Here is a 114,903-nt window from a genome sequence, read left to right as displayed (position 1 = left end):
ACGTCCGCGAACATGACCTGGCCGACGGCGTTCTGGATCTCCTGGGCGGTGTCGGCATTGCGGTACTCGGTGAGCCCGGCCCGGCCGGCGGCCAGCCCGATGATCCACAGCGTCCACCAGGCGTTGACGAGCCCGTGCCGGTCGCGACCGCCCCCAGGGCCGCTCGCGTCCCAGATGTCCAGCATGATCCGGCGCGGGAACCACAGGTTCACCACCGGTACGAACCAGCCCCAGCCCGTCCAGCCGCGGGACTTGCTGTGCCCGAACGGGTTGAAGACCTCGGCGTTGACCCGTACCCGCATGAACCAGATCAGATAGACGACGATGGTCGCCACGAGGGTGGCCGACTGCACGTACCCGGCCGCCGAGTAGAGCGAGTCCGCGTGATCGGCCCGCCGCTGCACGGCGGCCCCGACCTCGCCGCTCGCGAGGGCGCCCGTCACGTCGTACATCGTGATGTCGGCCCAGATCCCGAAGAGGTCGGCGACGATGACGAAGCCGAGCAGCAGGGCGGTGGCCTGCCCGAGGCCGACCGGCGAACGCAGCAAGGCGGGGCCGTGCGGTGACGCGGACTGAGACGGCCCGGACTGCGGTGGCACGGGTCGCGGCGACACCGGTTGCGGTGGCATGGTCATGGGAACCCCCCGGATTTCCCGGCACGAAGGACCGTGCCGACACAAGAAGCCGGACGCGCCCCTCCCCAGGGGTCACGCCCGGCACACGAATACGCATCCGGAAGATACGGTTCGAGCCTCCCGTACGTCCAGCCGTTCTCAGCCCAGCCGGTCCGCGAGCTTCCGGAAGTCCGTCCAGGACAGCGCCGGTCTGCCGGGATCCCACAGTTTCTGGACCGTCGCGCGCAGCGGCATACGGATGCCGGCCGCGATCTGGTCCTGGGTCTGCGCGCCCGCGCGATCGCACCAGACGGCGAAGGAGCCGCCGAGGATCTGGGCGTCGTACCTGGCGGCGACCGGCGCCGTGCCGCGCAGCACGAGCGGGGTCCACTGTTCGTAGATGCGCTGCCCGGTCGGGTAGACGAAGGTCTGCGGCTGCCCGAGGACGTAATAGAGGTACTCGTCGTTGTAGTTGAGGACCTTGCGGCCCGCGCTCAGATACTCGGACGGCTGCCTGGCGCCTATCTCCTTGCCGGTCCAGTACGCCACCTGGATATCGCCGTCGGCCTGGACCGTGCCGCCGCGGAAGAACCCGTCGTTCCAGGCCCGTGGCGTCCGGTGGTGCCCGCTCACCACCCTGGCGCGGTTGTTGAGCCATCCGGTCGCCAGGTCCGCGACGCTCGCACCGGAGCCGTAGGCGTCCCTGGCCGCGGCGGCCAGCTGAGGGAAGGACACCGCCGGGTTCGCCACCGTCAGCGCCTGGTACTCGTCGCCGCCGAGGTGCCAGTAGGGGCCGGGGAAGAGATCCGCGTACTCGTTGAGCAGATCGTCGACGATGTTCGCCGCGGCGGGCTTGGAGATGTCGACGGCCCCGCGCGTGGCGACCCCTTGTGCGTTACGCAACTGAAGGTCGGGATGCGCGGCGATCACGGCACCCAGATGCCCCGGGGAGTCGATCTCGGGCACGACGGTGATGTGCCGGCTCGCCGCGAGGTCGAGGATCCGGCGGACCTCCGCCTTGGTGAGGTGCTCCTTCGACACGATCTCGGGGTGCGTGTCGGACTCGATGCGAAAACCCTGGTCGTCGGAGAAGTGCAGGCCCAGCTGGTTGAACTTCAGGTCGCCCAGCTCACGGACACGGTCCTCGATCCAGGCCGCGGTGAAGTGCTTGCGGGCGATGTCGAGCATGAACCCGCGCTGCGGCTTCGCGGGCCGGTCGCGCACGACGCCCTCGGGCGCCGTGCCGCCGCCGTGCACCTCCTGCTTGAGGGTGCGCGTGCCGTAGAAGACGCCGGCGTCGGCGGGGGCGGTGATAGTGACCCGGCCGTTCTTGACGGTCATGGTGTACGACTCCGAGCCCGCCGTCCCGTGGTCGAGGCCCAGCTCGACATCGCCGGCCCGGGGCGCCGCCTGACCGGCGTACGTCAGCTTCAGCTCTCCGGCCAGCAGCCGCCCCTCATCGGCGAGGCCGCCGTGGTCCACGACGACGCGGGCCCCGGTGGCGGGGCGCCAGCCGGGCCCTCGGGCGGGGGTGTGCTGGCGTACGGCGGGAATGGTGCGCGGAGTCTGGGACAGGGGGTAGGTCCGACTGGGTGACGGAGAGGGCTTTGCGGTCGGCGAGCTCGCGGACGAGGCCTTCGTCGTGGCGGCCGACGGCACACTCGCACCGGCTGACTCGCCGCCGCCTCCGGCACCACCGGGCCAGACCGCGACGGCCACCGCGGCGACGGCTCCCGCCGCGACGACGCCGCCCGTGACGACCACGGCCCGGCGCTTCACGGGCGCCGCCCGCCGCGCGCCGCCGCTCATCGCCGCACCCCCCGCCCGGCGCTGCGGTCACCCGCGTTCTTCGCCCCCGCCGCCCCTACCCTTCCCGTCCCTGGGGGCTGCCGCCCCCAGCCCCCCGCTTCGGCCTGAACGGCCTCGTCCTCAAACGCCGGACGGGCTGAAAGCTGCCGGCCGGGGCTGAAAGATCGCCCCCGAGCCACACCACCGGCACCACCGGCACCACCGGCACCAGCCACACCACTCACACCACTCACACCACTCACACCACTCACACCACCCACGCCTATGGACTCGCGCCCCCGCAGTCGCCCACGCCGGGAAGGGCCGCATCGGCACCTCGCCCGCCCCCACCGGGCGGCAGCCGCCCCCGTACGGAAGGGGCCGTGTCGGTACATCGAATGCCCGTATCCGGACGGGTCAAGAAGAGACAGCACCGTTCTCACCCACAGCCGATCCGTTCGGATGCGGGCGGATGTACCGGCGCGGCCCCGACCCACCACACCCCGGCTGACGATCACCATGCGCATCACAGTCCTCACTTTCCACCGAGGTCCACTCCAGCGAACCGAGCCCGCCCCCGCCACCCCAAACCGTCCACCACACATTCCGAAACTCTCCCGTGCGGGTGAAATTCGGGCATCCGTCGGACACCTCCCGACGCCCCTCGATAGCGTGAGCGGCACAACTCTCACAACGTTCACTCCTCCCCCTTCCACCGCCGAGGACCCACGCTGACGTCGCACCGTCTCCCACGCCTCCCCGAGCAGAAGAGCGCGGCGCCGTCCCCGGCCCGCCTGGAGGGGTTCAACTCCGCACCCGCCGACGAGATCACCCGTGCCCTGCTCACCTGCTGCCGCAGCCTGCGCTGGGCCCACCGCCTGGCCGACCACCGGCCCTACCCGGACCTGGACGCGCTGCTCGCCGCGGGCGACGAGGCGGCGTACGACCTGACCGCCGCCGACATCGCGGAGGCACTGGCCGGCGAGTCGCTCGCGCCGCTCCCGGACAGCGCCTACTCCGCCGCCCACACCGCGCTGAGCGCCGCGCACGCCGCGTACGAGAGCCGGTTCGGTCATGTGTTCGTGATCTGCCTGGACGACTTCGCCCCGGAGGAGGCCCTCGACCAGGTGCTCGCCGGCATCCGGGGCCGCCTGACCAGCGACCCCGAGGAGGAACGCGTCCTCACGGCCGAGGAACTCAGACGGCTCGCCCGCGGCCGCCTCGCCCGCCTTGTACGTACGTTCGAGGAGTACTCGGGGTCGGCGGAATCGGCACAATCTACGGAATCTACAGATTCTTCGGATTCGGACCGCCCCGATAGCCCGTACGTGCCTGTTTGATTGCCTGTTTGATCACACAGACGGGCCCGCTGTAAGCGTTCCGACAAGTCGTCGCTACGATGGCCGGGGCCGGTGGACCGTACCCGGCCGGGCCCGACCGACACAGAAGCCGGCGCGGCCCCAATCCCCGCTTTCGGAGGGTTCTTCCGTGCCGGCTGGAACGCTGTACCGCGGCCGGGAAGGAATGTGGTCCTGGGTGGCTCACCGAGTCACCGGCGTCCTCATCTTCTTCTTCCTGTTCGTACACGTGCTGGACACCGCTCTTGTCCGTGTCTCCCCCGAGGACTACGACAAGGTCGTGTCCACGTACAAGACGCCGATCGTCGCGCTGATGGAGTACGGCCTCGTCGCCGCCATCCTCTTCCACGCGCTCAACGGCCTGCGTGTCATCGCCGTCGACTTCTGGTCCAAGGGCCCGCGCTACCAGAAGCAGATGCTCTGGTCCGTCGTCGGTATCTGGGTCGTGCTGATGGCCGGGGCCCTGTACCCCGTCCTCGGGCACGCATTCCGCGAAGTCTTCGGGAGCTGACGCAGATGTCCACTACTGACACCGCCGCTTCCGGCATCGGCCCCGTCGAGGGCGCGGGCTCGTTCTCGGCGTACGGCGTCGACAACCCGGCCCCGCTCATCGAGGCCCCTCGCCAGCGCACCAAGAAGACCCCGAAGTCGACCCGCGGCAACTTCGAGATGTACGGCTGGCTCTTCATGCGCCTGTCCGGCATCGTCCTGGTCGTCCTGGTCCTCGGCCACCTGCTCATCCAGCTCGTCCTCGACGGCGGCGTCTCCAAGATCGGCTTCGCCTTCGTGGCCGGCCGCTGGGCGTCCCCCTGGTGGCAGGCCTGGGACCTCGCGATGCTGTGGCTCGCGATGCTGCACGGCGCCAACGGCCTGCGTACCGTCATCAACGACTACGCGGAGCGCGCTAACACGCGCCTGTGGCTGAAGGGCCTGCTCTACACCGCCACGGTGTTCACGATCCTGCTGGGCACGCTGGTGATCTTCACCTTCGACCCGAACATCCGCTAGGCACGGGGCTGAGGCAACCACTCATGAAGATCCACAAGTACGACACCGTCATCGTCGGCGCCGGCGGCGCCGGCATGCGCGCCGCCATCGAGGCGACGAAGCGCAGCCGCACCGCCGTGCTGACGAAGCTCTACCCGACCCGGTCCCACACGGGCGCCGCGCAGGGCGGCATGGCCGCCGCGCTCGCCAACGTGGAGGAGGACAACTGGGAGTGGCACACCTTCGACACGGTCAAGGGCGGTGACTACCTGGTCGACCAGGACGCCGCCGAGATCCTGGCGAAGGAGGCCATCGACTCGGTCCTCGACCTGGAGAAGATGGGCCTGCCGTTCAACCGGACGCCGAACGGGACGATCGACCAGCGCCGCTTCGGCGGTCACTCCCGCAACCACGGCGAGGCCCCGGTCCGCCGGTCCTGCTACGCCGCGGACCGCACCGGCCACATGATCCTCCAGACGCTGTACCAGAACTGCGTCAAGGAGGGCGTGGAGTTCTTCAACGAGTTCTACGTCCTCGACCAGCTGATCGTCGAGGTCGACGGCGTCAAGCACTCCGCGGGCGTCGTCGCGTATGAGCTCGCAACCGGCGAGATCCACGTCTTCCAGGCGAAGGCCGTGATCTACGCGTCCGGCGGCACCGGCAAGTTCTTCAAGGTGACCTCCAACGCGCACACGCTGACCGGTGACGGCCAGGCGGCGGTCTACCGTCGCGGGCTGCCGCTGGAGGACATGGAGTTCTTCCAGTTCCACCCGACCGGCATCTGGCGCATGGGCATCCTGCTGACGGAGGGCGCCCGCGGTGAGGGCGGCATCCTCCGCAACAAGGACGGCGAGCGCTTCATGGAGAAGTACGCGCCGGTCATGAAGGACCTCGCGTCCCGTGACGTCGTATCGCGGTCGATCTACACCGAGATCCGCGAAGGCCGCGGCTGCGGACCCGAGGGCGACCACGTCTACCTCGACCTGACGCACCTTCCGCCGGAGCAGCTGGACGCGAAGCTCCCGGACATCACCGAGTTCGCGCGCACCTACCTCGGCATCGAGCCCTACACGGACCCGATCCCGATCCAGCCCACGGCGCACTACGCGATGGGCGGCATCCCGACGAACGTCGAGGGTGAGGTGCTGAGCGACAACACGACGGTCGTCCCGGGCCTGTACGCGGCCGGCGAGGTCGCCTGCGTCTCGGTGCACGGCGCCAACCGTCTGGGCACCAACTCGCTCCTGGACATCAACGTGTTCGGAAAGCGCGCGGGCATCGCCGCCGCCGAGTACTCGGCGAAGGCCGGCTACATCGAGCTGCCCGAGGACCCGGCGTCGCTCGTCGTCTCGCAGGTCGAGCGGCTGCGCGGCTCCACCGGCACCGAGCGGGTCGCCGACATCCGCCGGGAGCTGCAGGAGTGCATGGACGCCAACGTGATGGTGTTCCGCACCGAGCAGACGATCAAGACGGCGGTCGAGAAGATCGCGGAGCTGCGCGAGCGCTACACGAACGTCTCGATCCAGGACAAGGGCAAGCGGTTCAACACCGACCTGCTCGAGGCCATCGAGCTGGGCAACCTGCTCGACCTGGCCGAGGTCATGGCGGTCTCCGCGCTCGCCCGCAAGGAGTCCCGCGGCGGTCACTACCGCGAGGACTACCCGAACCGCGACGACGTCAACTTCATGCGCCACACCATGGCGTACCGCGAGGTCGGCGACGACGGCACCGAGTCCATCCGTCTCGACTACAAGCCGGTCGTCCAGACCCGCTACCAGCCGATGGAGCGTAAGTACTGATGGCAACCCCGACCCTGGACAAGGCGGACGCGGCCCCCGAGCCCGGCTTCGCCGACTCCCCGTACATCACGGTCACCTTCCGCATCCGCCGCTTCAACTCCGAAGTCTCGGCGGAGGCGGCCTGGGAAGACTTCCAGCTGGAGATCGACCCCAAGGAGCGTGTCCTCGACGCGCTGCACAAGATCAAGTGGGACCTGGACGGAACTCTCACGTTCCGACGGTCCTGCGCGCACGGCATCTGCGGCTCGGACGCCATGCGGATCAACGGCAAGAACCGCCTTGCCTGCAAGACGCTGATCAAGGACATCAACCCGGAGAAGCCGATCACGGTCGAGGCCATAAAGGGCCTGACGGTCCTCAAGGACCTCGTGGTCGACATGGATCCGTTCTTCCAGGCGTACCGCGATGTCATGCCCTTCCTCATCACGAAGGACACGAACGAGCCGACGCGGGAACGCCTCCAGTCGGCGGAGGACCGGGAACGCTTCGACGACACGACCAAGTGCATCCTGTGCGCGGCGTGCACGTCGTCCTGCCCGGTGTTCTGGAACGACGGCCAGTACTTCGGCCCGGCCGCCATCGTCAACGCCCACCGCTTCATCTTCGACTCGCGTGACGAGGCGGGCGAGCAGCGACTGGAGATCCTGAACGACAAGGACGGCGTGTGGCGCTGCCGCACCACGTTCAACTGCACGGACGCCTGCCCGCGCGGCATCGAGGTCACGAAGGCGATCCAGGAAGTGAAGAGGGCGCTGATCACTCGGCGTTTCTGACGTCCCTTCCGGTACGTCTACGTAGGCCCCGTTCCCTTGTGGGAGCGGGGCCTACGTCGTGTACATGGTCTGCTGGAGGGGGTTGGCGGCACACTCGATGGACACTTGGCTTTAGGGGGAGCGATGGGGGTACGGGGCGGCTTCTCGTTCTGAGCCGTGTTCTGGTTGCGCATCCGACCGGGGCGCGCAGGGCGACGATCAGCCCCAAGGGGGAGCGTGGCTCCGGGGAATGGGTCAGGCCTTGAGTGCCTGCTCGGTCTGCGCCTCCGGCTCTATCCGCCGCGGCGTCCGCCGACAATCGATCACCGGGCCGGGTGACCCGGGGGATCGGCTCGCCTCTACGCTTCCGGTATGAGCAACTCCCGCGCGGCGGCCGTCCTCACCACGCCCGATCTCGCCGAAGCGCTGCGCGCCGTACGCACCCTGCTGGACATCGCGGATCTCCATCAGGCGGAGGTCGACTTCGAGGGCGTGATCGACTCGCCGGACGTCCTGGCACGCGTACTGCATGTGCTTCCGGACCTCGAATGGTGGGCGAAGGCCGACAAGGAAGACGGTTCGTCGGAGGCCGGCGACGACCCGGCGGGCTGCCTGCCCATCCGGGTGTTCGACTGGTGCAACTCCCTGGATGTGGCGGAGCCCTTCGTCGCCGCGATGGGCCCGAGCCCCGTAGCCGTCCGCTGGGACCTCAATGCCTGGCCGGAGGTGCCCGAGGCAGGCCTGCCGACCATCTCCCAGAAGTACGCCTACCTCACCCTCGCGCTCAACTCCCGGGACATCTATCAGGACGAACCGTCCCCGGACCACACGGTCTACGTCCACGTACCGAGTGACGACCACATCCCCCGCGTCGAGTGGCTGGCGGCTCAGGTCGGCGGCCGGTACTCGGGCCGGGTGGAGATCTCCCCGCTCTGAGCCTCGCTCCGCGGTCGGCCACCTCGCAGCTCAGTCCTGCGCGGGCTGCGAGCCGTCGCCTCCGCCGGTTGACGGCCGTCAGGTCGATCTCGATCTCGATCTCGATCTCGAAGGGAACGGTGACCTGGACCCCACCGTGCTGGGCTCGGCCTTGCACCACCTGAGGGACCCTCACGGTCTGCCCCTGTGGGGGAAGGCGGAGCGGTACCTAATCTGATGGCATGTCAGATGAAGAGTCGTACGAACTGCTCGGCTTCGACAATGTGCTCCTGGCCGTCGGCGACCTGGACCAGGCGGTGGCCTTCTACGAGCGGGCCGGGTTTCCCGTGGCGTTCCGGCTCGACGAGGCCGGGATCGCGCTGCTGAAGGTGGGCAAGGAGACGCCCGGCGTGCTGCTGCGGCTGGACGAGGAGTTGAGCCATCGGCCGCCGCCGTGGGCCTCGCCGCGGGTGTGGCTGGAGGTGCGGGACGCGCGCGCCGCGGCCGCCGCCCTCGCCGCGGCGGGCGTCCCGTCGCTCGACACCCCCTCTCCCGTCGCCACCGGCTGGACCGTCGAGTTCGCCGACCCCTGGGGCAACGTCATCGGCCTCACGGACTACGGCAAGCGTCCCGAACTGGCCCGCCGGACCTGACCCCCGCCGCCACCGCCCACCGCCCCATCACCCATGGCCCACCTCGACTTGAACATGTTCAAAAGCAGGTCTACATTCTTCCTGACAGCGTTTTGAACGCGTTCAAGAAGGGGTGGGGACATGGATCTCACAGTCGTCGCGTACGTCATCTACCTGGTCGTCAGCATTGCGCTGACCGTCTGGGTGGCGCGCACACTGAGCCACAACGGGCGGATCTTCCTGGCGGACGTACTGCACGGGAACGAGAAGCTCGCCGAGGCCGTCAATCATCTGCTCGTGGTGGGCTTCTACCTCGTCAACCTGGGCTTCGTCGCGCTCTATCTGAACCAGGACGACGAGATCGGCACCGCCCGCGAGGTCTTCGAGGCCCTGTCGACCAAGCTCGGCGTGGTGCTGCTCGTCCTCGGGGTCATGCACCTGGGGAACGTGTACGTCCTCAACAAGATCCGGCGGCGGGGAGTCATGGAGCGCGAGCAGGTGCCGCCCGTCGCGCCGTCGGGCTGGGTCGCGCCCACGGCCGGGGCGTGAGCCCGGTGACCGGCGGCCTCGCCGCCACCCGCGACCGGGACGCCTCGCGCGTCCCGGTCCTCGGGCTCACCGTTCTCTACGACGCACGCTGCTCCCTGTGCGCCTACCTGCGGGGCTGGCTCGGCAAGCAGGCGCAGCTGGTGCCGCTCCGGTTCGTTCCGGCCGGGTCCGACGAGGCCCGGCGGCGGTTCCCCGAGCTCGATCACCAGGTCACCCTGGGCGAGATCACCGTCGTAGGAGACGGCGGGCAGGTCTTCCAGGGGCCCGCCGCCTGGGTCGTCATCCTGTGGGCGTTGCGCGAGCACCGGCCGCTGGCCCACCGGCTCAGCACTCCGGCGGGTGCCCGGCTCGCGAAGGGCGCGGCCCTCGCCGCCGCCAAGTGGCGGGCCGCCCACAGCGCCGACCGGTGGGACGGCAGCGTCTACCAGCGGGGCGACGGGTGGCGTTACGACCCGGGCACGGGATGGACGTACGAGGCTGTCGCCTGTGACAGCGGCGGCTGTTCCACAGATTCCACTCGTTAGGCTCGACCCCGTGCCAGCACCAACACAGGGCCCCGGCCCCGACGAGACGCCCGCCAAAGGGTCCGCGAAGAGTGAGCAGACCCGCGCCCTGATCCTCGAGACGGCGATGCGGCTGTTCCAGGAGCGGGGATACGACAAGACGACCATGCGGGCCATCGCCAAGGAGGCCGGGGTCTCCGTCGGGAACGCGTACTACTACTTCGCCGGCAAGGAGCACCTGATCCAGGGCTTCTACGACCGGATCGCCACCGAGCACCAGGCGGCGGTGCGGGAGGTGCTGGACCGTGAGACGGATCTGGAGGCCCGGCTCGGCGGGGTGCTGAAGGCGTGGCTGGACATCGCGATCCCGTATCACGAGTTCGCGGTGCAGTTCTTCAAGAACGCCGCCGACCCGGACAGTCCGCTCAGTCCCTTCTCCCCCGAGTCGGAGCACGCGCGCGTGGAGGCCATCAGCGTCCACCGGGAGGTGCTGGCCGGGGCGAAGACCAAGGTGCCCGAGGAACTCCGGGACGTCCTGCCCGAGTTGATGTGGCTGTCCCAGATGGGGCTCGTCCTCTACTGGGTCTTCGACCGTACGGAAGGGCGCGAGCGGAGCTACCGGCTCGCCGAGCGCGGGGCACGGCTCACCGCGCGGGGCGTCTCGCTTGCCCGCTTCCGTGTGCTGCGGCCCCTCGTCCACGAGGTGCACGAGCTGTTCACGGACTTCCTGCCGGGGATGTCCAAGGCGCTGCCGGACCCCGCGAAGAAGAAGGGGTAGAGGGCGAAGAGTAAGGGACGCCCGCCCTTGCGGACGCCCCTTACCCGGCTTGGCTCAGCTGACCGCGTCCACTTCCCCCTCCGCCAACTCCACATCGTGCACCAGCGGTTCGTCCGTCACGATCACATGCCGTGCCCGTGCCCCGTACGGGCGCGCCGTCGCCGACAGCAGATACGTCCCCGGGGCCGGCACCGACACGATGTACGAGCCGTCGGCCAGCGACGTCACCCGGTCCAGCCGGCGGCCGCCCTTGGAGAGCAGGGTGAGGACCGCACCGCCGACCGGCGTGCCCTCGGTGTCGCGGACGAAGCCGTGCACGACCGTCGCGCCGGCACTCGCGGGGGCGGCTTCCCCGGGCACCGGTTCCCGGCGCTCCACCGCCAGGTTCGGCAGCCGCTTCTCCAGCCCGGCCGGAAGCCACCAGTTGGACGTGCCGAGCAGATGCATCGCGGCCGGCACCAGGGCCGTACGGAGAATGAAGGCGTCGAGGGCGACGGCTGCCGCGAGGCCCACGCCCGCCATCGCGGCCCCCGAGTCGCCGCTCAGCACGAAGGCGAGGAAGACGCAGACCATGATCAGGGCCGCGGAGTTGATGACCCTGCTGGTCTCGGCGAGGCCCACCCGCACCGCGCGCGCGTTGTCCTTCGTGTGCACCCACTCCTCGTGCATCCGGCTCACCAGGAACACCTGGTAGTCCATCGAGAGGCCGAAGAGGAGCGAGAGCATGATGACGGGCAGGAAGGCGTTGACCGGTCCTTCCTTGCCGAGGCCGAGCAGCTCCAGGCCCCAGCCCCACTGGAAGATCGCGGTGAGTACGCCGAAGGACGCGGCGGCCGCGATCAGGTTCATCAGCGCGGCCGTCAGCGGCACCACGAGGGAGCGGAAGGCGACCAGCAGGAGCAGGAAGCCGAGGCCGATGATCGTGGCGATGAAGTACGGCAGCCGGTCACCGGTGATGGTGGCGAAGTCCTTGGAGACGGCGGTCACCCCACCGACGTGCGCCCGAGCCCCCGCGGCCGGGATCACCCGGTCCCGCAGCGTGTCGATGAGCTGATCGGTCTTCTCCGACTGCGGTGAGGTCGTCGGCACCACCTGGATGACCGTCACACCCCGCGCGGGCGGCAGCGCGGCGGCCCGGGCGACTCCGGCGGTGTCGCCGATGCCCTTCACCAGGGCGTCCGTGTCACCGCTGGACACGACCACCTGCAACGGACCGTTGAAGCCGGGCCCGAAGCCCTCGGCAAGCAGGTCGTACGCCTTCCTGGTCGTCGTCGTGGCGTCGTCGTTGCCCTGGTCGGTGGCGCCGAGACGGAGCGACAGGACCGGGATCGCGAGGATCGCCATGACGACCAGGGCCAGGGCGGCGATGGTACGAGGGCGGCGCTGCACGTTGGCCGACCAGCGCGCCGCGGCACCGCTCGGCCGCTCCGGCTCGGGGCCTCCCCCACTCTCGGCTTCGCTCGAGCGGGAGGGGCCTCCAGCCGCCAGCTTGCGCCGCTGGCGGCGGCTGAGCACCCGGGTGCCGAGGACGCCGAGCAGCGCGGGCAGCAGCGTGACCGCCGCGAGCACGCTGAAGACGACAGTGAGCGAGGTGCCGATGACCACGCCGTCGAGGAACCGCAGGTTCGTCACGAGCATCCCCGCGAGCGCGATGCACACGGTGCCGCCCGCGAACAGCACCGCCCGGCCCGAGGTGTTGAGCGCGGTGACCGCCGACTCCTCCGGTTCCATGCCGCGCAGGATGCCGCGCCGGTGCCGGGTGACGATGAACAGCGCGTAGTCGATGCCGACGCCGAGCCCGATCAGTGTGGCGAGCAGCGGGGCCAGGTCGGGCACGTCGGTGACATGGCTGAGCAGCTGCGTGGAGAACAGGCCGGTGCCGACGCCGAAGATGGCGATGCCGATCGGCAGCAGCATCGCGAAGAGTGAGCCGAAGGCGAGGAACAGCACGACCGCCGCGGCCAGGATGCCGACCATCTCGGCGAGTCCGCTGGGCGGCTCCTGCACCCGCTGGATCGCCTGTCCGCCCAACTCGACCTGGAGTCCGCCCCGTTCGGTGGCCTGCGCGGTGTCGACGACGTCCTGCACCAGTTCCTTGGGTACGGCGTTCGCCTGCTCGGCGAAGGTGATCTGGGCGTACGCGATCCGCCCGTTCGCACTGATCTGCGCCGCGCCCCGCTTCCCCGAGTACGGGCCGGCGATCTCGCCGACGCCCTTCATTTTGCCGATCCTGTCCAGCGCGGGCTGGATCCGGGACCGTACGGACTTGTCACGGACCGTTCCCTCGTCGACCTTCCACACCACCGTGTCGGTGTCGCCAGCGCTGTTCGGGAAGGCCTTCTCCATCAGGTCGTACGCCCGCTTGGAGTCCGTGTTCGGGAGGGAGAAGACGTTCGCGTAGTCCGTGCCCGCGGTGGACGCCGCGAAGCCCAGACCGAACAGTGCCCCCACCCACAGCAACAGGACCACCAGCCGGTGCCGATAGCACCACCGTGCCAATGCCGTCACGCTCAACGCTCCTTCATCGGTTCCCCCGGGTCCTGAGCCCTCAGGATCTCGGCGGCCGGTACCCGTTGACAGGGCCCGCCCATGACTCTCAAGGAACTCCAAGGCGGGAGCCGCCCACGGCGTGCGGGGCGTAAGGATACTGGGGGCATGAACGTTCACGAGGGAGCCACCGTCCTCGTCGTCGAGGACGAGCCGAGCATCGCGGACGTCCTCGCCATCGCGCTGCGCTACCACCGCTTCGAGGTGATGACCGCGGGCACCGTCCGCGAGGCGCTCACGCTCGCCGAACGCACCATGCCCGACGCCGCGCTGCTCGACGTGATGCTGCCGGACGGCGACGGGCGGGCCCTCGGACGCGAACTACGCGCACGCCAGCCGGGCTTGGCGGTCGTCTTCCTCACCGCACGGGACGCGCCCGCCGAGATCGTGGGCGCGCTCGGCTTCGGCGACGACTACATCACCAAACCGTTCAACATCGACGAGGTTGTCGCCCGGATCACGGCCGTACTGCGCCGTACGCGCCCCGAAGACGTCCTGCCGCAGCGCCCGCCCCTGCGCTACGGCGACCTGGAGCTGGACGAGACGACGTACTCCGTCCACCGCGGCGACCGCACGGCGGAGCTCACCCCCACCGAGTACGCCCTGCTGCGCTTCCTGGTCCGCAACGGTGGAAGGATCGTGCCCAAGGAGCAACTCCTGCGCCATGTGTGGCAGTACGAGCACACGGCCGAGTCGACGGTCGTGGAGACGTACATCAGCTATCTGCGGCGCAAGCTCGAACCGCTGGGCCCGCCGGTGATCACCACCCGGCGGGGTGTGGGATACGGGCTGGCATGAGGAGGTTCCCGCGCATCCGCTGCCGGCACGGGATCCACTCCCTCCGCGGCCAGCTGACCCTGGCGAACGTGGGACTGCTGGCCCTGGGCATCGTGGTGGCGACCGCCGTGAGCCTGATGGGCATGCGGCACTATCTGCTCGACCAGGTCGACGCGGAGCTGGTCAAGACACGGGACTCGCTGGGCAGTGCGCGGCTCACGATGGAGCAGATCGACTCCTTGAGCGCGCTGGCGTTCGTTCGCGACCGGCTCGTCCCGCACACCGACGAGTCGCCGAAGCCGGACTCGATCTTCACCGCGGTGGACCGGCACGGGAACCCCATCGCCATCGGCACCTTCAAGCCGACCGCGTCCCAGCGCGCCCTGGCCGACGCCGTGAGCGAACCGCACGCGCTCGTCGCCGACACCGAACCGCACGACGTCACCGTGCACGGCGCCCCCTACCGGGCGACCGGGGCACGGCTCACCGACGGCACGTACGTGCTGCTCGCCACCTCGACCGACGGACTGCACAAGGGCATCGCGAAGGCACTCAAGCTCGACCTGGCCTTCGGCACCCTGCTGTTGGCGCTGCTCGCGTGCCTGACGATGTTCAGCGTGCGCCGCCGGATGCGGCCTCTGGAGGCCATGGTGGAGACCTCGTCGGCGATCGCCGAGGGCGATCTGACCCGGCGCGTGCCCTCCAGCCACCATCCCACCCAGGAGGTCGAGCAGCTGCGGCTCGCCCTCAACTCCATGCTCCACCAGGTCGAGTCGGCGTACCGGACGCGCGAGCGCAGCGCGGCCCAGCTGCGCCGGTTCGTCGGGGACGCCTCGCACGAACTGCGCACACCGCTGTCCGCCATCCGCGGCTATCTCCAGCTGTACGAGAAGGGCATGCTGACCGATCCGGCCGAGCGCAGGCGGGCCTGGGACCGGATGAACGGGGAGGCCGACCGCATGGGGCGGCTCGTCGACGAGCTGCTCACCCTGGCCCGCCTCGACCAGCGCCCCGAACTGCGCTTCAGAAACGTCGACTTGAGCCGCCTGGTCCGGGACGCGGCCGAGGACCTGCGAGCCCAGCAGCCCGGGCGCCCGGTGACCGTGGGCGCCGACGGAACGCTGCTCGTGCGGGCCGACGAGTCGGGGCTGCGGCAGGTGCTCGGCAACCTGGTGGGGAACGTCCGCACCCACACGCCCGCCGACGTGCCGGTGCGGCTCGGTCTGGAACGCGCGGACGGTGTCATACGCCTGTGTGTCGCGGACGAGGGACCGGGGCTTGTGGAGGAGGACGCGGCGCGCATCTTCGACCGGTTCTTCCGGGCCGGCGGCGGGGCGGGCAGCGGGCTCGGCATGGCGATCGTGCAGGGCGTGGTGACAGCACACGGTGGCGGGGTGGCGGTGCGGACGGCCCCGGGCGAGGGGCTGGCGGTGACGGTGACGCTTCCGGCACGGTGACGCTTGCGCTTTTCGGTGCGGCGACGCTCGCGCTTGTCGGTGCGGCGACGCTTGCGCTTTTCGGTGCGGCGACGCTCGCCCTTGTCGGCGCGGTGACGCTCGCGTTTTCGGTGCGGTGAGGGTGACACTCGCGCTCTCGGTGCGGTGACGGTGCCGCTCCCGCTCGCGCTCTCGGCGCAATGACGGTGACGCTTGCGCTTGTCGGTGCGGTGACGGTGACACCCCCGCTCTCGGTGCGATGACGGTGCCGCTTCCGGTGCGGTGACCTGCTAGAACGGACTTGGGCAGAAGCTGACCAGGACGATTGAACACGGGCAGCCGTGGCGCCGTACACAGATGAAGGCGGCCCCGACGTCCCCAGCATGGTCCGCCGCGCCACCACCGGGCTTCGCACGGAAGGACCGCCGGGTTGTCGTTCAACACGAGCTCTCGACAGCTGCCGCACACGGACGAGGCGCCCCCGGAGGCGGGGCCGACACCGGAGCCGTCCACGGACTCGCCCGGACCGGATGCCTCAGCCGCGCCGGACGCCTCCATCTCCGCCTCCTCCTCCGCCTCCGCCTCCTCCTCCGCCTCCGCCTCCGCCTCCGCCTCCGCCTCCGAGCCGGATACCACCGGCCCCGAGCCGGACGCCGCTGCCCCGGATGAGGACGAGTCCCCGGCCCAGACCACACCAGCCGACGCGGAAGCCCCCGCCGAAGCCATCCCGGCCGAAGACGAAGCCCCCGCCGAAACCATCCCGGCCGAAGGCGAAGCCGCCGCCCCCACCCGCCCCCGGCGCCCCTGGCACGGCTGGCGTGCGAAGTATCCTGTCGCCGCCCGGGCCCTCGCCTGGACCACCACCGTCCTGGCCGCCGCGCTCGTGCTGTTCGCGCTGCTCATGCCGAGCAAGATCGACGACGTCCGGTTCGCCGAGTTCGTCCGTATCCCGGTGGAGGCGATCTTCGGCGCCGCCGTTCTGATCGTGCTGCCGCGCACACCGCGGATCATCGTGGCGGCGCTCGCCGGACTGAGCCTCGGCGCCCTGACGATCCTGAACTTCCTCGACATGGGCTTCAACGAATACCTCGGCCGGGGATTCAACGTCGTCCTCGACTGGGCGCTGTTCAGCGACGCGCAGTCCTACCTCCAGGACACGATGGGCAAGAAGGGCGCGCTCGGCATCGTCGTCGTGGTCGTGCTGATCGTGATCGCCGTGCTCGCCCTCATGACACTGTCGGTCGTCCGGCTCGGCAACCTGCTGGCCCGGCACACCGAGGCGGCGACGCGTACGACGCTGTTGATGGCCATCGTCTGGGTCACCTGCGCGGCGCTCGGCGTGCAGTTCACCGGCGTGCCGCTCGCCTCCGAGCACACGACGCTGGTCGTCCAGGACCGTGCCGAGCGGGTACGGGACACGATCCGGGACGAGGCGGCGTTCGCGAAGGTCGCCAAGAAGGACGCCTTCGCGAACACCCCACCGGACCAGTTGCTGACGGGGCTGCGCGGCAAGGACATGATGATCACGTTCATCGAGAGCTACGGCCGCAGCGCCATCGAGGACCCGGTCATGGCGCCGGGCGTCGACGCGACCCTCACGTCCGAGAACCAGAAGCTGCGGGGGGCCGGGTTCGCGGCGAAGAGCGGCTGGCTCACCTCGGCGACGTACGGCGGCAGCAGCTGGCTGGGGCACTCCACCTTCATGTCGGGTCTGTGGATCAACAACCAGCAGCGCTACCGCACCGTCACCGCGGGCGACCATCTGACCCTGCCGGGCGCGTTCAAGAAGACGGGTGCCTGGGACACGGTCGGCATCATGCCGGGCATCCAGAAAGCCTGGCCGGAGCAGAACTTCTACGGCATAGACAAGCTCTACGACTCCCACAAACTCGGCTACAAGGGGCCGAAGTTCAGCTGGTCGACCATGCCCGACCAGTACGCCCTGACCGCGTTCGAGCGCCTGGTGCACGGCAAGAAGCACGACAAGCCGCTGATGTCGACGATCATCCTGACCTCCAGCCACCAGCCGTGGGCACCGATCCCCAAGACGGTCCCCCAGGACCAGGTCGGCGACGGCTCGATCTACAAAGCCATCGAGAAGGCCGGCAAGAAGCCCTCGGACATCATCACCGACTCCACCAAGTCGAAGCAGGAGTACGGCAAGTCGATCCAGTACTCGGTGACCAGCCTCATCGACTACCTGGTGAAGTACGGCAACAAGGACACCGTGCTCGTCTTCCTCGGCGACCATCAGCCCATCGCCCGGGTCAGCGGGAACAACGCCAGCCGTGACGTGCCCGTCTCCATCGTCGCCAAGGACCCGAAGGTCCTCGACAAGATCGCCGACTGGAACTGGACGGACGGCCTGCGGCCCGAACACAACGCCCCGGTCTGGAAGATGAGCGCGTTCCGCGACCGCTTCCTGACGGCGTACGGCTCGACCCCGTCACCGTAAGGGACGGAACGGCAGACGGATCGACCCCGTCACCGTGAGGGACGGCGTACGGCTCCGCACACGGCCGCCGTGGGGTCACGGGGCCGCGGCCACCAGCGCCCACACCGTCTTCCCGTAGCGCCCCCGGCTCCACATCCCCCATGCCGCGGCGAGGTGCTCCACCAGGTGCAGCCCGCGGCCGGTCTCCTCCCAGTCGGCGACCGGCCGGGGCCGGGGCTCGGCGAGGCCCTCGTCGGAGACCTCGATGAAGCAGGAACCGTCGGCGAGGGCGGTCACCGCGACCTCGAACTCCCTGTCCACGAGCGGCCCGTGGCGTACCGCGTTGGTCGCCAGCTCGGAGACGAGCAGGACGACGTCCTCGAGTGCCGGGTCACCGGCGCTGTGGCCCCAGTCGGCCAGATGGTCCCGCACCCGGCGCCGGGCGAGACCGACGGACGCCGGATGCTTGGGCAGCCGGAATGAGTTGCGTCTCACCACGTCTGCTCCTCACCCCGCACACACCTTCGACACATGGTGCTGCGTGGGGTGAGGGGGCGATGTCACCGGGGTGGGCGTCGGCCCCACGGGATCGCGTCAGTTGTCATATCCAGCTCAGCCGCCAGAGGCGGAAGACGCCGGTCCCGTCCGACAGATACTGGCCGCCTCCGACGTTCTCATTGCTCAGTACGTACTCCTTGCGCTGCCACAGGGGAATCAGCGGAACATCCTGAGCCACCACTTCCTGCAGCTGCCGGAAGGTGTCGGTCGTGCGGCTGCGGTCCTCGTACTGCTGAGTGGCCAGAATCAGCTGGTCGACCACCTTGCTGCTGTAGCCGTTCTTCATGCTGTTGCCGGTGCCGACGAGCGGCGCGCTGAAGGTGTCCGGGTCGGGATAGTCGGCGACCCAGCCGACCGCCCAGGCGTCCAGCCTGCCCTCGGCGTACTGCTTCTGGAAGTCGGTCCACTCGTAGCCCTTGGTCGCCACCTTGAACAGCCCGCTCGCCTCGAGCTGGCGCTTGAGCTCGGCGGCCTCCGACCCGGCCGAGCCCCGGCCCTCGGCGTACCCGTAGGTGAAGCGCACGGGCAGCGACACCCCGGCCTCGTTCAGCAGGGCCCGCGCCTTCCTGGCGTCCGGCTTGGGGTAGTCGTCGAAGAAGGACGTCGAGTGGCCCGTGATCCCTGCCGGAATCAGCCCGTACAGCGCGTCGGTCGTCCCCTTGTACGTCTGGCTGACCAGCTCTTCGCGGTTGATGAGCGCGGCGATGGCCTGCCGCACCCGCCGGTCGTGCAGCGGCGAGCCGGCGCGCACGTCGAGGACGAGGTTGCGGGTCTCGGCGCTGTCTGCCTCCGTGACACGCTGTTTGGGGTCGCTCGGCGAGAGGCCGGCGAGCACGGCGGGGGGCAGTTGGCGGGCGGCGACGTCGAACTTCTTCGCCTTCCAGGCGGTGTCCAGGGCCTGCGAGTCGGCGTAGTAGCGCAGCTCGATGGGCCTGCCGGTCTCCTTGACGGCGCCCGCGTGGTTCGGGTTGGGCGCGAGGACGGCCCGCTTGTTCTTCGTATACGTCTTCAGTACGTACAGTCCGGTGCCGTCGGCGCCGGTGTCGGTGCGCAGGGCCCGCTTCGGGTAGCGGGTGTGGTCGACGATCGAACCGGCGCCGGTGGCCACTTTGAACGGGAAGGTGGCGTCGGGCGAGGACAGGTGGAAGGTGACGGTCAGCCCGCTCGCGTCCACCGAGCCGAGGGTGGCGAAGAGAGACGCGGGCCCCACCTCGTCGTCGATGCGCTTGACCCGCTCGAAGGAGAACTTCACATCCTCGGCCGTCATCTTGCGCCCGCTCGGAAAGGCCAGGTCGTCGCGCAACGTACAGCGATACGTCCGCAGTCCCGTCCCCACGAAGCCGCAGCTCTTCGCCGCGTCCGGTACGGGGGCGGCGCCGCCCGGCTCGAATGTCAGCAGCGACTGGAACACATTGCTGAACAGCGCCCAGGAGCCGGCGTCGTACGCGCCCGCCGGGTCGAGCGAGGTGACGGCGTCCGTCGTCCCGACCGTGATGGTCCGGTTGCTGTTCTCCTGCGCCGGCAGTAACTGCCAGCCACCCACACCTACGCCCGCCAGTATCAGAAGCGTCGCGAGAATCCGTATGCGAACCGATCGCATCGGTGCCCCTCCCCAGGCCCACCGCACGTCACTCCCCTGGTGACGCGGATCACCTAACCACAGCTGTTTCAGCCGGGGGAAGAGGTACCGAAAGAGTGAACGGAACCGATTCAAACGATCATTTCAGGCCTGTTTCACAGCACACTCTCAGGCTTCCTTGGACACCGGCTCCCGCCGCAGGACGCCGGCCGCGCCGCGGGGCCGGCTGCCTCGTCATGGCCTCTGGCGCAAAGCGCGCACCCCGCGCAACCCGATGCCTCCCACGACCGTCCCCAAGACAAAGGAGACGACGGCGAGTGTCAGGTGCACCCAGAAGTACGCGGTCGGATCACCCGCGTCGTCGAACGCGAGCCCGCTGCCGTCTTTGAACAGATTCTTAATGAAAGTGACCCAAATGACCCAACTCCACACCCCGAAGGCGAGCAGGAACCAGGACACGGGGCGGCTGAGCTTCATGGGTTCAGTATCGCCGTCGTCGGCCAGGACGCGGCGCCGGGGTGGGAAGGGTGAGGAGACTTCCGGGGAGGGCGATGCGACTTCCCGGGAGGGTGATGCGACTTCCCGACCGCAGCCCTGTACTTTCTCGACCGTGCCCGCCACCCAAAAGACCGTCAAGCGATCCTTGCTGGTCACCTCAGCCACCCTGCTTTCCCTTTCACTGACAGCCGCCCCCGCCCCGGCCGCGGAGTCACCGTCCCCGAGCACCACCCCGAGCGCCACGCCCCCGGTGAACATGTCGACCGTCGGCGGTCTGCTGCTCGGGCGGCCCGGCACTCAGGTGAACCTCGGCAGCGACACCCCCGTCCTGCCCAAGGACGTCACCGCACGCTCGTGGATCGTCGCCGACGCGGAATCCGGCGACATCCTCGCGGCCCACAATGCGCACTGGCGGCTGCCCCCGGCGAGCACCCTGAAGATGCTGTTCGCCGACACCGTGCTGCCGAAGTTCCCCAAGACCACCGTGCACACGGTGGTCCCCGCCGACCTGGCGGGCATCGGCGCCGGCTCCAGCATGGTGGGAATAAAGGAGGGTGAGACGTACACCGTCCACGACCTGTGGCTCGGCGTCTTCCTGCGCTCCGGCAACGACGCCGTACACGTGCTGTCCTCGATGAACGACGGCGTCGACCAGACGGTCAAGGACATGCAGGCGCACGCCGACGAGCTGCAGGCCCTCGACACACATGTGATCAGCCCCGACGGCTACGACGCCAAGGGCCAGGTGTCGTCGGCGTACGACCTGACGCTGTTCGCCCGTTCCGGGCTGCAGAAGAAGGACTTCCGGGAGTACTGCTCGACGGTGCGGGCGAAGTTCCCGGGCGAGACGTCGAAGAACAAGAAGGGCACGACGAGCCGGGATTCCTTCGAGATCCAGAACACCAACCGCCTGCTGACGGGCGACAGTGACGTCTCCACGTACCAGGGCATCGCGGGCGTGAAGAACGGCAACACCACCAACGCGGGCGCCACCTTCACCGGAGTCGCCGAGCGCGACGGCAAGGTGCTGCTCGTCACGGTCATGAATCCCGAGAAGAACGAGCACAACGAGGTCTACAAGGAGACCGCGAAGCTCTTCGACTGGGGCTTCCAGGCCGCGGGCAAGGTCGAGCCGGTGGGTGAGCTGGTGCCGCCGAAGGGCGTCGACACGAGCGCCCAGCCGGGCGCGAAGGCGTCGAACGGGCCGGCCGGGAACAACGGCGACGCGTCCGCGAAGCCGGTGGCCGCCGCCTCCGCCGCGCGGGACGGTTCCAGCGGCATCGGGATCGCGCTGGCCGTCATCGGCGGCTTCCTCGCGCTGCTCGCGGCGGGCGTGTTCCTGGTCAACCGCCGGTGGCCGCTGCCCGATCTGATGCGCCGTCGCCGCTGACCGCCGGGGACGCCGGGCCTTCCTCGGCCCCCTGATCCTCCGGGGCGGCCGGTGATTCCTCGTGCCCCGTCGCCGTCCAGGCGGCGCAGAACAGGAGCAGTTTCGCGGTGAAGTTGATCCACAGCAGCAGCGCGATCGGCACTCCGAAGGCGCCGTACATGCTCTTCGACGCGACGCCCCTCATATAGCCGCTGAGCAGCAGCTTGAGCAGCTCGAAGCCCGCGGCGCCGATCAGTGCGGCCACGACCAGCCGACGGCGCGGCGGCTGGACGCCGGGCAGCAGCGTCAGGAGGTAGAGCAGGAGCAGGAAGTCGGCGAGTACGGCGACGGCGAACGCGGCGGCCTGCAGCAGCACGCTCCCCCAGCCGTGCTCGTCGATGCCGAGCTGCCGGGCCGTCCACCCCACCATCGTGGACGCGAGGGTGGAGGCGGCGACGGTGACGAGCACCGCGCCGCCGAGTCCGACGAGTACGCCGCCGTCCTTGAGCTTGCGCAGGAAGGGGTTCTCCTCGCTGTCGGGCAGCTCCCAGACCGCCCGCAGGCACTCCCGCATCGAGCCGACCCAGCCGATGCCGGTGAACAGCAGAACGGCACCCGCGATGACACCGATCGTGCCGGCGTTCTGGACGAGACCGTTGATGTCCAGCTGGTCGGAGATGCCCGGCACCTGCTCGGCGAGTTTGTTCTGGAGATCCTTCTGCTGCCGCGCGCTGAGCGTGGCGGCCGCGATCGCGGCGGCGACCGTCAGCAGCGGGAAGAGCGCCACAAAGCTGATGAAGGTCATCGCGGCGGCGAGCCGCGTCCACTTCACCCGGTCCAAGCGCTCGTACGACCGCCACGCGTGCGTGGCCATCAGTCGGGTGACCAAGGGCCCCACACCGGGAAGCTTTTTCAGCCAGTCCATGATCCGACTCTGCCCTCACCTCGGAAGACCAATGTCCGGGTACCCCAAAAACGCAGGACAGTGGCGAGCGCCATACCGATTCCGGCGCCCGAGACGGTGTCCGCGCGCTGGGAGGTGAACCCGAGGCCGTAGTGACTGACGGCGATGCACAGCAGCTGGACGAGGGCGCCCGCGATGTTCACCGCGAAGAAGATCACGTACTGGCGCAGGCCTCGGGTGCTGTGCCGGTAGGTGCCGAGCGCGTTTCCGGCGTACGCCACCGAGCAACCCGCCATGAAAGACAGCGCCTTGGCGGTCAGCGGGTCCAGGCCCATGGGTCCGCGCAGCCAGACGAAGAGGCCGAGGTCGGTGGCGTAGGCGAGGATTCCGGCGGTGGCGAAGCCGAGAAGCTCCTGGGCCACAGGCCGCCGGGCAACGCTCACCAGTTCGCCACCGCGAGGCCGTACATCGCGAGCCACACCAGGCCGATGACCGCGAGCGCGCGGTCGTGCAGGACGACGTCCTCCGGCTCGCCCGCCGTGCCGCGGTCGGCGAAGACGGCGTACCGCAGGATGGCGAGGATGAAGGCCACCATCGACAGCTGCCGCCAGGGCAGCACGCCCGTGCTCGGCACTCCGCCCTCCTCCAGGGCCCACAGGCAGTAGCCCAGGACGGAGACGCCGGCGGCCAGCTGCCAGACGAAGCGCAGATAGCCGGTGGTGTACTCGGTGAGCAACGCGCGCGTGGCGCCCGCTTGTCCGGCCATCTGCACGGCCTCGGAGTAACGCTTCGCCGACACCATGAACAGCGCCCCGAAGCCGGTGGTGATCAGGAACCAGCGCGAGAGCGGGATGCCGAGGGCGAGACCGCCGATCATGGCGCGCATCACGAATCCGGTCGTGACGACGACGAGATCGACGACCAGGACGTGCTTGAGGCTGACGCAGTACGCCAGTTGCATGCCGATGTACGCGGTCAGCAGCGCGCAGACGGCCGGTGAGCAGAGCAAGGCGGCGACGGTCGGCGCGAGGAGCGCGAGGGCGCCCCCGACGGCGTACGCGACCGGGACGGGCACCTGGCCCGCGGCGACGGGGCGGTGGCACTTGACCGGGTGCGCGCGGTCGGCGACGGCGTCCCGGGCGTCGTTGATCAGGTACACGGCGGCGGCGCAGGCCGTGAACAGCGCGAAGAGGAGCGCGAGTTGCGTGACCGCGTGCCGCGAGAAGAGCTGGCCCGCCGCGGCGGGGGCGGCCACGACCAGCGCGTTCTTCACCCACTGGCGGGGGCGCGCGGTCCTGAGCAGCCCCCGGGCGAGGCTCCTCGTGGCTGCCGGAGCGGCCGGTCCGCGCTCCAGGAGCGCCGTGCGCTCAGCCATGGCCGACGCCGATCCAGCGGGCGCCCAGACGGGCCGTCAGGACACCCAGTGCGGCGCCCGCGGCGACGTCCGAGGGGTAGTGGACGCCGACGACCAGCCGGGCGAGACACATCGCGGCGGCGAGCGGGGGGACCGCGTACGCGCCGAGCGCGCCGTACGCGACCGCCGCGGCCGCCGCCGAGGTGGCGTGCGAGCTCGGGAAGGAGTGACGTCCGGTCGTGCGCACCAGCGGCACCACGTGCGCGGGGCGGGGACGGCGCACAATCCGCTTCACGCCCATGCTGGTGAGGTGCGCGACGGTGGTGAGCGCCGTCGCGCGCAGCCACGCGCCGCGCCGCTCACCGTTGACGGCCGCCCCCGCGAGCCCCGCGGCGAGCCACAGCGCGCCGTGCTCCCCGCTCCAGGACAGGGTGCGCGCGACGGCCGCGACGCGCGGATCCATACCGCGCGCGTGGAGTGCGGACAGCAGCCGACGGTCCACGTCGTCAAGTCGGCGGTCCATGTCGTCGGGCTGGTCCATGTCGTAGGGCTGCCCGTCCATGTCGTCACGCCATCGGTCCATGTCGTCATGGTCGTCAAGGTCGTCCATGTGATCTCACTCTTCTAGGGAGTGGCCGCAGAATTACGGCAATCTAGGACGACATCCCATTAATCACCCATTTCGGTGAGGAGCCGTGAGGGCGAGGTAGATTGAGCCGTTACGCACCCATACCGGCGCTACGGTCACGGACATGCCTGCCGACACCGTCTCCGTCACCGGTTGGGGCCGCACCGCCCCGACCGCCGCCCGTCTGGTCCGCCCCCGCACCTACGAGGAGGCGGCCACCGCCGTCCGGGAGTGCGGGACACGCGGGGGCATCGCCCGGGGCCTCGGGCGGGCGTACGGGGACGCCGCACAGAACGCGGGCGGCGCGGTCCTCGACATGACGGGACTCGACCGGATCCACGCGATCGACGCGGACGGCGGCACGGTCCTGTGCGACGCGGGGGTGTCCCTGCACCGGCTCATGGAAGTCCTGCTCCCCCTCGGCTGGTTCGTGCCGGTCACGCCTGGGACCCGCTATGTGACCGTCGGCGGGGCGATCGGCGCGGACATCCACGGCAAGAACCACCATGTGTCCGGCTCCTTCGCCCGCCACGTCCTCTCCTTCGAGCTGCTGACCGCGGACGGCGGGATCCGCACGGTCGGCCGCGGCACGCCCCTGTTCGACGCCACGGCCGGCGGCATGGGCCTGACCGGCGTGATCCTCACGGCGACGGTCCGGCTCCAGCACGTCGAGACCGCACTGATGTCCGTCGACACCGAACGCGCGGCGGACCTGGACGACTTGATGGGCCGCCTCACCGCCACGGACCACCGCTACCGGTACTCGGTCGCCTGGATCGACCTGCTCGCCCGCGGAGCGACGATGGGACGCTCGGTGCTGACCCGCGGCGACCACGCGCCGCTCGACTCGCTGCCTCCACGCGCGCGTAGACACCCACTGGCGTTCCGTCCCTCGCAGCTGCCGTCCGCGCCCGCGTTCCTGCCGGACGGACTCCTGGGGCGTACAAGCGTGAGCCTCTTCAATGAGCTCTGGTACCGCAAGGCGCCCCGCGCGCGTGCCGGCGAACTGCAGAAGATCTCGTCCTTCTTCCACCCCCTGGACGGGGTGCCGCACTGGAACCGCGTCTACGGGCGCAGCGGCTTCGTCCAGTACCAGTTCGCCGTCGGCTACGGGCAGGAGGAGGCCCTGCGCCGGATCGTGCGGCGCATCTCCGAGCGCCGGTGCCCGTCCTTCCTCGCCGTCCTCAAACGCTTCGGAGAGGGCGATCCGGGCTGGCTGTCCTTCCCGATGCCCGGCTGGACCCTCGCCCTCGACATCCCCGCGAACCTGGCGGGGCTCGGCGACTTCCTCGACGAGCTGGACGAGGAGGTGGCCGCGGCGGACGGACGGGTGTACCTCGCCAAGGACGCGCGGCTGCGCCCCGAGCTGCTGGCGGCGATGTATCCGCGGCTCGGCGAATTCCGTTCCCTGCGGCAGGAATTGGACCCGCGGGGAGTCTTCACCTCGGACCTGTCCCGCCGCCTCGGTCTCTAATTGCTAGGAGCTGTCATGAAGGACGCCTTCGGTCTGCCCCAGTCCCTGCTGATCCTCGGCGGCACGTCCGAGATCGCGCTCGCCACCGCCCGCCGCCTGATCGTCCGGCGCACCCGCACGGTGTGGCTCGCCGGACGGCCGTCGCCCGACCTGGAGCGGGCCGCCGAGCAGCTGCGCGCGATGGGCGCGGACGCCCGCACCGTCGCCTTCGACGCCCTCGACCCCGGCTCCCACGAGACCGTGCTCGGCAAGGTCTTCGCGGAGGGCGACATCGACATGGTGCTGCTGGCGTTCGGCGTCCTCGGCGACCAGGCGCGGGACGAGAAGGAGCCCGCGCTGGCCGTACGGGTCGCGCAGACCAACTACACGGGCGCGGTGTCGGCCGGGCTGGTCTGCGCGCGGGCCCTCCAGGCGCAGGGGCACGGCTCCCTGGTGGTGCTCTCCTCGGTCGCGGGCGAGCGCGCCCGCCGCTCCAACTTCATCTACGGCTCCAGCAAGGCGGGCCTGGACGCCTTCGCGCAGGGCCTGGGCGACGCGCTGCACGGCACGGGCGTGCACGTGATGGTCGTACGCCCCGGATTCGTGCGTACGAGGATGACGGCCGGACTGCCTCAGGCGCCGCTGGCCACGACTGCGGAGGCGGTCGCGACGGCCGTCGAGACGGGGCTGCGCCGACGCTCGGAGACGGTGTGGGTGCCCGGGGCACTGCGTCTGGTGATGTCTGCGCTACGGCACGCACCGCGCCCGCTGTTCCGCCGGCTGCCGATCTGACGCGCCCGTAGGCCTGTCGTCACATGCGTCGCCTGCCCCGCGACGACAGGCTCTAGCGGGCCGGGAGTGTGCTGTCGCGCTCGGTGGGAGCGCACGCCTGCGGGGGCACCACCGCGCCCCCGAAGGCGAACTCGCGCAGCTTGCGCCAGATGCCGTCGGCGCCCTGTTCGTAAAGCGCGAATCCGGTGCAGCGCCACTGGGCCTCGTACCCGGACAGCGCCTCGTAGGCCTCGTCCATCGCCTCGTCGTCGATGCCGTGTGCCACGGTGACGTGCGGGTGGTACGGGAACTGCAGCTCGCGCGCGACGGGCCCGGAAGCGTCCCGGACCTGCTTCTGCAACCAGGTGCAGGCCGCGGCGCCCTCGACGACCTGGACGTACACGACGGGCGACAGCGGGCGGAAGGTGCCCGTGCCGGACAGCCGCATCGGGAAGGGGCGCCCGGCGGCGGCGACCTCGACGAGATGCGCCTCGATCGCGGGCAGCGTCGAGTCGTCGACCTCCGTCGGCGGCAGCAGGGTGACGTGCGTGGGGATGCCGGAAGCCGCGGGGTCACCGAAGCCCGCGCGCCGCTCCTGGAGCAGGCTGCCGTGAGGCTCCGGGACCGCGATCGACACGCCGATCGTTACGGTCCCCACGTCGTCTCCCGTCTTCGTCATTCTTCGGTCCGGTGTGGTCAGCAGGCAGGGGGCGCTGCCGGGGCAGCGTCCAGCTATCGACTGTACGGCTACCGCCGTCTTGTTTGGGGCCGCGGCTGTGTGCTGTTCGGCTCAGTGCTTGGCGGGCAGGAAGCCGACCTTGTCGTACGCCTGGGAGAGCGTCTCCGCGGCGACGGCACGCGCCTTCTCGGCGCCCTTGGCCAGGATCGAGTCGAGTGTCTCCGGGTCGTCCAGATACTGCTGGGTGCGCTCCCGGAACGGCGTCACGAAGTCGACCATGACCTCGGCGAGGTCCGTCTTGAGCGCACCGTAGCCCTTGCCGGTGTACTTCTGCTCCAGTTCCGCGATACCGGTTCCGGTGAGGGTCGAGTAGATGGTCAGCAGGTTGCTGATACCCGGTTTGTGCTCCGTGTCATACCTGATGACGGTGTCCGTGTCGGTGACCGCGCTCTTGATCTTCTTGGCGGTCGACTTCGGCTCGTCGAGCAGGTTGATGAGGCCCTTCGGCGTGGACGCCGACTTGCTCATCTTGATCGTCGGGTCCTGGAGGTCGAAGATCTTCGCCGTTTCCTTGAGGATGTACGGCTTCGGGACGGTGAACGTCTGTCCGAAGCGGCCGTTGAAGCGCTCGGCGAGGTCGCGCGTGAGCTCGACGTGCTGGCGCTGGTCCTCACCGACCGGGACCTCGTTGGCCTGGTACAGCAGGATGTCGGCGACCTGCAGGACCGGGTACGTGAACAGGCCGACGGAGGCGCGGTCGGCACCCTGCCGGGCGGACTTGTCCTTGAACTGGGTCATGCGGGACGCCTCGCCGAAGCCGGTGAGACAGTTCATGATCCAGGCGAGCTGCGTGTGCTCGGGGACGTGGCTCTGGACGAACAGCGTGCAGCGCTCGGGGTCGAGACCGGCGGCGAGCAGCTGCGCGGCGGCGAGCCGGGTGTTGGCGCGCAGGTCCGCGGGGACCTGCGGAACGGTGATCGCGTGCAGGTCGACGACCATGTAGAACGCGTCGTGGGACTCCTGCAGAGCCACCCACTGGCGGACGGCGCCGAGGTAGTTGCCGAGGTGGAACGAGCCTGCGGTGGGCTGGATTCCGGAGAGCACGCGGGGTCGGTCAGAGGCCATGTTCACCATTCTCTCAGGTGCGGGGGCCCGGGCAGGAACTGGTCGGAAACTGATGGGGCACGGGTGGGAACCGATCGGCCTCCGGCGGTGTAGCAAGAGTGTGAGGACGCGGGAGGGGGGCCGCATCGTCGTCGACGAGGCCGTGGCGATCGCACGCGTATGCGCCGGGGAGCCGGAGGCGTACGCGGAGCTGGTCCGTGCCCACACGGGCATCGCGATCAGGGCGGCCAGGGCGCTCGGGGCGGGTGCGGACGCGGAGGACGTGGTGCAGCAGGCCTTCATCAAGGCGTACTGCTCGCTGGGGCGCTTTCGGGACGGTGCGTCGTTCAAGCCGTGGCTGCTCTCGATCGTCGCCAATGAGACGAGGAACACAGTGCGGACGGCGGTGCGCCAGCGGACGCTGGCCGGTCGGGAGGCCGCGTTCGCGGAGGCGGAGCCGTTGATACCGGAATCAGCGGACCCGGCGGCCGCGGCGCTGGAGACAGAGCGCCGCGTGGCACTGCTGACCGCCCTGGAGCAGCTGGGCGAGGAGCACCGCCTCGTCGTCACATACCGCTATCTCCTGGAGATGGACGAACCGGAGACGGCCCAGGCCCTGGGCTGGCCACGCGGCACGGTGAAGTCCCGCCTGAACCGCGCCCTGCGCAAGCTGGGCCGACTGCTGCCGGACTTCGACCCCGGAGAGCCTCGCAAAGGGGGTGATGAGCATGAGTGAGTCGTATGAGGAGGGGGGCGCGGAGCCGGCCGGTGACCGGGGTCGTAGTGGCCGTGAGGCTGCCTCGCGGCTGCCGGAGGAGTTGCGGGCGCTCGGGCGGTCGCTGGACCGGCCGGGAGCGGCCGGGAGCGAGTCGATGGTCGAGCGGGTGCTGGAGCAGATACTGGCCGAGCGGATCCCGGTCCCGGTGGCCGAGCCGCCGGGCCCCCGCGAGCGGCTCCGGGCGGTGCGCCGCTGGGCGCGGGCGCGCCGGCGCGCGCTGACCGCGGGCCTGTGCGGTCTGCTGACCGTCCTCGTGCTCACGCCTCCGGTGCGCGCCGCGGTCGTCGACTGGTTCGGCTTCGGCGGGGTCGAGGTGCGCTACGACCCGTCGGCGGTGCCCTCGCCCGGGGCACGGGTGCCGGGGTGTGGGCCGTCGCTGACGCCGGCCGAGGCCGGGCGGCGGGCCGGGTTCGCGCCCCTCGTGCCCGACACCCTGGGGGTGCCGGACGCGGTGACGGTGACACGCGAGCCGAAGGGGCGGCTCCTGATGAGCCTGTGCTGGCGCGAGCACGGGCGCACGGTCCGGCTGGACGAGTATCCGGCGCACCTGGACATCGGCTTCGCCAAGACGGTGCGGGAGCCGCCGGAGTGGGTGCCACTGGGCGGAGCCGAGGACTACAGCGATCAGGCGCTGTGGTTTCCGAAGCCGCACCTGCTGAGCTTCTGGCTCATCGACCCGGACGGCGACCGCTTCACCCGCTCGGAGCGGACCGCGGGGCCCACGCTGCTGTGGATGCAGGGGGGCGAGGTGACCCTGCGGCTCGAGGGAGTGCCGTCGAAGGCGCGGGCCGTGGAGATAGCGAAGTCGCTGGACGAGCGAAAGCGAGGTCGCTGAACCGGCGGCGGCTAAGTCCCGGAGTCGGCCGGAATTCTGGTCGGTGCCGAGTGGGAACCCCGGCGGGTCGAGCGGTGTACCAGAAGTGACACACGGCGTGCGGGCGGGCCGCACGTGGATCGGCCGGCTGGTTGGGGGTTCGGATGCGCAGACTTCGTGAACTGCTCGCGGTGACAGGGGCGTTGGCGATTGCCTTCGCGGCGGTGCTGCTGGGGGCACCGTCCGCGATGGCCGGCGGCCCGACAAGTGTCCTGGTGGTCTCGCCGGAGAGCGCGCAGAGCGCGGCGTTGTACTACTCGGACGAGGAGTACGGGGAGTTGATGCGTCTGCTGGGCGAGCCGGGCTCGGGCACGCGGGAGGAGCCGCCGGGGCTGGGCGCCGCCGGACATCAGCTCAATGTCACGTGGCTGGTCCATGACGTGTCGCCGTGGCGGGTCGACCGCGTCTATCCGGACTCGCCGAGGAGCAAGGACGTCTGGATACACACGACGACAGACCTGCCGAGCATGAACGGCTACTGGCACAAGGCCGAACACCCGGCCCAGGTGCGGGCCCTGTTCAAGAAGCTCGGCGTACTGGGCAAGCCGTCGCCCGAGGCCGGCGGGGGAATCTTCCCGGCCCCGTGGCAGACGCCGGAGGATTCCAGCACCGCACCCGCGCCTGCCGAACAACCCCGCACCACGACCGCGGCGCGTGCCACGGCCGACGACGACACCGACTGGTGGTGGGCGATACCGGGGGCGGCGGCCGGGGCTGTGCTGGCCCTGCTGCTGCGGCCGCTGATCGCCGGGATTCCGGCACATCGGCTACTCGGCAGGCGGGAGCACGGGACGGGGCCCCGCCAGGAGCTGCGGGACGTGTGAGGTGCTGGCGGGACGAAGGGGGACGCATGAGGGGTGACGGCTGTGGGGGGACGCAAGAGGGGTGACGGCTGTGGGCGGAACGCATGAGGGGGATGGATGAGGTTCCAGATCGGACGAGCGAGGCTGTGGCTCCTGCTTCTGGTTTCCGTGGCGCCGGTCGCGCTCGGTGCACCGGGAGCCCACGCCTCAGCGGGCACCAGTCGGTACGCGAAGGCCGACACCCCGGATCTGGCCCTGGTCATCGCCGGTGACACGGGGCGGACAACCGTCCTGCACGCCGGGCAGCCGGACTTCGTACGGCTCTGGCGCCTGCTGACGCCCAGATACACGGGGACGGAGAGGGTCCCCGAGGCGTGGGCGGCGGGCCGCTACCCGCGGGTGCGGGCCACGGTGATCTGGGGGCTGACCGGGGTCGGAGGCTGGCCTCGGACCACGGGGGCGCCCGGCGGCGATGTCGTCATCGAGCGCGAGGACCAAGTGTTCCTCGCGGCGGACGGCACACCCTGGGTGCGGTCGGATCCCTCGCCCGACGTGGCGGACGACGACATCCGCTGGCACCGGGCACCGCGCTCGGTGTTCGACCAGTTGGAGGAGCGGCGGGATCTGTTCGGCTCGGTGGGCGCACCGGCGAGTGTCCCGAAACCCGCTGCGGCGGAGCACGCGAGGTGGGCGATGACCGGGCTGGCGGCGGGGCTGGTCCTCGGTGTCGGTGCCACACGCCTGATACGCCGCGTGACGGCCCGGCGTGAGGATGCCGGACCGCCACGGGAACCACGACAGGAGCTGATCGACTTGTAGCCGCCAGTGGGGTGCGCAGGCACCCCGGTCGGGCGTCAGCCGAGGTCGATCTCCGGGTAGAGCGGGAAGGGGATGAGCAGGTCGGTCGCGCGGTGGGCGATCTCGTCGGAGATCTTCGCGTCCAGGACGTGCTGGGCCTTGGACGGGCTGCCCTTGGCGGTGGTGCCCGGCTCGGCGGCGGTGAGGACGCGGTCGATGAGACCGGCGATCTCGTCCATCTCGGTCGTCCCGAGACCGCGAGTGGTCAGCGCGGGCGTGCCGATGCGGATGCCGGAGGTGTACCAGGCGCCGTTCGGGTCGGCGGGGATGGAGTTGCGGTTGGTGACAATGCCCGAGTCGAGAAGCGCGGACTCGGCCTGGCGGCCGGTGAGGCCGTAGGAGGAGGCGACGTCGATCAGGTTGAGGTGGTTGTCGGTGCCGCCGGTGACCAGCGTGGCGCCGCGGCGCATCAGGCCCTCGGCGAGGGCGCGGGAGTTGTCGACGACGGCCTGGGCGTAGTCGCGGAACTCGGGGCGGCGGGCCTCGGCGAGCGCGACGGCCTTGGCGGCCATGACGTGCGGGAGAGGACCGCCGAGGACCATCGGGCAGCCGCGGTCGACCTGCTCGGCGAGGGTCTCGTCGCACAGGACCATGCCGCCGCGCGGGCCGCGGAGCGACTTGTGCGTGGTGGTGGTGACGATCTGGGCGTGCGGGACGGGGTCGAAGTCGCCGGTGAGGACCTTGCCGGCGACCAGACCGGCGAAGTGCGCCATGTCGACCATCAGCGTGGCGCCGACCTCGTCGGCGATCTCCCGCATGAGGCGGAAGTTCACCAGGCGGGGGTAGGCGGAGTAGCCGGCGACGATGATCAGCGGCTTGAACTCACGGGCGGAGGTGCGCAGGGCTTCGTAGTCGATGAGGCCGGTGGCGGGGTCGGTGCCGTAGGAGCGCTGATCGAACATCTTGCCGGAGATGTTGGGGCGGAAGCCGTGGGTGAGGTGGCCACCGGCGTCCAGGGACATGCCGAGCATGCGCTGGTTGCCGAAGGCCTGGCGCAGCTCGGCCCAGTCGGCCTCCGAGAGGTCGTTGACGTTGCGGACGCCGGCCTTCTGCAGGGCGGGAGCCTCGACACGGGCGGCGAGGACGGCCCAGAAGGCGACGAGGTTGGCGTCGATGCCGGAGTGCGGCTGGGCGTAGGCGTGCTCGGCGCCGAAGAGTTCACGGGCGTGCTCGGCGGCGAGGGCCTCGACGGTGTCGACGTTGCGACAACCGGCGTAGAAGCGGCGGCCGACGGTGCCCTCGGCGTACTTGTCGCTGAACCAGTTGCCCATGGCCAGCAGCGTGGCCGGGGAGGCGTAGTTCTCGGAGGCGATCAGCTTGAGCATGTCGCGCTGGTCGGCGACTTCCTGGCCGATGGCGTCGGCGACGCGGGGCTCCACGGCCCGGATCACGTCAAGGGCGCTGCGGAAGGCGGTGGACTCGGTGGAAAGGGGCTCTGGCATGACGGCCTCCGGACGTGGCGTTCGGCGTTCACGGGTCGGCCCAGGCGCACGGCACACACTTACGGGTGCCGCTCCCCGATGGTCGGTCCCATCCCAGCGCGCCAGTCACGGCCCCGCCGGTCAGCCTACCGGGCGCGCCGGATCGCGGGGTTCCCTGGTCCACCATGCGAGCGACGATAGGAAAGAGGCCACACACCCGACCTGTGCCGCAGGAAACGGAGAGCCCGTGAGCATCACCGACAAGCTCATCGCGTCGGCCGAGGCGCACAGCGCGCACAACTACCACCCGCTGCCGGTCGTCGTGGCGACGGCGGACGGGGCCTGGATGACGGATGTCGAGGGGCGCCGCTTCCTCGACCTGCTGGCCGGATACTCGGCGCTGAACTTCGGCCACGGCAACCGGCGGCTGATCGACGCGGCCAGAGCGCAGCTGGAGCGGGTGACGCTGACGTCGCGGGCGTTCCACCACGACCGGTTCGCGGACTTCTGCCGGGAGCTTGCGGCGCTGTGCGGCATGGAGATGGTGCTGCCGATGAACACGGGCGCGGAGGCGGTGGAGACCGCGGTGAAGACCGCCCGGAAGTGGGGGTACCGCGTCAAGGGCGTCCCGGACGGCAGGGCGAGGATCGTCGTGGCGAGCGACAACTTCCACGGCCGTACGACCACGATCATCAGCTTCTCCACGGACCCGGAGGCGCGGGCGGACTTCGCGCCGTACACGCCGGGATTCGACATCGTGCCGTACGGGGATCCGGCGGCGCTGCGGGAGGCGGTGACCGAGGAGACGGTCGCCGTGCTCCTGGAGCCGATCCAGGGCGAGGCGGGGGTGCTGGTGCCGCCGCCCGGTTATCTGGCGGGGGTGCGGGAGCTGACCCGCGAGCGGAACGTGCTGTTCATCGCGGATGAGGTCCAGTCGGGTCTGGGCAGGACGGGGAAGACCTTCGCATGCGAGCACGAGGGGGTGGTGCCGGATGTGTATGTGCTGGGCAAGGCGCTGGGAGGCGGGATCGTTCCCGTGTCGGCGGTGGTGGCCGGCCGCGAGGTGCTCGGGGTGTTCCGGCCCGGTGAGCACGGGTCGACGTTCGGGGGGAATCCGCTGGCCTGTGCGGTGGCGCTGGAGGTGATCGCGATGCTGCGGTCGGGCGAGTACCAGCGGCGGGCCGCCGAGCTCGGCGACCATCTGCACCACGAGCTGGGCCTGTTGACGAGCACGGGCCATGTCACCGAGGTGCGCGGGCGTGGGCTGTGGGCGGGCGTCGACATCGCCCCCGAGTACGGCACCGGCCGGGAGATCTCCGAGAAGCTGATGGACCGCGGCGTCCTCGTCAAGGACACCCACGGTGTCACGATCCGGATCGCCCCACCCCTGGTCATCAGCAAGGAGGACCTGGACTGGGGGCTGGCGCAGCTGCGCGGTGTCCTGGGCGCCTAGAGGATCACGTGCGGCAGGAAGCGGGCGTACTCGTCCGTGATCGGGCCGGAGGACTCGCGGATGCCGAGGCCCGCCGACTCGTCCTCGACGACCCAGGCGCCGAGGACGACACGGTTGCCGTCGAAGGACGGCAGGGGCGCCAACTCCTGGTAGCAGCACGGGTCTTCCTCGTCGCGTACGACGGGGGTCGCGCCCGGTGCGTGGATCGTCACGCCCGCGCCCTCCCGGCCGAGGAGGGGCTTGGCGACGTAGCCCGTCGTGCGCGCCAGCTCGTGTGGGCCGTCGAGATAGGCGGGGAGGAGGTTCGGGTGGTCCGGGTAGAGCTCCCAGAGGATGGCGAGGAGTGCCTTGTTGGACAGGAGCATCTTCCAGGCGGGCTCTATCCACAGGGTGGTCCCGGTGCCGCCGCCGTTGTCGAGGGTGTCCAGGACATGGTCGGCGAAGCGGTCGGTGGTGAGCCACTCCCAGGGGTAGAGCTTGAAACAGCTGCGGATGAAGCGGAGTTGGTTGTCGACGAAGCGGCCGGAGAGGGGATCCCAGCCGATCTCCTCCATGGAGATCCAGTCGGTGTCGAGGCCCGCCTGTTCCGCCGTCTCCTTGAGGTAGGCGACCGTCATCAGATCCTCGCCGAGTTCGTCGGCCGAGGAGTGTGCGAAGTAGAGGGGATTGCCGGGCGGCAGCAGGGCGGCCTGTCTCTTCCAGGCGGCGACGAGGCGCTCGTGCAGGGAGTTCCACTGGTCGGCGCCGGGGAAGCGGTCCGCCATCCAGAACCACTGCGGGCTCGCCGCCTCGACGAGCGAGGTCGGGGTGTCGGCGTTGTACTCGAGGAGCTTCGCCGGGCCCGTGCCGTCGTAGCGGAGGTCGAAACGGCCGTAGAGGGACGGCAGTTCGGCGCGGCGGCGCCAGGCCTCGGTGACGAGTTCCGCGACGCGCGGGTCGGTGATGCCGAGGTCGGCGAAGCGGTCCGCGGTGACGATGTGCTCGGCCGCCGCCAGACACATGCGGTGCAGCTCCTCGACGACCTCCTCCAGCGCCTCCACCTCGCGGAGCGAGAAGACGTAGTACGCGCTCTCGTCCCAGTAGGGACGCAGGGAGTCGTCGGGGTAGCGGGTGAGGGGGTAGATGAGGCCCTGCTCCTCGACTGTCTGCTGCCAGCCGGGGCGGGGGTCGATGGTGCGGCGTTCCATGGGCGCGGGTTTCCTGGTCGGCTTCGGCGGATGCGTTGCGTCGTGTTCAGCCGCCGGAGCTGCCCTTGCCGCTGCCGAAGCCGCCCCGGTGGACGCCGCTGTGGCTGCCGCCGGAGCTGCCGCTGGATCCCTTGCTGGGCCTGGTGAAGGAGCCGCCGTCGGCCCAGCCGCTCTTCTTCTTGCCGCCGTAGTACCAACTGCCGTTGACCGACACCTTGGTGGAATTGCAGTTCTTGTCGGCGACGACCTTGTAGCCCTTGGTGAGGTTGTAGCTGTCGCGGTCGACGCAGCGCTTGTCGGGGTCCGAGGAGCAGGCGGTGAGGGCCGCCGCGAGGAGTCCCATGCCGCCGAGTACGACCGTGCCCGAGCGCAGTTGGCGTCGCGTGTCTGCCATGTTCCGATCCCCCGCTTGTTCCGCTGTTTCGCTGTTCCGTGCAGATCATTTTCTTACTGAAGGTGATCAGGTTAGAGATCGCTCGCGGCACGGCACGCGGTGGCCCCCCGCGATGTGCCGTCCCCTACAGTCACTTCGTGCTCTTTGGAATGGTGTGCGCCCTTGGTGCGTCGGTCTGTTTCGGTACGGCGACGGTGTTGCAGGCGATGGCCGCGCGCGCGGCGGCCGACAGCGGGCCGGGCGGGGACGCGGCGCTGCTGCTGCGGGCGCTGCGGCAGTGGCGGTACTTGGCGGGGCTCGCGCTCGACGGGGTCGGGTTCCTGCTGCAGATCGCCGCGCTCCGGTCGATTCCGATCTACGCGGTCGGGGCGGCGCTCGCCGCGAGCCTCGCCGTGACGGCGGTGGTGGCGGCGCGGCTGCTGCGGGTGCGGCTGAGCCGGGTCGAGTGGGGAGCGGTGGGCGTGGTGTGCGCGGGCCTCGCGATGCTGGGGCTGGCGTCCGGGACGGAGGGGGACCGGGCGGGGTCCATGGCGTTGAAGTACGCGATGTTGGGGACCGCCGTCCTGGTGCTGCTGTTGGGGCTGGTGGGCGGGCGGTTGCCGGAGCGGGGGCGGGCGCTCGCCCTGGGCCTGGGGGCCGGGTTCGGGTTCGGGGTGGTCGAGGTGGCGGTGCGGCTGATCGACGACCTCGATCCGGGGGCGCTGCTGAGCAATCCGGCGACGTACGCGCTGCTCGTCGGTGGAGGGGCGGCGTTTGTGCTCCTCACGACGGCCTTGCAGCGGGGGTCGGTGACCACGGCTACCGCCGGGCTGGTCATCGGGGAGACGATCGGGCCCGCGGTGGTGGGAGTGGTGTGGCTGGGTGACCGGACCCGGGAGGGGCTGGCGTGGCTGGCGGTTCTCGGGTTCGCGGTGGCGGTGGTGGGGGCGTTGGCGCTGGCGCGGTTCGGGGAGGCGCCGGCCGAGGGGGCGCCGTAAGGCGTTTTTCGCCCCCGCCGCCCCTACCCGTCCCGTACTGGGGGGCTCCGCCCCCCAGACCCCCGTATCGCGCTTCGCGCTCGTCCTCAAACGCCGGACGGGCTGCAACAAGCCCTCATGGCAGCGCCCTGCACAACGCGTCCAGGGCACCGGACCACGCGTGGTCCGGTGGCGTGCCGTAGCCCACGACCAGTGCGTCGGGCGAAGCCATGTCCGCGTCGGGGTGGCGGTAGCGCGACAGGCCGTGCAGGGCCAGGCCCTGCCAGGCGGCCGCCTGGACCACCGACTGTTCCGTGCCGGGGGGAAGTCGCAGGACGGCGTGCAGGCCGGCCGCGATGCCGGTGGCGTGGACCTCCGGTGCGCGGGCGGCCAGGGCGGCGACGAGGGCGTCCCGGCGACGGCGGTAGCGGAGGCGGGCGGCGCGCACATGGCGGTCGTAGGCGCCGGAGGTGAGGAATTCGGCGAGGGTCAGCTGGTCCAGCGCGCCGGTGGACCACCCTCCGCCGCCCTTGAGCGAGGTGACTTCGGCGGCGAGGGACGGGGGCAGGACCAGCCAGCCCAGGCGCAGGGCGGGGGCGAGGGACTTGCTGGCGGTGCCCAGGTAGACGACGTGGTCGGGGTCCAGACCCTGGAGCGCGCCGACCGGCTGACGGTCGTAGCGGAACTCGCCGTCGTAGTCGTCCTCCAGGATCAGACCCCCGGTACGGCGGGCCCAGTCGACGACGGCGGCCCGCCGGTCCGGGTGGAGCGGCACCCCCATGGGGAACTGGTGGGCGGGCGTCAGCAGAACGGCCCGCATGCCCCTCACCTCGTCCGTGCGCGTGCCGAGGTCGTCGAAGGGGAGTGGCGTCGTGCGCAGGCCCGCGCGGTGCAGCAGGTTCCAGTGGACGTCGAGGCCGTAGGACTCCACGGCCAGTGAGCGCAGAGCACGCGCGCGCAGGACCGCTCCCAGCAGCGTCAGGCCGTCCGCGAAGCCGGAGCAGATCACGATGCGGTCCGGGTCGGCCCGGACGCCCCGGGCGCGGGAGAGGTAGCTCGCGAGGGCGGTGCGCAGTTCGGGGCGGCCGCGCGGGTCGCCGTAGCCGAGGGCGTCGTACGGCGCGGCGGTCAGCGCGCGGCGGGCCGCCTTGAGCCACTCGGTGCGCGGGAAGGCGGCGAGGTCCGGGCTGCCGGGGACGAGGTCGTACGCGGGGCGCGCCCGTTCGCGTCCGCGCGGCGCCGACTCCGGGGCCGGCCGTGTGACCGTCCGCTCGGCCACGCGCGTGCCGGAGCCCTGGCGTGCGGTGAGCCAGCCCTCGGCGACCAGGTCGGCGTACGCGTCGGCGACCGTGTTGCGGGCGATGCCCAGGTCGGCGGCGAGCGAGCGGGACGACGGCAGGCGGGTTCCGGGGGCGAGCCGGCCGCCGCGTACGGCCTCGCGCAGCGCGTCCGTCAGCCCTTTGCGGACGCCAGGTCCGGTCGGTTCGACATGAAGGTCGACCCCCAAAGTGGCCCATGATTTAGCCATGGAAATGGACCATACTCCTGGGCTGCTTTGCTCGTAGGGTCCCTACACATGACCGATACGACGACCGATACGACCGCCACGACGACGCGCACCGACCCGACCCCGAAGTACGCCCCCGAGCACACCCCCCGGCTGCACTGGGCCAAGCTCGCCCCGGACGTGTACAAGGCCATGGTCAGACTCGACGCGGCGGCCCGTCAGGGCGTGGACCCCGCCCTCCTGGAGCTGGTGAAGATCCGCGCCTCGCAGCTCAACCACTGCGCGTTCTGCCTCGACATGCACACCAAGGACGCGCTCGCGGCGGGCGAGAGCGTCGAACGGATCGTGCAGCTCAGCGCGTGGGAGGAGTCGAAGCACTTCTACACGCGAAAGGAGCTCGCGGCGCTCGAGCTGACCGAGGCGGTCACGGTCCTGACGGACGGCTTCGTGCCGGACGAGGTGTACGAGCACGCCGCCGAGCACTTCGAGGAGGGCGAGCTGACCCAGCTGATCGCCGCGATCACGGTGATCAACGCGTGGAACCGGTTCGGCGTGAGCTGCCGTATGGTGCCCGGCCACTACCAGGCGGGGCAGCACAAGTGACGGCGCGCACCACTCATCTCGACGCCGGGGTGCGCACCGCGATGCGGGCCCTGAGCGCCGCCGCGAAGAAGGGCCTCGGCGACCCCGGACTCGCCGAGCTGGTCCAGATCCGCGCGTCCCAGCTCAACCACTGCGCGTTCTGCCTCGACATGCATCTGAAGATCGCCCGCGAGCAGGGGGTCGAGGAGGACCGGATCCAGCTCCTCACCGCGTGGGAGGAGGCCGAGGACGTCTACAGCGAGCGCGAGCGGGCGGCGCTCGCGCTCACCGAGGCCGTCACCCGCCTCACGGACGGCTTCGTCCCGGACGCGGTGTACGAGCGGGCGGCCAGGCACTTCGACGACGCCCGGCTCGCCCATCTCATCGGGCTGATCACCGTCATCAACGGCTGGAACCGGCTGATGGTCGCCCGGCGGATCACACCGGGGAGCACGCAATGGTGAACAAGGCCGAGACGTTCCGCGCGCTGCACCGTGGCCGCGTGCCGGGCGGCCCGCTCATCCTGCCCGGCCCGTGGGACGCCGCGAGCGCGCGGGTGTTCGCGGAGGCCGGGTTCCCGGCGCTCGCCACGCCCAGCGCCGGGGGGCCGCCGCCTCGCTCGGATACGAGGACGGGGCCACGCCCGCCGACGAGATGTTCGCCGCCGTCGCCCGGATCGCAGGGGCCGTCGACGTGCCCGTGTCCGCGGACGTCGAGGGCGGATACGGGCTCGGCGCCAAGGAACTGGTGGAACGGCTGCTGGAGGCGGGGGCGGTGGGCTGCAACCTCGAGGACTCCGCCGATGGCGTCCTCAAGGAGCCCGCGCGGCACGCCGACTGGCTCGCCGAGGTGCGGGCCGCCGCGGGTGACGCGCTCTTCGTCAACGCCCGCGTCGACACCTTCCTGCGGGGCGTCACGGATCCCGAGCGGGCCATCGAGCGCGCCGCGCTGTACGTCGCCGCAGGCGCCGACTGCGTGTATCCGATCGGCGCCCCCGTCGACGTACTGCCCCTGCTGCGGGCCGGGATCCAGGGGCCGGTCAATGTGTTCGCACCGCCCGACGGCCCCTCGCTCGAGGCGCTCGGTGAGCGAGGGGCCACCCGGATCACGTTCGGGCCGGGGTTGCAGCGCCGGGCCGCGGAGGCGCTGCGGGGGATCGCCGCGGATCTGAGGCAGCGGCAGTAGCGGTCGCTGTCGATGCAGCGGTAGCGACTCGGGGGGTTACGGCAGCCACGTGCGCCATGTCGACGCGTGGCTGTCCACCCACTTCTTCGCCGCCTCCTGAGCCGTCAGCTTGTCGTTGGCGATCATCAGGGAGACCTCGTTCTGGTCCTCGGTGGTCCACTTGAAGTTCTTCAGGAAGGCGGCCGCCTTGCCGCCGCTCTTCGCGAAGTCCGCGTTGAGGTACTTCTGGAGCGGGGTGTGCGGATAGGCGCAGGCGACCTTCTTGGCGTCGGCGTCACAGCCGTCCTTGTAGGCCGGGAGCTTCACCTCCGTCATGGGCACCTTCTTGAACAGCCACTGCGGTGAGTACCAGTACGTCAGGAAGGGCTTCTTCTCCTTGGCGAACTGTTTCATCTGGGTGATCTGCGCGGCCTCCGAACCGGCGAACACCACCTGGTAGTTCAGGTGCAGGTTGTTCACCAGGGCCATGTCGTTGGTGACGTAGGACGGGGAACCGTCGAGGAGCTGGCCCTTGCCGCCACTCTCGGCCGTGCGCAGCTGGTCCGCGTACTTGTCGAGGTTCTTCCAGTCGGTGACGTCGGGGTGCTGCTTGGCGAAGTACGTCGGGACGTACCAGCCGATGTGGCCGGTGACGCCCAGCTGCCCGCCGGGCGCGATCGTCTTCTTGTCCTCGACGTACCGCTTCTCCTGGTCGGGGTGGCCCCAGTCCTCCAGGATGGCGTCCACGCGGCCCTGGCTGAGCGCGTCCCAGGCGGGGACCTCGTCGACCTGGACGGTGTCGACGCGATAGCCCAGCTCGTGTTCGAGCAGGTACTGCGCGACGGCCACATTGGACTGCGCGCCGACCCACGACTGCACGGACAGGGTCACCGTCTTCGCGCCCTGGGCGTTGGCGAAGGGCGAGGCCTGCTTGGTCATGTCGGCGGCGCCGCAGCCGGTCAGCAGCAGGAGGGCCGATGCCCCGGCCGCCATGGAAGTCGTACGAAGTCGCATGTCACGCTCCCTTCTTCGCGCGGCGCTGCGTCGGCTGGGTCACCCGGTCGAGCATCAGGCCGAGGCAGACGATGGCGGCTCCGGCGACCAGGCCGGTCGCCAGGTCGCCCTGGGCGAGGCCGAAGACGACGTCGTAGCCGAGGGCGCCGCCGCCGACGAGACCGCCGATGATGACGACGGCGAGGACGAGTACGACGCCCTGGTTGACGGCGAGGAGCAGCGCGGGGCGGGCCAACGGCAGCTGGACCTGGCGCAGTTGCTGCCCGCTGGTCGCGCCGAGCGAGCGGGCCGACTCCAGTGCGGCCGGGTCGACGGCGCGCAGGCCCTGGGTGGTGATACGGACGACGGCGGGCAGGGCGTAGACGACGGCGGCGGCCACGGCGGGCGCGCGGCCCACGCCGAACAGCGCCACCACCGGGATCAGATACACAAACTGCGGCATGGTCTGGAAGACGTCCAGTACGGGCCTCAGCAGGCGCTCGATCCGCTCGCTGCGCGCGGCCGCGATACCGGTCGCGAAACCCAGGACGAGGGTCACGACGACCGCCGCGAGCACCTGCGACAGCGTGTCCAGCGACGGCTTCCAGACGCCCAGCACACCGATGGCGGCCATCGCGAGGACGGCGGTGAGCGCGGTGCGCCAGGTGCCGATCAGCCAGGCGAGGGCGGCGACGATCAGCAGGACCGACCACCAGGGCAGCCACTGCAGGCCGTCCCGCAGCGGGTCCAGGAGCCAGGTCGTGAAGTGCCCTGCCCAGTCGGCTGTGCCGCCGATGTAGGGGACGCCGGAGTAGAGGTGGCCCGTCATCCAGTCGACCACGTGATTCACCGGCTCGGCGATGTTCACCATCCACGACTCGGGCCAGTCGAGGCGGCCGGTGAGGCGTCCGGTGACCGCGACGGCGACGGCCGCGACGGCCGCGTACGCCCATGCCGGGGCCTTCGCTGCGTCGTCATGGGCGCCGAGCCGCTCCCCCGCCGCTCCGGTCACCCGGTCCAGGACGACCGCGAGCAGCACGATCGGGATGCCGGCGGCGAGCGCGGCGCCCACGTCGACGGAAGCGAGGGCCTGGTAGACGCGGTCACCGAGGCCGCCCGCGCCGATCACGGAGGCGATGACGGCCATGGACAGCGCCATCATGATCGTCTGGTTGAGGCCGAGGAGGAGTTCCTTGCGGGCCAGCGGGAGGCGGGCGGTGAGCAGGCGCTGGCGGGCCGTGGCGCCGAGCGAGGCGACGGCCTCCATCACGCCCGCGTCGGCGTCGCGCAGGCCTAGCGCGGTGAGACGGGCCATGGGCGGGGCGGCGTAGACGACGGTGGCGAGCACCGCCGCGGGGACGCCGATGCCGAAGACCAGGACGACGGGGAGCAGGTACGCGAACGCCGGGAGCACCTGCATGGTGTCCAGGACGGGCCGCAGCGCGCGGTACGTGCGGTCGGACAGGCCCGCCGCGAGGCCGAGCAGTGCGCCCAGTACGACGGACGCGATCACTGCGACCACCATGAGGGCGAGCGTCTGCATGGTGGGCACCCACATGCCGAGCAGTCCGCAGGCGAGGAAGGCGGCGGCGGTCCCGAGGGCGAGGCGTACGCCTGCGGCCCGCCATGCCACGAGTGCCGCGACCGCTGTCACGCCGGCCCAGCCCGCGCCGAGCAGCACCAGATAGACGGCGCGCACGGAGAGGACGACGGCGTTGCTGAGGTAGCCGAAGAAGTACAGGAACAGCGGGTGGCTGTCCCGGTTGTCGATGATCCAGCCGCTGGCCCTGCCGAGGGGTTGGCTGAGGTCGACGGTCAGGGCGCCTGGCCATGTGCCGCTGGCCCAACGGGAGTTGAGGATCGGCACGAGGACGGCTGCCGCGAGGGCGAGCAGGAGGAGCTTGGCCACGGCTCGTTGGCGGACGAGCGACGTGGCCCGGGCGGCCAGGCCGTTATGACCGACGGGCGCGGTGACGCTAGCCATCAGACCACCCCCTCGCCTGCGCCTGCGCCGGGCGCGCCCCCGGCTCGGGTGTCACCGACCGGCGCGGGGGCGGTCCCGGCGGGGCCTTGGCCTTGGCTGTCGCCGACCGGCGCGGGGCCCGTGCCGGCGGGGCCTTGACTGTCGCCAACCGGCGCGGGGCCCGTGCCGGCGGGGCCTTGACCGTCGCCGACCGGTGCCCGGCCGGTGCTGCTCGTGCCTTGGCTGTCGCTGACCGGCGCTTGCCGGGTGTCGCCTGCGCCCACCCGTGCCGCCCCTGCGGCACGACTGCCCGCAGGTATCTGGGGTTCCCCTGCCGGGTGGGCCGGTGTGTCCGTGGTGTCGGTGGTGTCGGTGGTGTCGGTGGCTGGGGTTACTCCGGCTACGACGTTGATCAGTGTTGCCGAGTCCACGACTCCGACGCAGCGGCCGCTGTCCAGTACGCGGGCCGGGGTGCCCGCGCGGGCCACTGCCTCGATGGCCGTCGAGACGGTCGCGTCCGGGGTCAGGGCCGGCCCCCGGCCCGCCTCCTCCCCGGACGCGGCCCGCATCGCCGTACGGACGGTCATGACCTGTTCGCGCGGGACGTCGCGGACGAACTCGCGGACGTAGTCGTCGGCGGGTGAGCCGACGATCTCCTCGGGCGTGCCGAGCTGGACGATCCGGCCGTCGCGCATGAGGGCGATGCGGTCGCCCAGGCGCAGGGCCTCGTTCAGGTCGTGGGTGATGAAGACCATCGTGCGGCCCTCCTCGCGGTGCAGCCGGATGACCTCCTCCTGCATGTCGCGCCGGATCAGCGGGTCGAGCGCGCTGAACGGCTCGTCGAAGAGGAGGACCTCCGGGTCGACGGCGAGCGCGCGGGCCAGCCCGACGCGCTGCTGCTGACCGCCGGAGAGCTGTCCGGGCTTGCGCTGCTCCATACCCTCGAGGCCGACCTTGGCGACGACCTCGGTGGCCTTCTCCCGGCGCGCCGCGCGCGAGACGCCCTGGATCTCCAGCCCGTACGCGACGTTGTCGAGCACCGTGCGGTGCGGCAGCAGACCGAAGTGCTGGAAGACCATCGCGGCGCGCCGCCGGCGCAGTTCGCGCAGCCGGGCCTTGTCCATGGCGAGGACGTCCTCGCCGTCGATCTCGAGGCCCCCGGAAGTGGGCTCGATGAGCCGGGTCAGACAGCGGACCAGTGTGGACTTGCCCGAGCCGGACAGGCCCATGACGACGAAGACCTCGCCCTTGCGCACGTCGAAGCTGACGTCGTGGACGGCGGCCGTACAGCCGGTGCGGGCGCGCAGCTCGGCGGGAGCGAGCGCGGCGAGTCCGGGGTCGGCGGGGATGCGGTCGGCCTTCGGGCCGAAGACCTTCCACAGGTGGGAGACGGAGAAGACGGGCGTCGCGCTCTCGAGTGCCGTACTCATCGCTCACCACCACCGATCAGGTCGGCGCACTTCTCCCCGACCATCAGCACCCCGATCATCGGGTTCACGGCGGGCATGGTGGGGAAGACGGACGCGTCGGCGATCCGGATCCCCTCGAGGCCCTGGACGCGCAACTCGGGGTCCACGACCGCGAGTTCGTCGGCGGGCGCGCCCATGCGGCAGGTGCCCGCCGGGTGGTACACGGTGTGCGCCACCTGTCGTGCGTACGCGCTGAGTTCCTCGTCGTCCGTGATGCCGGGCCCGGGACACACCTCGCGCGCCAGCCAGCCGGCGAGCGGCTCGGCCTTGGCTATCTCGCGGGCGATCTTGATGCCGTCGACGAGGGTACGGCCGTCGTAGTCGTCCTCGTCGGTGAAGTAGCGGAAGTCGAGGGCGGGCTTGACGGACGGGTCGTCGCTGGTCAGGTAGAGCCGTCCGCGGCTGCGTGGCTTGGGGATGTTGGGGGTCATGGAGACGCCGTGCGCGGGGCGCTCGTAGCCGAGCCGCTCCGGGTTGTCCGTGAACGGGACCTGGTAGAAGTGGAACATCAGGTCCGGGCCCGCCTGTTCGGGGTCGCGGCGGACGAACAGGCCCGCGTCGGAGTCCATCGCGGAGTTCTCCGGGATGGGGCCGTTGGTCTCCCAGACGATGACGGACTCGGGGTGGTCGAGCAGGTTCTCGCCGACGCCGGGCAGGTCGTGCGCGACGGGGATGCCGAGCGCCTCCAGATCGGCGCGCGGCCCGATGCCGGAGTGCAGCAGCAGCCGCGGCGAGTCCACGGCACCCGCGCACAGCAGGACCTCACTGCGGGCCCGTACGAGGATCTCCTCGCCGTCCTTGGTGCGGACGTGCACGCCCGTCGCGCGCGTCCCGTCCAGTTCCAGCTTGTGCGCCCAGGTCTCCAGCAGCAGCGTCAGGTTGGGCCGCTGGTCCATGACGGGGTGCAGATAGGCGACCGAGGCGCTGGACCGCTTGTTGTTCTCGGGGTGGTAGGCCAGGTCGAAGAAGCCGACGCCCTCGGTGAACGGCTTCTGGTTGAAGCCCTCGACGCGCGGCACGCCGAGCGCGCTCTGGGCGGCGTCCACGAAGTCGCGGGCGATGGCGTTGCGGTCCTTCTCGTCGACCGGGACGATGTTGTTGAGCAGCCGCGCGTAGTACGCCTCCATGGGCACCGCTCCCCAGCCCTTGGCGCCCGCCGCCTCCCACTCGTCCCAGTCGGAGGGCAGCGGCTTGAACGCGATCAGCGTGTTGTGCGACGAACATCCGCCGAGAACGCGGGCGCGGCTGTGCCGGATGTGCGAGTTGCCGCGCGGCTGCCGGGTCGTCGGGTAGTCGTAGTCGAGTTCTCCGCCGAGCAGGCCCATCCAGCGGCGCAGGGTGAGGACGTCCTCGCGGTCGACGTCACTGGGGCCGCCCTCGATGACGGCGACGGTGACGTCCGGGTTCTCGGTGAGGCGGGATGCGATGACGGAGCCCGCCGTGCCGCCGCCGATGACGACGTAGTCGTACGTGTTCTCGTGCTGGGACATGAAGTGGTGCTCCAAGGTGCGGTGTGCAGTGGGGGGAGGGACGAGTGAGCGGCGTCAGCCGGCGAACCAGCGCACCGGCTTCGGCGCGAGGTTCTGGTACACGTGCTTCGTCTCGCGGTACTCGGCGAGACCGGCGGGGCCCAGCTCGCGTCCGACCCCGCTCTTGCCGAAGCCGCCCCACTCCGCCTGCGGGAGATAGGGGTGGAAGTCGTTGATCCAGACGGTGCCGTGTCGCAGTCGTCCGGCGACGCGGCGGGCGCGGCCCGCCTCGGCGGTCCAGACGGCGCCCGCGAGCCCGTACTCGGTGTCGTTGGCGAGCGCGACGGCCTCGTCCTCGGTACGGAAGGTCTCCACCGTCAGTACCGGTCCGAAGACCTCCTCGCGGACGACCCTCATCTCGCGGTGGCACTGGTCGAGGACGGTCGGCTCGTAGAAGTACCCGGTGGCGGGCCGGACGTCGGACGGCTCGGGCCGCTTGCCGCCCGCCCGCAGCACCGCGCCCTCGGCCAGCGCGGAGGCGACGTACGCCTCCGTCTTCTCGCGCTGTCCCTCGGAGACGAGCGGGCCGCACTCGACGCCGGGCTCGGTGCCGCGCCCCAGCCTGATCCGGCCGGCCCTGCGGGCGAGTTCGGCGACGAAGCGTTCGCGGACGGACTCCTCGACGATGAGCCGGGAGCCGGCCGAGCACACCTGGCCGCTGTGGATGAAGGCGGCGTTGAGGGCCTGATCGACGGCGGTGTCGAAGCCCTCGTCCGTCGCGCAGGCGTCGGCGAAGACGACGTTCGGGTTCTTGCCGCCCAGCTCCAGGGCGACCTTCTTGACGCTCGCGGCGGCGGCCTGCCCGACCTTCGTACCGCTGATGAGACCTCCGGTGAAGGAGACGAGGTCGACGTCGGGGTGCTCGGCGAGGCGGGCGCCGACCGTGTGCCCGGGGCCGGTGACGAGGCCCGCGACACCGGCGGGCAGGCCCGCCTCGGCGAGCAGCTCGATCAGGGCAATCGTCGTCAGCGGGGTGATCTCGCTCGGTTTGATCACGAAGGTGTTGCCGGCCGCGAGGGCCGGAGCGATCTTCCAACTGGCCTGGAGGAGCGGGTAGTTCCAGGGGGTGATCATCGCGCAGACGCCGACCGGCTCGTGCGTGACGACGCTGTGGATGTCGTCCGAGCCGGCGTCGACGACGCGTCCGCCGCCCTCCCCCACGACGAGGTCGGCGAAGTAGCGGAAGGCGTCGGCGACACAGTCGATGTCGACGCGCCCCTCCTCCAGGGTCTTGCCCGCGTCACGGCTTTCGAGCAGACCGAGCGTTTCGCGGTCGCGTACGAGGAGGTCGGCGACGCGTCGCAGGAGGGCGGCGCGGTCGGCGGTGGGGGTGCCGGGCCAGGGGCCCTCGTCGAAGGCGCGGCGGGCCGCGGCGACGGCTGCGTCCGCGTCCCTCTCGTCACCCTCCGCGACCACGGCGAACGGCTTGGCATCCGCGGGATCGAGGATCTCGCGCGTGGCGCCGGAGACGGCTTCGCGCCACTCGCCGCCCACGTGAATGGTCTGGTGTGCCTGCTGTCCTGCCATGATCGGTGTTGCCTTCCGTTCCTGTTCCGTGCCCCTGCGTCACACATGTGTCGCTCTCGGAGGCCGGGAGCACCTGCCCCCCGCCTCCGGATACATGCACAACCCGTGACCAAAAGTGCGCCGGCTCACTGAAAAATACCCCGAATTCGGGCAATGTAGGGCGAAACGCAAACTGGGCGTCCGGAACAGACCTGCCGTGAACAGGCCCTGTCCGGTTCCGGTGCTCAATGCATCGATGTGGTAACCGAGTTGGGCACACGTGCCGCTGTCATGGGCCCTCCTCGGCCACAATGTGAGCGTGTCCACCTCAGCGGAAGCACAGTTCGAGGACGGTACGCCCGTCAGGTTCCTGCTCACTCCCGTTCAGGGCGGGGCGGTGCCCGAAGCGGACGGTGACGACCGTCCCGAGGGCATGGGGAAGGCCGTGCCCGTCGCCACGGGAGGCGCGGCCGTCGCGAGCTTCGCGGCCGGCACCCTGCGCCGCGCTCTCCGGCCGCTCGGCCCGCTGCTGCAGGAGGTCCACGACGCGGTCACGGCCGCGCCCGAGCCGCCCGGCGAGCTGAGCGTGACCTTCGGGGTGCAGGTCGGGCAGGACCTCAAGTTCGGGATCGTCGGCGGCAGCGGGCAGGCCCACCTCACCGTGACCGCCAGCTGGAAGCCGACGGCCGCCACCGACGGTGCTGCGACGCCGGGCGCGGAGTGATCCGTGGGGTGGTTCAGGCCCCTGGGGGCCATGTACGGGGGTATCCCGGTCGCCTGCGTGGCGTCCGTACGCCGCCCGCGCGACGGCAAGGTGGCGGGCGGGGGGCTCGTCCTCGGCCATGACACCGTGCTGACCTGCGCCCATGTCGTCAATGACGCCCTGGGCAGGGAACTGTTCGAGACCGCCGCACCTGGCCTCGAGGAGCTCCCCGTCGAGCTCAGGGGACCGCGTGGCCACGACAGGTATCCCGCACGCGTGGCGCACTGGATCGCGCCGCGCACCAGGGACGGCGACGTGGTGGGCGCGGGCGACGACGAATGGCTGGGCGACCTCGCCGTCCTGCGGGTCGACGCACCGGACGACGCCATCGAACCGCCGGTCCGCCGGATCGCGATGCGGGCGGGACAGGAAGTACGCGCCTGGCACGGCAGCGGCGCCGACGCGACGTTCGCCGATCTGACGGTCAAGTCCGGTGACGGGAACGTCGGTTACCTCGACGGGCAGGCCACCGGCATGGCCGTCGGCCCCGGCTACAGCGGCGGCCCGCTGTGGTCCCCGCCGGACAATGCCGTGGTCGGTCTCGTCGTCGCGCACTTCATGCCGCCCCGCGACCCCCGTACCGGCGGCTACGCCGCGCACAGCCCCCAGCACCTGATCCGGCGCAGCTGGGCCGTCCCCTGGCAGCGCGTCGAGGCCGAGCTGCGCTCCGCCGGGGCCTTCGCCGCCGAGGAACGCGCGCCGGCCGACTCCGACGATCCCGCCTACGTCCTGCTCATGGACGCCATCGACGCCGCGTTCCCGTCGCCCTCCGAGCGCGGCGACATCGCCCGGCAGCTGGCCGGTGCCTGCGGTGTCGGGGACGGCGGCGAGGTGACGCCGCCCACGGTCGAGGAGTTCACGGACTTCCTGCTCACGCATCCGCGCGCGCTGGCGGCGTTCACCGAGATCCTGCGGCGCAGGGACGCGACGGCGACCGACCGCGTCCTGGCCGCCGGCCGCCTCGCGCACGGACCCCGGCTGCTCTCCCCGCGGGAATACGCCCGACTGCACCAGCTACTGCGCGGCGTCGACAAAGCGGTGCTCGGGCGGTTCGGGGAGGCGGTGCGCGCGGCGCTGCCGCTGGCCGCCGCGTTCCCCGGCGGAGGGAGCCTGGACGCGCTGCTCGACCACCTGGAGGCGCTGCACGGCGACGGCCGCTCGGACGACGGCGGCCCACGCGTCCCGGCGCTCCTGCGCGTCATGGAGTACGTCAGTGTGCTGTGCCCCGGGCCGCAGCGGGCGGGCCTGCGCATGTGGTCCGACGGGGTGAACGCCCGGCTCGGCATTCCCCGCTCGGCGCTGGGCGAGCGGCGCTCCGACGCCCAGGACTGGGCGCGCGAGGTGCGCACGCGGTCCGCGCGCGTACGGGTCCTGGTGGAGGTGCGGCGGGCGGAGCCGGGGCGCCACCGGCTGCGGATCTGGTGCGACGAGGGCGCGGGGCCCCGGCAGGTGTCGACCGCGGCCGCCGTCTCCTACTCGGCCTCGGAGGCCGCCCGCGAACTGCTGCGCGTGCTGGAGTCCCTCCGGCCGGCCTCCGTGGGCGGCGAGCGCCCACTCGTGGAGGTGCTGGTGGACCGCACCAGCCTGAACCTGCCCGTCGACGAATGGGAGGGCAGGGCGCCGGACGAGATCGTGCCCGGTGTGCTCGGCGTGGAGTTCCCGCTGGTCGTGCACTGCCCGGAACTGCTGCGCCGGCACGAGCGTTTCCTCCCCGACTGGCGCCACCGGTGGAGCCGTCTCGACTCCGGAGCAACCCTGGTCTTCTCGGACGCGTCCAAGGATCCGAACCAGATTTACTACGAGCTGATGGAGAAGCTCGACGCGGTGCGCGTCTGCGTCGATGTGCCCCCGGGCCTTCGTGACGGCATCGTGCAGGTCTGTCTGGCCGTCGGGGTACCCGTAGTGGTGTGGGACCGGGGGCAGGACAAGGACTCGCACGTCGTACGGCACATGGCGGAGGTCGCCACCCGCGAGCTGCCCGACGGCGTGCGCTCCTACCGCGCCAACACCATGGCCAACCCCCTCGAGTTCCCCGGCCGTCCGGTCCTCGCCTGGGCCGACGCCGACCGCACAGTGCCTCGCCTCCATCTGACCGAACCGCAGGAGAGCGCGTGAGAGCCGCTCCCGGACCACAGGAGAGCGCATGACGACCGCTTCCGGCCGCCTCATGACACCGCAGGAGAGCGCATGACGACCGCTTCCGACGCCGGCGACTGGCGTCTTTTCCGCGGTGACGGCGTGCCCCGGGCCGTCACCCTTCCCTCCGCCCCGCCCTGGCGCCGCTTCACGCCCGCGCGGAACGTGCGGCCCGAACTGCCGTACCTGATCGAGCCGAAGCACGCCGATGTCGTCAACGCCGCGCTGCATCTGCGCCGCCCGCTGCTCGTCACGGGACCGGCCGGCACCGGCAAGTCGTCGCTCGCCCGGGCCGTCGCACACGAGCTGAACCTGGGCGAGCTGCTGCGCTGGCCCATCAACAGCCGCTCGACCGTGCGCGAGGCCCTCTACCAGTACGACGCGATCGGCCGCCTGCGCGAGACGACACTCAGCCGCGACCGGGGCGAACGCGAGCCGTCCATCGGCACGTTCATCCGGCTCGGCCCGCTCGGCACCGCGCTGGTCGCCTCCACCGTGCCGCGCGCCCTGCTCGTCGACGAGATGGACAAGGGTGACGTCGACCTGCCCAACGACCTGCTCACCGTCTTCGAGGAGGGCGTCTTCGACATCCCCGAACTCACCCGGCTCCCCGAAGACATCGCCGACGTGGACGTGCAGACCGCCGACCATCGCGGCACCGTGCGCGTGCACCAGGGGCGGATCCAGTGCGCCGAGTTCCCCGTCGTCGTCATCACCAGCAACGGGGAGCGCGACTTCCCGCCCGCGTTCCTGCGCCGCTGCGTCCGCCTCGAGCTGCCGGTACCCGACGAGGAGCGGCTGCGCGCCATCGTCGCCGCCCACCTCGGCGAGGACGCGCTGCGGGAGGCCGACGATCTGCTGGAGGCCTTCCTGCGCCGCCGCGCCCCCGGTGAACTCGCCACCGACCAGCTGCTCAACGCCGTCTTCCTGCGCGCCGGAGGCGTCGACCTGGACGCGGAGGGCCTCCTCGACGCCGTACTGCACCAGCTCACCGGGGCGTTGTGACCATGGCGGGCGGCGGTGAGCGTCTCGCCGAGGCGCTGCGGGTGCTCGGCGCGTGCGGGCAGGACCTGGACGCGGACCAGGTGCTCGACGTGCTCTGGCTCGCCCGTCGGCTGCCCGCAACCCCGTCCGCACCGCTGGCCCGGGGGCTGCGCGCCGCCCAGGAGCCCCCGCCGCCGCCCGCCGCTCCCCAGCCCGACGAGCAGCCCGCGCCGCAGCCGCCCCCGGAGCCCGACGACCCGGATCTGCCCGACCTCACCGCGCCCTCCCTGTACGCGGCGGCCCGCCAGGCACCGCAGGCCCCGGACGTGCGGCTGCGCCGGCCCGAGCCGGAGCACCCCCGCAGGGCGCTGCCGCTGCGGGTCCCCGAGGGCAAGGCCCTGGGCGACGAGCTCGAACTGGGCCGCGCGCTGCGGCCGTTGCGCCGCCGCCTGGCCAGCAGGCACCACCTGGAGATCGACGAGGAGCGCACCGCCACCGAGCTGGCCGAGACCCGGCTGCCCGACGTGGTGCAGCGGCCGGTGCAGGAGCGCTGGCTGAACCTGGTGCTGCTCGTCGACGACGGCATGTCGATGCTGCTGTGGCACCGGCTGGGCGCCGAACTGCGCACCCTGCTCGAACGCCTGGGTGCCTTCGCGACCACCCGCGTCCTCGGTCTCGACACCCGTGCCGCCCGTGAACCCCGACTGCGCGCCCGGCCGTTCCAGCACGACAGCGCCCCGCTGCCGCTGAGCACGGTCAACGACCCCTCCGGGCGCACCCTCGTCCTGGTCGTCAGCGACGGCATGGGAGCCGCCTGGCGCCACGGCGCGATGCACGAACTGCTCGCCTCGTGGGCCGCCCGAGGTCCCGTCGCCCTGCTGCACACCCTGCCGCCGGAGATGTGGGAGGCGTCCGGCATCCACGCCGAGCGCTGGCAGGCCACCACCCGGCGGGTCGGCGGCGCCAACACCTCCTGGGAGATCACCGACCGGGTACTGCCGCCGGACCTCGCACGCTTCGAGGGCGTACGCGTGCCGGTCCTGGAGCCGACGGCCGCCGCGCTGCGGGACTGGGCCCACCTGCTCGCCTCGCCCGGCGCCACCGTGGAGCTGCCGCTGCTCGTCCGACCCAGCCGGTACGCCGCCGTCACCGCCTCCCGCGATCTGCACAGCGCCCAGCACTTCCGGGACGCGGCCACTCCGGAGGCGTACCGGCTCGCGGCCCATCTGGCGGCCGTCTCCCCGCTGTCGGTGCCCGTGATGCGGCTCGTGCAGACTTCGGTGCCGTGGCCGGCGCGCACCTCGCATCTCGCGGAGGTCTTCCTCGGCGGCCTCATCCGGCCGCGCCCCGCCCCCGTGCCGGGGCCGCTGCCCGCCAAGCACCGCATCTTCGACTTCTCCGACGAGTCCAAGGCGGTGCTCCTCGACGCGGTGCCGCATGCCGAACTCCTCAGAACGGGCCGCAGCATCGGGCGCCGCCTGGAACAACTCGCGGGAAACTCACCGGACTTCCCCGCCTGGCTCGCCCACCCGGACGGCCACGCCCAGATCCCCGGTTCGCACCGCCCGTTCACCAGCGTCGAGCGGCGGCTGCTGACCCGCTTCGGCGTCTCGGCCGAGGCAGCACCGACAGGCCTGGGACGCGACGAACGGGAAGCGGCGACCGTCGACGCGGACGACTGGGGGCCGCTGACGGACGACGACCCGCGGCAGCTGGGGCCTTACGAACTCGTCGGGCGGCGCAGGGGGCGGCGCACGGTGGTGTACCGGGCGCTGACCCCGGAGCATCAGTACGCCGTGGTACGCGTTCCCCGCCCCGATCTCCCCACGGTGAACGACCGGTTGCTCGAGGTGGAGGCCGAGGTGCTCACGCGGCTGAACGGGCAGTACGCGCCCGCGCTGCTCGCCGCCGAGCTCGAGCAGACCCCGCCCTGGCTCGCGATGGCGCCCATCGCCGACACCGACACCCCCGACGCGCAGCCGCCGCGCCTCTCGGAGATCTTCAGCAGGGCGCTGCTGGACAGCACGGCTCCGTTCGACAAGATCGCCGGACTTCTCGTCGCCTGGCATCTGGCGAGCGCGCTCGCCGTCTGCCACGTCAACGGGCTGGTGCTCGCGGACTTCAGCGCCGACAGCGTGTTCGTGCTGCGGCGCTCAGTGGTCCTCGGGGACCTGTCGGACTGCGCCGTCGACGGGCGGTACCTGGGCACGGGCCCCGTTCCGACCGCCGCGGACAACGTGCGCTCGCTGGGCGAGATGCTCCAGCTCGTCAGCAGCAAGGCCGGCTGGGACATACCGGGCCTGCCTGAGGGCATGCACCTGTGGCAGGGCGACACCTGGGAACAGCTGCGGCTGCTCGTGCTCCGCTGCCTCGACCCGGATCCGGGCGAGCGCCCCACGGCGGGTGAGGTCGCGGGGGTCCTGGCGCGGTACATCGCCATGGCCCGGGCATCGCGGGACCCCGCCGAGCCGCAGGCCATCAGCCCCGTCCACGCCCTGGCGGACATCCCGCTCACCCTGCCACCGGCCACCGCGCGGCCCCGCCACGCGTTCCGGCTGCCCCGCTTCGGCGTCGCGGGCCGCGAGGCCCGCCTGGGGCCGCTGCGGGTACCGCTGCTGCGCGGCCGGCGCATCACCCTCGTGGGCGCCTACCACTACAGCGGGCGGGCCACGACGACGATGGTGCTCGGATCGCTGCTCGCCGCCGTCCGCGGCGAGCCCGTGCTGGCCCTCGACGGAGCCGCCTCTGAGGGAGCCCTCGACTCGTTCCTGACCTCCCGCAACCAGGCCACGCTGCGCGATCTCGCGGCCCTGCCGCCCGACGCCGCCTACGAGGACATCAGCGCCCGCACCACCCGCCTCGACTCCGGGCTCGAAGTGATCGCGCACCGCGCGGGCCACTACAACTCCAACCCCGTGCACGCCCAGGAGTACGCCCGGGTGCTGGCCCAGACGGCGCCGTACTACTCCTTCGTGCTCACCGACTGGTCACCGCTGCGGCTCGACCGGTCCGCCGAGGTCGCGCTGACGCTCACGGACCAGCTGATCCTGTGCTGCGGCACCGCCGACTGGTTCCTCGACGCCGCGGCCCGCACGCTCAAAAGGCTGCGCGAGGCGGGGCACCGCGCCCTCGCGGACAACGCGATCGTGGTGGCCACCGGCATCGAGGGCCCCGGCAGCCGGATCCTGCCGGGCGAGGTGGCGCTGCGCATGCGCAACGTGGGCGCCCGAGTGGTCGTCGTCCCCTTCGACCTCTCGTTGCGGTCGCCCGGATTCCGGCAGCTGGGGCGGCTGCGGGGGGCGACGACACGGGCGTTCCTGGACCTCGCGGAGCTGGTCGTCCAGGACGGAACGCACTGATCCCCGGGCAGCGGCCGCCACCCGGGGATCAGTCACTCACTGGGCTCAGATGAGGCCGAGGCCGCGAACCGCCTCGCGCTCCTCCTCGAGCTCCTTCACCGACGCGTCGATGCGGGCGCGGGAGAACTCGTTGATGTCCAGGCCCTGGACGATCTCGTACTGGCCGTCCTTCGTGGTGACCGGGAAGGAGGAGATGAGACCCTCCGGGACGCCGTACGAACCGTCCGACGGGATGCCCATGGAGGTCCAGTCGCCGTCCGCCGTGCCGTTGACCCAGGTGTACACGTGGTCGATGGCGGCGTTGGCGGCCGACGCGGCGGAGGACGCGCCACGGGCCTCGATGATCGCGGCACCGCGCTTGGCGACGGTCGGGATGAAGTCCTCGGCGAGCCACTTCTCGTCGCTGACGACCTCGGCGGCGTTCTTGCCGGCGACCGTGGCGTGGAAGATGTCGGGGTACTGGGTGGCGGAGTGGTTGCCCCAGATGGTCAGGCGCTTGATGTCGGCGACCGTGCTGCCGGTCTTCTTCGCGAGCTGGGTCAGCGCGCGGTTGTGGTCCAGACGGGTCATCGCCGTGAAGCGCTCGGCCGGTACGTCCGGGGCGGCGGCCTGCGCGATGAGCGCGTTGGTGTTCGCCGGGTTGCCGACGACCAGGATCTTGACGTCGTCCGCGGCGTTGTCGTTGATCGCCTTGCCCTGCGGCTTGAAGATGCCGCCGTTGGCGGAGAGCAGGTCGCCGCGCTCCATGCCCTTGGTGCGGGGGCGGGCGCCGACGAGCAGACCGACGTTGGTGCCGTCGAAGGCGACGTTCGGGTCGTCCGTGATGTCGATCCCGGCCAGGAGCGGGAAGGCGCAGTCGTCGAGCTCCATGGCGGTGCCCTCGGCGGCCTTCAGGGCCGGCGTGATCTCCAGGAGGCGCAGCTTGACCGGCACGTCCGCGCCGAGCAGCTGGCCGGAGGCGATGCGGAAGAGCAGGGCGTAACCGATCTGGCCGGCAGCGCCGGTGACGGTGACGTTCACGGGAGTGCGGGTCATGGCGTTCTCCGTATGACAGCTGGCGGTGGGGCGTCGCTGCCCCGGGTGCAGGATCCCCGGCCACCGGTCCTGGTTGACCGGGGTCCGCCGCGGTGATCGATCAGGGGTACCGATGATCGATCTCTTGGCGTCAAGAGAGATCCGCCGTCAGGCTATCGCGCATCCGGGATGCCGGACGCCGGGGTCCCATGTGGCCCAGCCCACAGCCCCCGGAGGGGGCGGCCGTCGGGTCCGGGAGAGGGAAACTCGACGGCCGCCTCTGGGGTACCGGAGGGTCCGGAAGGGGGTGTTGCCTCCCGAACGGCACCGGATCCCGTGGGGGTACCGTGCGTCTGCCCCGGAGGGGGGCGGGCATTCCCCTTACGGGGCGACGATTTTTCTTCCGGCCGTTGGTCCGCCGGTACTGCCCAAAGCGGTTCTCGCCCCCTCCGCCCCTACCCGTCCCGTACCTGGGGGGCTCTGCCCCCCAGACCCCCCGTATCGCGCTTCGCGCTCGTCCTCAAACGCCGGACGGGCTGAAGATTTTCAGCCCTCCGGCTACGGGACGGGTAGGGGGCGGCGGGGGCGAGAACCCACCCCCGGCTCCCTACCTCGTGCAGCCCTTCTGGCCCGACTTCAGCGTGGCGCAAGCCTTCGCGTCGCCGGCGTCCTTGACGGTGACCATCCGGGTGTACGCGTCCGTGTCCGTGTCGACCGCCGCGCTCTGCTTGGCCGCCGATCCGGAGGACACATCGACCCGGTCACCGACCACGGCCTGGGTGATACGGGCCCAGGCCGCCCCGCAGGTCTTGCTGTAGCGCACCTCGACGAGGGTCGTACCGACGGTGACGCTGGTGGTGGTCGTGGCAAGCTGCCCCCCGCACCCCATGCTCTCCGGGTCCTTGCCGGTGCACCCCGCCCCGCTGCACTTCACCCCGGCCGGCAGATCGGGATTCGCGCTCGCGGAGGTCGCGGGCGTCTTGGGCGCGCCGCCCGCGTTCTTCTTGCCCCCGTCATGGGTGAGATAGACGGCCACCAGCACGACCACGAGCGCCCCGACGATCCCGGCGAGGAACATCGTCAGCCGTCGCCGCCGCGCCCCGTCCCTGCTCGGCGCACCGCCGGGGCGGGCGTCCTGCGGCGAACCCCCCGCCGGACCAGCCGGACGCATGGGTCCGGCGGGCGCCGCGGGCCCGAACTGTCCTGCGCCGTCGGACGGCGCGGCGACAACCCCCCAGCTGCCGCCGCGCCCGGCCGAAGGGGCCGGGGACCCATCGGGACCGGACGACGGCTGCACCGGTACGGACGGCCTCGACGGCGGCACCGTCGGCGCCACCCCCGCGGGCCCGGCGATCCCGGGCGTCGCGGTCGCGCTGCCGCCCTTGCGGGCGCTCTGCTGGCCGTTGCTCCCCTTCGCCGGCGTCGGCCCGAACTCACCGAGCGCGGCGCGCGCCTGGGATATCCGGATCGCTTCCATGGTCATGTCGTGGCGCATCTCCGAGCGGCTCCAGGCCCGCTCGGCCAGCTCCCACATGGTGGTCAGATGGATGGGGCTGGTCCCGGTCACCTCGGCCAGCGCGACGATCGCGCCCTTGGGCGCGAGGAGCCGGCCGTTGAGGTAACGCTCCCAGGACGTCTTGCTGTAGCCCGTGCGGTCGGCCACGGCGGCGATGCTCAGCCCGCTCCGGTCGACGAGCCGGCGCAGCTGGCTGGCGAACTCCCTGACCTGCGGATCGAGTTCATCCGGCAAGGCCCTCCAACGAGGCATTGCTTCTCCCCCCTCATTGCTTTCCCCCGTACGTGCACGACTGGTCTTCCCGCGCGCGGCGCCCCTGAGCCGATGTCCCCGTTCTGGCTACCCACAGGGATGCGTTCGGCCGGGATCTCAGTTCCCGAGGTGGGGGCGCACGGGAGCATTCGGGCCGGGGCATGCACCGTTGCACGCCCGTTGGGCCGGGGTCCAGTGTCCCACCGGCATCGTGTACGACCGGTCGAACCCCTGGCCTGCGCACAGGACGCCCCGGACCGTCCCGATTGCCCACGGTATCCCGGCGGTTGTACTGGATCGAGGCAAATCCTTGAACTTGTCAAGACATCGACACAACGAGAACACAGGCTTCACCTCACCGGTCACAGAAGCGGTCAGCGCACCCGCCAGTGACCTCTCACGCGAGGAGAACGCCGCCGACGAGGGCGGAGAGGAGGAGCGCGAGGAGGAAGAGGGCGGCGTAGAGGGGCAGCTGGCCGATACCGGGCCCGGGCTCCGGCGCGTCCCACCAGGGAAGCGTGGGGTCGTCCTCGTACTCGCCGGGTGCGGCGGAAGCCGGGCCCGCGGTCGCCGGGACCCGGGGCCACGCCCGCACCGCCAGCTCCCAGCGCACACCGAAGCGCTCGGCGTCCTCGACACCGAGACCCGCGACCCGGCACAGCGCGGCGACGGCCTGCCGGGGCGGCGGCTGGGTCGCGTTGAGATAGCGCTGCCAGGAGGACTTGCTGTACGCGGTGCGGGCGCCCAGGGCCACCAGGCTGAGGCCGGTACGGTCCTTGAGCTGCCACAGCTGCTCGACGAAGTGGCGTACCTCCGGCGGAAGTTGCTCCGGCAGCGGCTGCCAGGAACCCATCGCTGACCTCCCTCGGCGTTCCCTTGAGCGAGGGACGACACCGAGGGGACGGACGGTTCCCGTGCGGGCCGGCGGCGGACGGTTCCCGTCGCACGGCGCGCACACCGTGGCGGAATGGTCACTTCCGTGCCACAGCGAACTGCCAGGTGTTGAACAGCCACTTCCTGTGCACAAGGGTTGACCTCAGGCGGAACACCCGCCCGGTCGCGGCCCGTCCTTACTCGGGGGAGAGGACGGGCCGCGGTCATGTCCGGGCCGGGTGAGGTACCGCCACCGTGCGCGCGGCGCGCTCAGCGCACCGTGAAGTGCAACGTGTCGTCCAGGAACGGGATCACCAGCAACGGGTGTGGCTGCGCCATCATCGCGAGCAGCACGATGGCCACGCCGAGCACCCCGTACGTGACCATGTCGGTGAAGCGGGAGCGGACCGCCAGCATGCCCACGCTCGGCAGGGTCCAGCGCAGCACGGCACCCGCCAGCAGCGCGGCGCCGATCAGGATCGTACCGACCCGGAACACGTCGAACGCGGTCAGCAGCAGACCGAGCCCGACGGCCGACAGCACGGCGAGGATCGGCCACTGGCGCGCGGGCGCCGGCGCGTCGCCGGGCGCGGCCCGGCCACCGCCCTCGGGCCGCGCGGTGTCCCGGGTGAACAGCGGGAAGCGCCGGGTGGTGCGGCGCGGCCTGCCCTCGGCGTCGGGCGCGCTGATGGCGTCCCGCACGGTCACCTCGGCGTCCTGAAGGGCCGGATCGGTGTCACGTACGGCGGGATCGGCGTCCCGTACGGCCGGGTCGCCAGCAGGTACGGCCGGTTCGGCACCGCGTACGGCCGACTCGGTGTCCCGTACGGCCGACTCGCCACCGGGGGGACGCGCGCCGCGCGCCCCGCCGTCCTTGGACTCGCCCTCAGCCGACACTGCGCTCCGCCGCTTCCACCACGTTGACGAGCAGCTGGGCGCGGGTCATCGGGCCGACGCCGCCCGGGTTCGGGGAGATCCAGGCGGCGACCTCGGCGACGTCCGGGTGGACGTCGCCGACGATCTTGCCCTCGGCGCTGCGCGAGACACCGACGTCGAGGACGGCGGCGCCCGGCTTCACGTCCTCGGCCCTGATGAGGTGCGCGGAGCCCGCGGCGGCGACGATGATGTCGGCGCGCTTCAGGTGGGAGGAGAGGTCACGGGTGCCGGTGTGGCACTGGGTCACCGTGGCGTTCTCGCTGCGGCGCGTCAGCAGCAGCGGCATCGGACGCCCGATGGTCACACCGCGGCCGACGACCACGACCTCGGCGCCCTTGATCTCGACGCCGTACCGGCGCAGCAGGGTCAGGACGCCATTGGGGGTGCAGGGCAGCGGCGCGGGCTCGTTCAGGACCAGCCGCCCGAGGTTCATCGGGTGCAGGCCGTCCGCGTCCTTGTCCGGGTCCATCAGCTCCAGGATGCGGTTCTCGTCGATGCCCTTCGGGAGCGGCAGCTGGACGATGTAGCCGGTGCATGCGGGGTCCTCGTTCAACTCCCGTACCACCGCCTCGATCTCCTGCTGCGTGGCGGTCGCGGGCAGTTCACGCTGGATGGAGGCGATGCCGACCTGGGCGCAGTCGCGGTGCTTGCCCGCGACGTACTTCTGGCTGCCGGGGTCTTCCCCGACCAGGATCGTCCCGAGGCCGGGCGTGACGCCCTTCTCCTTCAGGGCCGCCACGCGGGCGGTCAGATCGGACTTGATCGCGGCTGCGGTGGCCTTGCCATCGAGAATCTGGGCGGTCATGACCCCATCCTCGCGGATGACCCCGCCCTGGTTCCAATCCGGGCCTTCGGGCCGCCTCGCGGTACCGGTTCGACCGTATCCCGCCATGATCACCGATGTTGCACTTGCACAACACATAAGGAATGCGGCTGGACAAGTAAGAGTCCGCTAAAGAACGATGAGCACACAGTGCCGCGGGCAGTACCGGGGGGACGGACCGCTCTGTAGAAATTCCTCCGAACCGTGCCGCGCGTCGTCCCCGCACCAGGCAACGGAGGAAAACCCGCCATGAGTTTCGGCGACCCGAACAACCCTTACGGGCAGCCGCCCCAGCAGCCACCCGCCGCCCCGCCGGCCGCTCCCGGCTACGGCTATCCGCAGGCTCCGCCCGGCGTACCCCCGCAGGGCTACGGCTACCCGCAGCAGCCGGCGTACCCCGGCTACCCGGGCGGCAACCAGATGCTTCCGCAGACGATGCCGGGGCTCCTGGTCACGGCTCGCGTCTTCCTGTTCATCATCTCCGCGGTGCAGATCATCGGAGCGCTCGGCTGGTTCTACTTCGCGGCCATCGCCAACGACGTCTCCAACGCGGCGGACAGCTACAGCTCGTCGTCCGACGATCCGTTCAGCTCGTTCAGTGACGGCGCCGGCATCGCCTCGGGCCTCCTCGTGGTCATCGGCCTGGTCGCCGCGGCCCTGGCGGCCCTGTCGATCACCCTCGGCGTGAAGTTCGCCAAGGGCGCCCAGGGAGTCCGTATCACCACGGTCATCTACGGGGCGCTCGGCGGCATCGTCGGCCTGATCATGCTCTTCGCCGGTCTGGACACCGGCATGGCCTCCGCCATCATCTTCCCGCTGATCTGGGTCGTCTTCGCCGCCATCATCACGGCGGCACCGGTCGTGCCCAGCGGCACCGCCTGGTTCGCGCGCCCGCGTTACTGAACAGTTCGCGCCATTCATCCCAAGGGCCGTGTCTCACCCTGCACAAGGGGGGACACGGCCCTGGTGCTTCTGTCTACCCTGAGTCCCGTAGCCGCGCGTGCACGGGGAGACAGACCTTGTACAGCATCATCGTGGTACCTCCGCCGACCACGGAGGGCGGGCACAGCGACGCCCAGATCCGGCTCGCTCCCGGCGAGCGCCTCACCTTCGGCCGGTCCGCGACGGACAACGACCTGGCGATCGCGCACGAGGGCGTCTCCCGCGCGGCCGGGCAGATCACCGCGCACAGTGCCTTCTGGATACTGAGCAATCTCTCCGCGCACCAGACATACGTCGTGGAGAACCCGGAGGGCGCGGGCGAGCACATCAAGGTCGGCCCCGGGCGGCTTGACGCTCCCGTCCCCTTCGAGTTCTCCCGGCTCGTACTGCCCGCGGCCGGCGATCTGCTGCCCATCGAGGTATGGGCGCCGCGCCACGACTACCTGCGCTCCCCCGGCGGCCTGGACGGCGCCACGACCGCGCCCGCCTTCTCCGTCGACCGCACGAAGCGGTACTTCGCGGTTCTCGCCGCCCTGTGCGAACCCCGGCTGCGCGGCGAGCCGCACGCACCGATCCCCACGGTCGACCAGGTCGTGGACCGGCTGCGCCCCCACTGGCCGGCCGCCAGCCGCACCAACGTGCAGTGGAACATCGACTACCTGGCCGTGAAGCTGCGCCTCAAGCCCGGCCCCGACACGGCGGACGCGGGCCCCCGCCTCAACGGCAAGAAGGAGTCCCTGGTCTCCCTGGCACTGCGCTTCGACCTCGTACGCGAGGACGATCTCGTCGTCCTCGCGGCGCCGCCGACCCGGGCCGCCCAGTGAACGATCCCTACGCCGTGCCGGTGCCCAAGGGCTACCGGGTGGGCCGCTGGGAGGTGCGTGATCCCATCGCCACGGGCGCCTTCGGGAGTGTGTACGAGGCTCGCCGCACCGGTGGGCACACGGAACTCCCCGACACGGCCGCCCTCAAGTTCCTGCCCACCGGCACCCACACCCCTCGCCAACTCACCCACCTGCGCGAACTGGCGGAACGCGAGCTGGAGTTGCTCCGCCGCCTGCGCTCCGCGCCGCGCCTGATCAGGCTGTACGAGACCCTGACGGTCGACGACCCGGCGCGCCCCGGACTCGACGGCGCCACCGTCCTCGTACTGGAGAGGGCGGAACGCTCCCTGGCCGCGCTGCTGTCCCGGGCGCCGCGCCCCGAGGCCGGTCCGGCGCTGCTCGCGCAGATCTGCGAGGGGCTGGCCCAGCTGCACCGGGCGGGCTGGGTGCACGGGGACCTCAAGCCGGCCAACGTGCTGCTGATGGAGGACGGTTCGGCCCGGCTCGCCGACTTCAACATGGCCGCCGAACTGGAGGGCACCCACGCGTACACACCCGCCTTCTCCACGCCCGACTACACCCCGCCCGAGCTGCTGTGGTCCGAGATCGGCGAACGGGGCCGCCGCATCAGACCGTCGGCCGACATCTGGGCCTTCGGAGTCCTCGCCCACCTCGTGCTCACCGACTCCTACCCGCTGCCCGGCGGCACCCCGTCGGCCCGCCGGGACGCGGCGGTCGCCTACGCGCGCGGCACCGATGAGCTGCGCCTCTCGCCGGGTCTCCCGGACGAGTGGCGGGAGATCGTGCGGGACTGCCTGGCCCGTACGCACCAGGAGCGGGTCGGCGGGGAGGCGTTGCTGCGGAGGGTGGAGAAGGCGGCCGGGGCACCCCGCTCGGCACGCGTGCCGGCACGCCCCACGCGCGGTGGCCGGGCGGTCCTCGGCGCGGTGACGGGGGTGGTCGCGGTGGCCGCCCTCGCGTACGGGATCAGCGCGATCGCGAGCGGGGGAGGCGGTGCGCCGGAGTCCGACGCGAAGAGCACGGCCAAGGTGAGCGCGGCGCGCTACGGGGCCTCCGAACTCCGTACGGACCAGGGCATCCCCGTCGGGTACCGGGCCCTGATCGTGGACTCGGCGCACGACTGCGTCCAGGCGCAGGTCACGCCCGGGCTGATCGCCGCGATGCTGAAGGCCGAGAGCGGCTTCGACGCACATCTCTCCGATCCCGCCAAGGACGAGTACGGCATCGCGCGCTGGACCCCGCGCGTGCTGCGCTACTACCTCCGCTCCGACGGGAAGCCGACGCGGGAGATCCCCAGACCCCCGTTCACACCCGCCGAGTCCATCCCGGCCATGAGCCGCTACCTGTGCGCGATCGCACCACGGCTCAGGTCGGGCCTGGACGGCGACAGACAGGTGCTGATCGCCGCCGCCTACCGGACCTCGTACCGAACAGTGAACGACGCGGGCGGAGTTCCCCCGAAGTACCGCGCCTACACCGACCGCGTCGCCCACTACCTCAAGGAGTACACCCCGCCGGGGAAGAAGTGACCCTGAGACTTCCGAGGTACCCCTCCCGGAGATACCGCTCCACCATGGTCGGTACGCGGCGGCCGTCGGCTCCTTCGGGGGAGGGCCGGCGGCCGCCGTACCGAGGCGATCAGTGGAAGAAGTGGCGGGTGCCCGTGAAGTACATCGTGACGCCCGCCTTCTTCGCGGCCTCCACGACCAGCTCGTCGCGGACCGAACCGCCGGGCTGGACCACGGCCTTGACGCCCGCCTCGGTGAGGATCTCCAGGCCATCGGGGAACGGGAAGAACGCGTCCGAGGCGGCGTACGCGTCACGGGCACGCTCGGCGCCCGCCCGCTCGACCGCGAGCTTCGCGGAGTCGACGCGGTTGACCTGGCCCATGCCGACGCCGACCGAGGCGCCGTCCTTGGCGAGCAGGATCGCGTTGGACTTCACGGCGCGGCAGGCCCGCCAGGCGAAGGCGAGTTCGGCGAGTTCCGCGGCGCCCAGCGCCTCACCGGTGGCGAGGGTCCAGTTGGCGGGGTCGTCGCCGTCGGCCTGCAGACGGTCCGTCACCTGAAGGAGCGCGCCGCCGTCGATCTGCTTGACCTCGACGGGGTTCGCGGGCGCCTGGTCGGCGCGCAGTACGCGGATGTTCTTCTTCTTGGTGAGGGCTTCGAGTGCGCCCTCCTCGTACCCGGGCGCGACGATGACCTCGGTGAAGATCTCGGCGACCTGCTCGGCCATCTCCTTCGTCACCGGCCGGTTGACCGCGATGACGCCGCCGAACGCCGACAGCGGGTCGCAGGCGTGCGCCTTGCGGTGCGCCTCGGCGACGTCCGCGGCGACCGCGATACCGCACGGGTTGGCGTGCTTGATGATCGCGACGCAGGGTTCGGCGTGGTCGTACGCGGCACGGCGCGCGGCGTCCGTGTCCGTGTAGTTGTTGTACGACATCTCCTTGCCGTGCAGCTGCTCGGCCTCGGCGAGACCCCCCGTGCCGTCGACGTACAGCGCGGCACCCTGGTGTGGGTTCTCGCCGTAGCGGAGGGTGTTCTTGCGCTCGTAGGTCGCGCCCAGGAAGTCGGGGAAGCCGCTGTCGTCGACGGCCGCGTAGTCGTCCGCGAACCAGGAGGCGACCGCGACGTCGTACGAGGCCGTGTGCTGGAAGGCCTCGGCGGCGAGCCGCTTGCGGGTGCGCAGGTCGAAGCCGCCGCCGTCGACGGCGGTGAGGACGTCGGCGTACCGGGCGGGACTCGTCACGACCGCCACGGACGGGTGGTTCTTGGCGGCGGCACGGACCATCGACGGACCGCCGATGTCGATCTGCTCGACGCACTCGTCGGGCGTCGCGCCCGAGGCGACGGTCTCGCGGAACGGGTAGAGGTTGACGACGACGAGGTCGAACGGCTCGACGCCCAGCTCGGCGAGCTGGCGCCGGTGGTCCTCGAGCCGCAGGTCGGCGAGGATGCCCGCGTGGACCTTCGGGTGCAGGGTCTTGACGCGGCCGTCCAGGCACTCGGGGAAGCCGGTCAGCTCCTCGACCTTGGTGACGGGGACGCCGGTGGCGGCGATACGAGCGGCGGTGGAGCCGGTGGAGACCAGCTCGACGCCCGCCTCGTGCAGCCCGCGTGCCAGCTCCTCGAGGCCGGTCTTGTCGTAGACGCTGACGAGCGCGCGCCGGATGACCCGCTTGGTGCTCTCGGTGCTCTCGGCCGTGACTGTGCTGTCGGCGGTCACTGGATAACTACCTTTCGTCCCTCAATGCGATAGCCGTTGCGGGCGAGCCGCCCCACGACATCGACGAGCAGCCTTCGCTCGACTTCCTTGATGCGCTCGTGCAGCGCGCTCTCGTCGTCCTCGTCCCGGACCTCCACCACGCCCTGCGCGATGATCGGTCCGGTGTCGACGCCGTCGTCGACGAAGTGGACGGTGCATCCGGTGACCCGCGCGCCGTACGCGAGTGCGTCCCGCACGCCGTGGGCCCCCGGGAAACTGGGCAGCAGGGCGGGGTGCGTGTTGACGAACCGGCCCCCGAACCTGGCGAGGAATTCCTTCCCCACGACCTTCATGAACCCGGCGGAGACGACGAGATCGGGCTCGTACGCGGCCGTCGCCCCGGCGAGCGCCGCGTCCCACTCCTCGCGGGTGCCGTAGTCCTTGACGCGGCACACGAACGTGGGCAGCCCGGCCCGCTCGGCGCGCGCGAGCCCCTCGATACCGTCACGGTCGGCCCCGACGGCCACGATCTCGGCTCCGTAGGCCGTCGTGCCCTGGGCCGCGATGGCGTCGAGCAGTGCCTGCAGATTCGTACCTGATCCGGAGACCAGCACGACGAGGCGCTTGGCCTTGGCCACGACGGGGCCCTTTCTCGGGAGAGCGTTTGTACGGTCGTACGAATGCATCACGCCCCGGGATACGGGGAAGTCTACGAACCGGCCGACCGTCAGCAACGATACCGGCACACCGGACAGCCCCCACGGGACGGGGGCGTGGCCGGAAGGTAGCGTCTGGGGAGCATCCACCCGGGAACACCGCCGGGCACCGGGGAACGCCCCGCACGCGCGGGACGTTGACCTGTGGACGGGCGCGAACGCTCGGGGCGCGGGCCCTGGGGAGGACATCCGGGCGCGGGCCCGGGACACGAACAGCTGGGGTGCGCGTCGCGAGCACGATGTTGTGCGGACACGCCGCCTGCCAGGACCACCAAGGGGAAGACGCTCACCTGATGCCGGACCGCAGTCTCCGACTCCCTCCGCTCCTGCTGCGCGAGCGGCGCCCTTCGCCCACCCCGCCACGGTCGGACGGAGAGGCCCCGAACGACGCGAACGGCTCCGCGCACGGGAACAGCGGTGACGGCTCACCGGACGGGCGGAGCCCCGAGGCCCCTGACGACGACAATCCGTTCGCGCCGCCCCCGGAGGGCACGCCCGACCGGCCGTGGCAGCCGCGGCGGCCCGCGAAGGGGCAGGGCGGGGACGAGAACGGCGGATCCGGGGAGTCCCCGTGGGGCAGCCAGTGGAGCGACCGGCAGCCCGGGCCCTCGACCGGCGGCGGGTTCGGTGACAGGCCGGGAGCGCCGCAGGGGCAGGGCGGGCCTGAAGGACCCGGCGGGGGTCCGGGCACCGGGATGCGCTGGGACCCGACGGATCCGGCCCAGCGCCGGGCGCGCTTCGCCCTGCTCTCGGGCATGTGGGCGTTCTTCTTCGCCCTCTTCAGCTGGCCGTACGTGGCGCTGTTGCTCGGTGCGCTCGCCCTGTACTGGGGCAGCAGCGCCCTGCGGGCCAAGCCGCGTACGCCGGATCCGGACACACCGGCGCCCGAGCCGAGCGGTCGGCCGCAGACCACCGCCGCGGTGAGCGGGCTCGTCACCGCGTCACTGGCCATCGCCATGGTCGCCGCGACGTTCACCGCACAGCTCGTGTACAGCGACTACTACTCCTGCACGAACGACGCGCTCACCAACGCCGCGAAGCAGTCCTGCAACGACCTCCTCCCGAAGGAACTCCGAGGCTTGCTGGGCACCCACGGCTGAGCATTCGGCCCCTCCGGCGTTTGACGAGCGGGGGTTTGGGGCGGAGCCCCAAGGACGGGAACGGGGCGGCGGGAGAGGCGAAAACCCGCCCTCCGGACGAGCCTCACGCGGGATCCGGCGGCTCCGGAGACGGCGCCGCATCTTTCAGCGCCGCCCATCGGGACTCCCGGGACTCGCGGGTCTCCCGGGACTCGCGGGTCTCCCGGGACTCGCGGGTCTCCCGGGACTCGCGGGTCTCCCGGGACTCGCGGGACTCGCGGCTCTCGTCCTCGTCCTCGTCCTCGTCCAAGGGAAGAAGGTCGTACGGCCCGGTGTCCGGCACCACGGCGTCGGCCTCCGCCTCGGCCGGAGCGACCGCCGGTACAGAGGTCGACGCCGGGGCCGACCGCCGCGAGAACCAGGCCGGCAACGAGGGCACCCGCACTCGAACAAGCCCCCCACGCCCCCCGGCCCCGCTCACCGACCGCTGCCGAACCCGCCAGCCCCGCAACCCCACAGCCACAGGAACCGCCACCACCCACGTCCACACCACTCCCGCAGGCCCCACCTGCCACCACACCGGCCCGAAATGGGCCAGGGCCGCCACCCCGAGCGGTCCCCCGGCCAGCCCGGCCAGCAGCCCGAGCGCCCCGCCGCACACCACGGCGGCGAGCGACACGACGGCCACCGTCCGCCCCCGGGACCAGACCTCCTCCCGCTCCCCACCCCCCGGCACGGCCGCCGCCACCACGACCCATGCCACCGTCACCCCTGCCCCCACCGGCACCAACCCGCACACCCAGCTCAGCGGCCCCCCAGCCCCCGGCACGGCCGCCAGCAGCGGAAAGGCGGGCAGGAGATCGGCCACCGCCCGCGGCCCCGCAGCGGCGGCGGACAAGGGCGCCACCACTTGCCCCGTCCCCAGGACCACCCCGGGCCCGAGCCCATACGCCGCCCCCCACACCGCCGCGTTCGGCACCAGGGCCAGACACAGCAGCAGGACGGCGAAGCGGCCCGACCACGCGTCGCTGAGCTGCACGAACGAGGCACGGGCCGTCCCCCCGTGCCACACCAGCGACACCGCCACCAGCAAAGCCCCGCCCCCCACCAGAGCCGCAGTGCCGGCCCCGGCGGCCCGCACCACGGCCCCGGGCAACCGGCCGTCGCCGGCGGCGGCAAAGCGACGTACGCCCGAGGACAGTCGCGGCGGGAGCGCGCCGACACCCCGCCGCGCCCACGACGGCATCGGACTCCACGGATACCCGTACGCCGCCCACACCCCCGCCCCGGCCACCCCCGCGGCGAGCAGCGGCAGGCACAGGGCGGTCCACCCCCAGGAGGGCCGCAACTCGCCGCCCGAGGCGTACAGGGCGGCGGCGGCGCCGACGGCCAGATAGCCGGCGACGGCCCCCGCCCATGCGGTACGCGGTGCCGCCTCGGACTCCGCGTCCGCCGCGTCGCGCGCCGCCCGGTGCAGCAGCCAGACCGGCAGCACGAGAAGGAGCAGCGGCGTCACGCCCACCGGCATGGGCAGGCCCGACAACGTCTCGGTGCGGATCAGTTCCACGCCGTGCGCGAGCAGCCACAACGCGGCGGCGACATGCAGCGCTCCGCCCGGTCCGCTGTCCGGGTACGGCGAGCTGACCCACAGCATCATGACGAGGACGGCGAACGAGGCGAGCCCGAGGCCCGCCGCGAGCGCGCCACCCAGGAGGCTGGCGGCCAGTCCGGGGGGTCGGTGGCGCATCCGGGTGAGCAGGGGCGACAACGACAGCCTGCGGTCGGTCATTTGGGTCACGACCGCCATGTTCCCAACGACACGCGCTTTCTCGTCGTAACAGGCGAACCCCGGATGTGTCGCTCAATATGCAGTTATGCACTTTTTCGTACTAAAGGGCTCCTGGAGGGGTCCGACATGACGCAGAGTCCTGCCACCCCCCTGCCCGCCCCCAAGGAGTGCCGCCGGCTGCGCGAGGCCAAGTCGCTGACCCAGGCTCAGGTGGCCGCCCGAGTGGGCGTCTCCCGCGAGACGGTGCGCTCGTGGGAGACCGGCCGTACGAGGCCACGCGGCCGCAATCGGGAGGCGTACGCGAAGCTGCTGACCGAGCCGGCCTGCACCGGGACCGAGGTGACCGCCCGTCAGGAGAGGGTCCTTCCCGGGCTGGTGGGCGCCGGGAGCGCGGGCCCCGTAGAGACGTCACCCGAAGGGGCGCAGCCGCCCGGGGAGGCCTCGGGCCCGGACCGGGACGTCGAACCCCCGCTCCCGGCGCCGCCCCTGCTGACGCCCGCTCAAGCCTTCGACGCCCTCTACGCGTTCTGCGCCCCCGCCCTCGTACGGCAGACCTATCTGCTCACCGGGCGGCGCGAACTGGCCCGCGAGTCCGTGGAGCGGGCCTTCCAACTGGCCTGGCACCGCTGGCCCGAGGTGGCCGTGGACCGGGATCCGGCCGGGTGGGTGCGGGCGACGGCGCACGAGTACGCGCTCTCCCCGTGGCACCGGATGCGCCCCCGCCACCGCTGCGCGGAGGCGCCTCCCTCCGACGCCGCCGACCGCGCGCTGCTCGACGTGCTCCTGAAGCTGCCGCCCGTCCACCGGCGCACGCTGCTGCTGTACGACGGGGTCGGGCTCGGCCTGCCCGAGACCGCGGCCGAGACGGAGGCGAGCACGCCCGCGGCGGCGGGCCGGCTGCTGCACGCACGCGCGGCCGTCGGGGCTCGCCTGCCGGAGCTGGCGGTACCGCAGGAGCTGCACCGCCGGCTCGCCGAAGTCGCGAGCACGGAGCGGCTGCGTGCGGCGCCGCCCCGCACCGTCCGCTGGGGCGGCGAACGCCGCGCCCGTCAGTGGACCCGCGCCGCCATCGCCTTCACCGTCCTGCTCATCGGCGCCACCACCCTGACCCTCCGAACGGCCCCCGACCACTACGAGACGCCCCTCGGCCCGCCCGAAACAATCCACGGCCTGCCACCCCGCGCCGCCCCGGGCCCCCTCTCCCAGGCGGAACTGAAGCTCCACACCAAGCTGCGCGCGGAAACGGTGAGCGGCCCGGGAAGGCTGGTTCCGGAGGGCTGGTGACCGCTGTGCCGGGTCCCTTGCGGCAGAGGCCCAGGAAACGCCGGTGGGCCCGCACCCCCAGCAGGGGTACGGGCCCACCCGACGTTCAGCTGGGAAACAGCTCAGCCGGCGAGAAGCTCACGAGCCAGCTTCGCCGTCTCGGTCGGCGTCTTGCCGACCTTGACGCCCGCGGCCTCGAGGGCCTCCTTCTTCGCGGCGGCCGTGCCGGAGGAGCCGGAGACGATGGCGCCGGCGTGGCCCATGGTCTTGCCCTCGGGTGCGGTGAAGCCGGCGACGTAGCCGACGACCGGCTTCGTCACGTTCTTCGCGATGAAGTCCGCGGCACGCTCCTCGGCGTCGCCGCCGATCTCGCCGATCATGACGATCAGGTCGGTGTCGGGGTCGGCCTCGAACGCGGCGAGCGCGTCGATGTGCGTCGTACCGATGATCGGGTCGCCACCGATGCCGACGGCGGACGAGAAGCCGATGTCACGGAGCTCGTACATCATCTGGTACGTCAGCGTGCCGGACTTCGAGACCAGACCGATGCGGCCCGGCTTCGTGATGTCGCCCGGGATGATGCCGGCGTTCGACTGGCCCGGGGTGATGAGTCCGGGACAGTTCGGGCCGATGATGCGGGTCTTGTTGCCCTTCGACTTCGCGTACGCCCAGAAGGCGGCGGAGTCGTGGACGGCGATGCCCTCGGTGATGACGACCGCGAGGGGGATCTCCGCGTCGATCGCCTCGACGACGGCGGCCTTCGCGAAGGCCGGCGGCACGAAGAGGACGGACACGTTGGCACCCGTCTTCTCGATCGCCTCGGCGACCGTGCCGAAGACCGGGATCTCGGTGCCGTCGATGTCGACGGAGGTGCCCGCCTTGCGCGGGTTGACGCCGCCGACGATGTTCGTGCCGTCAGCGAGCATGAGCTTGGTGTGCTTCATGCCCGTGGCACCGGTCATGCCCTGGACGATGACCTTGCTGTCCTTGTTGAGGAAGATAGCCATGGCTGTTCTTTCCCTCGTCCCTTACTTCGCGGCCGCGAGCTCGGCGGCCTTGTCGGCCGCGCCGTCCATGGTGTCCACGCGCTGCACGAGCGGGTGGTTGGCGTCCGACAGGATCTTGCGACCCAGCTCGGCGTTGTTGCCGTCCAGACGCACGACCAGCGGCTTGGTGACTGCCTCGCCCTTGTCGGCGAGCAGCTGCAGCGCCTGCACGATGCCGTTGGCGACCTCGTCGCAGGCGGTGATACCACCGAAGACGTTGACGAACACGGACTTGACGTCCGGGTCGCCGAGGATGATCTCCAGGCCGTTCGCCATCACCGCGGCGGAGGCGCCGCCGCCGATGTCGAGGAAGTTGGCGGGCTTGACGCCACCGTGCGCCTCACCGGCGTACGCGACGACGTCCAGGGTGCTCATGACGAGACCCGCGCCGTTGCCGATGATGCCGACCTCGCCGTCGAGCTTGACGTAGTTGAGGTTCTTGGCCTTGGCGGCGGCCTCGAGCGGGTTGGCCGACTCCTTGTCCTCGAGGGCCTCGTGCTCCGGCTGACGGAAATCGGCGTTCTCGTCGAGGGAGACCTTGCCGTCGAGCGCGATGACGCGGCCGTCGGCGACCTTGGCGAGCGGGTTGACCTCGACGAGGAGGGCGTCCTCCTTGATGAAGGTGTCCCACAGCGTCACCAGGATCTCGGCGACCTGCTCGGCCACCTCGGCCGGGAACTTCGCCTGGGCGACGATCTCGCGGGCCTTCTCGATCGAGACGCCCTCATTGGCGTCGACCGGGACCTTCGCGAGGGCCTCGGGGTTCTCCTCGGCGACGACCTCGATCTCCACGCCGCCCTGGACGGACGCCATGGCGAGGAAGGTGCGGTTGGTGCGGTCGAGGAGGTACGAAACGTAGTACTCCTCGGCGATCTCGGGCGCGGTCTCGGCGATCATCACCTTGTGGACCGTGTGGCCCTTGATGTCCATGCCGAGGATGTCCGTCGCGCGGGCGACGGCCTCGTCCGGGGTGGCGGCGAGCTTGACGCCACCGGCCTTTCCACGGCCACCGACCTTCACCTGGGCCTTGACGACGGACTTGCCGCCAAGACGCTCGGTCGCCTCGCGGGCTGCCTCAGGCGTGTCAATGACTTCACCGGCCAGCACCGGTACACCGTGCTTGGCGAAGAGGTCCCTCGCCTGGTACTCGAACAGGTCCACGCGCGTCCGTCCCTATCAGTGATCTCGCCGCTCTGCGGTCTGCTGTCTCCGTGGGCGTGCCGCGAAGGGCAACGTGACGTCCGCTGTCACAAGGGTGGCGCACACGGTGTCCGAGCGCGCGGCATGTCCGTCTCGCAGGTTATCGCCGCTGGACGCGGGGCCCTAAATCGCAGATCACACCTGAGCGGTGATACCTGTCACAGAGCGGGGCCTCACCAGGCTGGGGTTTGCCTGGTGAGGCCCCTTGAACAGCCCCGAAGGGGGCGGGGCGAGCGGTCCCCACCCCAATGGGGACCACCCGGCCCCATCCGCGAGGGTCCGGTCGCACGGACCGACGGCTTTCGGCCGTACGGGGCCGTGACCCTGCGGAGTCGCCGAATGCCGTACGCCGGCTTCGCGGGTCGCCGACCCATGGCAGCGGAAACCGCTGGATGCCGCTAGATGCTGTACGTGTCGTAGTGCACGTTGTGCGCGTAGCTCGGCGCGAGCGAGTCGGCCACGCCCTGGGCGCCGGTGACGGCGTTGCCCGCGAGGGGGCGGCCGGTCGCGTCGACGGTTCCGGTCAGGCCCTGTGCGAACGGGGAGACCTGCCCGGCGACACCGTGGGCGAACGGGTCGGCCTCGCCCACGACCCCGCCCGCGAACGGCTGCACGTCGCCCGCGACGCCGTACGCCAAGTCGTTGGCGCTGTGGCCGATGCCGTACGTGACGGGCTGGACCTGGTCGACCACGGTCTGCACGACCGGCTGCACCGCGCCCGTCACGCCGGCGGCGAAGGGCGGCACCTCGTCGGTGACGCCCTGACCGAAGGGCGTGACCTGTCCGGTGACGCCGTACGCGAGCGTCCCCGCGTCACCGGCGACGCCGCCCGCGAAGGGCCGGACGTCACCGGACACGCCGTACGCCAGCGCGCCCGCGTCCCCGACGGCCTGCCCGGCGAGCGGCACGACACCGTGCACCGCGGTCGCGGCGACGGGCGGCAGCACGGAGGCGGCGGTGTCGCCGGCGACCTGACCGGCAAGGCCTGTGGCGAACGGCTGTACGTCACCGACGGCGCCGTACGCGAGGGCGCTCGCGCCGCCCGTGGCACCGTGCGCCAGGGGCGCCGCGTCAGCGGTGGCTCCGTAGGCGAGAGTCGACGCGTTGGCGGTGGCACCGTGCGCGAGGGTCGTCGCGTCAGCCGTGGCTCGGTAGGCGAGAGTCGACGCGGTTGTGGTGGCACCGTGGGCGAGGGTCGTCGCGTCGTGGGCGACGCCGTACGCCAGGGTCGTGGCGTCACCGGCCACGCCGTACGCCAGTCCGGTGGCGTTGCCCCCGGCTCCGTACGCCAGTGCGGTCGCGTTGCCGCCAGCTCCGTACGCCAGTCCGGTGGCGTTGCCCTCGGCGCCGTATGCCAGTCCGGTCGCGTTGCCCTCGGCGCCGTATGCCAGTGCGGTCGCGTTGCCCTCGGCGCCGTACGCCAGCGGTGCCACCTGGCCGACGGTGTGGTCCGCGACCGGGGTGACGCCCTGGACGGCGGTGGCGGCGACCGGCGGCAGGGCGGCGGCCGTGGTCTCGTCGACGACCGGGATCGCGGTGCCGACGGCGGAGCCGACGGCGCCCTGGGCCCGGGCGGGGGCGCCGGTCACGGCCGGTCCCGCCGCCGTACCCGCCGCCCTCCCCGCCGTGGCGACGGTCTCCTGAACCTTTGTCTGCGCCGCGGACGGCACACCGGCCATGGCGCGCTGGGCGGCCGCGAGCTTGCTCTGAGCGCCGGCGAGGGCCTCTTCCAGCTCCGGTGCGAAGGCCGAGAGCGGGCCGAAGAGGTAGTCGATCCCGTCCCGCGGGGCGCTGACGTCGGCGACGGTCCCCTGCGCCTTGCCGCTGGCCTGGCCGGCGGCGGTCCTGGCGTGGGAGAGGGGGGTGACGGCGTGAGAAGGGACCGTGGCCTCGACGTAGCGGCGGGCGTGGTCGGCGGTCTTCGCCGGAGCGGTGGCCGCCTTCTTGACCTGGGTGGTCTTGGCCTGGGTGGTCTTGGCCTGGGTGGTCTTGGCTTGGGCGTTCTTGACCTGGGTGGTGGCGGCGTCGGCGGTGGAGCCTGCCTTGGCGGTCGCATCCGTGACGGCGGTGCCGTCGGTGATGCCGTGGACGGTATCGGTGACGGAGCCGACGGTGTCGGTGACCGAACCGACGGTGTCGCTGACGTCGGCGGTCACGTCGGGCACCGAGACGGACGGCGCGGGCAGCTCGTCCGCGCTGGCGACGGCGGAGCCGAGCGCCCACGCACCGGTGGCACCGGCGGCTATGACGATGGAACGGCGAATGTTCTTGTTCATGCTTGCGTCAGATCCTTGAATTCCAGGGCTTCCGTCCGGCTTTCGGAGGGGTGTCCGGACGGCGGGCAGACCTGTACCGCCCCCGCGCGGCAGGTCGTTGAGCGGGGGAAGGACTGCCCTAGCCGGGGAAAACTGGAATGTCCGGGTGCCTGTCCCGGGTCTCGGCCGCGGTCAGGACCGCGGAGGCGCCGGGCGCGAGCCGCAGCGGCGCCCGGTGGTTCGGAGTGACGGCATGCGGATCGCCGTGCCGCGGCGCGCCGTTGGCGACCGCGGACTGGTCGCCCAGCGCGCCGGTCGGGTCGCCGGGGGGCGCCTGCCGGTGGGGGGCCTGCCCGGCTCGTACGCCGCCGCGGTCGCGGTGGCGCGCGTCAGCGCCGTCGGTCTTCGCTTCCCCAACGGTTGGCCCGTACGCCGACGCGGCCTCCTCGGCCGTCCGCTGCGACTCCGCGCCATGCCTGTCCACCGCGTCCGGCTGCCGCGCCATTCCGCTCGACTGCTGCGAGGCCGAACCCGCGGCGGGCGGGGTTTGATTGCCCACGCCCGGAAGTGTCGGCAGAGGCCCCGGCAGATCGTGGAGCCCCGGCGCGGACGGCAGTACGTCCGGCGGGGTTCGGGGGAGCCCACCGCTCACCGTCTCCGCCAGGTCGCGGGTCGGCCGTGCGACGGCCAGATCGCGGCTCGGCCGCACGACGGTGAGGGTGACGTGCGTGACCGTGGCCCGCGTGGCATGAGTCGCGCGTGTGACGGTGCTCGACGCATGTGTCACGGTGCTCGTCGCCTGGGTCACGGTGCTCGACTCGTGTGTCACGGTGCTCGACTCGTGTGCCATGGTGCTCGACGCGTGTGTCGCGGTGCTCGACGCCTGTGTGACGGTGCCCCACGCCTGTGTGACAGTGCTCGACGGGTCGGCGATGGCCTCGGGAGCCGAAGTGGCCGGTTCCACCATGCGATCCGCCACGCGATCCACCGAGCTCTTCGCCGGCTGAACGATCCGCGCCGGAGTCGTGGGCACCGCCCCGTCGGCCGCGTGCGCCTGCTGCCCGCAGAGGAAGCCGAGCGCGAACAACCCGCCGACCAGCAGCACCACTTGCAGCACACGTCGTCCGGCCGCCGTACGCGTCACGCGCAGAGCGGCACCGGGCAGCACGGCTGACAGGGGCAAGAGGGGGAGGGTCCTCCCGTACGAAGGCAAGAGACGGCTTTGAGGCCGCGTCGATCCTCGCACGGGACTCCCGAGGTTGCGCAAGTCCTCTGTTACTGATGGGTAGTCATGTCTGGATTTGCCACTCTCCTCACCTGGTGTCCGGTATCGGTAGCGGACGCTTCTCTATCGCCGCCGCCATGACCTCGGGAAACAGGTCCGGCGTACAGGCGAACGCCGGTGCGTCCAGCGCCGCGAGCGCCGCCGCGTGCTCACGGTCGTATGCGGGCGCCCCCTCGTCGGACAGCGCGAGCAGCGTCACGAACCGCACCCCCGATGCCTTCATCGCCGCGACCCGCTTCAGCATCTCGTTCCGTATTCCTCCTTCGTAGAGGTCGCTGATGAGCACGACGACCGTGTCGGCGGGCTTGGTGATCTGCGACTGGCAGTACGCGAGCGCCCTGTTGATGTCCGTACCGCCGCCGAGCTGGGTGCCGAAGAGAACGTCGACCGGGTCCTCGAGCTGGTCGGTCAGGTCGACGACGGCCGTGTCGAAGACCACGAGCCGGGTGGCGATGGACCGCATCGACGCGAGGACGGCACCGAACACGGAGGCGTAGACGACGGACGCCGCCATCGATCCCGACTGGTCGATGCAGAGGATGACCTCCTTTTTCACGGACTGCGAGGCGCGCCCGTAGCCGATCAGCCGCTCGGGCACGATCGTGCGGTACTCGGGCAGGTAGTGCTTGAGGTTCGCCGCGATCGTGCGGTTCCAGTCGATGTCGTGGTGGCGGGGTCTGCTGATCCGGGCGCTGCGGTCGAGGGCGCCGGTGAGCGTGGCCCGGGTACGGGTGGCGAGCCGCTTCTCCAGGTCCTCGACCACCTTGCGCACGACGGCCCGCGCGGTCTCCTTGGTCGTCTCCGGCATGGCCTTGTTGAGGGAGAGCAAGGTGCCCACGAGGTGTACGTCGGCCTCCACCGCCTCCAGCATCTCGGGCTCAAGCAGCAAGGCGGACAGCCCGAGCCGGTCGATGGCGTCCCGCTGCATGACCTGGACGACGGAGGAGGGGAAGTACGTCCGTATGTCCCCGAGCCAGCGCGCGACCGACGGAGCGGAGGCCCCGAGTCCCGCCGAACGGTCCCGCCCCGACTGCGCCTTGCTCCCCTTGCCGTACAGCGCGCTCAGCGCCCCGTCCATCGCCGCGTCCCGCCCCGAGAGCACGCGCCCTGTGCCGTCCGCCTCGTCGCCCCCGAGCACGAGTCGCCAGCGCCGCAGCCGCTCGTCGCTCGCGTCCACCGGTACCGCGGTCATGGCGCCACCCTCGCAAGGTCGTTGTCGTCACTTACGTGCTCGTCGTGTATGTGGCCGTCGTGTACGTGGCCGTCGCCTACGTGGCCGTCACCTACGTGGCCGTCGGCTTCCTTGTCGCCGTCGGATTCGTCCAGCCCGAGCAGCAGGCTGAGCACCGGCAGTACGGCGTCGGCGCGCTCGAGGTCGAGGTCGGGTCCGAACCCGGGTATCCCGGAGGCGGTGGCCTCGGCGCTCCCCCGCGCCCCCGGGCCGCGCCGGACCAGCTCGCCGAGCGTCCTGCGCACCCCGGCCTCGTACGCCGAGAACGTACGCCGCAGCAACGGCAGCACATCGGTGAACGCCTCCGTCGGCACCCCGGACAGCCACGCGTCCACCAGCCCGAGCAGCCGCTCGTCGTGCACGAGTAGCATCCCGCCCCCGGAGCCGCCCCCGACGAAGCCCTCGATCCACGCGGCCGCGTCCGCCGGCGCCGTCCCCGGCGACAGCACGAGCCCCATGAGCCGCGCGGCCTCCTCCCGCGCCAACTCGCCCTCGTCCAGCAGCAGCCGTACGACCCGTCCGCGGACCACCCCCGGCACGCTGTCACGCGCGGCCAGCACGCGCAGCACGGCGTACCAGCGGTCGCGTATTCCATCGGTGGTCGCTGCGCGAGGCCCGTCCCTTTCCGGGGCGCGGGAGGGTGGTGCGTCGCGGGAGGGCTGTGGGTCACTGGCGGGCGGTGCGTCACCGGAGGGCGGCACGTCACCGGAGGTCGGTGTGCCACCCGAGGGCGGCACGTCACCGGAGGGCGGTGTGCCTCCCGAGGGCGGCACGTCACCGGAGGTCGGTGTGCCACCCGAGGGCGGCACGTCACCGGAGGGCGGTGTGCCACCCGAGGGCGGCACGTCACCGGAGGGCGCTTCGCCGACGGAGGGCGCTTTGCCGACGGAGGGCCTTGTGCCGTCGGAGGAGGGCCGCGTGCCGTCGGAGGGTCGCATGCCGCCGGAAGGCTCGGTGCGGGCGGAGGGCCCCGTGCCCCCTGAGGGCCCGGTGCCGCCCGGCGGCCGTGAGCCGCCGCGTGACGTCGTGGCCGTCTCCCCCAGCAGCCCCACCGCACCGTGCACCGCGTCGACATGGCGGCGCATTTCCTCGGCGGCCTCGGTGTCGAGGGCCGCGCAGGCCGGGGGGAGGCCGACGAAGATCCGCTCGGCGAGGCCGGCCGCCACGTCGGTGAGGGCGCGGGTGTCCGTGCCGCGCACGTCGCCGTAGCGCAGGGAGCGGACCAGGGCGGGCAGGGCCTGGGCGAGGTGGCCGACGTCCGCGTCGAGGGCGGCCCGGTCGGCTAGGACCTGCATGACCACGGGCAGCGCGTCCGGGAGTTCGGCAAGGAGGCAGCGCTCGGCGAGTGCCGTGACATCGGCCAGCGAGGGCGCGGCGACGGCGTCCGTCTCGGCCTTGGCCGTCGCCGCGGCCAGGACCGTCGTGCCCCACACGCCGGCCTCGGCGACCCGCACCGACAGCTCCGGCTCCCAGCGCAGCCGCCAGGTCTCCCGGAACGTGCCCGTGCTCCCGCGCGACACCGCGGGCTCACCCCACCCGACACCCAGCAGCCGCAGCCGGTGCAGCAGCCTGCTGCGCCCGGCGTCGGTCTCCTTGCGCAGGTCGAGCTCCAACTCCCGCTCCAGCGCCTCCGGTTTGAGCCGCAGTCGCTTCTGGAGCCGCGCCAGGTCACGCTGCAACGGCACCGCCGGCGCGGACTCCGGCACCTCCCCCAGCACATCGCCGACCACGAGCCGGTCCCGCACGAGCTCCAGCGGCACGTCCGATCCCTCGCACATCACGGCCCGTACGGCGTCGGTGGTCTCGGTCAGCCCCGGCAGCGGGCGGCCGCGCATCGCGGCGAGGGTGTCGGCCAGCCGCACCGCCTCGATGACGTGCGCGGACGAGACCCCGCGGTCCTCGTCGCGCAGCAGCCGGGCCACCTTCGTCATCCACCGCTCTACGGGGCGGTCGGGGGCGTTGAACAAATGCCCGTACCAACCCGGTGAGTCGATGCCCGCGCCGTACCCACTGCCCCGGGAGAGCCGACGGTGCGTCCAGGGCACCCAGGTCAGGTCGACCTTCGCCTTGGGCAGCCCTTTGAGGAGCGCCCGGTCGAGACTTATCGCGGTCCTCTGCCGTAGCGCGGGCACATGCCAGGCGCCGCACACCACGGCCACCTCGCCGCCGAACTCGCGTTGCGCCGCCCGCGTCTGGAGCCGCATATACGCCTCCCGGACCAGGTCGCGGTCGTCTCCCCCGACCCCGTACGCCTCCCTCAGCGCCCCCATCGCCTCCTCGAGCACGGCGAACGGCACGAACGGATCGCCCGCCGCCTCTCCCCGGTGCTCGACCACGTCCTCCCACCACCGCTCGGGATCGTCGTACCCGGCCGTCTCGGCGAGGACGGCGAGGGGGTCGATCCGCACGGCCTCTTCAGCGGGTCGCTCGGGTGCGGGCGGCGGCTCCTCCTTGCCCCACGCCAGCGTGTGGGCCGCCGGGAGGTCGATGAAACGAGCCGGGACTCGGTGGTCCAAGGCCCATCGGATCGCCACCCACTCGGGCGAGAACTCGGCCAGCGGCCAGAAGGCGGACCGGCCGGGTTCGTCGACGACGTGGGCGAGCAGGGCGACCGGGGGCCGCATGTCCTGCTCGGCGGCGAGCGGGATGAGCGCGTCCGCCTCCGGGGGCCCCTCGATCAGCACGACGCGGGGAGCCGCCGCTTCCAACGCGGCCCCGACGGCCCGCGCCGACCCGGGCCCGTGATGCCGCACGCCGAGCAGCAGCGGCCCTTCTGTGAAGACCGTCATGCGCTCACCTCCCGGCAGGCACGGTAGAAGTCCTTCCAGCCGTCCCGCTCGCGGACGACCGCCTCCAGGTACTCCTGCCAGACGACACGGTCGGCCGCTGGATCGCGGACCACGGCGCCGAGGATGCCGGCGGCGACGTCGCTCGCCCGCAGGACGCCGTCGCCGAAGTGGGCGGCCAGAGCGAGGCCGCTCGTGACCACGGAGATCGCCTCGGCGGTGGACAGCGTGCCGCTGGGCGACTTCAGCTTCGTACGCCCGTCGGTCGTGATCCCGCCGCGCAGCTCGCGGAAGACGGTGACGACGCGGCGGATCTCGTCGATGCCGTCGGGCACGGCCGGCAGGTCGAGGGAGCGGCCGATCTGGTCGACGCGCCGCGACACGATGTCGACCTCGGCTTCGGCGCTCTCCGGCAGCGGCAGCACCACGGTGTTGAAGCGCCGGCGCAGCGCGCTCGACAGCTCGTTGACCCCGCGGTCGCGGTCGTTGGCGGTGGCGATCAGATTGAAGCCGCGGACGGCCAGCACTTCCTGACCCAACTCCGGTATCGGCAGCGTCTTTTCGGAGAGGATCGTGATCAATGTGTCCTGCACGTCCGCCGGGATGCGAGTCAGTTCCTCGACGCGGGCCGTCATGCCCTCGGCCATGGCCCGCATGACGGGGCTCGGCACCAGCGCGTCCCGGCTCGGCCCGTGCGCGAGCAGCCGCGCGTAGTTCCAGCCGTACCGGATCGCCTCCTCCGGTGTCCCGGCCGTGCCCTGCACGAGCAGCGTCGAGTCCCCGCTGACCGCGGCGGCCAGGTGCTCGGACACCCAGGTCTTCGCGGTGCCGGGCACCCCGAGCAGGAGCAGCGCGCGGTCGGTGGCGAGCGTGGTGACGGCGACCTCCACAATCCGACGCGGTCCCACGTACTTGGGCGTGATCACCGTGCCGTCCGGCAGGGTGCCGCCCAGCAGATACGTCGCCACGGCCCACGGCGACAACCGCCAGCGGGCCGGGCGGGGCCGGTCGTCCTGCGCCGCCAGCGCGGCGAGTTCGGTGGCGAAGGCGTCCTCGGCGTGCGGCCGCAGCGCCTCAGCCGCGTCTTGAGCGGTCACTCCCGCGGCCTGCCCCGCGCTCTCTTCCACTGCTGCGTCGACGGACGTCGGTTCAACGGACACGGACATGGCTCGGTCCCCCTCCAGCTCGGCCGGTTCGGATCTGGTTCCACCGTGCACCACGCCACTGACAATGCGTTCTGACCTGCGGAAATGCCGTCGTGACGGTCGATTGTCAGTGCCGGGATCTACCTTCGATGGCATGACACAGCAGGGGGTGCGCTGGACTGCGGATCAGGTGCTGGCACTGGCGCCTGACGCCACGTCACGCAAGGCGGGAAGCAAACTCGGCGCGGCCGGGCCGTGGTCGGAGGCGGGCAGTTCTGACGAGGGGACGGTATGGGGACTGTGCAAGGGAAGTGGCAGCAAGCCGTATCAGACGGTCATCGACATCGCGGCGTCCACCGGGCCCGCTTACAAGTGCAGTTGCCCGAGCCGCAAGTTCCCGTGCAAGCACGCGCTCGGGCTGCTGCTGCTCTGGGCGGGCGCGGACGGCACCGTGCCGCGGGGGCAGGCGCCGGACTGGGCGGAGCAGTGGATAGAGGGGAGAAGAAAGCGCGCGGAGGAGAAGACGACGGCGGGCGGGGCATCTGGAGCGTCGTCGCCGGGTGACCCGGAAGGGGCGCGGCGCAGGGCGGAGCGCCGGGCCGAGCGGATCACCGCGGGTGCGGCGGAGCTGGAGCAGAGGCTGGCGGATCTGCTGCGCGGCGGCCTCGCCTCGGCCGAGCAGGCGGGGCATGGGATGTGGGAGGAGACGGCGGCCCGGATGGTCGACGCGCAGGCGCCCGGTCTGGCCGCACGGGCACGGGAGTTGGGGACGATCCCGTCGTCCGGTCCGGGCTGGCCGGTGCGGCTGTTGGAGGAATGCGCGCTGCTCCACCTCCTCGACCAGGGCTGGCTGCGGCGTGAGCGGCTGCCGGACGGCCTCGCCGCGACGGTCCGTTCCCGGGTCGGGCTGTCCGGCTCGGCGGACGGCCCGCCGGTGCGGGACCGCTGGCTGGTGCTCGCCCAGTACGACACGGCGGACGCCCGTCTCACGACACGCAGGATCTGGCTGCACGGCGCCGAGTCCGGTCGCACGGTCGTGCTCCTCTCCTACGGGGCGGCCGGCCGCGCACCGGAGCTGGCGCTGCCGGTCGGCCTGGCCTTCGAGGCCGAGGTCTCCGCGTATCCGGGAGCCGGGCAGCTGCGGGCGGCGCTGGGCGAGCGGTTCACGCCTCCCGCGCCAACGGCGATACGGCCACCGGGACTGACCACGTCCGCGGCGGCCGCCCGCTACGGCGAGGCTCTGCGGGCCGACCCCTGGCTGGCCACCTACCCGGTCACCCTCGACCGAGTCGTCCCTACCCCGGACGGCGACTCCTGGCAACTCGCCGACGCCGAGGGCGACTTGGCTCTGCCCCTCACCCCGTCCTCCCGCTCCCGCCCCGACCTGTGGCGTCTCGTCGCCCTCTCCGGAGGCGCCCCCGTCACGGTCTTCGGCGAATGCGGCCACCACGGCTTCACTCCACTGACGGCCTGGCCGGAGGGGGCGGGGGAGGCGGTGCCGCTGTGCTGAAGGCCTTGGGCGGTGGGGGTGGCTGGGCTGCCCAGAGTCCCTGGGGCCCCGAAGTACCCGGGGACCCGAAGTGCCCGGGGACCCTGCCGGATCAACCCGCCAGCCCGATGCCCTTCATACGGAAAGGACCCTCATGAACACGACCTCGGCTTCCGCGGGCGCGCCCGCCGGTGGTTCCTGGGAGGAGCTCGTCACCGTGGCGCTGCTCGGGACCGAGCGGCGTACTCCTCCCGGGTGGGGGCCGGGGCGGGAGGCCCCGGTGGCTCTGCTGGACGCGGCTGCCGTCGAGACGCTGCGGCGGCGGGCCGGGGTGCGGCCCGCGCGGGCGGCGGCGCGCCCGCAGCCGGCGGCGCCGGATCCCCGCCCCGCACTGCCGCCCGCCGCGGCCCGCAGGCTGGCGATGCTGCTGGCGGACCGGCCCGGCACCGGAGGCGGTGGACGCAGGGGGACGGCTCCGGACCTCATGGAGCTGCTGCCCCAGTGGCTCGCGCTGGCGAACGCGCACGGATTCGCGCCACCCCCTCAGACGCTGCCCGCGCTGCTCGACGCGGCCCGGGGACGCACAGATCTGCGGCCCGCGGCCCTGGCCTTCGCGGGGCCACGGGCACTGTGGCTGGCGCGATTGAACCCGGAGTGGCGGTTCGCGCTGCGCTCCTCACCGGGTGGCGGCGCCGCGCTACCGGGTCCGAAGGAGGCCGAGCACGTACAACAGCTGTGGCAGGAGGGGTTGTTCGCCGAACGAGTCGCGCTGCTGGCGGCGATACGGGCCAAGGACCCCGCCGCCGCGCGTGAGCTGCTCGCCACGACATGGGCGACGGAACGGGCCGAGGACCGGCTGATGTTCCTCGACTCGCTGCGGTCGGGGCTGTGTGCGGCGGACGAGCCGTTCCTGGAGCGAGCGCTGAGCGATCGGAGCCGTAACGTACGGGCGACGGCGGCCGAGTTGTTGTCCGCGCTGCCGGGTTCCGCGCTCGCCGCGCGGATGGCGGGCCGGGCCGGTTCCTGCGTTGCCGTCGACCGTACGCGGGGCACACCCATGATCGTGGTCGAGGCGCCGCACGAATGCGACGCCGGCATGGAGCGGGACGGTGTGCAGCCCAAGGCGCCGACGGGACGCGGCGAACGGTCTTGGTGGCTGGGCCAGTTGGTCGAGGCTGCGCCGCTCGGCACGTGGCCGAGTCGGCTCGGGGGACGTACTCCGGAGGAGATCGTGGCGCTTCCCGTGGCGGACGACTGGCAGACGGAGCTGCATGCCGCGTGGTGCCGGGCGGCGGTGCGGCAGCGCGATCCCGGGTGGTCCCGGGCGCTTCTCGGGTTGCCCTCCGCTCCGGAGGCCGGCGGGCCGGGGGCGGTGTCACTGGCCGAGCGGTCCAAGCTGCTCGCCACCTTGGACGCCGGGGAGCGGGCGGAGTGGGTGGCGGGGTTCATCGGTACACACGGCTTGTCCGAGGCGTTTCAGTTGCTCGGGGTGTGTGCGGTCCCCTGGGCGGGGGTTCTGGGGCGGGCGGTGGTCGACGCGCTCGACATCGCGCGGGACGCGGGGAGTTATCCGTGGAGTTTCAGTGGGGTGATGGGGCTGGCCGAGCGGTGCCTCGATCCTGCCGAGGCGGTGCGGCTCGAGGGGCTCACGTCAGTTCCCGACGAGTCGGAGAACGCGGCGCCCGGGGCCGGCAGCTACTGGGCCGAGGCGTTTCAGCGCCTCGTCACCACGCTGCGGTTGCGCGCGGCGATGGCCTCGGAACTGGGGGCGCCGTGAGGGTTTTTCGCCCCCGCCGCCCCTACCCTTCCCGTACCTGGGGGCTCCGCCCACAGACCCCCGTAATCGCGCTTCGCGCTCGTCCTCAAACGCCGGACGGGCTGGAGATAGCCCCTCCGGAGTACCGTCGCCGACGAAGCGTCACGCCTCCGCCGGCTGCCTCACATTCGCCCGTACCCAGTCCACGATCGACGCGGTCGTCGCGCCCGGTGTGAAGATCTCCGCGACGCCCTTCTCCTTGAGGGGAGCGATGTCCGCCTCGGGGATGATGCCGCCGCCGAAGACCTTGATGTCCTCCGCGTCCCGCTCCTTGAGGAGCTTGATGACGGCCGCGAAGAGCGTGTTGTGGGCACCGGAGAGGATCGAGAGGCCGATCGCGTCGGCGTCCTCCTGGATCGCGGTATCGACAATCTGTTCGGGGGTCTGATGGAGACCGGTGTAGATGACCTCCATACCGGCGTCGCGCAGCGCCCGCGCGATCACCTTGGCCCCGCGATCGTGGCCGTCGAGCCCCGGCTTGGCCACCACCACGCGGATCGGACCGGCTGCCACACCCATCACTGCCTCCATGAACCGACTACATCAACTTGAACCGTCTACCAACTACCGACTACTGACCAGGCGACTGCCGAATACCGGCTACGACACATATCGCACATTCCGCCGCTCACCGCACCGAATGCACCTCTCGGCACGGGCACCCCGAGCCGCACCGGCCGGGGAAGTGAACGAACGTTATCGCCAGCATCCCGCAACCGGCAGTTTCACGGTGGAGACCGAGGGGGAAATCACACAGTGGGACAAGTTAGCCGCGCACCGTTCCGCGTCCTGCGGCACATGTGCCGCAGGGGCCTGCGGCATACGGGCCACGGCCGGAGCCTGCGCAAAGGAGAGCCGCGACCAGGTGGCCGCACCACCGCGGTGTCCGTGGGACACCGTGATGGCGGGGCACATCGGCGATGGCACGACAGCGGGGAGCCACACCGGCACAAGGAGAACGGGACCACGAGGACGACGCGCTCGACTCCAGGGCACCGCCGCCGCGCACCCCGCAGGTGCGACGACGCCGGGAGCCGGACGAGCCGTATCGCGCACGCCTCGCCCTGACCCTTCGGCAAGGCACCCCATCGCGTCACCGGCGCCCCATGCGCCGCACATGCACTGTCGGCCACCCCGTCACCGTCACCGCGGCTTTCCACGAGGGCACACGGGGGACAGAGCGGTCCTGCCGCGTGCCGACTGGAGGTCGGCCATGAAGGTCACCAGGGCCGCGTTGCCCTTTCTCCCCCTCTGTCAGCGCCTGTTTCCGAGCAGACTGGCAGGACTCTCGATGGCCCTCCTGAAGGCGACGGCCCTGGAGATCGCGATCCTCGCCGGGCACCTCCTTCTCTACCCCTCCGGCATCGTCCAGGAGCGCCGCAGCGCGCCCCCACTCCCCTCACCCGACGCCGCCACGCTGCCCACCGAGGCCAAGCCCCCGGTCGTCCTCCTGCACGGTTTCATAGACAACCGTTCGGTTTTCCTGCTGCTGCGCCGCAATCTCGCCCAGCACGGCAGGCAGCAGGTCGAATCGCTCAACTACTCGCCGCTGACCTGCGACATCCGCACCGCCGCGGAGCTGCTGGGCCGGCACATAGAGCAGATCTGCGAGCGCACGGGGCAGGAGCGGGTGGACATCGTCGGCCACAGCCTCGGCGGACTGATCGCGCGCTACTACGCGCAGTGCCTCGGCGGCGACGCCCGTGTCCGCGCCCTCGTCACGCTCGGCACCCCGCACTCGGGCACCCGCGTCATCCCGTTGATGAACGCGCACCCGATCGTCCGCCAGATGCGCCCGGGTTCCGAGGTGATCGAGGAACTCCGCAGTCCCGCGCCCGGCTGCCGTACGCACTTCATCAGCTTCTGGAGCGATCTGGACCATCTGATGGACCCACTGGAGACGGCCTGCGTCGACCACCCGGACCTGCTCACGCGGAACATACGCGTGAGCGGCGTCGGTCATCTCGCCCTGCCCGTGCATCCAGCCGTCGCGGCGGGGATACGGCAGGCACTCGACCTCGCGGAGCCGGGAGTCCGCGCCGCCACCCCGACCGGCGGGCTGACAGTGGCGTAACCCGGACTTCACACCGCCGATTGACACTCGCCGGGCAGCCGCCGGGCCCCCAATGGCTCGCCAGACCCCTGCCAACTTCGAACATTCATCGAACGCCAGGCCAAGGCCTTGCCCGGCGTCCCCCGAAACACGGCCGAATGCCCGTTTCCTGCGAAGGGGAAACCTGCCGAAGATTGTCGCGCCCGCGTACCGCCGGGTACAGTCACCGCACTGCTCTGCCAGCCCCTGTTGTCGAGGCGAAAGAGAAGTTGGTGAACGACCGTCACCCGTCGGGGACCGTAACTCCCCCGGCTCCGGCTTCCGATGCCGCCTCGGCGCTCTACGCGTCGTACGGCGGGCAGGAAGTCCAGTACGGCGACTTCACCACGTACGACGGCTACACCACCACCGGTTTCGACACGGGCGCCCACGGCGCGGGTACCGGCGCCTATGCGACCGCGAGCTTCGAGACCGACCCCCTGTTCGGAGACCTGCCGGGAACGGGCGGCGGCACGGGTTCGTACGACGCCACGCAGTGGAACACCGGCAGCCAGCAGACGCTGAACTATGACCCGTACGCGGCGCAGCACCAGGCCGCCTACGACACGGGCAGCTACGAGACGACGACGTGGGCGGCCGGTTACCAGCAGCTCGCGCACATCCCCGCGCAGTACCCGGGCCCCGACGCCTCGGGCCAGTGGGACGCGACCGCCTGGCTCCAGACCGAGCAGCCGCTCGACCAGACCCAGCAGTGGAGCGCGCCGACCCAGGAAACGGGCGCGTACGACGCGACGCAGTGGAACACCGCGGGCAGTCACGACCCGTATGAGGCGTACGAGCACCCGCAGCCCGACGCCTACGGGCAGCAGCACGAGCCGCTCGCGCCCGAGTCCTTCGATCAGCAGGCGACCGCCACCTTCGAACAGCTTCCGTACGAGCAACCCGCCGCCCCCGGCGAGGAGTTCGACTCCTCCGCCGACAGCGAGGACGACGTACCCGAGACGCCGCTGCTCGAAGACATGGAAGAGATCATTCCGGCCCCCCGCGCCGCGTCGCGCGCCGCCTCCCGCTCCCGGCGCCGCAGCCCCGCGAAACGTTCCGCTCTGCTGACGGTCGCGGTGCCCTCAGCCTGTGTGATGGGGGTTGCCGGAATCGCCGCCGCCTCCGTGGGCAGCTTCGGCGGGGACGGCGGCAAGGACACGACGGCCAGCGCCTCCGACGCGACGGCAGTGAAGCCGTCGACCGTCAACAATAAGCTGGACACCCAATTGCAGAGTCTCTCCGCGGGCGCGGACGACTTCGCGGACCGGGCGAGCCGCACGCAGGAACGTATCGACCTCAAGGCCGAGCAGAAGGCCGAGAAGAAGAAGGCGGCGGAGGAGGCGGCCCGCAAGGAGCGGCTGCGTCCGAAGTTCGCACTCCCGGTGAAGCAGAGGGGGCTCAGCGCCTACTTCGGCCAGGCGGGCATCAACTGGATGTCCGTGCACACGGGCATCGACTTCCCGGTCTCGTACGGTACGACGGTGATGGCCGCGACCGACGGGACCGTGCGGACGCAGTGGAACAGCGCGTACGGGAACATGCTGATCCTGACCGCGAAGGACGGCACGGAGACGTGGTACTGCCACCTCTCCAGCTACAAGGTCGCCTCCGGCACCACGGTCAAGGCCGGCGACCCGATCGCGTTCTCCGGGAACTCCGGCAACTCGACCGGTCCGCACCTCCACTTCGAGGTCCGCCCGGCCGGCGGTTCGGCGATCGACCCGCTTCCGTGGCTGCGCAGCCACGGCCTGGACCCGACGTAACCCACCGCCGGGCCCGGCTCCCGCCGCCCTACAGCTTCTCCACCGGCGCGTACCGCAGCAGCAGCCGCTTCGGCTTGGCCTCGCCGAAGTCGACCGTCGCCTCCGTGTTCGCACCGGTCCCCTTCACACCGACGACGGTGCCGAGGCCGAACTGGTCGTGCGTGACCCGGTCCCCGACCGCCAAGGCGACCACCGGCTTCTCGGAGATACCACGGCGCGTCGCGAAACCGGCGGCCCCCGATGCGGCGGACCGCGAGCGCGAGGACGACAGGGACGCCGCGACACCCGAGGCCGGACCTGACGACATGGGAGCGGTCGCACCCGTGCGCTTCCAGTCCAGATGGCTCGGAGGGATCTCCTCCAGGAAGCGGGACGGCGGGTTGTACGAGGGCTGCCCCCAGGCACTGCGCATCGACGACCGGGTGAGGTAGAGCCGCTCCCGCGCGCGCGTGATGCCGACGTACGCCAGCCGGCGCTCCTCCTCCAGTTCCTTGACCTGTCCCAGTGCGCGCATGTGCGGGAAGACGCCGTCCTCCATGCCGGTCAGGAAGACCACGGGGAATTCGAGGCCCTTGGCGGTGTGCAGGGTCATCAGGGTGATGACGCCGTTGCCGTCCTCCTCGTCAGGGATCTGGTCGGAGTCGGCGACCAGCGCGACCCGCTCCAGGAAGTCGGAGAGTCCGCCCGCCGCCTCGCCCTCCCCCGCCTCCTGCTCGAACTCCAGGGCCACGGCGGCGAGTTCCTGAAGGTTCTCGATACGGGTCTCGTCCTGCGGGTCGGTCGAGGCCTGCAACTCGGCGAGATAGCCGGTGCGTTCGAGGACCGCCTCCAGGACGGTGGCCGGGCCCGCGCCCGATTCCACGATCGTCCTCAGGTCCTCCATCAGCGTGTTGAACCGCTTGACCGCGTTCGTCGAGCGCGCCGCCATGCCGTACGCCTCGTCGACGCGGCGCAGCGCCTGCGGGAAGCTGATCTTCTCGCGCTGCGACAGCGCGTCGATCATCGCTTCGGCGCGGTCGCCGATGCCCCGCTTGGGCACGTTGAGGATGCGGCGCAGCGGGACCGAGTCCTCCGGGTTGGAGAGCACGCGGAGGTACGCCAGGACGTCCCTGACCTCCTTGCGCTCGTAGAAGCGGACGCCGCCGACGACCTTGTAGGGCAGGCCGACGCGGATGAAGACCTCTTCGAAGACGCGGGACTGCGCGTTCGTACGGTAGAAGACGGCGACGTCGCCCGCCTTGGCCTCGCCCGCGTCGGTGAGACGGTCTATCTCGTCGGCGACGAACTGGGCCTCGTCGTGCTCGGTGTCCGCCACATAGCCGGTGATGTTGGAACCGGCGCCCGCGTTGGTCCACAGGTTCTTGGGGCGGCGGCCCTCGTTGCGCTCGATGACCGCGTTGGCGGCGGTGAGGATCGTCTGCGTGGAGCGGTAGTTCTGCTCGAGCAGGATCGTCGTCGCGTCCGTGTAGTCCTCCTCGAACTGGAGGATGTTGCGGATGGTCGCGCCGCGGAACGCGTAGATCGACTGGTCGGCGTCACCTACGACACACAGCTCGCCCGGGTCGCTGTCTGCGGGCCCCACCAGCTCCCTCACCAGGGCGTACTGCGCGTGGTTGGTGTCCTGGTACTCGTCGACCATGACGTGCCGGAAGCGGCGGCGGTAGTGCTCGGCGACGTCCGGGAAGGCACGGAGCAGGTTGACCGTGGTCATGATCAGGTCGTCGAAGTCGAGCGCGTTGGCCTCGCGCAGCCGCGACTGGTACAGGGCGTATGCCTGGGCGAGGGTCTTCTCGAAGCCGTCGGAGGCCTGATTCGCGAAGTCCTCCTCGTCGATCAGCTCGTTCTTCAGGTTCGAGATCTTGGCGCTGAACGACTTCGGCGGGAAGCGCTTGGGGTCGAGGTCCAGGTCACGGCAGACCAGGGCCATCAGGCGCTTGGAGTCGGCGGCGTCGTAGATCGAGAAGGAGGAGGTGAAGCCGAGCCTCTTGGACTCTCGGCGCAGGATCCGGACACAGGCGCTGTGGAAGGTCATCACCCACATCGCGCCCGCGCGCGGGCCGACGAGGTGCTCGACGCGCTCCTTCATCTCGCCGGCGGCCTTGTTCGTGAAGGTGATCGCGAGGATCTGGCCGGGGTGGACATTCCGCTCGGCCAGCAGATAGGCGATCCGGTGTGTGAGCACGCGGGTCTTGCCGGAGCCCGCGCCGGCCACGATGAGCAGCGGGGAGCCGGAGTGCACGACGGCCGCGCGCTGGTTCTCGTTCAGCCCGTCCAGCAGCGCCGCCGCGTCCACGGCAGGCCGGTGCGCGCCGTCGCGGTAGTAGGCGTCTCTGTCTGGCGGCATGTCGAACTTCCCGCCGAACAGATCGTCCGGAACCGGCTCCGGTACGTGCTCGTGCTCGGGCGGCGGGGGCTCTTCCTCGTGGGCCCCGGAGGGCTTGAGGTCCGCCAGGAAGCTGTCATCAAAGAGGCTGCTCATCGCTCTCCGAGTCTAGAGCGCCCCACTGACACCCCGCCGCCACCCCGAAAACTCCGCACGTTTATCGAGCCCTCGCCGGCATCCTCCTCACCCTACGAATCCGGTACGTAACGTTCAGCGATCAACGGCGAAGTACCGCTCGACGAACACCACCAACCGGATCAATTAACCCCAAAACCCCCTGGTCTGGTCGGCACCAGGCGACACTCATGGCCAAGGTCACGAAAATGTATCGGGCATATCGCACATCAACCTTCACAGGAGCCACACGAGTTGGCTAGCGTGCGGAGCAGGTCGCTCGACAGCAACCGGCGAACGTCGCCGGGCCGGGTGGCCTCCGCCGAGTTCGGCGCGCCCGCATGGCAGCCGGAGCCGGGGACCCACCGACCTCGGGGTGAATCGGTCCAACTGCCATGTCGGGCAAGGACCGTAGGGCAAACCTTCCGGAACCACCCGCCCGAACCCGACAGCTAACTCGGTAGGCGGATGACGGAAGGAGTCGCCTCTCTTGGCGTCGCATCGCAAATGGCGTCCTACGGGTACGCGCGTAGCAGGCATACGGACCCCCGCCCTCGCGACGGCGGCCCTCACCTCCGTGGCCCTGCTCTCCCAGACGGCGAACGCCGCGCCCTCGGCCGAACCCAAGCCGAGCCTCGAGGAAGTCGAGAAGAAGGTCAACGACCTTTACCACCAGGCCGAGACGGCCACCGACAAGTACAACGCGACCCGGGAGAAGACCGCCGCGCAGCGCAAGCGCGTCGACGGTCTCCTGGACGACGTGGCCAAGCGCACCGAGAAACTCAACACCGCGCGCGAGGAGCTGGGTTCGTTCGCGGCGGCACAGTACCGCACCGGGGCCGCCGCCCCCGACACCGCGACCCTGCTGCTCGCCGACAACCCACAGGACTACTTCGACCAGACCCAGCTGATGAGCCGTCTGACCACCCGCCAGAAGGCGGCCGTCGACGACTACATCACCGAGCAGGCCGCCACCACCAAGAAGCGCGCGGAGGCCTCCAAGAGCCTGCAGACGCTGACCACCTCGCAGAACGCGCTCAAGACGTCCAAGGCCGACGTCCAGCACAAGCTTTCCAAGGCCCGGGAACTGCTCTCGCAGCTGACCGCCGAGGAGAAGGCGCGGCTCGCGGCGATCGAGAAGAAGAAGCGGGAGGCGGCCGAGCGCAAGGCGGCGGAGCTGGCGCAGCAGCAGGCCGCGGCGGCCGCCGCCGCCAAGAAGGCGGCGGCGCAGCAGGACTCGTCGGGCACCGGCACGTCGGGCACGACGACCGGCTCGTCGGGCACCGCTACCACGGACTCCTCGTACGCGACGAAGGCGGCGAAGGCGCTCGCGTTCGCCCGTGCGCAGATCGGCAAGCCGTACGTCTGGGGCGCGACCGGCCCGGGCTCGTACGACTGCTCGGGCCTCACCCAGGCCGCCTGGAAGGCCGCCGGCGTCACGCTGCCGCGCGTCACCTACGACCAGGTGAACGCCGGCACGACGGTCTCGCTGGCCGACGCCCAGCCCGGTGACCTGGTCTTCTTCTACGACGACATCAGCCACGTCGGCCTCTACATCGGCAACGGCATGATGATCCACGCGCCGAAGCCGGGGGCGTACGTCCGCGAGGAGTCGATCTACTACGACGGTACGTCGGCCATCCACAGCGTGGTGCGCCCGGCGTAGGCCGCTCGCCGGGCAACGCTTCGTGCGGGGCACGCGCGCGTGGGGCACACCAGCCTCTACGGCGCGCGCCCCGCTTTCACGCGCCCCCCGACCCGGGCGCGCCCCGCTCTCACGCCCCCCGGCCCGGGCACACCCGCTTTCACGCGTCCCCCGACCCGAGCACACCCACTTTCACGCGCCCCCGACCCGAGCACACCCCGCTCTCACGCCCCCCGGCCCGGGCACACCCGCTTCACGCGTCGCCCGACCCAGGCACGCACGCCCGCTTTCAGGCGCCCCCCGCCCCGGGCACACCCCGCTTTCAGGCGCCCCCCGGCCCGGGCACACCCCGCTTTCAGGCGCCCCCGCCCCAGGCACACCCCGCTTTCAAGCCCGCCAAAACGCACCGCCCCGTTTTCTCACGCTCCAGGCGCGCGTGGAGCGCCCCGCTTTCCCTCGCTCCCCACCGGCGCGTGAGCGACGTTTTCGCGCCCCACGCGCGTGCCCCCCGGGCAACTCGTCCCCAGGTCCCTAGCATCAGGCGCGTGTCAACGACCTCCCAGCTCCGCGCCTGGTGGGCGCAGCGGCCGCCGGCCGCCGGTGCCGCCGTCGTGGCTACCGGCATCGTCTCGGTCGGGCTGCATCTGACCGGCTACGAGACCCTGTCCCGTATCGCGCTGGTCCTGACGTCCGCCGCCTGGCTCGCGCTCGCCGCGGACTTCGTCGTCCGGCTGGCGCGGGAGCGGGAGCGGTGGGCCCGGGAGGCCGGCACGCCGGCCGGGCTCACCGCCGTAGCGGCGACGACCGTGCTCGGCACGCGGCTGTCCGCGCTGGGGTGGCAGGAACTCGCCGAGGCCCTGCTCGCGCTGTCGGCCGTGCTCTGGCCGGTGCTCCTCTACGGCGTCGTACGGCACTGGAAGCACCGCATGTCCGGAGGCGTGTTCCTCGTGTGCGTGACCACGCAGGGGCTCTCGGTGCTGGGCGCCACGCTCGCCGCCGCCGTCGGCCCGGAGTGGCTCGCGCACGCCGCGCTGGTCCTGTTCTGGCTGGGAATCGTGGTCTACGGGGTGGCGCTCGCGCGCTTCGATGCCAGGGAGGTGGTCCGGGGCGCCGGGGACCACTGGGTCGCGGGCGCCGCGCTCGCCATCTCGGCGCTGGCCGGGGCCGAGCTCGTCGCGGCGCACCACGTGAACCCGTACCTGTGGAACGACGACGACAACGGCGTACTGCGCGCCGTGACCGTCGTACTGCTGGTGCTCGCCATCGCCGGGGACGGCGTCCTCGTCGCCGCCGAGCTGGGGTGGCCTCGCCCGCGCTACGACGTACGGCGCTGGGCGACCGTCTTCACGATGGGGATGACGGCGGTGGCGACCCTGTCGGTCGCGACCGCCCTCGGCGTCTCCTGGCTCAAGGGGCCGGGACAGGTACTGCTGTGGATCACGGTGGCGGCGTGGCTGGCCGTCGCCGTGGGGTCCGTCCTCGTGGTCAGGTCCAGAGCACCGCGATGAAGATGTTCGCGGTGGTAAGAAGACCGACGAGCCCGAAGAGCCCCTTGTCCACCTTCTCGTCGTCCCGCTTCACATAGACGAGCCCCAGGATCACGATCAGCAGCGCCAGCTTCACGCCGATCTTGATGGTGTTGACCCTGTTGTCGTCGGCCTGGTTGAGGCCGACGAGCACGACGCCGGTGACCAGCATGGTCAGCGCGCCGTGCAGCATCGCCGGGACGAAGCGGGCGGCGCCCTGGCCCATCGCCTTCATCTGGGTGAGAAAGCCGCCGAGGAGCGAGGCGATGCCGATGATGTGCAGGCCGACGAAGAGATGGATGAGTACGTCCATGAGGCCGGAGCCTAATCGGACGCCCTTATCCCTCTTGTCACCGGGCCATCCCTTGTAACCCCTAGCACTGTGGCGACCCCGGTTGTCCCGGATTCGCCGCATCGGTCATCGCACTGCGTGAAGTCGGCGGCGCCAGAGAGGGATCACGGTCACATACGGCCACGGGATGGCCCACTGGCGACAGTTCCGTACATGGCGTTACCAACCCCTCACTCCCCGGTTTAGCGTCCTCCACCAGGTGACCGGCTCCCCACCGCCGCCCGGGCCAGGGGCGGCAGCCGGCCACCACCGCCGAAAAGGTCCGGCGGCGGCTCGCTACCCCTGTGCGGGCCGCCGTCGGACGCGTCAACCGCTTGACCGCGATCACAAGGCGGTCGTACGGAAGGATGTGGGCCCTCGTGGCAGCGCACCGCAAGCCCAGACAGCGCTCGCTCGGCGGAAACACGGCCCGCACAGCCGCCACGATCGCCCTCGCGGGCGCGGCGTCGGCGACCGGCTTCGACGGGACCGGACACGCCGAACCCCAGCTGTCCCCGGCGCAGGTGAAGGCCAAGGTCGACAAGTTGTACGAGGAGGCGGAGGTCGCCACCGAGAAGTACAACGGGGCCAAGGAGAAGGCCGACAAGGCCGAGGAGCGGCTCAACTCGCTGCGCGACGAGGCGGCGCGCCGGGAGGACCGACTCAACTCGGCCCGCGACGCGCTGGGTTCGGCAGCGGCGGCGCAGTACCGCAGCGGTGGCGTCGACCCCGCGCTGCAACTCATACTCTCCGACGATCCCGACCAGTACCTGGACGGCGCCGCGTTCGCCGAGCGGGCGGGCAGTCGGCAGGCGGCGGCCGTGGCCCGGGTACGCAAACAGCTTCGGGAGATCGAGCAGTTGCGCGGTGCCGCACACGTGGAACTGGCCTCGCTCAAGTCGCGGCAGACCGAGCTGAAGCGGCACAAGAGGACGATCAACGGCAAACTCGACGCGGCGCGACGGCTGCTGGGACAGCTCAGCGCCGATCAGCGGGCGCGGCTCGGTCAGACCGGTGGCGTCGGGCAGCAGCACGCCTCGCGCTCCTCGGCCCGCGACCTCGGCCCGGTGCCGTCCGGCACGGTCGCCGCCCCCAACTCCCGTGCGGCCGAAGCCATCGCGTACGCCTACGGCAAGCTCGGCAGCCCCTACGTCTGGGGCGCCACAGGTCCCGACGCCTTCGACTGCTCCGGCCTCGCCCAGGCGGCGTACCGTTCCGCGGGCATCTCGCTGCCCCGTACGACCTACGCCCAGATCAACGCCGGCCGCCGCGTCTCACGCTCCGAGCTCCTCCCCGGCGACCTGGTGTTCTTCTACTCGGGCATCAGCCACGTGGGCATCTATGTCGGCAACGGCCAGATGATCCACGCCCCGAACCCGACGGCGCCGGTGCGGCTGGCCCCGATCGACGAGATGCCGTTCGCGGGTGCCACGCGTGTCGTGTGACCGGATGCACGACCACCGGCGACGGCACCGTCCACCACACGTTCTTCGAGGCCCTCGCCGTGAACCCCGGTGCCGGCGACGGCTAGACCAGCCGTCGCGCCGTCGCCCATCGCGTCAGCTCGTGCCGGTTCGACAGCTGGAGCTTCCTCAGTACGGCCGAGACGTGGGACTCGACCGTCTTGACCGAGATGAACAGCTGCTTGGCAATCTCCTTGTACGCGTATCCACGGGCGATGAGGCGCAGGACCTCGCGCTCGCGCTGGGTGAGGCGGTCGAGGTCCTCGTCGACGGGCGGGGCGTCGGTCGAGGCGAACGCGTCGAGGACGAATCCGGCCAGGCGGGGCGAGAAGACCGCGTCGCCGTCCTGAACGCGGAAGACGGAGTCCACGAGGTCCGTGCCGGTGATCGTCTTGGTGACGTACCCCCGGGCGCCGCCGCGGATCACGCCGATGACGTCCTCGGCGGCGTCCGACACGGACAGCGCGAGGAAGCGGACCGGCCGCTCGGCGTCGGCCATCAACGGTGCACAGCGGCGCAGCACTTCGACACCGCCGCCGCCCGGCAGGTGGACGTCGAGCAGAACGACCTCGGGACGGGTGGCCGTGATCACCGTGACCGCCTGGTCGACGTCCGCGGCCTCCCCGACCACTTCGACGCCGGTCCGCTCGGTCTGCCCGATCTCGGCCTGCACGCCCGTACGGAACATCCGGTGGTCGTCGACGAGCACGACGCGCACGCGGCGCCCGCTCGCGGCGCCGGCCGGCTCGGCCGCGTTCGCGGTCTCTCCTGATGCGGCGGCCGACGGGGTCTCCTGCCCCCCGGCAGAACTGCCGGATCCCACAGGCTCATTCGCGTCGCTCATGACGTCTTCTCCGCCCTCTCCATCTCCAGCTCGACCTCCGTGCCGCCGTCCGGCACCGCGCGCAGCCGCGCCGTGCCGCCGTTGCGCTCCATGCGGCCGATGATCGATTCTCTGACGCCCATGCGGTCGGCGGGTATCGCGTCGAGGTCGAAGCCGGGGCCGCGGTCGCGGACAGACACGAAGACCGTCCTGCCCTCGACTTCGGCGTAGACCTGCACGGCGCCGCCGTCGCCACCGTACTTGGCCGCGTTCACCATCGCTTCCCGCGCGGCCTGCATCTGCGCGGTCAGGCCCTCGTCGAGCGGGCAGTCGCCGACGACGACGACCTCGATGGGCACGCCGTGCTTGTCCTCGACCTCCGCGGCATGGCGCCGGACCGCCTCGGCGAGTGTGTCGGGCTCGTCGGCCTCGTCCTTGCCGGTCCCTTCCGGCTTGTAGAGCCAGGCGCGCAGGTCGCGCTCCTGGGCGCGGGCCAGCCGCCGCACCTCGTTGCCGTTGTCCGCGTTGCGCTGGATCAGGGTCAGGGTGTGCAGCACGGAATCGTGGACATGAGCGGCGACCTCGGCCCGCTCCTGGGCGCGGATACGCATCAGGCGCTCCTCGGAGAGGTCCTGGGTCATCCGGACGAGGTAGGGGCCGGCGAGGAGGGCTATGCCGACCAGGACCGCGAGCGCCGCCTGCAGCACCGAGCCGAGGTGGGCCGCGGAGCCCTGGAGGACGAATATCCCGGAGACACCGGCGGTGACCAGCAGGACGCCCGCAGCGGAACGCAGCAGCGTGAGCGTACGGCGGCGACGGCCGACCTCCACCCAGCGGGCCCGCCGCGCGTTGTCCGCCTGCCTCCAGACCAGGGCGACGCCCGCGCCGACGAGCACCGCCGGCCACAGATACGCCTTCGCTCCCCCGCCGAGGTTCACACTGCCCACGAAGACCATGGCCACGACGACCATGAGGAGCAGCGCGACGATCTGTCCCTTGTCCGGCTTGCGGGCCACGAGTCTGCGGCGGCCGTCGGGGGCGGTCTCGGTGCTGAAGGGCAGTGTGCGTCCGGAGCCGACGCCGCCGACGCCGAGCGGCACGAAGAACCAGAACGCGGCATAGAGCAGCGCCCCCAGCCCGTCCGCCATAAACAGTCCGACGAACACGAGCCGCACCCAGACCACGGGCAGCCCGAGATGCCCGGCGAGCCCTCGCGCCACGCCCCCGAGCCAGCGTCCGTCGCTGCTGCGGTAGAGCTTGCGCGTGGGCCGCGGGTCGTCGAGGGGCAGGGCTGCGGCATCCGGCATGCCATCGATGTTCACACGCCCGGCGGGGCCGGGCATCAGGGTCGGCCCCCGAGACTCCCCTGATCTTCGGAAATCCGGCGATTGAGCGCCGGGAAGCCGGTGATCGAACTGTTCCCTCCATCCCCTCAGGGCCGATATCAGGGTTCGGCCAGGGTCATCCCGACTGCCGTGGCGCCTTCGCGCCCGTCACCATGGAGGCATGACAGATCAGCAGCACGCGGCAGCGGAGCCGGATCCCGGCCCCGGCCCGGGCGCCCCACCGGGCACCGGGCCGCGGGACGCCGTGCCGCCCGCCCCGAGCCCCGCCACAGGCGAGGAGCCGCGCGCGCACGAGGACCCGCCCGAGCCCGCGGACTCGGCCACGCCCTCAACTCCCTCCTCGCCCGCGGACTCGGTCCCGCCCTCAACTCCCTCCTCGCCCGCGGATTCGGTCCCGCCCTCAACTCCCTCCTCGCCCGCGGATTCGGTCCCGCCCTCAGCTCCCTCCTCGCCCGCGGACCCGGCGGCGGCGGAAGTCCCGCGCAAGTTCCGGCGCGACCGTCGCCAGAAGCTGCTGGGCGGGGTATGCGCGGGTCTCGGCCGGCAGTGCGACATGGATCCGGTGATCTTCCGGATCGTGCTCGCGGTGCTCTCCGCGACCGGCGGCATCGGCCTCATCTTCTACGGCTTCGTCTGGCTCTTCGTCCCGTACGACGACGAGGAGGAGAACGAGGTACGCAAACTGCTCACCGGCCGCGTCGACGGCCAGGCGCTGACGGCCGTGCTCTTCGCGCTGGTCGGCTGCGGCGTGTTCCTCTCCATGCTCAACAACGGCGGTGTACTGACCTTCGCCGTCGTCCTCTCGCTGCTCCTGGCGGGCGCGGGGTACTGGTCGCAGCACCGCGGCGCCCCCGACCCCGACCCGCTGGCCGCCCAGGCCGTCGCCGACGCCCCGCCGGAGGCACAGGCGCCGCCCGTCCCCGCCTCGTACCCCTCCTGGTGGCGCGACCCGATCGTCAAGGACGGATCACATGTGGGCGGCACCGGCTATTTGTGGGGACCGAAGGACACCCGGGACCGTGATGTGGCGGCGGCGGTCAACATCGCCCGCGGCACGACCCGCCCGGACACCCGCGCGACGCGCGCACCTCAGCCGCGCGGGCCCCGCTGGATCGGCGGCTGGGTGTTCCTGCTCGCCCTCCTCGCGGGCGGCCTCGGCACGGGCCTCACCTGGGACGACCACGCGCTCGGCACCAGCCTGCAGACCGGGTTGGCCTGCGCGCTGATCGTGTTCGGTCTGGGCATAGCCGTCAGCGCCTTCCTCGGGCGCACCGGCGCGGGATCGATCTTCCTGGCGGTGATCACGGCTGCGCTGCTCACCGCGTCCGCGGCCCTGCCGAAGGACATCAGCACCCACTGGATACGAACGGGGTGGACGCCCACAGCGACGGCCGACGTACAGACCAAGTACGACCTCGGTACGGGTGTGGGCACCCTCGACCTCACCCACCTGAATCTCACCAAAGGCCAGACGGTGACGACGAGTGCCGAAGTGGGCGTGGGCCGGCTCAAGGTCGTGATCCCCAAGGACGCGACCGTGAAGCTGAGCGTCGATGTCGGCGTCGGAGACATCCAGTTGCCGGGCGATGACAAGAAGGACGTGGACGTGGAGCCGGGCAAATCCAAGCAGGTGACGCTGTCACCGACGACCACCGGCAAGAACGCCGGCACGCTGGACCTCGACCTGCGTGTAGGCGCCGGCCAGGTGGAGGTGACCCGTGCTACGCCATGAGTTCCAGCCGGGCAAGCTGATAGCGGGTGTCTTCCTCACTCTCGCGGGCGTCATCTACGCCGGTGACGCGGGCGGCGCTTGGGAGACTCCGTGGTTCGTGGTGATCCCCGTCGTCACGGGCGGCCTGTGTCTGGCGGGTGCGGTGGCACTCGTGACCCACGCCGTCCGCAGACGCCGAGCCGAACCGGGGCCGCCGGAGGTGAGCGCCTAGCGGTATCCGCCGGAGCGTTGCCTGCGCCGGGCCCGCAGGGCCGCGTCGATGGAGAAGACGGAAGCACCCGCGAGGACGAGAGGGAGCCAGGCCATCAGATAGGCGAGGTCATTGCCGTAGTAGTACGGGTCGGAGGCCCAGCTGACCGTCAGCCACAGGCTGAGCGAGATGAGCGCGCCGCCCAGCGCGGCGAGGCGGGCCAGCAGTCCGAGCAGGGTGCCGATGCCGACGGCCAGTTCACCGAGGGCTATGGCATAGCCGAAGCCGACGGGGTTCTTCAGAGACAGGTCGACCAGGGCGGGGATGGCCGAGGAGTCACGCACCGTGCGCATCATGTCTCCGATCGAGCCGGAGCCGGAATTCTTCAAGAACGCGCTGTCGGTGAGTTTGTCGATGCCGGCGTAGATGAACGTGACGCCGAGGAAGACCCGTAGGGGCAACAGGGCGTATCGGGTAGCGGTGTCCCGCCAGTCCCGCCTCTCGTCGAGATAGGGGGTGTGAGTATCCGTCCGCATACCGTGAGTCATCGCTCTTCCGCCTCTCACCTGCGTGCCATTTGCCCCTCAACCGACCATACGTACGGCGACTGGCCCCCGCTCAACCATCGGGGGCCCGCTTCCTCGACTTTGCCCTGAACGCCCCCTGCTGTGCAGTCCCCTGCACCGGTTGTCCCCCGGCGTTCCCCCCGAGCCTCTTTCGCCCCCTCCGCCCCTGCCCGTCCCGTCCCTGGAGGCTCCGCCCCCAGACCCCCGTATCGGCCTGAACGGCCTCGTCCTCAAACGCCGGACGGGCTCAGATGGGCGGGTGGGGATCGGGATGGCCCCGCCCCGACATCAAACCCCGGTCAGGCTGGATCCGCCGGCGGCAACGCAGGTTCCTCAGTCCGTCACATCGATCACGCAGCGGTTCGTCTCGACGCCGGCTGCGGTCACCACCTGCACCTCCACGCGCCCCGGTTCCACATCCACCGGAACAGGCACGGTGAGCACCGCGTCCGTGGGGTTGCTGAAGCCCCCGGCCACCGGCACCAGCGGCACGTGGACGTGTACGGCGCCGATGCGGACCACCATCCGCGACAACCGGTCGGCTGTCTGCGCGCCGGGCGGCATGAATCCGGCGCCCCGGATCTCGATGTCGTCGCCGGTGCGGATGGGTGCGTCCAGGTCGCCCGCCTCGCGGGAGCGGACGACGGAGAGAATCACCGGCCGGCCGCCCTCGGCGTACTTCCCGGCGAGATAGGTCGCGGCCGACACCAGCACCAACAGGGCCAGCCCCCATGGAAGATCTGGCAACTGCGACGGCCGCCGGGCCAGCCGTACCGCCGCGAAGACGAGAGCGACGGCGCTGATCACGACGTACTGGATATCGGCGAAGCCGCCCCGCCCGGAGTCGTCGGTCAGCAGATCGGCGGCGCGCGGCCGGTCGGCGCGTACCTTCTGCAGGCGCTGCCCCAGCACCCGCAGCCCCACCACCCGCCGCACCAGCACCGCGATGCCGCACACCACGGCGACGACGGTCACGACCCCGGCGCCCCGGGCGAGTTCCAGCCCGGCGATCAGTTCGTCCCGGCTGCCGTGCGCGGAGGCCGCCGCGAGCTGTCCGACCAGCACGAGGACGGCGTACACCATGAACAGGACCCAACCGGCGGCCACCGCAAGGGAGGTGGAGAGCCGGTTGTCCTCGCCGATGACCGGGGCGAGGGCGCCACCGCGGGCGCGGTGCAGCCAGGCAGCGCCCGTCAGCAGTCCGGCCAGAACCAGCGCGGCGAGCAGCCCGGCCGTCCGCGCGGCCGTCCACCCCGCGCCGATCGCAGTGACGGCCTGCACCAGGAACAGGGCCCCGACACCGCCCAAGACGGAGAACGCGGTGTACCGCCACAGCCGCCCCAGCCACGCCTCACCCTCGACACGCCCGCGCTCGGCGACGAGGTCGGCGGACTGGGTCAGCTCGTCGGAAACCCACTGCCGGGACGCCGACGCCGAGTGCGCGACGGCGGCGGGCAACCCCTGGCCGGACGCCAACTCGTCCCGCTTGGCGAGGAATTCGGCGACAGCCCGCCGATGTCCCGCACGCGCCCCGTAGGGGCAGTCCCCGCAGCGGCAGCCACCCTCGTGCGCGCCCTGCCCGGTGCCCGTCCCGGCACCGCGCTCCGCGCCACGCCCCGCGCCGTGTCTCGCCTCCTGCACCGCCACGCCCGCTGCCGCCTTCCCCGCGCCAGAAAAACTCCGTGCAGCCAGGTCTTCCGTACGCCTGACTGCCGTACAACTGCCTTACTACTGCTCGCGATGACAGCGCATTGTGCCGTACGGAACACGGCCCGCAGTGGGCAGGTCTGGTCAGAGCGGGTGGAGCGGGGGCGCCCGTGTTGACCCGGCTGCGAGAATTTCCCTATGGCCGAGATCATCCAGCGCGACGGGACCTGGGCCTTCGACGGCAGCACGGTCAGGATCACGCCGGGACTCCACCGCTCCGTACCGCTGTTCCGGCAGACGTACGGAGAGATCTCCGTACCGCTGGAGGCGGTGTCAGGCATCGTCTACGAACCCGAACGCAAGCGCGGCCGGCTGCGCCTCAGGCTGCGCGAGGGCGCCGACCCGCTGCTGCAGGCGACCGGGGGCCGGTTGCCGGACGCGGCGGACCCGTACAAACTCACGGTCGACATCGACCGTTCCGGTGTCGCCGCGTACGTCGCCGAGGAGGTCCGCCGCGCGCTGCTCCTGGACCAGATCCCCAAGGAACCGGCGAAGACCTATCTCCTCGCGGGCCCGCCCGTCCCCGTGTCCGTGCGCTCCAGCGACGGCACGGTCTCCTTCGACGGCGCCCAGGTGCGGATCGACTGGGCGGACACCTCCGACCGGGTCAAGCGGGCGACGGGGCCGCGGATCATCGGCGTGGGCGACCTCGTCCAGGTCGAGTGGCTGCCCAACTCCGGTGACGAGGACGGCTTCCTGCGTTTCGTGACGCGGGAGACGGTCTTCTCGAAACTGCCGCCCGAGAAGGATCCGTACGCCCTCGATCTGTGGGGCAGCACCCGCCGCGATCTGCTCACCGCGCTCGTCGCCACCGCCGTCACCGCGCGCCTGCCGCACCCGTCCACGCGGACCGGCACGTTCATGGACCGCCCCCAGCTCGCGTCCGCCGTACCGCCGCAGTCCGACCATCACGACGTACTCCTGCGCCGCCTGCGGGAGTTGGGCGAGCTGCACCGCGACGGCGTGCTGACGGACGAGGAGTTCGCCACGACGAAGGCGGCGGTCCTGCGGGGCTTTTGACTCAGAGGAAGTCGAGGCTTCTGACTCAGAAGATCGAGGCTCCCGGCCCTAAGACGGTGCTTACGGTCGAGAAGACGGGGGGGCTTCTAGCTCAGCAGATCGGGTTCGCTGCGGCTGATGTCCTGCCACAACGGCTGGTAGTTGATCCACGCCACCAGATCGCCGCCGAGCTGCTCCCGCGTCGCCACCGCCTGCTTGTGGTCGATCAGGATCGGCCGCCCGGCGGCCCTCGCGGTGAGCTGGACCTGGCTGGAGCGTTCCATGGACAGGAACCACCAGGCCGCGGCGTCCACCGAGTCCCCGACCGTCAGCAGCCCGTGATTGCGCAGCACCAGCGCCTTGCGGCTGTCCAGCGCTGACGCGATCCGGCGGCCCTCCTCCGCGTCGACGGCGACGCCGGTGTACGCGTCGTAGAGCGCGTGGTCCTCGTAGAAGGCGCAGCTCTCCTGGGTGATCGGGTCGAGCAGGTCGCCGAGCGCGGACAGGGCGCGTCCGTGCACGGAGTGGCAGTGGGCGACGGCGACGACGTCGGGGCGGGCGGCATGGACCTGGGCGTGCACGGTGAACGCCGCCTGGTTCACGTGGTAGCGGCCCTCGATCACCTGGCCGTCCTGGTTGGCCATGACCAGATCGCTCACGGTGACGTGCTTGAACGGCATCCCGAACGGATTGACCCAGAAGCACTCGCTGAACTCCGGGTCGCGCGCCGTGATGTGCCCGGAGACCCCGTCCTCGAATCCGAGCCGCGCGAAGAGCCGCAGCGCCCCGGCCAGCCGTTCCTTGCGGTGCCGCCGCTCGTCGTCCGGCGACTCGTGCATCGGCGGCATGGCGAACCGCAGCTGGTCGGTGGGCAGGGGCGGGGGCGGGGTGGGCCCGTGCATATGTCCTCCAGCACTGGCGTGTCCGGTACGGAGCGGAAGTTACCCGCGGTCAGCGCAGGAGACCAGGGCCGTTCGGTGAAGAGAGTGGCAACCGTTACGGACCCACGCGGCTCTCTACCGTAGAGGCCCGCGCTATACCTGACAAAAGATGTCCGGTATCCGCGCGAGACTGACCGCATGAGCCGTATGAGCCGTACGACCCCCGCGAACTGGGCAGCCTTCGCCTCCGCCGAACCCGACCTCGCCAAGACGGTCGAAGACCGCTTCGCCGCCTTCACCCATCACACCCTGGCGACCCTCCGCAAGGACGGTTCGCCCCGCACCACCGGCCTCGAGGCGCGGTTCCTGCACGGCGAGCTGTGGCTCGGCATGATGCCCGACTCGCTCAAGGTCCTCGACCTGCGCCGCGACCCGCGCTTCGCGCTCCAGGCGAACCCGGGGCCGGGCACGGACATGGGCGGCGGGGATGTGCGGATCAGCGGTCGGGCGGTCGAGGTCGGCGACGAGGCGGCCAAGAAGGCGTACGTGAAAGAGGTGGAACCGCCGCAGCCGTTCCACCTCTTCCGCACCGAGCTGACGGAGGTCGTACGGACCTACGTCGAGGACGACACGTATCTGGTCGCCGAGATCTGGAAGCCCGGAGAGCCGGTGCGCACTCTCAGGCGTAGGTGAGGACTACTCCCACCCGATGGGAGGACTACTCCCACTCGATGGTGCCCGGCGGCTTCGACGTCACGTCGAGGACGACTCGGTTGACGTCCGCGACCTCGTTCGTGATGCGCGTCGAGATCTTCGCGAGGACGTCGTACGGCAGCCGCGACCAGTCCGCGGTCATGGCGTCCTCGGACGAGACGGGGCGCAGCACGATCGGGTGGCCGTACGTCCGGCCGTCGCCCTGGACGCCCACGCTGCGGACGTCCGCGAGCAGGACCACCGGGCACTGCCAGATGTCGCGGTCGAGACCGGCGGCCGTGAGCTCCTCGCGGGCGATGGCGTCGGCCTCGCGGAGCAGGTCGAGGCGCTCCTTGGTGACCTCGCCGACGATGCGGATGCCGAGGCCGGGGCCGGGGAACGGCTGGCGCTGGACGATCTCGTCGGGCAGACCGAGCTCCTGCCCGACCATCCGCACCTCGTCCTTGAAGAGCTTGCGCAGCGGCTCGACGAGCTCGAACTCGAGGTCCTCGGGCAGGCCGCCCACGTTGTGGTGGGACTTGATGTTGGCCGTGCCGGTGCCGCCACCGGACTCGACCACGTCCGGGTAGAGCGTGCCCTGCACCAGGAAGGCGACGTCATCGCCCTCCGCGGCCTCGGCGATGATCTCCGCCTGGGCCTGCTCGAAGACCCGGATGAACTCCCGGCCGATGATCTTCCGCTTCTCCTCCGGGTCGGACACCCCGGCCAGCGCGGCGAGGAAGCGCTCCTGCGCGTCCACGACCTTCAGCTGCACGCCGGTCGCGGCCACGAAGTCCTTCTCGACCTGCTCGGTCTCGCCCTTGCGCATCAGGCCATGGTCGACATACACGCAAGTCAGCTGGGACCCGATGGCCTTCTGTACGAGGGCGGCGGCGACGGCGGAGTCCACGCCGCCGGACAGACCGCAGATGGCGCGCTTGGTGCCGACCTGCTCGCGGATGAGCGCGACCTGCTCGTCGATGACGTTGCCGGTCGTCCAGTTCGGCTTGAGGCCCGCGCCCCGGTACAGGAAGTGCTCCAGCACCTGCTGGCCGTGGGTGGAGTGCATGACCTCGGGGTGGTACTGGACCCCGTACAGCTTCTTCTCGTCGTTCTCGAAGGCCGCGACCGGGACGACGTCCGTGGAGCCGGTGACGGTGAAGCCCTCGGGGGCCGCCGAGCAGGCGTCTCCGTGCGACATCCACACCGACTGCTCGTCCGGGGTGCCCTCGAACAGGGTGGAGCCGGGCTTCGAGACACGCAGCGGCGTACGGCCGTACTCGCGGGCGCCGGTGTTGTCGACCGTGCCGCCGAGGGTCGTGGCCATCAGCTGGAAGCCGTAGCACATGCCGAAGACGGGGACGCCGGACTCGAAGATCTCGCGGTCCAGGCGGGGCGCGGCCTCGGCGTACACCGACGAGGGGCCGCCGGAGAGGATGATCGCGGCCGGGTTCTTGGCGAGCATCTCCGCGACCGGCGTGGTGCTCGGCACGATCTCGCTGTATACCCGGGCCTCGCGGACGCGTCGGGCGATGAGCTGGGCGTACTGCGCACCGAAGTCGACGACCAGGACGGTGTCGGGGGCGGCGGGGGACACTTCTGGCACGGTTTGCCTTCCGGCGGTGAGCAAAGGGTGTGTGGTGTCGAGTCTACCGGGGGCTGGCGCGGGGGGCGCCTACGGCGACCGCAGCGGAGCCGCTGACGAATGCAGCGCCGCCGCAGCCCGTCCCTGGGACTCCACCCGCCAGGATGCGGCAGACGCCTCCAGCGGCCGCGGCAGAGCCGCTGACGAATGCAGCGCCGCCGCAGCCCGTCCCTGGGACTCCACCCGCCACGGTGCGGTAGACGCCTCCATCGGCCGCGGCAGAGCCGCTGACGAATGCAGCGCCGCCGCAGCCCGTCCCTGGGACTCCACCCGCCACGGTGCGGTAGACGCCTCTGCCCGCGGAGGCGTCTACTGCCCTGCGGCCGCCTCCGCCGGCGGAGGGCCAGGGCGCACTGCCCGCGGGGGCGACGCCCGGACAGTCCATCCCCAGACGCCGCTCCCCAGACGCCGCGCCTCAAACGCCGGAGGGACTGAATTCGTCCCGGTCTCAGTATCCGAACCGGCTTGGCCCCCGGCCGCCCCCGTGGGCATACTGCTCTCATGCTCACGCACCAGACCTACGTCTTTACCTATGGCAACCGGCCCGCCGGCTGCCATGGTCGTGCTGCTTGAGCAACTGACAAGCGACTTCCCAGGCGCCCCGGGCCGACAAGGCCCGGGGCGTCTGCCGTTTCCGGACCTTGCCGCTCCGGGGCACCCTTCCAAGGATCAAGAGGAGCCCCACCATGGCCGACGTACTCGACAAGACCGGCGCCCGCACCGACGAGGCCGCCGATGTGATCACCGGTGCCCGTGAGCGCATCGACGCCCTCGACGACCGGATCATCGGCCTCGTCCAGGAACGGATGGCCGTCTCGGCGGTGGTCCAGGAGGCCCGGATCTCCTCCGGCGGCCGCCGGGTGAACCTCTCGCGCGAGATGGAGATCCTCGGCCACTACAGGGACGCGCTGGGCAAGCCGGGCACGTCGCTGGCGATGACGCTGCTGGAGCTGTGCCGCGGCCGCGTCTGAACCCCGTACCGGGCGTACGCACGTACGCGTCCCCTCTCACCCGTACGGCGCGTGACCGGCGCGCGGCGGGCTTCGTTGGTCCCGGTGTCCGTGTCAGCCAGGGGCGGGCCCGAAAGAACCACGCGTGGCTCCGCTGGAGCGATGAGACGTGCGGATCGTGCCGTGCGTCGTGGGACCTCGCTCCAGGAGTGTGACCGGACGGCAGGGGACAGCAGCCCGGTCACTTCGGCTCCGGGGACGCCCGGGGCCGCCCGGCGGAATCTCTTCAGAGGCGGTCGCAATGGTTGCGGAGGCCGTCGCCCATCCAGCACGATGCGAGAGCAGCCCAAGTCCCCTCGCAGACAATCGCATTCGTTCTGTACGGCGCGTACGGCCCGTTCCGTACCGCCCGACCGCCAATGGTCGACACCACGTGCGCGCTCCGAGCGTGCCGGGGCGCACGACCGGCGGTCACCCGGACCAGCGGCGCAATCCCCCGGCGCCGCTCCCAGGCACCGGCGCTGCCCCGACGTCGGTGCTGACGAAAGATGGGCCCCGCAGCTCCGTCCTGCGGGGCCCTTCGCCATGCTCTGCGAAGAATCAGACGGCGATCAGACGGCGATCAGTCAGCGATCACACGGCGAAGCACGGCGATGGCACCGCGACCGCGCCTCGGGTGTGACCCAGCCCACATAAGAATTCTGTGAGAGCTGGGACAACCATTCACCGCATTCACCGGTCACACCTGCAGAACCAACGGCCACACCCGCGCCCCACACGCGGAGGCCTCACCTGAACGAGCCCATACGAGCGTCGCGACGCGCGACGCACCCGGACTTCCGAGGTCTTCATGAAGCTTCGCCGTGCCATGGCCGTTGCGGCCGCGACGGCTGCCATAGCCCCGCTCGCGCTGCTGTCGGCGCCGGCCGCGTTCGCGACGGACGAGAGCCCCAGCCCGTCCGCGAGCGCGACCGCGTCCGAGTCTCCCAGCGAGTCGGCGTCGCCGAGCGCGACCGAGACCACGCCCGAGCCGACCGCCTCCGCCTCCGCCTCGGAGTCCGCGAGCGAGTCCGCTCCGGCCCCGAGCGCGACCGCCTCCGCCTCCGCTTCCACCCCGGCGCCGAGCACCTCCGCGCCCGAGGAGTCGCAGTCGCCCGACCCGGAGCCGTCCGACTGCGCCGACTCCAAGGTCGACGTGTCCATCACGGGCCTGCCCGGCAAGATCGCGGCGGGCAGCGGCTGGCACAAGTTCTCCCTGAACGTGCTCAACAACTCCGACTCCACCCTCACCGACCTCGGCTTCTTCGCCGGGGCGTCCGCGGACAAGGCGGGCGAGGACCTCTTCCAGAGCAAGAAGGTCCAGCTCCAGGCGTACAACCCGGACGGCAAGGTCTGGGAGGACGTCGACTCCGAGGGTTACGCGGTCGGCTTCGTCGGTTACACCGACCAGCTCAAGCCCGACTACGAGGTCGACATCCCGCTGCGTATCAACGTGAAGTCCAGCGCCCCGGTCGGCGCAGGCTTCTCCCTCGGTGCCAGCATCTACGGCGACTCCGACGGCGAGTGCACGGGCTTCGGCGAGGTCGCGTACAAGTTCCAGATCGTCGCGGCCGGCACGGACACCGGTGGCACCAAGCCGCAGGAAGGCGGCAAGGTCCCGGTCTCGGACAAGCCCGCCGACAAGAGCAACACCCCTGAGGTCGACGGCAGCCTCGCCGAGACCGGCTCCAGCTCCGCCCTGCCGATGATCGGCCTGGCCGGCGGTATCGCCGTCGTCGCCGGTGCCGGTGCGGTGTTCGTGGTCCGTCGCCGCAAGTCGGGTGACGTGACCGCGTAAGGAGCCGGTAGCCACACAGCTCCAAGAAGGACCTGCGCTCGGAGGGGGGCGCAGGTCCTTCTTTCTTTCCCAGCGCGGGCGGGTGACGGCCCTTCTTCGCTCGCGCAGGCGGGTTACGACTTCGGCGGCACCGTCGGCATGCCCAGGAACGGCAGCTTCAGCGCGCCGAACGCGTCCGCGGGGACGGCGGGTGCCTGCGGCTCCACCGGCTTGAGGCGTTCGTACGCCGCACCCGGCGCCGGACGCGGGTCGGTCTCGCCCTTGTTGGGCCAGTACGACATCGCGCGCTCGGCCTGTGCGGTGATGGTGAGCGACGGGTTGACGCCGAGGTTCGCGGAGACCGCGGCGCCGTCGACGACGGAGATGCCGGGGTGGCCGTACAGCCGGTGGTACGGGTCGATGACGCCCTCCTTCGCACTGGCACCGATCGGGCAGCCGCCCAGGAAGTGCGCCGTGAGCGGCGTACCCATCAGCTCGCCCACATTGCTGCCCGCGAAGCCGTTGATCTCGGCGGCGATCGCGGACGCGCCCTCCGAAGCCGCCTTGATCTGCTTGGGGTTGGGAGCGCCGTGGCCCTGACGCGCCGTCAACAACCCCTTACCCGCACCCTTCGGCTTCAGATAAGTCGTCAGGGAATTGTCGAGCGACTGCATCACCAGGCCGATGATGGTGCGCTCCGACCAGCGGCGGTTGGAGAGCGAGCGCAGTACGAGGAGCGGGTGTTTCGCGGCGTGGGCCAGCCAGCCCAGGACTCTGGACGAGCCCTCGGCGTAAGGGACTTGGAGGATGGACATGCCGCCCATCGAGTTCGATCCCTTGCCGTAGCGGACCGGCTCGATGTGGGTGTTCTCGTCGGGGTGGATCGACGACGTGATGGCGACACCGCGCGTGAAGTCGACTCTCGGTTCGCCGGTGACCTTGCGATAGCGCCGGTTGTCGGTCTGCGCGCCGACCAGCGCCTCGGAGTTGGTGCGGGTCAGCTCGCCCAGCCTCTTGGAGAGGTACGGGAGCTGGCCGCCCGCCTTCATGCGGTGCAGCAGGGTCTGCGTGCCGTAGGTACCCGCCGCGAGGACGACCCGGCGCGCCTTGAAGGTCTGCCCCTCGCCCTTGCGCCGTTCGTCCGTGGGGAGGGTCTGGACGGCGTACCCGCCCTGCGAGTCGTCGGTGACGGACACGACGGTCGTCATGGGATGGACGACCGCGCCCGCCTTCTCGGCGAGGTGGAGGTAGTTCTCGTTGAGGGTGTTCTTCGCGCCGTGGCGACAGCCGGTCATGCACTCTCCGCACTCGGTGCACGCCGTGCGGGCGGGTCCGGCGCCGCCGAAGTACGGGTCGGCGACCTTCTCACCGGGCTTGGCCTTCGTGCTCCCGTCAGCGTCCTGTCCGTCCCCGAAGAAGACGCCCACCGGCGCCATGTGGAAGGTGTCGCCGACGCCCATCCGCTCGGCGGCGGCCTTGAGGTGCACGTCCGACGGGGTCATGGTCGGGTTGAGCCGCACGCCCAGCATGCGCCGGGCCTGGTCGTAGTACGGCTTCAGCTCCTCCTGCCAGTCGGTGATGTCCTTCCACTGCGGGTCCTCGAAGAAGGGCTTCGGGGGTTCGTAGAGGGTGTTGGCGTAGTTGAGGGAACCGCCGCCGACGCCCGCTCCCGCGAGCACCATCACGTTGCCCAGCAGATGGATGCGCTGGATGCCGTACATGCCGAGCCTGGGGGCCCAGAGGTAGTTCTTGATGTCCCAGGAGTTCTTGGGCAGCGAGTCGCGGGTGAAGCGGCGGCCGGCTTCGAGAACGCCGACGCGATAGCCCTTCTCCGTCAGGCGCAGGGCGGTGACGGATCCGCCGAAGCCGGAGCCGACGACGATGACGTCATAGTCGTACGCCTCCTCATCCGGCTGACTGTGGACAGAGTTCTCCTGTGACACGTGCTGCTCTCCTCGTTGAGAACGGTTCGAGAACTGTTTCGCGCGGCTGGCGGCCTGACGGCCTAGCGCAGACGGAATGCCTTCATGACCCTCAGGCTCCGGCTCATGAACGCCGCGTACTTCTCGTCGTCCATACCGAGCGAGGGCGCCATGGGCAGCAGTCGCTGCTGGGCGACGGTCTGGGCCTCCGTGTACTTGAGGATGCCCTCGGAGCCATGGCGGCGGCCGAGGCCGGAGTCCTTCATGCCGCCCATGGGCGACTGGACGCTGCCGTACGCGGGCGCGTACCCCTCGTTGACATTCACCGTCCCGGTGCGCAACCGGGCCGCGACCGCGCGCCCCTTGCGCCCGTCCCTGGTCCAGACGGACGAATTGAGGCCGTACGGCGTGGAGTTGGCGAGCTCGACGACCTCGTCCTCGGTTTTGAACCGGTAGAGGGAGACGACGGGCCCGAAGGTCTCCTCGGCGCAGACCGCCATCGGCGCCTCGACGCCGTCGAGGATGGTGGGCTCGTAGAAGTAGGGGCCGATGTCGGGCCGGGCGACGCCACCGGCGAGGACCTTGGCGCCCTTCGCGACGGCTTCCTCCACATGCCGCGTCACGGTCTCCAGCTGCCGCTCGCCGACCAGCGAGCCCATCTCGGCCCCGTAGGCGAGGGACTTGCCCAGCCGCATGGCCTTGGTGCGGGCGGCGAACCGCTCCGCGAACACATCGGCGACGGACTCATGGACGTACAGCCGCTCGATGGAGATGCAGAGCTGACCGGCGGAGGAGAAGCAGGCGCGGACGGCGCCCGCGGCGGCCTTGTCGATGTCGGCGTCCTCGAGGACCACCATGGCGTTCTTGCCACCGAGTTCGAGGGAGACGCCGACGAGCCGGGCGGCGGCGCCCTGGGCGACTTCCCGTCCGGTCCTCGTCGAGCCGGTGAAGGAGACGTAGTCGGCGTGCCTGACGACCTCCGGACCGACGACCGGGCCGTCCCCGATCACCACCTGGAAGACCTCTCCGGGCAGCCCGGCCTCGATGAGCAGGTCGCGGGCCCACAAGGCGGTCAGGCAGGTCTCGGTGTCGGGCTTCATGACGACCGCGTTGCCCGCGACGAAGGCGGGCAACGCGTCGCCGACGGACAGTTCGAGCGGGTAGTTCCAGGGCGCGATCTGGCCGACGACGCCGCGTGGGTGGCGCAGTTCGGTGACCTTGGTGAGGGTCGGGACGGCGCCGGTGTGCCGCTTCGGCCTCAGATACGACGGCGCCTTGCGTCCGTAGTGCCGGGCGGCCACGACGACGGCCTGGACTTCCTCGTGCGCGTGCAGGCGGGCCTTGCCGGTCTCCAGCTGGATCAGATCCAGGACCTCGGCCTGACGGGCGAGCACCAGGTCGTGGAAGCGGAGGAGGACGGCGGCGCGCTGCCGTACGGGAGTGGCGCCCCAGGCGACCTGTGCCTTACGGGCCCGCTCGAAAGCGGTCGCGACGTCCCCGGGCGTGGACTCGGGCAGGTCGGCCAGCTTCTCGCCGGTGAAGGGCGTGTGGTTGGCGGTACGACCGGACCCGACGACCCCCTTGGTGAGCTGCGCGACCAGCTCGGGCGTGACGACGTCGGCGGCGGTGCGGGCGCCCGTGGGGGCGGGGGCGAGGGGGTTGGTACCGGCCTTGGCGGCAGCGCCGCCGGCGTTGTCCGTGCCGGAACTGTCCATACCGGCGTCTTCCTTGGCCTGCTCCGTGGCCTGCGAGTCCGTCATGAGCCGCAGGGTATGCCCGCCCGGCCGCTTTGGGTACCCGTCGGTAATCGGCTTTCACGGAGTACACACACGCTGCCAGTGATCGCTGGCAACGAATGCGCTGATCAGGGGGTTGTTGGTGTGACCGTCACGGGTTGATCACTCCTGAACGCCATGGTCCGGACTGTCCGGACCAACGGCGAACCCGGACGTGTCCAACTCGAAGTCGAACGGCGCGGGCACGCGCAGCGGCTTCCCGAAGGTGACGGTGGTCCGTGACCGGTACCCCTTCGGGGAGGGGTCCCAGAAGGCGGTGATCTCCCCGACCTGCATATCCAGAACGAGGTAGACGGGAACGACCCGCCCGTACGTATCGAGCTTGTCGAGCCAGTCGGCGTCCTTGGTGGAGGCGGAGGTCAGCTCGGCGACGAGGGAGAGGGCGGCCCCGTCGGCGTGCCGGCCTTCGGCGTCGAAGGCGGCTTCGTCGGCTACGTGGAGGTCGGGCCCAAATCCTCGCTCCCTCCCAGGGAAGGTGAAGAGAAAGGGCGCCACGTCAACGTCGTGCGCCTTCGGCGCATGAGGCTCGAGCTGGAGCCGCAGCGACTTCATCACCCTCTTGTAGCGCAGCTTCGACCACGGCGACACGACGATCTTCCCCCGGATGAGTTCGGCCTTGTAGCCGTCAGGTGTCTCCAGCTCCTCGACGATCCGGAGCATGTCCTCGAAGGCTCCGGACGGAGGAACGTCTATGGCCGCCGGACGCTCGCTCATGATGGTCACCGCGGTCCTCCGCTGATTACAGGGCGTGTCGCTGGGTCCACGGTAGCGCCGAGACGCTGCGGCTGCGCGCTGCCAAGGCGCCCTCATGGGGCGTCACTGATGCCGAAGACAGCCTGCGGCCCCAGCGCGCACCACAGCAGCTTCCCGCCCCGCCCGAAGAGGTCGTCACCGAGTGGATAGCCACCCCACGCGTCCGCGTAATGGCATACGAGGAGTAGCCCGCGCCCGCCGTCCGCCTCGGCCGGGACGGGATGGAGCGGGCCGGGGCGCCTGTCGAAGGGAGGTGGGATGTGCGGGTTGGCGTCCCAGACGCTCACCCGGAGGCGGGCGCCGGGCAGGGCGCGGAGGCGGAGGGTCGCGGGGCCGGTGGAGTGGCGGTAGGCATTCGTCACCAGCTCGGATGTCAACAGTTCGGCGGTGTCGATGAGTTGCGTCAGGCCGTGCCTGGTCAGAACCGCTCTGAGGGTGACGCGGGCGATGCGCGGTGCGCAGACGTCGTGCGGCAACTGGAGGGCGTACGCACAAGATGCGGACGCTTCGGACTTCGGCGGGGATACGGTGACCATGAAGGCCTTCTGTGGTGGGGTGACTTGAGACCGCTCCAATGGCAGCCCGTGCTTCCGGCTTACTGGCGAGGCCAGTTGAGCGGCTTGGGACTCACCGTAGACCGACTCGTGGACTACATTCCATGAATTGCAGGGGCTGTAGTCCCTATTACCTTCGTGTGGGTGACCCCCACGCCATACGTACGAACGGAAAGTCGCCGCTCATGCCGCAGCCAAGCCCTCTGCCCACGGCCCGGCGCCGACGTCTGGGCACCGAACTGCGGAGGCTGCGCGAG

97 protein-coding genes, 1 pseudogene and 1 riboswitch (2 of these 99 cut by a window edge) are annotated in these 114,903 nt (G+C 71.2%); of the genes and pseudogenes, 49 read left to right on the top strand and 49 right to left on the bottom strand.

The window, feature by feature from the left end; translation table 11 throughout:
• Both AB0D27_RS06295 and AB0D27_RS06290 read right to left on the bottom strand, forming a co-directional pair.
• Positions 1-548, bottom strand: partial view of a DUF4328 domain-containing protein gene (locus AB0D27_RS06295; RefSeq protein WP_362502765.1) — the 5' portion only. It extends 103 nt beyond the left edge of the window; 548 of the gene's 651 nt are visible here — the first part of the coding sequence; its start codon is at positions 546-548; its stop codon lies off the left edge, out of view.
• A 225-nt stretch (positions 549-773) separates the two neighbouring features.
• Positions 774-2,423: a glycoside hydrolase family 20 protein gene (locus AB0D27_RS06290; RefSeq protein WP_362502763.1), complete on the bottom strand. Its 1,650-nt coding sequence runs from the start codon at positions 2,421-2,423 to the stop codon at positions 774-776.
• A 710-nt stretch (positions 2,424-3,133) separates the two neighbouring features.
• Here AB0D27_RS06290 and AB0D27_RS06285 point away from each other — a divergent pair.
• From AB0D27_RS06285 to AB0D27_RS06240, 10 genes are all read left to right on the top strand, one after another.
• Positions 3,134-3,742, top strand: a complete 609-nt coding sequence (locus AB0D27_RS06285) for a 2-oxo-4-hydroxy-4-carboxy-5-ureidoimidazoline decarboxylase (protein ID WP_362502905.1) — start codon at positions 3,134-3,136, stop codon at positions 3,740-3,742.
• A 148-nt stretch (positions 3,743-3,890) separates the two neighbouring features.
• Complete coding sequence (gene sdhC, locus AB0D27_RS06280) at positions 3,891-4,271, top strand: succinate dehydrogenase, cytochrome b556 subunit (protein WP_362502760.1); 381 nt, start codon at positions 3,891-3,893, stop codon at positions 4,269-4,271.
• A 5-nt stretch (positions 4,272-4,276) separates the two neighbouring features.
• Positions 4,277-4,768, top strand: coding sequence for a succinate dehydrogenase hydrophobic membrane anchor subunit (locus tag AB0D27_RS06275; protein ID WP_362502757.1), 492 nt, complete (start codon positions 4,277-4,279; stop codon positions 4,766-4,768).
• Positions 4,769-4,791: 23 nt separating this feature from the next.
• Positions 4,792-6,546: a succinate dehydrogenase flavoprotein subunit gene (gene sdhA / locus AB0D27_RS06270; protein ID WP_362502754.1), complete on the top strand. Its 1,755-nt coding sequence runs from the start codon at positions 4,792-4,794 to the stop codon at positions 6,544-6,546.
• Positions 6,546-7,319, top strand: coding sequence for a succinate dehydrogenase iron-sulfur subunit (locus AB0D27_RS06265; protein ID WP_362502751.1), 774 nt, complete (start codon positions 6,546-6,548; stop codon positions 7,317-7,319). The genes sdhA and AB0D27_RS06265 overlap by 1 nt, the downstream gene beginning before the upstream one ends.
• 351 nt (positions 7,320-7,670) lie before the next feature.
• Positions 7,671-8,234 (top strand): hypothetical protein, encoded by a 564-nt coding sequence (locus AB0D27_RS06260; RefSeq protein ID WP_362502748.1) that lies wholly within the window; start codon positions 7,671-7,673, stop codon positions 8,232-8,234.
• Between the two features lie 221 nt (positions 8,235-8,455).
• Positions 8,456-8,866: a VOC family protein gene (locus tag AB0D27_RS06255; protein WP_362502745.1), complete on the top strand. Its 411-nt coding sequence runs from the start codon at positions 8,456-8,458 to the stop codon at positions 8,864-8,866.
• A gap of 120 nt (positions 8,867-8,986) precedes the next feature.
• The gene (locus AB0D27_RS06250) at positions 8,987-9,394 is read left to right on the top strand and encodes a hypothetical protein (RefSeq protein WP_362502742.1); all 408 of its coding nucleotides are present in this window, start codon (positions 8,987-8,989) and stop codon (positions 9,392-9,394) included.
• On the top strand, positions 9,391-9,918 hold the full coding sequence (locus tag AB0D27_RS06245; RefSeq protein ID WP_362502739.1) for a DCC1-like thiol-disulfide oxidoreductase family protein: 528 nt from the start codon (positions 9,391-9,393) through the stop codon (positions 9,916-9,918). The genes AB0D27_RS06250 and AB0D27_RS06245 overlap by 4 nt, the downstream gene beginning before the upstream one ends.
• Positions 9,919-9,928: 10 nt before the next feature.
• Positions 9,929-10,675 (top strand): TetR family transcriptional regulator, encoded by a 747-nt coding sequence (locus AB0D27_RS06240; RefSeq protein WP_362502736.1) that lies wholly within the window; start codon positions 9,929-9,931, stop codon positions 10,673-10,675.
• A gap of 54 nt (positions 10,676-10,729) precedes the next feature.
• Here AB0D27_RS06240 and AB0D27_RS06235 read toward each other — a convergent pair whose 3' ends face one another.
• Positions 10,730-13,174: an MMPL family transporter gene (locus AB0D27_RS06235; protein ID WP_362502902.1), complete on the bottom strand. Its 2,445-nt coding sequence runs from the start codon at positions 13,172-13,174 to the stop codon at positions 10,730-10,732.
• A gap of 156 nt (positions 13,175-13,330) precedes the next feature.
• Here AB0D27_RS06235 and AB0D27_RS06230 point away from each other — a divergent pair, with 156 nt between their 5' ends.
• The 4 genes from AB0D27_RS06230 (at position 13,331) to AB0D27_RS06215 (ending at position 17,890) form a co-directional block, all read left to right on the top strand.
• Complete coding sequence (locus tag AB0D27_RS06230) at positions 13,331-14,020, top strand: response regulator transcription factor (protein ID WP_362502734.1); 690 nt, start codon at positions 13,331-13,333, stop codon at positions 14,018-14,020.
• Positions 14,017-15,456 carry a HAMP domain-containing sensor histidine kinase gene (locus AB0D27_RS06225; protein ID WP_362502731.1) on the top strand — a complete coding sequence of 480 codons (1,440 nt, stop codon included), beginning with the start codon at positions 14,017-14,019 and terminating at the stop codon, positions 15,454-15,456. Before AB0D27_RS06230 ends, AB0D27_RS06225 begins: the two co-directional genes overlap by 4 nt.
• Positions 15,453-15,575, top strand: coding sequence for a hypothetical protein (locus tag AB0D27_RS06220; RefSeq protein ID WP_362502728.1), 123 nt, complete (start codon positions 15,453-15,455; stop codon positions 15,573-15,575). The genes AB0D27_RS06225 and AB0D27_RS06220 overlap by 4 nt, the downstream gene beginning before the upstream one ends.
• Positions 15,576-16,192: 617 nt before the next feature.
• On the top strand, positions 16,193-17,890 hold the full coding sequence (locus AB0D27_RS06215) for a sulfatase-like hydrolase/transferase (protein ID WP_362502899.1): 1,698 nt from the start codon (positions 16,193-16,195) through the stop codon (positions 17,888-17,890).
• A gap of 75 nt (positions 17,891-17,965) precedes the next feature.
• Here AB0D27_RS06215 and AB0D27_RS06210 read toward each other — a convergent pair whose 3' ends face one another.
• From AB0D27_RS06210 to AB0D27_RS06200, 3 genes are all read right to left on the bottom strand, one after another.
• Positions 17,966-18,367 (bottom strand): ATP-binding protein, encoded by a 402-nt coding sequence (locus AB0D27_RS06210; protein WP_362502725.1) that lies wholly within the window; start codon positions 18,365-18,367, stop codon positions 17,966-17,968.
• A 103-nt stretch (positions 18,368-18,470) separates the two neighbouring features.
• Positions 18,471-20,027, bottom strand: a complete 1,557-nt coding sequence (locus AB0D27_RS06205) for an ABC transporter substrate-binding protein (RefSeq protein WP_362502723.1) — start codon at positions 20,025-20,027, stop codon at positions 18,471-18,473.
• Positions 20,028-20,240: 213 nt separating this feature from the next.
• Positions 20,241-20,483, bottom strand: a complete 243-nt coding sequence (locus tag AB0D27_RS06200; RefSeq protein WP_362502720.1) for a hypothetical protein — start codon at positions 20,481-20,483, stop codon at positions 20,241-20,243.
• 133 nt (positions 20,484-20,616) lie between these two features.
• Between AB0D27_RS06200 and AB0D27_RS06195 the strand changes: the two genes are divergently transcribed.
• Positions 20,617-21,894 carry a D-alanyl-D-alanine carboxypeptidase gene (locus tag AB0D27_RS06195; protein ID WP_362502717.1) on the top strand — a complete coding sequence of 426 codons (1,278 nt, stop codon included), beginning with the start codon at positions 20,617-20,619 and terminating at the stop codon, positions 21,892-21,894.
• Here the strand turns inward: AB0D27_RS06195 and AB0D27_RS06190 are convergent.
• From AB0D27_RS06190 to AB0D27_RS06175, 4 genes are read right to left on the bottom strand one after another with little or no spacing between them, the layout of a single operon-like run.
• Positions 21,848-22,798 carry a YihY/virulence factor BrkB family protein gene (locus tag AB0D27_RS06190; RefSeq protein ID WP_362502714.1) on the bottom strand — a complete coding sequence of 317 codons (951 nt, stop codon included), beginning with the start codon at positions 22,796-22,798 and terminating at the stop codon, positions 21,848-21,850. The genes AB0D27_RS06195 and AB0D27_RS06190 overlap by 47 nt on opposite strands.
• Complete coding sequence (locus AB0D27_RS06185; protein ID WP_362502710.1) at positions 22,786-23,220, bottom strand: GtrA family protein; 435 nt, start codon at positions 23,218-23,220, stop codon at positions 22,786-22,788. Before AB0D27_RS06185 ends, AB0D27_RS06190 begins: the two co-directional genes overlap by 13 nt.
• Positions 23,217-24,152 carry a decaprenyl-phosphate phosphoribosyltransferase gene (locus tag AB0D27_RS06180; protein ID WP_362502708.1) on the bottom strand — a complete coding sequence of 312 codons (936 nt, stop codon included), beginning with the start codon at positions 24,150-24,152 and terminating at the stop codon, positions 23,217-23,219. Before AB0D27_RS06180 ends, AB0D27_RS06185 begins: the two co-directional genes overlap by 4 nt.
• Positions 24,145-24,654: a phosphatase PAP2 family protein gene (locus AB0D27_RS06175; RefSeq protein WP_362502896.1), complete on the bottom strand. Its 510-nt coding sequence runs from the start codon at positions 24,652-24,654 to the stop codon at positions 24,145-24,147. Before AB0D27_RS06175 ends, AB0D27_RS06180 begins: the two co-directional genes overlap by 8 nt.
• Positions 24,655-24,883: 229 nt before the next feature.
• On the opposite strand from AB0D27_RS06175, the gene AB0D27_RS06170 reads away from it, so the two are divergent.
• On the top strand, positions 24,884-26,233 hold the full coding sequence (locus tag AB0D27_RS06170; protein ID WP_362502705.1) for an FAD-binding oxidoreductase: 1,350 nt from the start codon (positions 24,884-24,886) through the stop codon (positions 26,231-26,233).
• A 15-nt stretch (positions 26,234-26,248) separates the two neighbouring features.
• The gene (locus AB0D27_RS06165; protein ID WP_362502702.1) at positions 26,249-27,004 is read left to right on the top strand and encodes a decaprenylphospho-beta-D-erythro-pentofuranosid-2-ulose 2-reductase; all 756 of its coding nucleotides are present in this window, start codon (positions 26,249-26,251) and stop codon (positions 27,002-27,004) included.
• A 52-nt stretch (positions 27,005-27,056) separates the two neighbouring features.
• Here AB0D27_RS06165 and AB0D27_RS06160 read toward each other — a convergent pair whose 3' ends face one another.
• Both AB0D27_RS06160 and trpS read right to left on the bottom strand, forming a co-directional pair.
• The gene (locus tag AB0D27_RS06160) at positions 27,057-27,641 is read right to left on the bottom strand and encodes a 2'-5' RNA ligase family protein (RefSeq protein WP_362502699.1); all 585 of its coding nucleotides are present in this window, start codon (positions 27,639-27,641) and stop codon (positions 27,057-27,059) included.
• Positions 27,642-27,773: 132 nt separating this feature from the next.
• Complete coding sequence (gene trpS, locus AB0D27_RS06155) at positions 27,774-28,787, bottom strand: tryptophan--tRNA ligase (RefSeq protein ID WP_362502696.1); 1,014 nt, start codon at positions 28,785-28,787, stop codon at positions 27,774-27,776.
• Between the two features lie 100 nt (positions 28,788-28,887).
• Between trpS and AB0D27_RS06150 the strand changes: the two genes are divergently transcribed.
• The 4 genes from AB0D27_RS06150 to AB0D27_RS06135 all read left to right on the top strand — a co-directional run bounded on the left by AB0D27_RS06150 (position 28,888) and on the right by AB0D27_RS06135 (position 32,040).
• On the top strand, positions 28,888-29,502 hold the full coding sequence (locus tag AB0D27_RS06150; protein WP_362502693.1) for an RNA polymerase sigma factor: 615 nt from the start codon (positions 28,888-28,890) through the stop codon (positions 29,500-29,502).
• Positions 29,495-30,379 (top strand): hypothetical protein, encoded by an 885-nt coding sequence (locus AB0D27_RS06145; protein WP_362502690.1) that lies wholly within the window; start codon positions 29,495-29,497, stop codon positions 30,377-30,379. The genes AB0D27_RS06150 and AB0D27_RS06145 overlap by 8 nt, the downstream gene beginning before the upstream one ends.
• Before the next feature lie 143 nt (positions 30,380-30,522).
• Positions 30,523-31,242 carry a hypothetical protein gene (locus AB0D27_RS06140; protein WP_362502687.1) on the top strand — a complete coding sequence of 240 codons (720 nt, stop codon included), beginning with the start codon at positions 30,523-30,525 and terminating at the stop codon, positions 31,240-31,242.
• Positions 31,243-31,338: 96 nt separating this feature from the next.
• On the top strand, positions 31,339-32,040 hold the full coding sequence (locus AB0D27_RS06135) for a hypothetical protein (RefSeq protein WP_362502685.1): 702 nt from the start codon (positions 31,339-31,341) through the stop codon (positions 32,038-32,040).
• Positions 32,041-32,075: 35 nt separating this feature from the next.
• On the opposite strand, the gene AB0D27_RS06130 is transcribed toward AB0D27_RS06135, so the two are convergent.
• Positions 32,076-33,521: a glycine hydroxymethyltransferase gene (locus AB0D27_RS06130; protein ID WP_362502683.1), complete on the bottom strand. Its 1,446-nt coding sequence runs from the start codon at positions 33,519-33,521 to the stop codon at positions 32,076-32,078.
• Positions 33,522-33,747: 226 nt separating this feature from the next.
• On the opposite strand from AB0D27_RS06130, the gene rocD reads away from it, so the two are divergent.
• On the top strand, positions 33,748-34,953 hold the full coding sequence (gene rocD / locus AB0D27_RS06125; RefSeq protein ID WP_362502682.1) for an ornithine--oxo-acid transaminase: 1,206 nt from the start codon (positions 33,748-33,750) through the stop codon (positions 34,951-34,953).
• Here rocD and AB0D27_RS06120 read toward each other — a convergent pair.
• Both AB0D27_RS06120 and AB0D27_RS06115 read right to left on the bottom strand, forming a co-directional pair.
• Positions 34,950-36,140 carry a glutathionylspermidine synthase family protein gene (locus AB0D27_RS06120; RefSeq protein WP_362502679.1) on the bottom strand — a complete coding sequence of 397 codons (1,191 nt, stop codon included), beginning with the start codon at positions 36,138-36,140 and terminating at the stop codon, positions 34,950-34,952. The genes rocD and AB0D27_RS06120 overlap by 4 nt on opposite strands.
• A 46-nt stretch (positions 36,141-36,186) precedes the next feature.
• Entirely contained in the window at positions 36,187-36,534 is a 348-nt protein-coding gene (locus AB0D27_RS06115; protein WP_362502676.1) for a hypothetical protein, read from the bottom strand.
• 149 nt (positions 36,535-36,683) lie between these two features.
• Between AB0D27_RS06115 and AB0D27_RS06110 the strand changes: the two genes are divergently transcribed.
• Positions 36,684-37,511 (top strand): DMT family transporter, encoded by an 828-nt coding sequence (locus AB0D27_RS06110; RefSeq protein ID WP_362502893.1) that lies wholly within the window; start codon positions 36,684-36,686, stop codon positions 37,509-37,511.
• Between the two features lie 115 nt (positions 37,512-37,626).
• Here AB0D27_RS06110 and AB0D27_RS06105 read toward each other — a convergent pair whose 3' ends face one another.
• Positions 37,627-39,018 carry a PLP-dependent aminotransferase family protein gene (locus tag AB0D27_RS06105; RefSeq protein WP_362502673.1) on the bottom strand — a complete coding sequence of 464 codons (1,392 nt, stop codon included), beginning with the start codon at positions 39,016-39,018 and terminating at the stop codon, positions 37,627-37,629.
• Positions 39,019-39,066: 48 nt separating this feature from the next.
• On the opposite strand from AB0D27_RS06105, the gene AB0D27_RS06100 reads away from it, so the two are divergent.
• The 3 genes and pseudogenes from AB0D27_RS06100 to AB0D27_RS06090 all read left to right on the top strand — a co-directional run bounded on the left by AB0D27_RS06100 (position 39,067) and on the right by AB0D27_RS06090 (position 40,764).
• On the top strand, positions 39,067-39,600 hold the full coding sequence (locus AB0D27_RS06100; RefSeq protein WP_362502670.1) for a carboxymuconolactone decarboxylase family protein: 534 nt from the start codon (positions 39,067-39,069) through the stop codon (positions 39,598-39,600).
• Positions 39,597-40,043 carry a carboxymuconolactone decarboxylase family protein gene (locus AB0D27_RS06095; protein WP_362502668.1) on the top strand — a complete coding sequence of 149 codons (447 nt, stop codon included), beginning with the start codon at positions 39,597-39,599 and terminating at the stop codon, positions 40,041-40,043. The genes AB0D27_RS06100 and AB0D27_RS06095 overlap by 4 nt, the downstream gene beginning before the upstream one ends.
• A pseudogene (locus AB0D27_RS06090) lies at positions 40,037-40,764 on the top strand (isocitrate lyase/phosphoenolpyruvate mutase family protein). The gene AB0D27_RS06095 and the pseudogene AB0D27_RS06090 overlap by 7 nt, the downstream one beginning before the upstream one ends.
• A 36-nt stretch (positions 40,765-40,800) precedes the next feature.
• Here AB0D27_RS06090 and AB0D27_RS06085 read toward each other — a convergent pair.
• The 5 genes from AB0D27_RS06085 to AB0D27_RS06065 are packed head-to-tail and all read right to left on the bottom strand — an operon-like array spanning position 40,801 to position 48,224.
• Complete coding sequence (locus AB0D27_RS06085; protein ID WP_362502665.1) at positions 40,801-41,757, bottom strand: ABC transporter substrate-binding protein; 957 nt, start codon at positions 41,755-41,757, stop codon at positions 40,801-40,803.
• Between the two features lies 1 nt (position 41,758).
• Positions 41,759-43,720, bottom strand: coding sequence for an ABC transporter permease subunit (locus AB0D27_RS06080; protein WP_362502662.1), 1,962 nt, complete (start codon positions 43,718-43,720; stop codon positions 41,759-41,761).
• Positions 43,720-45,129, bottom strand: a complete 1,410-nt coding sequence (locus AB0D27_RS06075; protein ID WP_362502659.1) for a glycine betaine/L-proline ABC transporter ATP-binding protein — start codon at positions 45,127-45,129, stop codon at positions 43,720-43,722. Before AB0D27_RS06075 ends, AB0D27_RS06080 begins: the two co-directional genes overlap by 1 nt.
• Positions 45,126-46,658, bottom strand: a complete 1,533-nt coding sequence (locus AB0D27_RS06070) for a GMC oxidoreductase (RefSeq protein ID WP_362502656.1) — start codon at positions 46,656-46,658, stop codon at positions 45,126-45,128. The genes AB0D27_RS06075 and AB0D27_RS06070 overlap by 4 nt, the downstream gene beginning before the upstream one ends.
• 54 nt (positions 46,659-46,712) lie before the next feature.
• Positions 46,713-48,224 (bottom strand): aldehyde dehydrogenase family protein, encoded by a 1,512-nt coding sequence (locus tag AB0D27_RS06065; protein WP_362502653.1) that lies wholly within the window; start codon positions 48,222-48,224, stop codon positions 46,713-46,715.
• A gap of 298 nt (positions 48,225-48,522) precedes the next feature.
• Between AB0D27_RS06065 and AB0D27_RS06060 the strand changes: the two genes are divergently transcribed.
• The 4 genes from AB0D27_RS06060 (at position 48,523) to AB0D27_RS06045 (ending at position 55,445) form a co-directional block, all read left to right on the top strand.
• A complete protein-coding gene (locus AB0D27_RS06060; RefSeq protein WP_362502650.1) occupies positions 48,523-48,927 on the top strand; it encodes a CU044_2847 family protein in 405 nt (134 codons plus the stop codon).
• A gap of 3 nt (positions 48,928-48,930) precedes the next feature.
• On the top strand, positions 48,931-51,081 hold the full coding sequence (locus AB0D27_RS06055) for a trypsin-like peptidase domain-containing protein (RefSeq protein WP_362502647.1): 2,151 nt from the start codon (positions 48,931-48,933) through the stop codon (positions 51,079-51,081).
• Positions 51,082-51,153: 72 nt separating this feature from the next.
• A complete protein-coding gene (locus tag AB0D27_RS06050) occupies positions 51,154-52,107 on the top strand; it encodes a MoxR family ATPase (protein WP_362502644.1) in 954 nt (317 codons plus the stop codon).
• Positions 52,108-52,109: 2 nt separating this feature from the next.
• Positions 52,110-55,445: an SAV_2336 N-terminal domain-related protein gene (locus tag AB0D27_RS06045; RefSeq protein WP_362502890.1), complete on the top strand. Its 3,336-nt coding sequence runs from the start codon at positions 52,110-52,112 to the stop codon at positions 55,443-55,445.
• A gap of 45 nt (positions 55,446-55,490) precedes the next feature.
• Here the strand turns inward: AB0D27_RS06045 and AB0D27_RS06040 are convergent, their stop codons facing one another.
• The 5 genes from AB0D27_RS06040 to AB0D27_RS06020 form a co-directional block, all read right to left on the bottom strand.
• Entirely contained in the window at positions 55,491-56,480 is a 990-nt protein-coding gene (locus AB0D27_RS06040; RefSeq protein WP_362502641.1) for a malate dehydrogenase, read from the bottom strand.
• A 586-nt stretch (positions 56,481-57,066) separates the two neighbouring features.
• Positions 57,067-58,227, bottom strand: a complete 1,161-nt coding sequence (locus AB0D27_RS06035) for a DUF2690 domain-containing protein (RefSeq protein WP_362502638.1) — start codon at positions 58,225-58,227, stop codon at positions 57,067-57,069.
• Positions 58,228-58,624: 397 nt separating this feature from the next.
• Positions 58,625-59,080, bottom strand: coding sequence for a helix-turn-helix transcriptional regulator (locus tag AB0D27_RS06030; protein ID WP_362502635.1), 456 nt, complete (start codon positions 59,078-59,080; stop codon positions 58,625-58,627).
• 290 nt (positions 59,081-59,370) lie between these two features.
• Positions 59,371-59,997, bottom strand: a complete 627-nt coding sequence (locus AB0D27_RS06025) for a DUF3017 domain-containing protein (RefSeq protein WP_362502632.1) — start codon at positions 59,995-59,997, stop codon at positions 59,371-59,373.
• Positions 59,987-60,841: a bifunctional methylenetetrahydrofolate dehydrogenase/methenyltetrahydrofolate cyclohydrolase gene (locus AB0D27_RS06020; protein ID WP_362502629.1), complete on the bottom strand. Its 855-nt coding sequence runs from the start codon at positions 60,839-60,841 to the stop codon at positions 59,987-59,989. Before AB0D27_RS06020 ends, AB0D27_RS06025 begins: the two co-directional genes overlap by 11 nt.
• Before the next feature lie 267 nt (positions 60,842-61,108).
• On the opposite strand from AB0D27_RS06020, the gene AB0D27_RS06015 reads away from it, so the two are divergent.
• The 3 genes from AB0D27_RS06015 (at position 61,109) to AB0D27_RS06005 (ending at position 64,175) form a co-directional block, all read left to right on the top strand.
• On the top strand, positions 61,109-61,762 hold the full coding sequence (locus tag AB0D27_RS06015; RefSeq protein WP_362502626.1) for a hypothetical protein: 654 nt from the start codon (positions 61,109-61,111) through the stop codon (positions 61,760-61,762).
• A gap of 116 nt (positions 61,763-61,878) precedes the next feature.
• On the top strand, positions 61,879-62,625 hold the full coding sequence (locus AB0D27_RS06010) for an FHA domain-containing protein (protein WP_362502623.1): 747 nt from the start codon (positions 61,879-61,881) through the stop codon (positions 62,623-62,625).
• Entirely contained in the window at positions 62,622-64,175 is a 1,554-nt protein-coding gene (locus AB0D27_RS06005; protein ID WP_362502620.1) for a protein kinase, read from the top strand. The genes AB0D27_RS06010 and AB0D27_RS06005 overlap by 4 nt, the downstream gene beginning before the upstream one ends.
• A 109-nt stretch (positions 64,176-64,284) precedes the next feature.
• Here the strand turns inward: AB0D27_RS06005 and purH are convergent, their stop codons facing one another.
• Together purH and purN are read right to left on the bottom strand one after the other, a co-directional pair.
• Positions 64,285-65,874, bottom strand: coding sequence for a bifunctional phosphoribosylaminoimidazolecarboxamide formyltransferase/IMP cyclohydrolase (gene purH / locus AB0D27_RS06000; RefSeq protein WP_362502617.1), 1,590 nt, complete (start codon positions 65,872-65,874; stop codon positions 64,285-64,287).
• Complete coding sequence (gene purN / locus AB0D27_RS05995) at positions 65,871-66,539, bottom strand: phosphoribosylglycinamide formyltransferase (protein ID WP_362502614.1); 669 nt, start codon at positions 66,537-66,539, stop codon at positions 65,871-65,873. The genes purH and purN overlap by 4 nt, the downstream gene beginning before the upstream one ends.
• A 323-nt stretch (positions 66,540-66,862) precedes the next feature.
• Between purN and AB0D27_RS05990 the strand changes: the two genes are divergently transcribed.
• Positions 66,863-67,669, top strand: coding sequence for a hypothetical protein (locus AB0D27_RS05990; protein ID WP_362502611.1), 807 nt, complete (start codon positions 66,863-66,865; stop codon positions 67,667-67,669).
• 103 nt (positions 67,670-67,772) lie between these two features.
• Here the strand turns inward: AB0D27_RS05990 and AB0D27_RS05985 are convergent, their stop codons facing one another.
• Entirely contained in the window at positions 67,773-69,455 is a 1,683-nt protein-coding gene (locus AB0D27_RS05985) for a DUF6350 family protein (RefSeq protein ID WP_362502608.1), read from the bottom strand.
• A gap of 108 nt (positions 69,456-69,563) precedes the next feature.
• Here AB0D27_RS05985 and AB0D27_RS05980 point away from each other — a divergent pair, with 108 nt between their 5' ends.
• The gene (locus AB0D27_RS05980; protein ID WP_362502606.1) at positions 69,564-70,721 is read left to right on the top strand and encodes a helix-turn-helix domain-containing protein; all 1,158 of its coding nucleotides are present in this window, start codon (positions 69,564-69,566) and stop codon (positions 70,719-70,721) included.
• A 101-nt stretch (positions 70,722-70,822) separates the two neighbouring features.
• Here AB0D27_RS05980 and sucD read toward each other — a convergent pair whose 3' ends face one another.
• From sucD to AB0D27_RS05945, 7 genes are all read right to left on the bottom strand, one after another.
• Positions 70,823-71,707, bottom strand: a complete 885-nt coding sequence (gene sucD, locus AB0D27_RS05975; RefSeq protein ID WP_362502603.1) for a succinate--CoA ligase subunit alpha — start codon at positions 71,705-71,707, stop codon at positions 70,823-70,825.
• Between the two features lie 21 nt (positions 71,708-71,728).
• Positions 71,729-72,907 (bottom strand): ADP-forming succinate--CoA ligase subunit beta, encoded by a 1,179-nt coding sequence (sucC, locus tag AB0D27_RS05970; RefSeq protein WP_362502600.1) that lies wholly within the window; start codon positions 72,905-72,907, stop codon positions 71,729-71,731.
• A 437-nt stretch (positions 72,908-73,344) separates the two neighbouring features.
• The gene (locus AB0D27_RS05965) at positions 73,345-75,222 is read right to left on the bottom strand and encodes a hypothetical protein (protein WP_362502597.1); all 1,878 of its coding nucleotides are present in this window, start codon (positions 75,220-75,222) and stop codon (positions 73,345-73,347) included.
• Between the two features lie 118 nt (positions 75,223-75,340).
• Entirely contained in the window at positions 75,341-76,384 is a 1,044-nt protein-coding gene (locus AB0D27_RS05960) for a hypothetical protein (protein WP_362502594.1), read from the bottom strand.
• A gap of 130 nt (positions 76,385-76,514) precedes the next feature.
• Positions 76,515-77,678 (bottom strand): VWA domain-containing protein, encoded by a 1,164-nt coding sequence (locus AB0D27_RS05955; RefSeq protein ID WP_362502591.1) that lies wholly within the window; start codon positions 77,676-77,678, stop codon positions 76,515-76,517.
• On the bottom strand, positions 77,675-80,506 hold the full coding sequence (locus AB0D27_RS05950; protein ID WP_362502588.1) for a DUF5682 family protein: 2,832 nt from the start codon (positions 80,504-80,506) through the stop codon (positions 77,675-77,677). The genes AB0D27_RS05955 and AB0D27_RS05950 overlap by 4 nt, the downstream gene beginning before the upstream one ends.
• A complete protein-coding gene (locus AB0D27_RS05945; RefSeq protein WP_362502585.1) occupies positions 80,503-81,669 on the bottom strand; it encodes an AAA family ATPase in 1,167 nt (388 codons plus the stop codon). The genes AB0D27_RS05950 and AB0D27_RS05945 overlap by 4 nt, the downstream gene beginning before the upstream one ends.
• 133 nt (positions 81,670-81,802) lie before the next feature.
• On the opposite strand from AB0D27_RS05945, the gene AB0D27_RS05940 reads away from it, so the two are divergent.
• Together AB0D27_RS05940 and AB0D27_RS05935 are read left to right on the top strand one after the other, a co-directional pair.
• Complete coding sequence (locus AB0D27_RS05940) at positions 81,803-83,158, top strand: SWIM zinc finger family protein (protein WP_362502582.1); 1,356 nt, start codon at positions 81,803-81,805, stop codon at positions 83,156-83,158.
• Between the two features lie 133 nt (positions 83,159-83,291).
• Positions 83,292-84,914 carry a DUF5691 domain-containing protein gene (locus AB0D27_RS05935; RefSeq protein ID WP_362502579.1) on the top strand — a complete coding sequence of 541 codons (1,623 nt, stop codon included), beginning with the start codon at positions 83,292-83,294 and terminating at the stop codon, positions 84,912-84,914.
• A gap of 141 nt (positions 84,915-85,055) precedes the next feature.
• Here AB0D27_RS05935 and AB0D27_RS05930 read toward each other — a convergent pair whose 3' ends face one another.
• Positions 85,056-85,472 (bottom strand): cobalamin B12-binding domain-containing protein, encoded by a 417-nt coding sequence (locus AB0D27_RS05930; protein ID WP_362502576.1) that lies wholly within the window; start codon positions 85,470-85,472, stop codon positions 85,056-85,058.
• 694 nt (positions 85,473-86,166) lie between these two features.
• On the opposite strand from AB0D27_RS05930, the gene AB0D27_RS05925 reads away from it, so the two are divergent.
• Positions 86,167-87,027 carry an alpha/beta fold hydrolase gene (locus AB0D27_RS05925; RefSeq protein ID WP_362502573.1) on the top strand — a complete coding sequence of 287 codons (861 nt, stop codon included), beginning with the start codon at positions 86,167-86,169 and terminating at the stop codon, positions 87,025-87,027.
• 251 nt (positions 87,028-87,278) lie between these two features.
• The gene (locus AB0D27_RS05920; RefSeq protein WP_362502570.1) at positions 87,279-88,811 is read left to right on the top strand and encodes a peptidoglycan DD-metalloendopeptidase family protein; all 1,533 of its coding nucleotides are present in this window, start codon (positions 87,279-87,281) and stop codon (positions 88,809-88,811) included.
• Between the two features lie 28 nt (positions 88,812-88,839).
• Here AB0D27_RS05920 and pcrA read toward each other — a convergent pair whose 3' ends face one another.
• A complete protein-coding gene (gene pcrA / locus AB0D27_RS05915; protein WP_362502567.1) occupies positions 88,840-91,290 on the bottom strand; it encodes a DNA helicase PcrA in 2,451 nt (816 codons plus the stop codon).
• A 328-nt stretch (positions 91,291-91,618) separates the two neighbouring features.
• A riboswitch (cyclic di-AMP (ydaO/yuaA leader) is annotated at positions 91,619-91,791 on the top strand.
• A gap of 7 nt (positions 91,792-91,798) precedes the next feature.
• Between pcrA and AB0D27_RS05910 the strand changes: the two genes are divergently transcribed.
• Both AB0D27_RS05910 and AB0D27_RS05905 read left to right on the top strand, forming a co-directional pair.
• Entirely contained in the window at positions 91,799-92,974 is a 1,176-nt protein-coding gene (locus tag AB0D27_RS05910; RefSeq protein WP_362502565.1) for an NlpC/P60 family protein, read from the top strand.
• Between the two features lie 524 nt (positions 92,975-93,498).
• Positions 93,499-94,461, top strand: coding sequence for a tellurite resistance/C4-dicarboxylate transporter family protein (locus tag AB0D27_RS05905; protein ID WP_362502563.1), 963 nt, complete (start codon positions 93,499-93,501; stop codon positions 94,459-94,461).
• Here the strand turns inward: AB0D27_RS05905 and AB0D27_RS05900 are convergent.
• The gene (locus AB0D27_RS05900) at positions 94,439-94,792 is read right to left on the bottom strand and encodes a hypothetical protein (RefSeq protein ID WP_362502561.1); all 354 of its coding nucleotides are present in this window, start codon (positions 94,790-94,792) and stop codon (positions 94,439-94,441) included. The genes AB0D27_RS05905 and AB0D27_RS05900 overlap by 23 nt on opposite strands.
• A gap of 398 nt (positions 94,793-95,190) precedes the next feature.
• Here AB0D27_RS05900 and AB0D27_RS05895 point away from each other — a divergent pair, with 398 nt between their 5' ends.
• Positions 95,191-96,255, top strand: a complete 1,065-nt coding sequence (locus AB0D27_RS05895) for an NlpC/P60 family protein (protein WP_362502558.1) — start codon at positions 95,191-95,193, stop codon at positions 96,253-96,255.
• Between the two features lie 82 nt (positions 96,256-96,337).
• On the opposite strand, the gene AB0D27_RS05890 is transcribed toward AB0D27_RS05895, so the two are convergent.
• Complete coding sequence (locus tag AB0D27_RS05890; RefSeq protein WP_362502555.1) at positions 96,338-97,117, bottom strand: response regulator transcription factor; 780 nt, start codon at positions 97,115-97,117, stop codon at positions 96,338-96,340.
• Complete coding sequence (locus AB0D27_RS05885) at positions 97,114-98,439, bottom strand: PspC domain-containing protein (protein ID WP_362502552.1); 1,326 nt, start codon at positions 98,437-98,439, stop codon at positions 97,114-97,116. The genes AB0D27_RS05890 and AB0D27_RS05885 overlap by 4 nt, the downstream gene beginning before the upstream one ends.
• 163 nt (positions 98,440-98,602) lie before the next feature.
• Between AB0D27_RS05885 and AB0D27_RS05880 the strand changes: the two genes are divergently transcribed.
• Together AB0D27_RS05880 and AB0D27_RS05875 are read left to right on the top strand one after the other, a co-directional pair.
• The gene (locus AB0D27_RS05880; protein WP_362502549.1) at positions 98,603-100,174 is read left to right on the top strand and encodes a PspC domain-containing protein; all 1,572 of its coding nucleotides are present in this window, start codon (positions 98,603-98,605) and stop codon (positions 100,172-100,174) included.
• Entirely contained in the window at positions 100,161-100,385 is a 225-nt protein-coding gene (locus AB0D27_RS05875; protein ID WP_362502546.1) for a hypothetical protein, read from the top strand. The genes AB0D27_RS05880 and AB0D27_RS05875 overlap by 14 nt, the downstream gene beginning before the upstream one ends.
• Here the strand turns inward: AB0D27_RS05875 and AB0D27_RS05870 are convergent.
• Positions 100,382-100,912: a TQO small subunit DoxD gene (locus tag AB0D27_RS05870; protein WP_362502543.1), complete on the bottom strand. Its 531-nt coding sequence runs from the start codon at positions 100,910-100,912 to the stop codon at positions 100,382-100,384. The genes AB0D27_RS05875 and AB0D27_RS05870 overlap by 4 nt on opposite strands.
• 351 nt (positions 100,913-101,263) lie before the next feature.
• Complete coding sequence (locus tag AB0D27_RS05865; RefSeq protein WP_362502540.1) at positions 101,264-102,577, bottom strand: hypothetical protein; 1,314 nt, start codon at positions 102,575-102,577, stop codon at positions 101,264-101,266.
• A 198-nt stretch (positions 102,578-102,775) separates the two neighbouring features.
• Between AB0D27_RS05865 and AB0D27_RS05860 the strand changes: the two genes are divergently transcribed.
• Entirely contained in the window at positions 102,776-103,657 is an 882-nt protein-coding gene (locus tag AB0D27_RS05860; RefSeq protein ID WP_362502537.1) for a DUF4429 domain-containing protein, read from the top strand.
• Positions 103,658-103,743: 86 nt separating this feature from the next.
• Here AB0D27_RS05860 and AB0D27_RS05855 read toward each other — a convergent pair whose 3' ends face one another.
• Complete coding sequence (locus tag AB0D27_RS05855) at positions 103,744-104,538, bottom strand: class II aldolase/adducin family protein (protein ID WP_362502534.1); 795 nt, start codon at positions 104,536-104,538, stop codon at positions 103,744-103,746.
• A gap of 186 nt (positions 104,539-104,724) precedes the next feature.
• On the opposite strand from AB0D27_RS05855, the gene AB0D27_RS05850 reads away from it, so the two are divergent.
• On the top strand, positions 104,725-105,210 hold the full coding sequence (locus AB0D27_RS05850; protein ID WP_362502887.1) for a pyridoxamine 5'-phosphate oxidase family protein: 486 nt from the start codon (positions 104,725-104,727) through the stop codon (positions 105,208-105,210).
• Positions 105,211-105,235: 25 nt separating this feature from the next.
• On the opposite strand, the gene guaA is transcribed toward AB0D27_RS05850, so the two are convergent.
• On the bottom strand, positions 105,236-106,816 hold the full coding sequence (gene guaA / locus AB0D27_RS05845; protein ID WP_362502531.1) for a glutamine-hydrolyzing GMP synthase: 1,581 nt from the start codon (positions 106,814-106,816) through the stop codon (positions 105,236-105,238).
• Positions 106,817-107,541: 725 nt separating this feature from the next.
• On the opposite strand from guaA, the gene AB0D27_RS05840 reads away from it, so the two are divergent.
• Together AB0D27_RS05840 and AB0D27_RS05835 are read left to right on the top strand one after the other, a co-directional pair.
• A complete protein-coding gene (locus AB0D27_RS05840; RefSeq protein ID WP_362502528.1) occupies positions 107,542-107,826 on the top strand; it encodes a chorismate mutase in 285 nt (94 codons plus the stop codon).
• Between the two features lie 829 nt (positions 107,827-108,655).
• Positions 108,656-109,642, top strand: a complete 987-nt coding sequence (locus tag AB0D27_RS05835) for an LAETG motif-containing sortase-dependent surface protein (protein ID WP_362502525.1) — start codon at positions 108,656-108,658, stop codon at positions 109,640-109,642.
• A gap of 113 nt (positions 109,643-109,755) precedes the next feature.
• On the opposite strand, the gene AB0D27_RS05830 is transcribed toward AB0D27_RS05835, so the two are convergent.
• The 4 genes from AB0D27_RS05830 to AB0D27_RS05815 all read right to left on the bottom strand — a co-directional run bounded on the left by AB0D27_RS05830 (position 109,756) and on the right by AB0D27_RS05815 (position 114,628).
• Positions 109,756-111,564, bottom strand: a complete 1,809-nt coding sequence (locus AB0D27_RS05830) for a GMC family oxidoreductase (RefSeq protein ID WP_362502522.1) — start codon at positions 111,562-111,564, stop codon at positions 109,756-109,758.
• 62 nt (positions 111,565-111,626) lie between these two features.
• On the bottom strand, positions 111,627-113,258 hold the full coding sequence (locus tag AB0D27_RS05825) for a succinic semialdehyde dehydrogenase (protein ID WP_362502884.1): 1,632 nt from the start codon (positions 113,256-113,258) through the stop codon (positions 111,627-111,629).
• 183 nt (positions 113,259-113,441) lie between these two features.
• Positions 113,442-114,053, bottom strand: a complete 612-nt coding sequence (locus AB0D27_RS05820; protein ID WP_362502519.1) for a Uma2 family endonuclease — start codon at positions 114,051-114,053, stop codon at positions 113,442-113,444.
• A gap of 92 nt (positions 114,054-114,145) precedes the next feature.
• Positions 114,146-114,628 carry an ATP-binding protein gene (locus AB0D27_RS05815; RefSeq protein ID WP_362502516.1) on the bottom strand — a complete coding sequence of 161 codons (483 nt, stop codon included), beginning with the start codon at positions 114,626-114,628 and terminating at the stop codon, positions 114,146-114,148.
• 203 nt (positions 114,629-114,831) lie between these two features.
• On the opposite strand from AB0D27_RS05815, the gene AB0D27_RS05810 reads away from it, so the two are divergent.
• Positions 114,832-114,903 carry the beginning of a helix-turn-helix transcriptional regulator gene (locus tag AB0D27_RS05810; RefSeq protein WP_362502512.1) on the top strand. The gene runs 783 nt beyond the window's last position, so 72 of the gene's 855 nt are visible here — the first part of the coding sequence; it begins with the start codon at positions 114,832-114,834; its stop codon lies off the right edge, out of view.

It is taken from the genome of Streptomyces sp. NPDC048415 (genome assembly GCF_040651675.1).
Classification (GTDB): domain Bacteria; phylum Actinomycetota; class Actinomycetes; order Streptomycetales; family Streptomycetaceae; genus Streptomyces.
The sequence above is the reverse complement of the archived record's forward strand: the minus strand, read 5'-3'. Positions and strand labels throughout refer to the sequence as shown.

Excerpts from the sequence above, each read along its gene's own strand:
- AB0D27_RS06290 (WP_362502763.1), bottom strand. The coding sequence starts at position 2,423 with ATGAGCGGCGGCGCGCGGCGGGCGGCGCCCGTGAAGCGCCGGGCCGTG.
- AB0D27_RS06275 (WP_362502757.1), top strand. The coding sequence starts at position 4,277 with ATGTCCACTACTGACACCGCCGCTTCCGGCATCGGCCCCGTCGAGGGC.
- sdhA (WP_362502754.1), top strand. The coding sequence starts at position 4,792 with ATGAAGATCCACAAGTACGACACCGTCATCGTCGGCGCCGGCGGCGCC.
- AB0D27_RS06265 (WP_362502751.1), top strand. The coding sequence starts at position 6,546 with ATGGCAACCCCGACCCTGGACAAGGCGGACGCGGCCCCCGAGCCCGGC.
- AB0D27_RS06260 (WP_362502748.1), top strand. The coding sequence starts at position 7,671 with ATGAGCAACTCCCGCGCGGCGGCCGTCCTCACCACGCCCGATCTCGCC.
- AB0D27_RS06255 (WP_362502745.1), top strand. The coding sequence starts at position 8,456 with ATGTCAGATGAAGAGTCGTACGAACTGCTCGGCTTCGACAATGTGCTC.
- AB0D27_RS06250 (WP_362502742.1), top strand. The coding sequence starts at position 8,987 with ATGGATCTCACAGTCGTCGCGTACGTCATCTACCTGGTCGTCAGCATT.
- AB0D27_RS06230 (WP_362502734.1), top strand. The coding sequence starts at position 13,331 with ATGAACGTTCACGAGGGAGCCACCGTCCTCGTCGTCGAGGACGAGCCG.
- AB0D27_RS06225 (WP_362502731.1), top strand. The coding sequence starts at position 14,017 with ATGAGGAGGTTCCCGCGCATCCGCTGCCGGCACGGGATCCACTCCCTC.
- AB0D27_RS06205 (WP_362502723.1), bottom strand. The coding sequence starts at position 20,027 with ATGCGATCGGTTCGCATACGGATTCTCGCGACGCTTCTGATACTGGCG.
- AB0D27_RS06200 (WP_362502720.1), bottom strand. The coding sequence starts at position 20,483 with ATGAAGCTCAGCCGCCCCGTGTCCTGGTTCCTGCTCGCCTTCGGGGTG.
- AB0D27_RS06190 (WP_362502714.1), bottom strand. The coding sequence starts at position 22,798 with ATGGACTGGCTGAAAAAGCTTCCCGGTGTGGGGCCCTTGGTCACCCGA.
- AB0D27_RS06180 (WP_362502708.1), bottom strand. The coding sequence starts at position 24,152 with ATGGCTGAGCGCACGGCGCTCCTGGAGCGCGGACCGGCCGCTCCGGCA.
- AB0D27_RS06175 (WP_362502896.1), bottom strand. The coding sequence starts at position 24,654 with ATGGACCGCCGACTTGACGACGTGGACCGTCGGCTGCTGTCCGCACTC.
- AB0D27_RS06170 (WP_362502705.1), top strand. The coding sequence starts at position 24,884 with ATGCCTGCCGACACCGTCTCCGTCACCGGTTGGGGCCGCACCGCCCCG.
- AB0D27_RS06165 (WP_362502702.1), top strand. The coding sequence starts at position 26,249 with ATGAAGGACGCCTTCGGTCTGCCCCAGTCCCTGCTGATCCTCGGCGGC.
- trpS (WP_362502696.1), bottom strand. The coding sequence starts at position 28,787 with ATGGCCTCTGACCGACCCCGCGTGCTCTCCGGAATCCAGCCCACCGCA.
- AB0D27_RS06145 (WP_362502690.1), top strand. The coding sequence starts at position 29,495 with ATGAGTGAGTCGTATGAGGAGGGGGGCGCGGAGCCGGCCGGTGACCGG.
- AB0D27_RS06140 (WP_362502687.1), top strand. The coding sequence starts at position 30,523 with ATGCGCAGACTTCGTGAACTGCTCGCGGTGACAGGGGCGTTGGCGATT.
- AB0D27_RS06135 (WP_362502685.1), top strand. The coding sequence starts at position 31,339 with ATGAGGTTCCAGATCGGACGAGCGAGGCTGTGGCTCCTGCTTCTGGTT.
- AB0D27_RS06130 (WP_362502683.1), bottom strand. The coding sequence starts at position 33,521 with ATGCCAGAGCCCCTTTCCACCGAGTCCACCGCCTTCCGCAGCGCCCTT.
- AB0D27_RS06120 (WP_362502679.1), bottom strand. The coding sequence starts at position 36,140 with ATGGAACGCCGCACCATCGACCCCCGCCCCGGCTGGCAGCAGACAGTC.
- AB0D27_RS06115 (WP_362502676.1), bottom strand. The coding sequence starts at position 36,534 with ATGGCAGACACGCGACGCCAACTGCGCTCGGGCACGGTCGTACTCGGC.
- AB0D27_RS06110 (WP_362502893.1), top strand. The coding sequence starts at position 36,684 with ATGGTGTGCGCCCTTGGTGCGTCGGTCTGTTTCGGTACGGCGACGGTG.
- AB0D27_RS06105 (WP_362502673.1), bottom strand. The coding sequence starts at position 39,018 with ATGGCTAAATCATGGGCCACTTTGGGGGTCGACCTTCATGTCGAACCG.
- AB0D27_RS06100 (WP_362502670.1), top strand. The coding sequence starts at position 39,067 with ATGACCGATACGACGACCGATACGACCGCCACGACGACGCGCACCGAC.
- AB0D27_RS06085 (WP_362502665.1), bottom strand. The coding sequence starts at position 41,757 with ATGCGACTTCGTACGACTTCCATGGCGGCCGGGGCATCGGCCCTCCTG.
- AB0D27_RS06080 (WP_362502662.1), bottom strand. The coding sequence starts at position 43,720 with ATGGCTAGCGTCACCGCGCCCGTCGGTCATAACGGCCTGGCCGCCCGG.
- AB0D27_RS06075 (WP_362502659.1), bottom strand. The coding sequence starts at position 45,129 with ATGAGTACGGCACTCGAGAGCGCGACGCCCGTCTTCTCCGTCTCCCAC.
- AB0D27_RS06070 (WP_362502656.1), bottom strand. The coding sequence starts at position 46,658 with ATGTCCCAGCACGAGAACACGTACGACTACGTCGTCATCGGCGGCGGC.
- AB0D27_RS06065 (WP_362502653.1), bottom strand. The coding sequence starts at position 48,224 with ATGGCAGGACAGCAGGCACACCAGACCATTCACGTGGGCGGCGAGTGG.
- AB0D27_RS06050 (WP_362502644.1), top strand. The coding sequence starts at position 51,154 with ATGACGACCGCTTCCGACGCCGGCGACTGGCGTCTTTTCCGCGGTGAC.
- AB0D27_RS06045 (WP_362502890.1), top strand. The coding sequence starts at position 52,110 with ATGGCGGGCGGCGGTGAGCGTCTCGCCGAGGCGCTGCGGGTGCTCGGC.
- AB0D27_RS06040 (WP_362502641.1), bottom strand. The coding sequence starts at position 56,480 with ATGACCCGCACTCCCGTGAACGTCACCGTCACCGGCGCTGCCGGCCAG.
- AB0D27_RS06035 (WP_362502638.1), bottom strand. The coding sequence starts at position 58,227 with ATGCCTCGTTGGAGGGCCTTGCCGGATGAACTCGATCCGCAGGTCAGG.
- AB0D27_RS06030 (WP_362502635.1), bottom strand. The coding sequence starts at position 59,080 with ATGGGTTCCTGGCAGCCGCTGCCGGAGCAACTTCCGCCGGAGGTACGC.
- AB0D27_RS06020 (WP_362502629.1), bottom strand. The coding sequence starts at position 60,841 with ATGACCGCCCAGATTCTCGATGGCAAGGCCACCGCAGCCGCGATCAAG.
- AB0D27_RS06015 (WP_362502626.1), top strand. The coding sequence starts at position 61,109 with ATGAGTTTCGGCGACCCGAACAACCCTTACGGGCAGCCGCCCCAGCAG.
- purN (WP_362502614.1), bottom strand. The coding sequence starts at position 66,539 with ATGCATTCGTACGACCGTACAAACGCTCTCCCGAGAAAGGGCCCCGTC.
- AB0D27_RS05990 (WP_362502611.1), top strand. The coding sequence starts at position 66,863 with ATGCCGGACCGCAGTCTCCGACTCCCTCCGCTCCTGCTGCGCGAGCGG.
- AB0D27_RS05985 (WP_362502608.1), bottom strand. The coding sequence starts at position 69,455 with ATGGCGGTCGTGACCCAAATGACCGACCGCAGGCTGTCGTTGTCGCCC.
- AB0D27_RS05980 (WP_362502606.1), top strand. The coding sequence starts at position 69,564 with ATGACGCAGAGTCCTGCCACCCCCCTGCCCGCCCCCAAGGAGTGCCGC.
- sucD (WP_362502603.1), bottom strand. The coding sequence starts at position 71,707 with ATGGCTATCTTCCTCAACAAGGACAGCAAGGTCATCGTCCAGGGCATG.
- AB0D27_RS05965 (WP_362502597.1), bottom strand. The coding sequence starts at position 75,222 with ATGAACAAGAACATTCGCCGTTCCATCGTCATAGCCGCCGGTGCCACC.
- AB0D27_RS05955 (WP_362502591.1), bottom strand. The coding sequence starts at position 77,678 with ATGACCGCGGTACCGGTGGACGCGAGCGACGAGCGGCTGCGGCGCTGG.
- AB0D27_RS05950 (WP_362502588.1), bottom strand. The coding sequence starts at position 80,506 with ATGACGGTCTTCACAGAAGGGCCGCTGCTGCTCGGCGTGCGGCATCAC.
- AB0D27_RS05945 (WP_362502585.1), bottom strand. The coding sequence starts at position 81,669 with ATGTCCGTGTCCGTTGAACCGACGTCCGTCGACGCAGCAGTGGAAGAG.
- AB0D27_RS05940 (WP_362502582.1), top strand. The coding sequence starts at position 81,803 with ATGACACAGCAGGGGGTGCGCTGGACTGCGGATCAGGTGCTGGCACTG.
- AB0D27_RS05935 (WP_362502579.1), top strand. The coding sequence starts at position 83,292 with ATGAACACGACCTCGGCTTCCGCGGGCGCGCCCGCCGGTGGTTCCTGG.
- AB0D27_RS05930 (WP_362502576.1), bottom strand. The coding sequence starts at position 85,472 with ATGGGTGTGGCAGCCGGTCCGATCCGCGTGGTGGTGGCCAAGCCGGGG.
- AB0D27_RS05925 (WP_362502573.1), top strand. The coding sequence starts at position 86,167 with ATGAAGGTCACCAGGGCCGCGTTGCCCTTTCTCCCCCTCTGTCAGCGC.
- pcrA (WP_362502567.1), bottom strand. The coding sequence starts at position 91,290 with ATGAGCAGCCTCTTTGATGACAGCTTCCTGGCGGACCTCAAGCCCTCC.
- AB0D27_RS05900 (WP_362502561.1), bottom strand. The coding sequence starts at position 94,792 with ATGGACGTACTCATCCATCTCTTCGTCGGCCTGCACATCATCGGCATC.
- AB0D27_RS05890 (WP_362502555.1), bottom strand. The coding sequence starts at position 97,117 with ATGAGCGACGCGAATGAGCCTGTGGGATCCGGCAGTTCTGCCGGGGGG.
- AB0D27_RS05885 (WP_362502552.1), bottom strand. The coding sequence starts at position 98,439 with ATGCCCGGCCCCGCCGGGCGTGTGAACATCGATGGCATGCCGGATGCC.
- AB0D27_RS05880 (WP_362502549.1), top strand. The coding sequence starts at position 98,603 with ATGACAGATCAGCAGCACGCGGCAGCGGAGCCGGATCCCGGCCCCGGC.
- AB0D27_RS05870 (WP_362502543.1), bottom strand. The coding sequence starts at position 100,912 with ATGACTCACGGTATGCGGACGGATACTCACACCCCCTATCTCGACGAG.
- AB0D27_RS05860 (WP_362502537.1), top strand. The coding sequence starts at position 102,776 with ATGGCCGAGATCATCCAGCGCGACGGGACCTGGGCCTTCGACGGCAGC.
- AB0D27_RS05855 (WP_362502534.1), bottom strand. The coding sequence starts at position 104,538 with ATGCACGGGCCCACCCCGCCCCCGCCCCTGCCCACCGACCAGCTGCGG.
- AB0D27_RS05850 (WP_362502887.1), top strand. The coding sequence starts at position 104,725 with ATGAGCCGTACGACCCCCGCGAACTGGGCAGCCTTCGCCTCCGCCGAA.
- AB0D27_RS05840 (WP_362502528.1), top strand. The coding sequence starts at position 107,542 with ATGGCCGACGTACTCGACAAGACCGGCGCCCGCACCGACGAGGCCGCC.
- AB0D27_RS05835 (WP_362502525.1), top strand. The coding sequence starts at position 108,656 with ATGAAGCTTCGCCGTGCCATGGCCGTTGCGGCCGCGACGGCTGCCATA.
- AB0D27_RS05825 (WP_362502884.1), bottom strand. The coding sequence starts at position 113,258 with ATGGACAGTTCCGGCACGGACAACGCCGGCGGCGCTGCCGCCAAGGCC.
- AB0D27_RS05820 (WP_362502519.1), bottom strand. The coding sequence starts at position 114,053 with ATGAGCGAGCGTCCGGCGGCCATAGACGTTCCTCCGTCCGGAGCCTTC.
- AB0D27_RS05815 (WP_362502516.1), bottom strand. The coding sequence starts at position 114,628 with ATGGTCACCGTATCCCCGCCGAAGTCCGAAGCGTCCGCATCTTGTGCG.